The 96,980-nt window shown below is 63.4% G+C and carries 87 protein-coding genes, 3 tRNA genes, 1 pseudogene and 1 riboswitch (1 of these 92 running past the window's edge); of the genes and pseudogenes, 35 read left to right on the top strand and 56 right to left on the bottom strand.

Going from position 1 to position 96,980, the window contains the following annotated elements:
* Positions 1 to 534: 534 nt before the first annotated feature.
* Entirely contained in the window at positions 535 to 1,407 is an 873-nt protein-coding gene (locus tag BLW08_RS02875; RefSeq protein WP_091323321.1) for an NAD-dependent epimerase/dehydratase family protein, read from the top strand.
* Positions 1,408 to 1,502: 95 nt separating this feature from the next.
* Here BLW08_RS02875 and BLW08_RS02870 read toward each other — a convergent pair whose 3' ends face one another.
* From BLW08_RS02870 to pdhA, 3 genes are read right to left on the bottom strand one after another with little or no spacing between them, the layout of a single operon-like run.
* On the bottom strand, positions 1,503 to 2,873 hold the full coding sequence (locus tag BLW08_RS02870; RefSeq protein ID WP_091323257.1) for a dihydrolipoamide acetyltransferase family protein: 1,371 nt from the start codon (positions 2,871 to 2,873) through the stop codon (positions 1,503 to 1,505).
* Entirely contained in the window at positions 2,870 to 3,880 is a 1,011-nt protein-coding gene (locus BLW08_RS02865; protein ID WP_091323256.1) for an alpha-ketoacid dehydrogenase subunit beta, read from the bottom strand. The genes BLW08_RS02870 and BLW08_RS02865 overlap by 4 nt, the downstream gene beginning before the upstream one ends.
* Positions 3,880 to 5,049: a pyruvate dehydrogenase (acetyl-transferring) E1 component subunit alpha gene (gene pdhA / locus BLW08_RS02860; protein ID WP_091323254.1), complete on the bottom strand. Its 1,170-nt coding sequence runs from the start codon at positions 5,047 to 5,049 to the stop codon at positions 3,880 to 3,882. Before pdhA ends, BLW08_RS02865 begins: the two co-directional genes overlap by 1 nt.
* A 195-nt stretch (positions 5,050 to 5,244) precedes the next feature.
* Here pdhA and BLW08_RS02850 point away from each other — a divergent pair, with 195 nt between their 5' ends.
* From BLW08_RS02850 to BLW08_RS02830, 5 genes are all read left to right on the top strand, one after another.
* A complete protein-coding gene (locus BLW08_RS02850; RefSeq protein ID WP_091323251.1) occupies positions 5,245 to 5,715 on the top strand; it encodes an Lrp/AsnC family transcriptional regulator in 471 nt (156 codons plus the stop codon).
* 148 nt (positions 5,716 to 5,863) lie between these two features.
* Positions 5,864 to 6,595: a hypothetical protein gene (locus BLW08_RS24060; RefSeq protein ID WP_254779634.1), complete on the top strand. Its 732-nt coding sequence runs from the start codon at positions 5,864 to 5,866 to the stop codon at positions 6,593 to 6,595.
* Between the two features lie 128 nt (positions 6,596 to 6,723).
* Positions 6,724 to 7,131, top strand: a complete 408-nt coding sequence (locus BLW08_RS02840; RefSeq protein WP_090819222.1) for a DUF4383 domain-containing protein — start codon at positions 6,724 to 6,726, stop codon at positions 7,129 to 7,131.
* A gap of 34 nt (positions 7,132 to 7,165) precedes the next feature.
* The gene (locus BLW08_RS02835; protein WP_090819226.1) at positions 7,166 to 7,771 is read left to right on the top strand and encodes a hypothetical protein; all 606 of its coding nucleotides are present in this window, start codon (positions 7,166 to 7,168) and stop codon (positions 7,769 to 7,771) included.
* Positions 7,772 to 7,847: 76 nt separating this feature from the next.
* Positions 7,848 to 8,867 carry a PHP domain-containing protein gene (locus BLW08_RS02830; RefSeq protein ID WP_091323249.1) on the top strand — a complete coding sequence of 340 codons (1,020 nt, stop codon included), beginning with the start codon at positions 7,848 to 7,850 and terminating at the stop codon, positions 8,865 to 8,867.
* A gap of 59 nt (positions 8,868 to 8,926) precedes the next feature.
* On the opposite strand, the gene BLW08_RS02825 is transcribed toward BLW08_RS02830, so the two are convergent.
* Positions 8,927 to 10,543: a solute symporter family protein gene (locus BLW08_RS02825; protein WP_091323247.1), complete on the bottom strand. Its 1,617-nt coding sequence runs from the start codon at positions 10,541 to 10,543 to the stop codon at positions 8,927 to 8,929.
* Entirely contained in the window at positions 10,540 to 10,920 is a 381-nt protein-coding gene (locus BLW08_RS02820; protein WP_090819235.1) for a DUF485 domain-containing protein, read from the bottom strand. Before BLW08_RS02820 ends, BLW08_RS02825 begins: the two co-directional genes overlap by 4 nt.
* 287 nt (positions 10,921 to 11,207) lie before the next feature.
* Between BLW08_RS02820 and BLW08_RS02815 the strand changes: the two genes are divergently transcribed.
* The 5 genes from BLW08_RS02815 to BLW08_RS02795 are packed head-to-tail and all read left to right on the top strand — an operon-like array spanning position 11,208 to position 15,701.
* A complete protein-coding gene (locus BLW08_RS02815) occupies positions 11,208 to 12,410 on the top strand; it encodes a sensor histidine kinase (RefSeq protein ID WP_091323317.1) in 1,203 nt (400 codons plus the stop codon).
* A gap of 21 nt (positions 12,411 to 12,431) precedes the next feature.
* Positions 12,432 to 13,151, top strand: coding sequence for a LytR/AlgR family response regulator transcription factor (locus BLW08_RS02810; RefSeq protein WP_090819238.1), 720 nt, complete (start codon positions 12,432 to 12,434; stop codon positions 13,149 to 13,151).
* Entirely contained in the window at positions 13,148 to 13,510 is a 363-nt protein-coding gene (locus BLW08_RS02805) for a DUF485 domain-containing protein (protein ID WP_091323245.1), read from the top strand. Before BLW08_RS02810 ends, BLW08_RS02805 begins: the two co-directional genes overlap by 4 nt.
* On the top strand, positions 13,507 to 14,973 hold the full coding sequence (locus BLW08_RS02800) for a sodium/solute symporter (protein WP_091323243.1): 1,467 nt from the start codon (positions 13,507 to 13,509) through the stop codon (positions 14,971 to 14,973). The genes BLW08_RS02805 and BLW08_RS02800 overlap by 4 nt, the downstream gene beginning before the upstream one ends.
* 35 nt (positions 14,974 to 15,008) lie before the next feature.
* On the top strand, positions 15,009 to 15,701 hold the full coding sequence (locus BLW08_RS02795; RefSeq protein WP_091323242.1) for a hypothetical protein: 693 nt from the start codon (positions 15,009 to 15,011) through the stop codon (positions 15,699 to 15,701).
* A gap of 14 nt (positions 15,702 to 15,715) precedes the next feature.
* On the opposite strand, the gene BLW08_RS02790 is transcribed toward BLW08_RS02795, so the two are convergent.
* From BLW08_RS02790 to rpsB, 6 genes are all read right to left on the bottom strand, one after another.
* Entirely contained in the window at positions 15,716 to 16,300 is a 585-nt protein-coding gene (locus tag BLW08_RS02790; protein ID WP_090819249.1) for a DivIVA domain-containing protein, read from the bottom strand.
* Positions 16,301 to 16,322: 22 nt separating this feature from the next.
* Positions 16,323 to 17,258 (bottom strand): phosphatidate cytidylyltransferase, encoded by a 936-nt coding sequence (locus BLW08_RS02785; RefSeq protein WP_091323240.1) that lies wholly within the window; start codon positions 17,256 to 17,258, stop codon positions 16,323 to 16,325.
* A complete protein-coding gene (gene frr, locus BLW08_RS02780) occupies positions 17,258 to 17,815 on the bottom strand; it encodes a ribosome recycling factor (protein WP_090819256.1) in 558 nt (185 codons plus the stop codon). The genes BLW08_RS02785 and frr overlap by 1 nt, the downstream gene beginning before the upstream one ends.
* Before the next feature lie 101 nt (positions 17,816 to 17,916).
* Positions 17,917 to 18,654: a UMP kinase gene (gene pyrH, locus BLW08_RS02775; protein ID WP_091323238.1), complete on the bottom strand. Its 738-nt coding sequence runs from the start codon at positions 18,652 to 18,654 to the stop codon at positions 17,917 to 17,919.
* Positions 18,655 to 18,774: 120 nt separating this feature from the next.
* On the bottom strand, positions 18,775 to 19,611 hold the full coding sequence (tsf, locus tag BLW08_RS02770) for a translation elongation factor Ts (protein ID WP_011774217.1): 837 nt from the start codon (positions 19,609 to 19,611) through the stop codon (positions 18,775 to 18,777).
* A 121-nt stretch (positions 19,612 to 19,732) separates the two neighbouring features.
* Positions 19,733 to 20,602, bottom strand: coding sequence for a 30S ribosomal protein S2 (rpsB, locus tag BLW08_RS02765; RefSeq protein ID WP_090819258.1), 870 nt, complete (start codon positions 20,600 to 20,602; stop codon positions 19,733 to 19,735).
* Positions 20,603 to 21,008: 406 nt separating this feature from the next.
* Between rpsB and BLW08_RS02760 the strand changes: the two genes are divergently transcribed.
* Positions 21,009 to 21,503: a M23 family metallopeptidase gene (locus tag BLW08_RS02760; RefSeq protein WP_091323316.1), complete on the top strand. Its 495-nt coding sequence runs from the start codon at positions 21,009 to 21,011 to the stop codon at positions 21,501 to 21,503.
* A 76-nt stretch (positions 21,504 to 21,579) separates the two neighbouring features.
* Here BLW08_RS02760 and BLW08_RS02755 read toward each other — a convergent pair whose 3' ends face one another.
* The 6 genes from BLW08_RS02755 to BLW08_RS02730 form a co-directional block, all read right to left on the bottom strand.
* The gene (locus tag BLW08_RS02755; protein WP_090819264.1) at positions 21,580 to 22,770 is read right to left on the bottom strand and encodes an acyl-CoA dehydrogenase family protein; all 1,191 of its coding nucleotides are present in this window, start codon (positions 22,768 to 22,770) and stop codon (positions 21,580 to 21,582) included.
* Positions 22,771 to 22,905: 135 nt separating this feature from the next.
* A tRNA-Ile gene (locus BLW08_RS02750) sits at positions 22,906 to 22,979 on the bottom strand.
* Positions 22,980 to 23,063: 84 nt separating this feature from the next.
* Entirely contained in the window at positions 23,064 to 24,260 is a 1,197-nt protein-coding gene (locus tag BLW08_RS02745; RefSeq protein WP_091323235.1) for a glycosyltransferase, read from the bottom strand.
* Between the two features lie 106 nt (positions 24,261 to 24,366).
* Positions 24,367 to 25,272, bottom strand: a complete 906-nt coding sequence (locus tag BLW08_RS02740; protein ID WP_091323234.1) for a DMT family transporter — start codon at positions 25,270 to 25,272, stop codon at positions 24,367 to 24,369.
* On the bottom strand, positions 25,272 to 25,895 hold the full coding sequence (locus BLW08_RS02735) for a CDP-alcohol phosphatidyltransferase family protein (RefSeq protein WP_090819274.1): 624 nt from the start codon (positions 25,893 to 25,895) through the stop codon (positions 25,272 to 25,274). The genes BLW08_RS02740 and BLW08_RS02735 overlap by 1 nt, the downstream gene beginning before the upstream one ends.
* A 45-nt stretch (positions 25,896 to 25,940) precedes the next feature.
* Positions 25,941 to 26,789 carry a phage holin family protein gene (locus BLW08_RS02730; protein WP_091323232.1) on the bottom strand — a complete coding sequence of 283 codons (849 nt, stop codon included), beginning with the start codon at positions 26,787 to 26,789 and terminating at the stop codon, positions 25,941 to 25,943.
* A gap of 174 nt (positions 26,790 to 26,963) precedes the next feature.
* On the opposite strand from BLW08_RS02730, the gene BLW08_RS02725 reads away from it, so the two are divergent.
* The 5 genes from BLW08_RS02725 to BLW08_RS02705 all read left to right on the top strand — a co-directional run bounded on the left by BLW08_RS02725 (position 26,964) and on the right by BLW08_RS02705 (position 32,771).
* Entirely contained in the window at positions 26,964 to 28,193 is a 1,230-nt protein-coding gene (locus BLW08_RS02725; protein ID WP_091323230.1) for a multidrug effflux MFS transporter, read from the top strand.
* Between the two features lie 23 nt (positions 28,194 to 28,216).
* Positions 28,217 to 28,396 carry a glycine zipper domain-containing protein gene (locus tag BLW08_RS02720; RefSeq protein ID WP_090819282.1) on the top strand — a complete coding sequence of 60 codons (180 nt, stop codon included), beginning with the start codon at positions 28,217 to 28,219 and terminating at the stop codon, positions 28,394 to 28,396.
* 123 nt (positions 28,397 to 28,519) lie between these two features.
* Positions 28,520 to 31,018: a bifunctional lysylphosphatidylglycerol flippase/synthetase MprF gene (locus BLW08_RS02715; protein ID WP_091323228.1), complete on the top strand. Its 2,499-nt coding sequence runs from the start codon at positions 28,520 to 28,522 to the stop codon at positions 31,016 to 31,018.
* A 22-nt stretch (positions 31,019 to 31,040) separates the two neighbouring features.
* The gene (locus BLW08_RS02710) at positions 31,041 to 32,324 is read left to right on the top strand and encodes an alpha/beta hydrolase (RefSeq protein ID WP_090819289.1); all 1,284 of its coding nucleotides are present in this window, start codon (positions 31,041 to 31,043) and stop codon (positions 32,322 to 32,324) included.
* A gap of 39 nt (positions 32,325 to 32,363) precedes the next feature.
* Positions 32,364 to 32,771, top strand: coding sequence for a hypothetical protein (locus BLW08_RS02705; protein ID WP_090819292.1), 408 nt, complete (start codon positions 32,364 to 32,366; stop codon positions 32,769 to 32,771).
* Between the two features lie 59 nt (positions 32,772 to 32,830).
* Here BLW08_RS02705 and BLW08_RS02700 read toward each other — a convergent pair.
* The 11 genes and pseudogenes from BLW08_RS02700 to BLW08_RS02650 all read right to left on the bottom strand — a co-directional run bounded on the left by BLW08_RS02700 (position 32,831) and on the right by BLW08_RS02650 (position 44,553).
* Positions 32,831 to 32,903 (bottom strand) — tRNA-Asn (locus BLW08_RS02700).
* 116 nt (positions 32,904 to 33,019) lie between these two features.
* Positions 33,020 to 33,092: transfer RNA gene (locus BLW08_RS02695), tRNA-Asn, on the bottom strand.
* 53 nt (positions 33,093 to 33,145) lie between these two features.
* Positions 33,146 to 35,029, bottom strand: a complete 1,884-nt coding sequence (dnaG, locus tag BLW08_RS02690; protein ID WP_090819295.1) for a DNA primase — start codon at positions 35,027 to 35,029, stop codon at positions 33,146 to 33,148.
* Positions 35,030 to 35,093: 64 nt separating this feature from the next.
* Complete coding sequence (locus tag BLW08_RS02685; RefSeq protein ID WP_090819298.1) at positions 35,094 to 36,398, bottom strand: deoxyguanosinetriphosphate triphosphohydrolase; 1,305 nt, start codon at positions 36,396 to 36,398, stop codon at positions 35,094 to 35,096.
* 64 nt (positions 36,399 to 36,462) lie between these two features.
* On the bottom strand, positions 36,463 to 37,644 hold the full coding sequence (gene dusB, locus BLW08_RS02680; protein ID WP_090819301.1) for a tRNA dihydrouridine synthase DusB: 1,182 nt from the start codon (positions 37,642 to 37,644) through the stop codon (positions 36,463 to 36,465).
* 4 nt (positions 37,645 to 37,648) lie between these two features.
* Positions 37,649 to 37,831, bottom strand: a pseudogene (locus BLW08_RS24235) (hypothetical protein); the annotation flags it as partial.
* 46 nt (positions 37,832 to 37,877) lie between these two features.
* Entirely contained in the window at positions 37,878 to 39,347 is a 1,470-nt protein-coding gene (locus BLW08_RS02670; RefSeq protein ID WP_090820641.1) for a YibE/F family protein, read from the bottom strand.
* A gap of 89 nt (positions 39,348 to 39,436) precedes the next feature.
* Entirely contained in the window at positions 39,437 to 40,810 is a 1,374-nt protein-coding gene (locus tag BLW08_RS02665) for an FAD-binding oxidoreductase (protein ID WP_091323226.1), read from the bottom strand.
* 228 nt (positions 40,811 to 41,038) lie between these two features.
* A complete protein-coding gene (locus BLW08_RS02660; RefSeq protein ID WP_090819305.1) occupies positions 41,039 to 42,001 on the bottom strand; it encodes a GNAT family N-acetyltransferase in 963 nt (320 codons plus the stop codon).
* A gap of 2 nt (positions 42,002 to 42,003) precedes the next feature.
* Positions 42,004 to 43,389: a glycine--tRNA ligase gene (locus BLW08_RS02655; RefSeq protein ID WP_091323224.1), complete on the bottom strand. Its 1,386-nt coding sequence runs from the start codon at positions 43,387 to 43,389 to the stop codon at positions 42,004 to 42,006.
* A 159-nt stretch (positions 43,390 to 43,548) separates the two neighbouring features.
* Positions 43,549 to 44,553, bottom strand: a complete 1,005-nt coding sequence (locus tag BLW08_RS02650; RefSeq protein WP_091323223.1) for a DMT family transporter — start codon at positions 44,551 to 44,553, stop codon at positions 43,549 to 43,551.
* A gap of 23 nt (positions 44,554 to 44,576) precedes the next feature.
* On the opposite strand from BLW08_RS02650, the gene BLW08_RS02645 reads away from it, so the two are divergent.
* The gene (locus BLW08_RS02645; RefSeq protein ID WP_091323221.1) at positions 44,577 to 44,804 is read left to right on the top strand and encodes an RNA-binding S4 domain-containing protein; all 228 of its coding nucleotides are present in this window, start codon (positions 44,577 to 44,579) and stop codon (positions 44,802 to 44,804) included.
* Positions 44,805 to 44,810: 6 nt separating this feature from the next.
* Here the strand turns inward: BLW08_RS02645 and BLW08_RS02640 are convergent, their stop codons facing one another.
* Complete coding sequence (locus BLW08_RS02640) at positions 44,811 to 45,461, bottom strand: alpha/beta hydrolase (RefSeq protein ID WP_091323219.1); 651 nt, start codon at positions 45,459 to 45,461, stop codon at positions 44,811 to 44,813.
* Between the two features lie 70 nt (positions 45,462 to 45,531).
* On the opposite strand from BLW08_RS02640, the gene BLW08_RS02635 reads away from it, so the two are divergent.
* The 3 genes from BLW08_RS02635 to BLW08_RS02625 all read left to right on the top strand — a co-directional run bounded on the left by BLW08_RS02635 (position 45,532) and on the right by BLW08_RS02625 (position 48,106).
* On the top strand, positions 45,532 to 46,374 hold the full coding sequence (locus BLW08_RS02635; RefSeq protein ID WP_090819318.1) for an SGNH/GDSL hydrolase family protein: 843 nt from the start codon (positions 45,532 to 45,534) through the stop codon (positions 46,372 to 46,374).
* 10 nt (positions 46,375 to 46,384) lie between these two features.
* Positions 46,385 to 47,536 carry a winged helix DNA-binding domain-containing protein gene (locus tag BLW08_RS02630; protein WP_091323217.1) on the top strand — a complete coding sequence of 384 codons (1,152 nt, stop codon included), beginning with the start codon at positions 46,385 to 46,387 and terminating at the stop codon, positions 47,534 to 47,536.
* 93 nt (positions 47,537 to 47,629) lie between these two features.
* The gene (locus BLW08_RS02625) at positions 47,630 to 48,106 is read left to right on the top strand and encodes a hypothetical protein (protein ID WP_091323216.1); all 477 of its coding nucleotides are present in this window, start codon (positions 47,630 to 47,632) and stop codon (positions 48,104 to 48,106) included.
* Positions 48,107 to 48,168: 62 nt separating this feature from the next.
* Here BLW08_RS02625 and BLW08_RS02620 read toward each other — a convergent pair whose 3' ends face one another.
* Both BLW08_RS02620 and BLW08_RS02615 read right to left on the bottom strand, forming a co-directional pair.
* Positions 48,169 to 49,290 (bottom strand): homoserine O-acetyltransferase MetX, encoded by a 1,122-nt coding sequence (locus BLW08_RS02620; RefSeq protein WP_090819328.1) that lies wholly within the window; start codon positions 49,288 to 49,290, stop codon positions 48,169 to 48,171.
* 14 nt (positions 49,291 to 49,304) lie between these two features.
* Positions 49,305 to 49,421, bottom strand: a riboswitch (SAM riboswitch).
* Positions 49,422 to 49,595: 174 nt separating this feature from the next.
* Positions 49,596 to 50,936, bottom strand: coding sequence for a bifunctional o-acetylhomoserine/o-acetylserine sulfhydrylase (locus tag BLW08_RS02615; RefSeq protein WP_256212583.1), 1,341 nt, complete (start codon positions 50,934 to 50,936; stop codon positions 49,596 to 49,598).
* A gap of 202 nt (positions 50,937 to 51,138) precedes the next feature.
* Between BLW08_RS02615 and BLW08_RS02610 the strand changes: the two genes are divergently transcribed.
* Positions 51,139 to 51,777 carry a VOC family protein gene (locus BLW08_RS02610; RefSeq protein ID WP_090819333.1) on the top strand — a complete coding sequence of 213 codons (639 nt, stop codon included), beginning with the start codon at positions 51,139 to 51,141 and terminating at the stop codon, positions 51,775 to 51,777.
* Between the two features lie 134 nt (positions 51,778 to 51,911).
* Here BLW08_RS02610 and BLW08_RS02605 read toward each other — a convergent pair whose 3' ends face one another.
* Positions 51,912 to 52,685, bottom strand: coding sequence for a CPBP family intramembrane glutamic endopeptidase (locus BLW08_RS02605; RefSeq protein WP_091323213.1), 774 nt, complete (start codon positions 52,683 to 52,685; stop codon positions 51,912 to 51,914).
* Positions 52,686 to 52,771: 86 nt separating this feature from the next.
* Between BLW08_RS02605 and BLW08_RS02600 the strand changes: the two genes are divergently transcribed.
* On the top strand, positions 52,772 to 53,428 hold the full coding sequence (locus tag BLW08_RS02600) for a histidine phosphatase family protein (protein WP_254779632.1): 657 nt from the start codon (positions 52,772 to 52,774) through the stop codon (positions 53,426 to 53,428).
* Between the two features lie 10 nt (positions 53,429 to 53,438).
* Here BLW08_RS02600 and BLW08_RS02595 read toward each other — a convergent pair whose 3' ends face one another.
* The 5 genes from BLW08_RS02595 to BLW08_RS02575 are packed head-to-tail and all read right to left on the bottom strand — an operon-like array spanning position 53,439 to position 57,918.
* On the bottom strand, positions 53,439 to 54,230 hold the full coding sequence (locus BLW08_RS02595; RefSeq protein WP_090819343.1) for a DeoR/GlpR family DNA-binding transcription regulator: 792 nt from the start codon (positions 54,228 to 54,230) through the stop codon (positions 53,439 to 53,441).
* Positions 54,231 to 54,253: 23 nt separating this feature from the next.
* A complete protein-coding gene (locus BLW08_RS02590) occupies positions 54,254 to 55,108 on the bottom strand; it encodes a class II fructose-bisphosphate aldolase (protein WP_091323212.1) in 855 nt (284 codons plus the stop codon).
* A complete protein-coding gene (locus BLW08_RS02585) occupies positions 55,090 to 56,058 on the bottom strand; it encodes a 1-phosphofructokinase family hexose kinase (protein ID WP_091323210.1) in 969 nt (322 codons plus the stop codon). Before BLW08_RS02585 ends, BLW08_RS02590 begins: the two co-directional genes overlap by 19 nt.
* Positions 56,055 to 56,990, bottom strand: a complete 936-nt coding sequence (locus BLW08_RS02580; RefSeq protein WP_091323209.1) for an ROK family protein — start codon at positions 56,988 to 56,990, stop codon at positions 56,055 to 56,057. The genes BLW08_RS02585 and BLW08_RS02580 overlap by 4 nt, the downstream gene beginning before the upstream one ends.
* Positions 56,991 to 57,000: 10 nt before the next feature.
* Positions 57,001 to 57,918 carry an SIS domain-containing protein gene (locus tag BLW08_RS02575; protein WP_090819355.1) on the bottom strand — a complete coding sequence of 306 codons (918 nt, stop codon included), beginning with the start codon at positions 57,916 to 57,918 and terminating at the stop codon, positions 57,001 to 57,003.
* 275 nt (positions 57,919 to 58,193) lie between these two features.
* Between BLW08_RS02575 and BLW08_RS02570 the strand changes: the two genes are divergently transcribed.
* Positions 58,194 to 62,582 carry an endo-alpha-N-acetylgalactosaminidase family protein gene (locus BLW08_RS02570; protein WP_091323207.1) on the top strand — a complete coding sequence of 1,463 codons (4,389 nt, stop codon included), beginning with the start codon at positions 58,194 to 58,196 and terminating at the stop codon, positions 62,580 to 62,582.
* Positions 62,583 to 62,663: 81 nt separating this feature from the next.
* Here the strand turns inward: BLW08_RS02570 and hutI are convergent, their stop codons facing one another.
* The 4 genes from hutI to tdh form a co-directional block, all read right to left on the bottom strand.
* A complete protein-coding gene (gene hutI / locus BLW08_RS02565; protein WP_091323205.1) occupies positions 62,664 to 63,902 on the bottom strand; it encodes an imidazolonepropionase in 1,239 nt (412 codons plus the stop codon).
* Positions 63,903 to 63,913: 11 nt separating this feature from the next.
* A complete protein-coding gene (locus BLW08_RS02560) occupies positions 63,914 to 65,011 on the bottom strand; it encodes an NAD(P)/FAD-dependent oxidoreductase (protein ID WP_091323203.1) in 1,098 nt (365 codons plus the stop codon).
* Between the two features lie 595 nt (positions 65,012 to 65,606).
* Entirely contained in the window at positions 65,607 to 66,800 is a 1,194-nt protein-coding gene (locus BLW08_RS02555) for a glycine C-acetyltransferase (RefSeq protein WP_091323201.1), read from the bottom strand.
* A 64-nt stretch (positions 66,801 to 66,864) separates the two neighbouring features.
* Positions 66,865 to 67,911 (bottom strand): L-threonine 3-dehydrogenase, encoded by a 1,047-nt coding sequence (gene tdh, locus BLW08_RS02550; protein ID WP_091323199.1) that lies wholly within the window; start codon positions 67,909 to 67,911, stop codon positions 66,865 to 66,867.
* 108 nt (positions 67,912 to 68,019) lie between these two features.
* Between tdh and BLW08_RS02545 the strand changes: the two genes are divergently transcribed.
* Entirely contained in the window at positions 68,020 to 68,949 is a 930-nt protein-coding gene (locus BLW08_RS02545; protein WP_091323197.1) for a LysR family transcriptional regulator, read from the top strand.
* Between the two features lie 10 nt (positions 68,950 to 68,959).
* Here BLW08_RS02545 and BLW08_RS02540 read toward each other — a convergent pair whose 3' ends face one another.
* From BLW08_RS02540 to BLW08_RS02520, 5 genes are all read right to left on the bottom strand, one after another.
* Complete coding sequence (locus BLW08_RS02540) at positions 68,960 to 70,153, bottom strand: Gfo/Idh/MocA family protein (RefSeq protein ID WP_090819376.1); 1,194 nt, start codon at positions 70,151 to 70,153, stop codon at positions 68,960 to 68,962.
* Between the two features lie 16 nt (positions 70,154 to 70,169).
* Entirely contained in the window at positions 70,170 to 71,222 is a 1,053-nt protein-coding gene (locus tag BLW08_RS02535; protein WP_091323194.1) for a LacI family DNA-binding transcriptional regulator, read from the bottom strand.
* Positions 71,223 to 71,279: 57 nt separating this feature from the next.
* A complete protein-coding gene (locus BLW08_RS02530; RefSeq protein ID WP_090819383.1) occupies positions 71,280 to 72,938 on the bottom strand; it encodes a type 2 periplasmic-binding domain-containing protein in 1,659 nt (552 codons plus the stop codon).
* Positions 72,939 to 73,008: 70 nt separating this feature from the next.
* A complete protein-coding gene (locus BLW08_RS02525) occupies positions 73,009 to 73,932 on the bottom strand; it encodes a carbohydrate ABC transporter permease (protein WP_090819386.1) in 924 nt (307 codons plus the stop codon).
* Positions 73,933 to 73,974: 42 nt separating this feature from the next.
* Positions 73,975 to 75,006 carry an ABC transporter permease gene (locus BLW08_RS02520; RefSeq protein ID WP_091323191.1) on the bottom strand — a complete coding sequence of 344 codons (1,032 nt, stop codon included), beginning with the start codon at positions 75,004 to 75,006 and terminating at the stop codon, positions 73,975 to 73,977.
* A 167-nt stretch (positions 75,007 to 75,173) separates the two neighbouring features.
* Between BLW08_RS02520 and BLW08_RS02515 the strand changes: the two genes are divergently transcribed.
* Positions 75,174 to 76,217, top strand: coding sequence for a formylglycine-generating enzyme family protein (locus tag BLW08_RS02515; RefSeq protein ID WP_254779630.1), 1,044 nt, complete (start codon positions 75,174 to 75,176; stop codon positions 76,215 to 76,217).
* Between the two features lie 20 nt (positions 76,218 to 76,237).
* On the opposite strand, the gene BLW08_RS02510 is transcribed toward BLW08_RS02515, so the two are convergent.
* The 5 genes from BLW08_RS02510 to BLW08_RS02490 all read right to left on the bottom strand — a co-directional run bounded on the left by BLW08_RS02510 (position 76,238) and on the right by BLW08_RS02490 (position 82,137).
* Positions 76,238 to 76,795, bottom strand: a complete 558-nt coding sequence (locus tag BLW08_RS02510; RefSeq protein WP_090819395.1) for a hypothetical protein — start codon at positions 76,793 to 76,795, stop codon at positions 76,238 to 76,240.
* 76 nt (positions 76,796 to 76,871) lie between these two features.
* Positions 76,872 to 78,380, bottom strand: a complete 1,509-nt coding sequence (gene gatB, locus BLW08_RS02505; RefSeq protein WP_091323187.1) for an Asp-tRNA(Asn)/Glu-tRNA(Gln) amidotransferase subunit GatB — start codon at positions 78,378 to 78,380, stop codon at positions 76,872 to 76,874.
* Positions 78,380 to 79,948 carry an Asp-tRNA(Asn)/Glu-tRNA(Gln) amidotransferase subunit GatA gene (gatA, locus tag BLW08_RS02500; protein ID WP_090819401.1) on the bottom strand — a complete coding sequence of 523 codons (1,569 nt, stop codon included), beginning with the start codon at positions 79,946 to 79,948 and terminating at the stop codon, positions 78,380 to 78,382. Before gatA ends, gatB begins: the two co-directional genes overlap by 1 nt.
* A gap of 5 nt (positions 79,949 to 79,953) precedes the next feature.
* On the bottom strand, positions 79,954 to 80,250 hold the full coding sequence (gene gatC / locus BLW08_RS02495; RefSeq protein ID WP_062067300.1) for an Asp-tRNA(Asn)/Glu-tRNA(Gln) amidotransferase subunit GatC: 297 nt from the start codon (positions 80,248 to 80,250) through the stop codon (positions 79,954 to 79,956).
* Positions 80,251 to 80,622: 372 nt separating this feature from the next.
* A complete protein-coding gene (locus tag BLW08_RS02490) occupies positions 80,623 to 82,137 on the bottom strand; it encodes a CitMHS family transporter (protein WP_091323184.1) in 1,515 nt (504 codons plus the stop codon).
* Between the two features lie 198 nt (positions 82,138 to 82,335).
* Here BLW08_RS02490 and BLW08_RS02485 point away from each other — a divergent pair, with 198 nt between their 5' ends.
* A complete protein-coding gene (locus tag BLW08_RS02485; RefSeq protein WP_091323182.1) occupies positions 82,336 to 84,036 on the top strand; it encodes a sensor histidine kinase in 1,701 nt (566 codons plus the stop codon).
* Entirely contained in the window at positions 84,029 to 84,688 is a 660-nt protein-coding gene (locus tag BLW08_RS02480) for a response regulator (RefSeq protein WP_090819410.1), read from the top strand. The genes BLW08_RS02485 and BLW08_RS02480 overlap by 8 nt, the downstream gene beginning before the upstream one ends.
* A gap of 21 nt (positions 84,689 to 84,709) precedes the next feature.
* Here BLW08_RS02480 and BLW08_RS02475 read toward each other — a convergent pair whose 3' ends face one another.
* Positions 84,710 to 85,615 carry a LysR family transcriptional regulator gene (locus tag BLW08_RS02475; RefSeq protein ID WP_091323180.1) on the bottom strand — a complete coding sequence of 302 codons (906 nt, stop codon included), beginning with the start codon at positions 85,613 to 85,615 and terminating at the stop codon, positions 84,710 to 84,712.
* A 74-nt stretch (positions 85,616 to 85,689) separates the two neighbouring features.
* On the opposite strand from BLW08_RS02475, the gene BLW08_RS02470 reads away from it, so the two are divergent.
* The gene (locus BLW08_RS02470) at positions 85,690 to 87,222 is read left to right on the top strand and encodes an aminotransferase class I/II-fold pyridoxal phosphate-dependent enzyme (protein WP_091323178.1); all 1,533 of its coding nucleotides are present in this window, start codon (positions 85,690 to 85,692) and stop codon (positions 87,220 to 87,222) included.
* A 117-nt stretch (positions 87,223 to 87,339) separates the two neighbouring features.
* Positions 87,340 to 88,788, top strand: coding sequence for an amino acid permease (locus BLW08_RS02465; protein ID WP_091323176.1), 1,449 nt, complete (start codon positions 87,340 to 87,342; stop codon positions 88,786 to 88,788).
* A 107-nt stretch (positions 88,789 to 88,895) separates the two neighbouring features.
* Here the strand turns inward: BLW08_RS02465 and BLW08_RS02460 are convergent, their stop codons facing one another.
* Positions 88,896 to 89,279 (bottom strand): RidA family protein, encoded by a 384-nt coding sequence (locus BLW08_RS02460; RefSeq protein WP_090819480.1) that lies wholly within the window; start codon positions 89,277 to 89,279, stop codon positions 88,896 to 88,898.
* 56 nt (positions 89,280 to 89,335) lie between these two features.
* Complete coding sequence (locus BLW08_RS02455; RefSeq protein ID WP_090819483.1) at positions 89,336 to 89,848, bottom strand: GNAT family N-acetyltransferase; 513 nt, start codon at positions 89,846 to 89,848, stop codon at positions 89,336 to 89,338.
* Positions 89,849 to 90,318: 470 nt separating this feature from the next.
* Here BLW08_RS02455 and BLW08_RS02450 point away from each other — a divergent pair, with 470 nt between their 5' ends.
* The 5 genes from BLW08_RS02450 to BLW08_RS02430 are packed head-to-tail and all read left to right on the top strand — an operon-like array spanning position 90,319 to position 95,547.
* Complete coding sequence (locus BLW08_RS02450) at positions 90,319 to 91,440, top strand: ABC transporter substrate-binding protein (RefSeq protein WP_091323173.1); 1,122 nt, start codon at positions 90,319 to 90,321, stop codon at positions 91,438 to 91,440.
* 2 nt (positions 91,441 to 91,442) lie between these two features.
* Positions 91,443 to 92,387, top strand: a complete 945-nt coding sequence (locus BLW08_RS02445) for an ABC transporter permease (protein WP_091323171.1) — start codon at positions 91,443 to 91,445, stop codon at positions 92,385 to 92,387.
* Positions 92,363 to 93,085 carry an ABC transporter ATP-binding protein gene (locus BLW08_RS02440; RefSeq protein WP_091323169.1) on the top strand — a complete coding sequence of 241 codons (723 nt, stop codon included), beginning with the start codon at positions 92,363 to 92,365 and terminating at the stop codon, positions 93,083 to 93,085. Before BLW08_RS02445 ends, BLW08_RS02440 begins: the two co-directional genes overlap by 25 nt.
* 60 nt (positions 93,086 to 93,145) lie before the next feature.
* A complete protein-coding gene (locus tag BLW08_RS02435) occupies positions 93,146 to 94,513 on the top strand; it encodes an LLM class flavin-dependent oxidoreductase (RefSeq protein ID WP_091323167.1) in 1,368 nt (455 codons plus the stop codon).
* Positions 94,513 to 95,547 carry an aldo/keto reductase gene (locus BLW08_RS02430; RefSeq protein WP_091323165.1) on the top strand — a complete coding sequence of 345 codons (1,035 nt, stop codon included), beginning with the start codon at positions 94,513 to 94,515 and terminating at the stop codon, positions 95,545 to 95,547. The genes BLW08_RS02435 and BLW08_RS02430 overlap by 1 nt, the downstream gene beginning before the upstream one ends.
* 22 nt (positions 95,548 to 95,569) lie before the next feature.
* Here BLW08_RS02430 and BLW08_RS02425 read toward each other — a convergent pair whose 3' ends face one another.
* The gene (locus BLW08_RS02425; protein ID WP_091323163.1) at positions 95,570 to 96,778 is read right to left on the bottom strand and encodes an AAA family ATPase; all 1,209 of its coding nucleotides are present in this window, start codon (positions 96,776 to 96,778) and stop codon (positions 95,570 to 95,572) included.
* 6 nt (positions 96,779 to 96,784) lie between these two features.
* Positions 96,785 to 96,980, bottom strand: partial view of an inositol monophosphatase family protein gene (locus BLW08_RS02420; protein ID WP_091323161.1) — the final stretch only. The gene runs 629 nt beyond the window's last position; the window shows 196 of its 825 coding nt (coding positions 630–825); its start codon lies off the right edge, out of view; its stop codon occupies positions 96,785 to 96,787.

Genomic DNA, 96,980 nt, shown 5'->3' with positions numbered 1-96,980 from the left:
CTCACCACCGGAATCCCCTGGTTCATCCCCCCACCCCACATCGACCCCCACCAAACACCCCGACGCAACCACCACCACACACCCCACCGAACATAGGACGCCCCAACCCCACAAGCGCTCGACCCCGGCCCACCACCCTGGGCGACGGGCCGCCGTCGAGCGCTTGTAATGAGGGAGTCGAGCGCTTGTAATGAGGGAGTCGAGCGCTTGCAGCGAGGGATTCGAGCAGGAGCTGTGCGCAGGAAACTGTGGGCGCTCATTGTTTGTCCGGTGCAGATACTGCTTTGTGCAGCCGGCAACCCGTACGCCCGGAGTCGTTCCGGTAGGCCCCTGCGTTCGGAGTCGTTCCGGTAGGCCCCTGCGTTCGGAATGCCCCTGCGTCGTTCCGGCATTCCTAGGACTCACAGGGCCTGCCTCAGGGGCTGCGCCATGCTGCCGCGCGCGCCTACGCTGGAATCGGGCTGGATTGAAACGTCACATGAGGGAACCAGCATGACCACATCGGACAACAACGAGACGACGAAGGATCAGACCATGAGGATTGCTGTCACCGGCGGAAGCGGAAAACTGGGCAGGAGCGTGGTCCGGCGGCTGACGCAAGACGGCCACCAGGTTCTCAACATAGACCGGGCAGGCACCCGGGGCCGCGGCTACGTCACCGTGGACCTCCGCAATTACGGGCAAGTCCTGGACGTCATCCTGGGCCTGGACGACCAACACGACGGCTTGGACGCAATCGTTCACCTGGCCGCCATTCCTGCACCTGGGCTGGCACCTGATGCCGCGATCTTCGAGAACAACATGGTGTCCACCTACAACGTCTTCCAAGCAGCGCGGAGGGCAGGCATTAAGAAGGTGGTCTATGCTTCGAGCGAGACCGTACTGGGCCTCCCTTTCGACATTGATCCTCCCTATATTCCGGTCGATGAGGAATACACGGCGCGGCCGGAAAGCACTTACTCACTGGTCAAGCACCTCGAAGAACAGATGGCCATCCAACTCACGCGGTGGGACCCGGACCTGAGCATCACGGCGTTGCGCTTCTCCAATGTCATGGACCCCGAGGACTACGACGCTTTCCCGTCCTTCGACTCGGACGCCACACTCCGCAAATGGAATCTGTGGGGCTATATCGACGCCCGGGACGGTGCTCTCGCAGTGGTGAGGGCCCTGGAACATGGCGGACCTGGCTTCGAGACCTTCATCATCGCCGCCGCAGATACCGTGATGAGTCGAAGCAGCGCCGAGCTTGCCGCGGAAGTCTTCCCTGGCGTCGAGGTCCTCAAGGAACTGGGCGAGCACGAAACGATGCTGTCCATCGACAAAGCCCGCAGGCTGCTGGGCTTCGAGCCGGAGCACAGCTGGCGCACGGTCCATTCCAACCGCACCACACCCACCGAAGACTGACGCCTCTGCTGACCCGTGACGCGCGACGACCCACCCCTTAGCTGCAGTTTCCTGCAAGCACTCGTAAAGGGATGGGCCGGCGCAGCTTCGGGGTGTCAGATCATGGTCATGACCATGGCGGGATCGGACAGGATGGCGCCCAGATCCGCGAGGAAGCGCGAGCCCTGTTCGCCATCCACCAGTCGGTGGTCGAAGGACAGGCTGAGTGACATGACCTGCCGAACAGCCAGTTCATCGTTGACAACCCACGGCGCCTTCCTCACAGCGCCCAGAGCCACGATGGCGGCCTCTCCCGGGTTCAGGATGGGTGTCCCTGCGTCAATCCCGAACACTCCGATGTTGGTAATGGAGATGGTGCCCCCGGAAAGATCGGACGGCGAGGATTTGCCTGCCCGGGCGGTATCCGTCAGCTCCGTCAATGCCGTGGACAGCTCGCGCAGCGTCAGTCGGTCTGCGTCCTTGATGTTAGGGACTGTCAGCCCACGGGGCGTGGCGGCAGCGATGCCCAGGTTCACATAGTTGAACTGGACAATCTCCTGGCTCGCCTCGTCCCAGCGGGAGTTCAGCGTGGGATTGTTCCGCAGCGCCACCAGCACCGCCTTGGAGGCGATGGTCAGGGGCGTCAGTTTGTAACCCTCGAACGCCCTGTTGCCTTTCAGGCGAGTCAGCAATTCCATGGTTGCCGTGACGTCCACCGTGAGGAATTCGGTCACATGGGGTGCCGTGAAGGCACTCTGGACCATTGCCGCGGCCGTGAACTTCCGGACTCCCTTGATGGGTGTCCGGGTCTCGCGTTCGCCCTGCACAAGTACAGGAATCTCGGCCGGTGCTTCAGCTGCGCCGGTAAAGTTCTGGACGTCCTCGCGGGTGATGAGCCCACCCGGCCCGGTGCCGGAGACGAGCTCCAGGTCAACGCCGATATCACGGGCCAGTTTGCGGACCGGCGGCGTCGAGCGTGGACGTTCAGCGGCTTCAGTCTCAGACGGCCGTTGCTGCGTGGGCCCGGCCACCGCCGGGGTACTCGCGGGTGTTTCCCGGGGTGCTTCGGATTGAGCCTGCCCGCGGGCACGGCGGGTGGGACGGCCGGAATGTTCGACGACGGCGCCGTAGCCCACCAGGTTCGGCTCACGTTTTGCTGGACTCGCCTCGCCGGAGGATTCGACGGCGGCCGGTGCGCCAGCAGTCGGCGCGCTGCCCCCGTTGGAGGATCCGGCGTCGTCCACCTCGAAGGAAACGATCGGTTTGCCGACTTCCACCACGGTTCCGGGCTGCTCGTGAAGGGCCGCCACCGTTCCTGCGAAGGGCGATGGCAACTCCACTACGGCCTTGGCAGTTTCCACCTCGGCGATGACCTGGTTCAGTGTGACGGTGTCCCCCACCGCAACCTTCCAGCTCAGAATTTCCGATTCGGTCAAGCCTTCGCCAAGGTCCGGCAGCCTGAATTCCTTGATCATGGTGGCGGTCATCCTTCCAGTCCACTCAACGAGTTGGGGCGGCCCAAGGCACGGTCCACGCCGTCCAGGATCCTGTCCAGGTCCGGCAAGTGGTGCATTTCCAGCTTCGAATAGGGATAGGGAACATCGAAACCTGTGATGCGGACGGGGGCAGATTCCAAGTAGTGGAAGCACCGCTCGGTGATGCTGGCAGCAATCTCTGCGCCCAGGCCACCGGACTGGCCCGCCTCATGCGTGATGACCAGACGGCCGGTCTTGCGGACCGAGGCTTCCACCACGGGGTAATCCACGGGAGCCAGCGAGCGGAGGTCAATAACCTCCACGGAAATGCCTTCGTCGGCCGCGGCCATAGCCGCATCCTTGGCCGTTTTGACCAAAGGACCGTAAGCCACCAAGGTGACGTCGGATCCTGCGTTCACCACGGCAGCCTTATCCAGCGGAAGGGCTGTGGAAAGGTCAATGGCCTCGTCCACGTCGCCCTTGTCGTGATAGCGGCGCTTGGGTTCGAAGTAGAGCACGGGATCATCAGAGGCGATGGCCTGCTGGATCATGGTGTACGCGTCCTGGGGATTGGAAACGGCCACCACCCGCAAGCCGGAGGTGTGGGTGAAGTATGCCTCGGGAGACTCCGAGTGGTGTTCCGGAGACCCAATGCCACCACCGAACGGAACCCGGATGGTGATGGGCATCTTGACCCGTCCCTGAGTGCGGTAGTGCATTTTGGCTACCTGGCTGACAATTTGGTCAAACGCCGGGTAGATGAAACCGTCAAACTGGATCTCGCACACCGGACGGTAGCCGCGGTATGCCAGTCCGACGGCAGTGCCGATAATGCCCGACTCAGCCAAGGGCGAATCAATGACGCGGTGCTTCCCAAAGTCTTTCTGCAAGCCATCGGTGACGCGGAAGACGCCACCGAGTGAACCAATATCCTCACCCATGAGGACAACCTTGGGATCGTTTTCCAAAGACTTCCGGAGGCCTGCGTTGATGGCCCGGGCAAAAGTGAGCTTGGACATCAGAGTGCACCTTCCTCGACGGATTCGTTGAAACTGTTCAGGTAGCGCGAATACTGGTCCTTCTGGCGTTCTATCCAGGAATTGGGCGTGCTGTAAACGTGGTTGAAGACATCCAGTGGCTTCGGGTCCGGCATCCCAATGCAGCTGGAACGGAGCTCCGCTGCAACGGCGTCAGCCTTGGCTTTGACACTCGATTCCACCTCCTCAGTCAGCAGGCCCTTTGCTTCCAGGAGCTTGCGGAGCCTCAGGATGGGATCTTTTGCGGCCCAATCTTCCAACTCGATGGGATCGCGGTAGCGGGTGGGGTCATCGGCCGTAGTGTGGGGACCCATGCGATAGGTGACAGCTTCGATGAACGTTGGCCCCCCGCCCTTGCGCGCCCTGTCCAGCGCAACCCGCGTCGCAGCCATGACAGCCAGCACGTCATTGCCATCAACGCGCATGCTGGGAATCCCGAATCCGGTGGGCCTGTCAGCCAGTTGGACGTGCGACTGGATGCGCACAGGTTCCGAAATGGCCCAGTGGTTGTTTTGGCAGAAGAACACGACCGGTGCCTGGTAGCTGGCGGCGAACACCATGGCTTCATTGACGTCACCTTCACTCGTGGCGCCATCACCAAAGTAGGCAAGGACGGCAGTATTTGCTCCGTCCAACTGGACACCCATGGCGTAGCCGGTGGCGTGCAGGCTTTGGGAACCGATGATGATCTGGGGCGTCGCCAGATTGATGCGCTGGGGATCCCACCCATAGGAGGCATTGCCGCGCCACACCCGGGCGATCTCGGAGAGGTGTGCGCCACGGACGTAGGCCACACCGCTTTCGCGGTAGCTCGGAAACACGAAATCGTCATCGTGCAGTGATCGGCTCGAACCGATCTGGGCTGCTTCCTGTCCCAGCAGCGGAGGCCAGAGCGCCAGTTCTCCCTGTCGCTGGAGTGCCGTTGCCTCGGCATCAATACGGCGGATAACCGTCATGTCCTCATACAGCGAACACAACTGCTCATCACCGATGTCCTTGACCCATACATCGAATTCGGGATGGCTGATCCGCTCGCCCTCGGGAGACACCAGCTGGAGCAGATTGCCGCCAGTCCTCAGAGAATTTTGTGCACTATGTCCAGGGCCCGGAGTGTCATGGTGCACTCCCTCGCCCGCCTGATCCGTCAACACAGGTGATCGCAACCTTCCGGCTCGTTTTCGTCGGCGCTGGCTGGACTCGTGATCCTGCCGCAGACCGGCCCTCCGGCACCTTCGCCAGAGTTAAGTGTGACCCTACTCACAAGAGGCATCAGGTACAACTGCCCTCGCTGAAGTTGAGCATTCTGCCCTATTTTGAGTTCCCTCTCCGTGCTAATCTTGCGCATTATGCAAGCCTTGGATGGCACTGATACCCGTCTCCTTTCCGCCATGGCGAAGGATCCCCGCGGGACAGTGGTGGCCCTCGCCCAAAAGCTGGGACTATCGCGCAACACGGTCCAGGCCAGAATGGCGCAGCTTGAGAAGAAGCACGCGTTTCTCTCCTTTGAGCGGCGGATCAACCCAGTGGCTCTGGGCTACCCGCTGACGGCCTTCATCACGGTTCACGTACAACAACAAAAACTGGCTTCCCTCGCCCAGGACCTCGCCGACATTCCGGAAATCCTGGAGGGATTCGGCCTGACGGGTTCAGCGGACCTCCTGCTGCGCGTTGTTGCCTTGGACGCGGAAGACCTCTATCGCATCAATGGAAAGATCCTCGGCTGCGATGGCGTGGACCGGACGGATACAGCACTGGCGATGCGGGAGATGATCCCGTACCGCGTTCAGCCCCTGCTGGGACGCCGCTCCCAGCCGTGAAATCCCTTTTCACCTGCGGCTATTCCGTGATGAGTACTTGCCCGTAGAACCGGCATGCGATTTGATGCAAGTGGACGAATTCGGGGGCTGGCCAGAGGTCCCCGGCCATGTGGTGGCGCTACCGAAGGCTGCCGAAAGGGGCACTACCGTGAGCAACCCGCAGGAACCGTACCAGCCCAACCAGAACCAACCGGGCCAGAACCCGCCACCTGTTCCACCCGGGCCCGGGTACCCACCACAAACCGGCGCCTCACCGCAGTGGCAACAGTCGCCGTCGTCCGCGTCCCCCCAGCAGGCGGGCACCCCACCGTACGCCGCCCAAGGTCAAAACCCCTACGGACAGAACCCGTATCCGCAAGGCCAGAACCCGTATCCGCAAGGCCAGAACCCCTATCAGCAGGGCCAGTACCAACCCGGCCAGTACCCTCAGGGCCAGTACGGCCAGCAGCCGCCCAAGAAGAGCCGGAAAGTCCTGTGGATCGTCCTCAGCATCGTGGCCGGCGTGATCGTGCTGGCAGTTGTGGGCGTCCTGGTACTTGTCAACCTGGTGGGCAATGCCACGTCCAAAGCCAGGTCCCTGGCAGATGAATTCACCACCCTGGTGGTGTCCGGGCAAACGGAGCAGGCCTATGACGACTACCTCAGCCAGCCGTTGAAGGACGAACTGGACAAGCAATCCTTCGTGGACGGCATCGCCAGCCTGCAATTGGACAGCTCATGCAAGCCGAACTACAGCTCTGTCAACGTGAACTCCACCAATGGCAACAACAAAGCCGACCTCGCGGGCAAGCTGCAATGCGATGGCAAGACCATCGACCTCCAGTACGTCTTCGAAGGCACCAACGACCTCAAAATGAGCAGCATCCGCCTGCGCCCGTGATTGTTCAAAAATAAATCCTACTAAGACCCATCCACGTCAATTCATGGTCCGAATTACTGCTTGAGAGCCCCACCCGGGGCTCAGCAGGACGGTCGGGATCCTCCCGGCCTCATCGGAAGGTTCGGACCATGCGTACTTCGCCCAATCGCTTGATCGCCACCATCTTCGGAGCCGTTTACCTCTTGGTAGGCGTCCTCGGATTCTTTGTCACCTCAGGAATCGGCTTCTTCGCCACTGAAGGTGCCAACCTGATCATCTTCGCTGTGAACCCGCTTCACAACATCATCCACCTGGCCATTGGCGCGGCTCTGCTTTACGCCGGCATGAACGGTGTGACGCTGTCCAAGTCGGTCAACACCGCTGTTGGTGGTGTGTACCTGTTGGTGGGTATCCTCGGACTCTTCCTCGTCGGCAGCTCGCTGAACATCATTGCCCTCAACGGCGCAGACAACGTGCTGCACCTTGCCAGCGCAGTGGTCCTGCTGGGTGTCGCCCTGTCCCAGGACAAGGCCGCCGTCACGTCAGCCCGCGCCTGATCACCGGCACACGAGCGAGAGGATGACGAGAGCCATGGAGCGTAGCAACCACCCGACACTGAGGGCAGCGGCCCTGCTGTTCGTATACTTCGCCGCCATGGCGGCGGGCATGGTTGAACTCTCCCTGGCCGCCGGATACCTCACTGGAGCCGCCTCCGTGACAACCGGTGTGGTGTTGGCAGGTGTGGCAACACTCGCAGCAGGCCTGGCCTTCCTGGCTTGGTCGCTGTGGGGGCTGCACCGCAACGCCCTCGTCCTCCCCCGCTACGCCATTTCCGCACTGACCCTCGCGGCCGCTGCACATGTTGCGGTCATGGCGGCGGGCATCACCACCCAGCGTTCACTTGATGTGAGCCATTTTGCCGCCCTCGGGCTCACGCTCATGGCACTTGCCGGAGCGGGCTGGCTGAGGCGGCAGCACAAGACCAACGACGGCGGCGCCCACGGCCAGCCAAGGACCGGGCGGCTTCTGGCAGCCGCGTTCGGAGCCGCCGTCGTTGTTGCCTCAGTGGCAACACCCGGACTGGCCGCTTCAATGGCCGGCCAACACGCCGTTCCGCACGGAGAGCACGGCCAGGCACCCAGCGGAGAAAACGGCCAGGGCTCCAATCCCGCCCTGGTACCGGGCCACCACCACTAGGTGGCGGCCGCCGGACCGGCGCATCATCACCACAGCCCACTGTTGATGGTGCGCCTGGTTCGTGGATCATGGAGCCATGGATCCCATTGAGGCCCTCGACGAAATCTCCTTTTGGCTCGAACGCAGCCAAGCCCCCACCTTCAAGGTCCAAGCCTTCCGGAAAGCGGCCGACGCCGTACGGAAGCTGCCGCCCGAAGACTTGCGGAAGCTGGTGGGCAGCGGACGGATCACCAGCATTAAAGGCGTAGGCAACCGGAGCGCCGAAGTGGTTACCCAGGCCTTGGAAGACCGGGTTCCCGACTATCTTGCCGATCTGCGCGAACGCGGAACGGAATCCCTGGCCTCGGGAGGAGACACCCTGCGCGCTGCCTTGCGTGGCGACCTCCACAGCCACAGCAACTGGTCCGACGGCGGCTCCCCCATCGAATCCATGGTTGCAGCGGCGCATACGCTCGGCCGCGAATACCTTGCACTGACAGATCACTCCCCCAATCTCACCATCGCCAACGGGCTCAGCGTCGAGCGCCTGGAGAAGCAGCTGGAGGTAGTGAACGGCATCAACTCAGCCCAGGATGGTTTTCGATTGCTCAAAGGCATCGAAGTGGACATCCTGGAGGACGGGACCTTGGACCAAACGCCCGGCATGCTGGACAAGCTCGATGTTGTGGTGGCCAGCGTCCATTCCAAGCTTCGTTCCGACAAGAAGACCATGACTGCCCGGATGCTGGGCGGGATCAGTGACCCGCACACAAACGTCCTTGGCCACTGCACCGGACGGCTCGTTCAGGGATCGCGGGGTACCCGGCCGGAGTCTGAATTCGATGCCGCAATGGTCTTCAAGGAGTGCGCAGAGTGGGGCGTCGCCGTCGAAATCAACTCCCGGCCCGAACGGCAGGATCCCCCGGACGACCTCATTAAGCAGGCCCTCGATGCCGGTTGCCTCTTCAGCATCGACAGCGACGCCCATGCTCCCGGCCAGCTCGATTTCCTGCAGTACGGCGCGGAGCGGGCCGAGGCCCTCGGGGTACCCAAGGAACGGATCGTTACTACCTGGCCGCTGAAGCAGCTGCAGGAATGGCTGAGCCTGAAGAAGTAAAGCAGACGCACAAAGGCTGCTCCTTGCTGATTCGCAAGGAGCGGCCTTTTGTGTGGGGACTAGTGGTTCACTGCCTTCTCAGCACCAACGCCGGTCAGCGAGCGCACCTCCATCTCCGCCTGCTTGGCCGGGTCCTCACGCCGCTTGTCCAGCACGGTCCCGAGCCAGCCCAGGAAGAACGCCAGCGGGATGGACACAATGCCCGGGTTGCTCAGCGGGAAGAACGCGAAGTTGGCGCCGGGGATCATGGACGTCTTCGCGCCGGAGACCACGGGCGAGAACGTGATCAGCAGGATGGCCGCAGCCAGGCCACCGTACATGCTCCACACTGCGCCCTGTGTGGTGAACTTCTTCCAGAACAGCGAGTACACGATGGTAGGCAGATTCGCCGACGCTGCCACGGCGAAGGCGAGCGCAACGAGGAACGCAACATTCTGGCCGTTGGCAAAGATGCCACCCAGGATCGCCAGCACGCCGATCACCACTACGGTGCGCCGCGCCACCTTCACCTCCGTGGTTGCGTCGGCCTTGCCCTTGGAGATGACGTTCGCATAGATGTCGTGGGCGAACGATGCCGCCGCCGTAATGGTCAGGCCGGCCACCACCGCCAGGATCGTGGCGAAAGCGACCGCCGAAATGAATCCCAGCAACAGCGGGCCGCCAAGGTGGAACGCCAGCAACGGTGCAGCCGAGTTGACGCCGCCGGGAGCGGACTTGATGGTTTCCGCACCCACCAGGGCCGCTGCACCGTAACCCAGCACCAAGGTGAAGAGGTAGAACAGCCCGATCAGCCAGATGGCCCAGACCACGGACTTGCGGGCTTCCTTGGCTGTAGGGACGGTGTAGAAGCGCATCAACACGTGCGGAAGGGCTGCTGTTCCGAGGACCAGGGCCAGGCCAAGGGACATGAAGTCGAGCTTGGATGTCTCGGTCTTGCCGTACTGCAGGCCAGGGTTGAGGACTGCCGGATTGTTGGCGGCCTCGGCAGCGGAGCCCAGCAGGCTGGACAAGTTGAAGCCGTAGATGGCAAGCACCATCGCGGTCATGACGGCGGCTCCGGCGATCAGCAGGATGGCTTTGATGATCTGCACCCACGTGGTGCCCTTCATGCCACCGATCAGGACATACATGATCATCAAGGCGCCGACGACGATAATCACCAGTGCTTGTCCGCCCCAGTCGCTGATGCCCAAGAGCAGCGAAATCAGGCTTCCGGCACCGGCCATTTGGGCCAGAAGGTAGAAAAAGCACACGGCGAGCGTGGACAACGCCGCAGCGATCCGGACAGGACGCTGGCGCAAACGGAAGGACAGGACATCGGCCATGGTGAACTTTCCCGTGTTTCGGAGCAGTTCTGCCACCAGCAGCAGGGCTACCAGCCACGCCACCAGGAAGCCGATGGAGTACAGGAACCCGTCATACCCGTTGATGGCGATGGCGCCGGTAATGCCCAGGAACGAGGCCGCGGACAGGTAATCGCCGGCAATGGCAGTGCCGTTCTGTGATCCAGTGAATGACCTGCCCGCCGCGTAGTAGTCCGCCGCGGTTTTGTTGTTCCGGCTGGCCCGGAACACAATCACCATGGTGACCGCGACGAAGAGGGCGAAGATGCCCATGTTGAGAAGCGTGGTGTCCTTCAGAGCTTCGACGTTGACTGCAGGGACCATGGTTTTCATTTGTTGACCCCGCTGATCACATTGCCGTCCTTGTCGAATTCGTGCCCCTCGATCTCATTACGGATCTCAGCCGCGATGGGGTCCAGCTTCCTGTTGGAGTAGCTCACGTACCAGGCCGTGATGCCGAACGTGGTGACGAACTGGAGAAGGCCGAGGATCAGGCCCACGTTGATGTTGCCCCAGACCTTGGTGGACATGAAGTCCACCGCATAGGCGGCCAAGAGGACATATGCGAAATACCAGAGCAGGAATAGGACGGCCATCGGGAAGACAAAGCTGCGGTGACGCTTGCGTAATGTCTTGAACCGTTCCGTCGTCTGGACTTCCTGGAAGTCCACGGACGCCGTTGCGTCCTGGGGTTGGGCCTCATTACCCATGGTTCCTCCTGAGTGTGATGTGTCCACATCAGCTGCACACGCCTTGCCAATGTGACTGCAATCACTATCGAACGCGGCGCTGTAACTGTTCCAGAGAATTGCAGACGCCATCGCTCAACGGTCGCGACGTTGCGCCCAACGGCAAGCGAGAGAGCGTTTCGGGAAACCACACCAAAGGTGAGAGAGCGTTCCGGGAAACCACACCAAAGGTGAGAGAGGGTTCCGGGAAACCACCCCCCCCACCCGGCAAACGAGGACGACGCGTGCTTATTGGCTACGCTGGCCTTATGCCCGACTCTCCGCTCTTCACTGCCGCTGCGATTGCTGTGATCGTGCTGGCGGTCGCCGTCGTAGTCGGTGTTGGCCTGAAGGTGATGCGTTCCTTCCGGGAGCTGGGCACCGACGCTGAACGCGCCACCTACACAACGCTCCATGCCGCATCCCGGGCGGGGCAGCATCTCCGCGGCGGCCTCCAACCTGCCGGTGCCGCCAAAGCCAGCAAACAGCTGCGCGTGCTGCTTGGTTGCGACGCCCTGGCCATGACGGACACCGACGCGGTGCTCGCGTGGGATGGTGCCGCCGAGGAACTCCGGCCCTCGCTCATGCGCCTCGCGGCAGAGGTGCTCGCCACAGGGAGGACGGTGGTGGTGCCGCACGCCGGGCATCCCCCAACGGGCAAGGCCGAGCACGGAAGCCACGACTTCAGCGCCGTCATCGCTCCCATCCGTGCCGGATCACGGGTTGTGGGATCCGTGGCCGCCCTGGCTCCCGCAGCGGGCGCAGGGTTGGTGAGGGCCACCAGCGAGGTTGCTGACTGGATAGCCGCCCAGCTGGAGCTAGCGGAACTCGAAGCGTCACGGACCCTGCTGATGGAAGCAGAAGTCCGGGCACTGCGTGCGCAGATCAGCCCGCATTTCATTTACAACTCGTTGAATGCGATCGCCTCCTTCATCAACACCGATCCGGCCCGGGCACGGGAACTGGTGGTGGAGTTCGCCGACTTCACAAGATACTCATTCCGCCGGCACGGTGACTTCACCACGGTTGCGGAGGAACTGCGCTGCATTGACCGCTATCTCCTTTTGGAGCGGGCCAGGTTTGGCGAGCGGGTACAAGTGAGCCTCCGGATCGCGCCCGAAGTGCTGAGCACCGTCATTCCCTTCCTCAGCCTGCAGCCGCTGGTGGAGAATGCAGTCCGGCATGGCCTGGAGGCCAAAGAGGGTCCGGGGCACATCACCATTTGCGCCAACGACTCCGGAGCATTTGCGGAAGTCACCATCGAGGACGACGGCGTCGGCATGGACCCCGAGCACCTTCGATCCGTGCTGGCCGGCCACACAGACGGCGACCATGTGGGGCTCCGCAATGTGGACGCCCGCTTGCGGCAGGTCTACGGGGACGAGCACGGGCTGGTCATCGAGACTGCCCCTGGCGAAGGAACCCTGATCACCATGCGGGTGCCTAAGTCGCAGCCAGACCACGACGCCTGAGGTCCCGGTTAGTCTTTAATCATGATCAACGTGCTCGTCGCTGATGACGAACTGCCCGCCGTGGAAGAGCTTGCCTTCCTGCTGGGCCGGGATGAGCGGATTGGCATCATCCACCGAGCGTCATCAGGTGCCGAGGCATTACGGAAACTGGAATCGGAGCCTGTGGACGCCGTCTTCCTGGACATCCACATGCCGGCTCTCTCAGGCTTGGACATCGCCCGTGCGATTTCGCGCAGCAGCAGCCCGCCCGCCGTCGTGTTTGTCACCGCCGACGAAGACTGTGCGCTGGAAGCGTTCGACCTCGCCGCCATCGACTACCTTCTGAAACCACTGCGCGCAGAGCGGCTTGCCCGTTCTGTGGACAGGATCAGCGAGCTCATCAAGGACGGAACGCCCGCACCGGAGATGATCACCGTGGACCTCGGCAGTACCACGCGGATGATCCGGCGCGACGACGTCACCTATGTGCAGGCGCAGGGAGACTATGCCCGGCTGCACACGGCCGAGGCCAGTTACCTCATTCGGGTTCCCCTCAGCGACCTTGAACAGAAGTGGGCCGAGGCAGGGTTTATTCGGATCCACCGCTCCTACCTCATCGCACTGAATCACGTCCAGCACCTCAAGCTCTCGGCGACCGGGCCCAGCGTGGCCGTGGCAGGTGCTGAGTTGCCAATCAGCCGACGCCACCTTCCCTCCGTCCGCGACAAGCTGCAGTCCACCCGCATCCGGCCTCAAGGATGACCCGCGTCCGTGTCACAGCGCCGCGGCAGTCTGCCACTGCCGCGCCGGGCCGCTTGCCGTATCCCCGCGAAGTGGCCGAGGACTCGGACGCCGGGAGGATCTTTATCCGTTCACTGATCCGTTCACAGCTGCGTTTGGCCTTGGTAGTGGCCTGCGGATTCCTGATCATTCTTGCTGTTTTCGCGGTCTTCCTCGTCTACGGTCCCGGTGTGGCTGAGACCAGCATCTTCGGTATTCCGCTGGACTGGCTGGTGCTGGGCGCCGGCATTTACCCCGTGATTGGGTTGAGTGCCTGGCTCTACAACCGCGCGGCTGCCCGCAACGAGGCCCGTTACAGGGACCTGGTGGAGGACCAGTGAATCCCGCAGTAGGCCTCATAGCGTTCGTTGCAGTTTCGCTCGCCACGGCGGTCATCGGCTTCTATGGTCTGCGCATCTCGCGGACAACCGGCGACTTTTATGTAGCCTCGCGCACAGTGCCACCCTGGTGGAACGCCTCGGCAATCGGCGGCGAGTACCTGTCCGCTGCCAGCTTCCTGGGCGTCGCCGGCCTGATCCTCTTGTCAGGAACGGATGCCCTGTGGTTCCCCGTGGGTTACACCGCCGGGTACTTGATGCTCCTGCTCTTCGTGGCCGCTCCGCTGCGTCGCTCCGGCGCCTACACCATTCCCGATTTCACCGAAGCCCGCCTGGACTCCGCGCTGGTCCGCCGCGTCACCAGCCTGGTGGTGGTGGCCGTCGGGTGGTTGTACATCGTCCCGCAACTCCACGGCGCCGCGCTCACTATCCGGATCACGACGGGCCTGCCGTCGTGGGTAGGTTCGACGGCGGTGGTGCTGGTGGTGTGCCTCACGGTGGTGGCAGGTGGGATGCGCTCCATCACCTTTGTCCAGGCGTTCCAGTACTGGCTGAAGCTGACTGCTTTGGCCGTACCCGTGGTGTTCGTGCTGCTGGTCCTGGCCGGCAACGGCACGGCACCACAGGCTCCTCTCCCGATCAACCCCACTGGCCAAGCACCTGCGGGCGCCTACCAGCACATTTCGCTGCTGGTCGCTTTGTTGTTCGGAACTCTGGGGCTCCCTCACGTGCTGGTGAGGTTCTACACCAACCCGGATGGGCAATCCGCGCGCCGGACTACATTGATTGTGCTGGGACTACTTTCCGTGTTCTATCTCTTCCCCACGCTCTCGGGCGCCGTGGGAAGGATGTTTGCCCCTGAACTGGCCCAGTCCGGGCAAGCTGATGCCTTGGTGCTCCTGCTGCCCGGCAAACTCATCGGCGGTGTGCCTGGGGACCTGCTGTCAGCGCTGGTTGTGGCCGGGGCCTTCGCCGCCTTCCTGTCCACCACGTCCGGGCTGGTGGTCTCCTTGTCCGGCGTCATCAGCCAGGACTTGTTTGGAGGAAGCGTGCGGGGCTTCCGCCTCGCAGCGGTGCTGGCCGCCGTCGTGCCTTTGGGTTTTGCCTTTACCACCGACACGCTGGCTCTGGCGGGGAGTGTTGGCTTGGTCTTCGCTTTCACGGCGTCCACCATTTGCCCGGTGTTGCTGTTGGGGATCTGGTGGCGTGGACTGACTGACGCCGGCGCCATCGCCGGCATGCTGACCGGTGCTTTGCTCTGCGGCGGCGCGATGGTGGTGGGAACGATCATGGGAACAGGGAACGCACCGGCCTGGCTTGCCCAGCCTGCAGCTTGGACTGTGCCTGCGGCCTTCGCGGTGACCGTGACCGTGTCGATCCTAACGAAAGGCCGCGTGCCCGCCTCCGTGAACCGGGTCATGTCCCGGTTGCACGTCCCGGAAAGGCCTGTGGCAACAGAACGGTAGTTGTCGGCGCATCCTGCAGGGTGGACAATGACGCCATGTCCGAGGAACCAGGCCCGGCAGAGCCCGAACCCCTGACGGTTCAGCCAACGTTGTCCCCCAGCATCAGGGCGCAACTGTTGGCCACCGAGCACTGGAGCCTGCTTGCTTCCCGCAGCACCACGCAGAGCGAAGTCCTGACCCGTATCAGCATGTTCCTGACGTTTACTTCAGCAAGCCTCCTGAGTGTGGCCCTCGTTGGTCAGGCCACGCAGTTCTCCGACGCTTTCCGGGCGTTCGCGCTGACCATCCTCAGCATTGACGTCGTGGTCGGCCTGCTGACGCAAATCCGGGTCATGAGCGTGGGAATGGAAGACCTGATGTACGTCGTGGCCATGAACCGGCTCCGGGCCGCCTACGTCGATATGGATCCCGGCATTGCGCCGTACCTCATGGCCGGATACAACGACGACGAGGCAGGGGCCAAGCAGACCTACTACTTCTTCGGCGGCCGACGGGATTTCAGCCAGGTGGCGGGCAGCAGCATGGTCTTCATGCTGACGGCCAACTCAGCCCTCATCGGACTGTTGATCGGTTCCGCCATGGTGGCAGGAGGGATTGCAGTACCCCTGGCAGTCAGCGTGGCAGTAGGCTCGGCGTTGGCTTATTTTGGCATTGCCATGGCCCGGGGCGGACGCCGGTACTTTGCGGTGTGGAAGAACAACAAGCCCATCTCCCCCACCCCGGGTTAGCCCGCTTTTTCGGACTAATCGATGGCCGCCATGAGTTCCACGACCCGTGCCAGGAAGGCGTCCACCTGGGCTTCTTCGTAGCCTTCGTCGCCCTTGGCTGCACGGAAAACTGCCCGGCGAACGGTGTCCACGCTCAGCGGCTGATCGTGCTCAAGGTACCCGATGAGCTCAGCGCACAGGGCGTCGACGTCCTGGACATTGTAGCTGCGGGTCCTTTTCCTGGACGGGCGGCGAAACCGTTCGCCGTCGGGCCGGTGAAGCCTGCCACGCAGGATGCCTGACAGCTTTCCGATCTGGCGCAGCCAGGCTTCTTCGCCCTGCTGACCGATGAGATCGTCCCGCTCGCGGCGGGCAAAGGCGTCTTCCAGCCGGTCCAAGGCGGCATCGACGCTGTGCGCATCATAGCCACCCTTGACGGGGTCAAAAGCTACATCCCGGACATCCACGCTGGCCACTTGGTCAGCGGTGCCAACGGGGTTTTCAAACGAAGTCCTGGCGCGCTGGAGGAACTCATCCACCTGCTTGGCGTTGTAGCCGTACTTGCTGCGCTCCACGCGATCGAATGTTGCGGGAATCTGGCGTCGAATATCCACTGACACTACTTTTCCTTCATTGGGTTTGTCAGACGCCGCTTAGCAGCGCGAACAGAACATAGGCTATAGGGGCAGCGAACACAATGGAGTCCAATCGGTCCATCACGCCACCATGTCCGGGCAGGATGCTGCTCATATCCTTGACACCAAGTTCACGCTTGACCATGGACTCCGCGAGGTCTCCAGCCGTTGCTGCGGCAACCATTCCCACGGCCAGCACAAGCCCCACCCACCATGGCTTGTCCAGCAGGAAGATGCAGGCCAGGACACCAATCAGCATGGCTCCGCCAACCGAACCCGCGAAGCCTTCCCACGACTTCTTGGGACTGATCTTGGGGGCCATGGGGTGCTTCCCGAAGGAGGCCCCCACAATGTAGCCGAACGTGTCATTCGAGACCACCAGGAGCAGCATCGAAGCGATCTGCCACGCGCCGTCGGGGATGCCATCCGGCCAGAAACCCACGGGCGTGGCACCACCGGTGGCATGGAGCGGCAAAGCCGCGAAACTGATGAGGAACGGAATCCACGCCAGAGTGAAAACTCCGGAAAAAACGCTGCGCGGCGCCCCGGTGGCGGTCTCAATGGAACGCCACAACAGAACAGCCACGGAGCTGGCCGTCATGGTGAACAGCAAACCTTCAAGTCCGCCGAAGTAGGCAGATACCGGCATCACCAGGCTGCCGATCATCACGGGGACGATCGGCATCCTGGTGCCCTGGGCCTCAAGGGCCCGGAAAACTTCCCACACGCCCAAAACCGCAAATGCGGTGGTGAGCAGGACGAACCCCAGCGGAAGGAACAGCAGCCCTCCCAGCACGGCCAGGAGCATGGAAAGCCCGACGCCGATGGCAGCCGGAAGATTGCGGCCGGCCTTGGGTGTGGGGTTCTCCCGCACACGCCTGGCGCGTTTGGGGGTGTCGCGTGTCGGGACCCGCTCAGCGGGCGCCGGCTCAGCCTGGTTCATCAGACCTCGAGCAGCTCGGCTTCCTTGCGCTTGAGCAATTCATCGATGCTGTCGACGTGCTGCTTGGTGAGGGCGTCGAGCTCCTTCTCAGCGCGCGCGCCTTCGTCCTCGCCTGCTTCGCCGTCCTTGACGAGCTTGTCCAAGGAGTCCTTTGCCTTGCGACGGATGCTGCGGATGGAGACCTTGGCGTCTTCACCCTTGCCCTTGACGATCTTCACGTACTCCTTGCGGCGCTCCTTGGTGAGCTCCGGGATGGTCACGCGAATGACGTTGCCGTCGTTGGACGGGTTGGCGCCAACCTCGGAGTCGCTCAGGGCCTTCTCGATGTCGCGCAACGCAGTCTTGTCGTAAGGGGTGATCAGGATGGTCCGGGCATCCGGCACACCGAACGAGGCCAGCTGCTGGAGCGGCGTAGGGGTGCCGTAGTACTCAACAATCACCTTGTTGTAGAGACCGGGGTTTGCCCGGCCCGTACGGATCGTGGCGAAATCGTCCTTGGCTACCTCAACCGCCTTGTCCATCTTCTCGCCGGCTTCGAGTAAGGTCTCTTCGATCACGGGTTTCTCCTCAGAAAATAGTTGCTGCCCAACTGCAGGCCGCAATGCACAGTAAAGATCCGCCACAAGGGCGGACGGTCCTAGAAATATCCTAGCCCTTGCTAGGGAGTAACCAGGGTTCCCAGCGTTTCGCCGAGGATGGCGCGGGTAACGTTGCCCTCACCTTCCATGCCAAAGACCACCATGGAGAGGTTGTTGTCCTTGCACATGGTCATCGCGGTCTGGTCCATGACACGGATGTCGCGGCGCAGTGCGTCGTCGTAGCTAAGGACGTCCAGCTTCTCGGCCTTGGGATCCTTCTTGGGATCAGCGGTGTAGACGCCGTCCACACCGCTCTTGGCCATGAGGACCACATCAGCGTGGACTTCGAGGGCGCGCTGTGCGGCCACTGTATCCGTGGAGAAGTAAGGCAGGCCTGCGCCTGCGCCGAAAATGACCACGCGGCCCTTTTCCATGTGGCGGATGGCACGGCGGGGAATGTAGGCCTCGGCAACCTGGCCCATGGTGATGGCGCTCTGGACACGGGTTTCAACGCCCGCCTGCTCCAGGAAGTCCTGCAGCGCGAGGCAGTTCATGACGGTGCCCAGCATGCCCATATAGTCGGCGCGGGAGCGGTCCATGCCGCTCTGCGACAGCTCGGCACCGCGGAAGAAGTTACCGCCACCAACAACGATGGCTACCTCAACATCGGAGACGGCTGCCGCGATCTGCTTGGCGATGGCCCGGACTGTTTCAGGATCGACGCCGAGCTTGCCGCCGCCGATGACTTCGCCGGAAAGTTTCAGAAGTACACGTCGGCGGGTCTTCTCGGGCTGGATTGCAGTGTTGACGGTTTCCATGGTGCCTCCCGTTGGTGGACTCTGGCTAGATTATCGTGCTGTGGGTCCGCGCAGATACTACCCGGACGGGTGCATGAAAAAGGGGCGGCCACCGAAGTGACCACCCCTTTTCATGAATTACTAGTTTCCTACGCGGAAACGGGTTACTGCAGTTGCCTTGACGCCGGCTTCTTCGAGGACCTGTGCAACGGTCTTCTTGGAATCCTTGGCGAATGCCTGGTCAACCAGAACTTCACCCTTGTAGAAGCCCGTGACGCGGCCTTCCACGATCTTCGAAAGAGCAGCTTCCGGCTTTCCTTCAGCCTTGGCGGTCTCTTCTGCGATGCGGCGCTCGGACTCGACCAGCTCGGCCGGGACGTCTTCGCGGGTCAGGTAGTTCGGGGCCATGGCTGCAACGTGAACAGCGATGTCGTGTGCGGCAGTGGCAGCGGCTTCGCCTTCACCGTCAACAGCGAACAGAACGCCAACCTGTGCAGGGAGGTCCTTGGACGTCTTGTGCAGGTAAGCGTCAACCGTGGTGCCCTCAACGCGGGAGATACGGCGGACAACAACCTTTTCGCCGAGGACAGCGCCCTCTTCGACGACAACCTCGGACAACGGCTTGCCGTCGACCTCGGTGGCCAGCAGGGTCTCGAGGTCGGCTGCGCCGGACTCGACTGCAACGTTGAGGACCTTGTCAGCCAGCTGGATGAACTTGTCAGCCTTGGCGACGAAGTCGGTCTCGCAGTTGACCTCGATCATTACGCCGACGCCGCCGTTGACCTTGGCAGCAACCAGGCCTTCAGCAGTGGAACGGCCTTCGCGCTTGGTAGCACCCTTGAGGCCCTTGATGCGGATGATCTCGATGGCCTTCTCAGCGTCACCGTTGGCTTCGTCAAGAGCCTTCTTGACGTCCATCATGCCGGCGCCGGTACGCTCGCGCAGGGCCTTGATGTCAGCAGCAGTGTAGTTCGCCATGTGAACCCCTCTGTCTAGAAATTTGTGTGTTTACGGACTGACAGGACGGCAGCCCACCGTGTGAGCCGCCATCCTGTCAGTTGCCCCCGATGCTGTTTCCGGCACCAGGGAAGGTCCAGATTTACTTGGCTTCAGCTTCGCCGGCTGCAGCTTCAGTTGCCTCGGGAGCCTCAGCTGCGGGAGCTTCTGCTGCCGGAGCCTCGGTTGCCGCTGCTTCTTCGGCCTTGCTGCCTTCGAGGAGCTCGCGCTCCCACTCGGCCAGCGGCTCTTCCGGAGCTTCGGTGGTGCCGGTTGCGCGCTGGTTACGGGCGATGAGGCCCTCAGCTACGGCGTCGGCAACAACGCGGGTGAGCAGGTTGACGGAGCGGATGGCGTCGTCGTTACCCGGGATCGGGAAGTCAACTTCGTCGGGATCGCAGTTGGTGTCCAGGATGGCAACAACCGGGATGTTCAGCTTCTTGGCTTCGTCAACAGCAAGGTGTTCCTTCTTGGTGTCAACAACCCACAGAACCGAGGGAGCCTTGGTCAGGTTGCGGATACCACCGAGGTTGGACTCAAGCTTGGTGAGTTCGCGCTTGAGGAGCAGGAGCTCCTTCTTGGTGTAAGCCGAGCCTGCGACGTCGTCGAAGTTGATCTCTTCGAGTTCCTTCATGCGCTGGATGCGCTTGGCGACGGTCTGGAAGTTGGTGAGCATACCGCCCAACCAACGCTGGTTGACGTACGGCTGGCCAACACGGGTAGCCTGCTCGGCAATTGCTTCCTGAGCCTGCTTCTTGGTGCCGACGAACAGGACGGTGCCGCCGTGGGCGACAGTAGCCTTGACGAACTCGTAGGCGCGGTCGATGTAGGACAGCGACTGCTGGAGGTCAATGATGTAGATGCCGTTGCGCTCCGTGAAGATGAAGCGCTTCATCTTCGGGTTCCAACGACGGGTCTGGTGTCCAAAGTGGACGCCGCTGTCAAGCAGCTGGCGCATAGTTACGACGGGCATGCCGACGCTCCTTCCGGCAGGTCATTCATGAGAGAGCCCATGGGGCTGCTCTTACCCTGCCAATAGTTGACGGTTGTTTAGCCTTTGCCCGGACGGGCGCGGCTCCTGGCATCCATTGCGCTTCTCATCCGGTGGAAGCCTGGGCTCAGCCGGACCGCAAGAGGCACAATCCTCCGCAGCCTGAAGCCATGAGGCTTCGCTGGTGGAGGGCTGGATACGCGTAGTCAGCCTGGGGCCCCCGCATATCTGAATGAGACATGCTCCTGAACAAGCCTGAGGGCACAGCAAACTGCTCCACCAAGTGTACTACAGCGGCCCCACCGGTTTGACCGCTCACCACCAGCCGTTGTCCACATACGGAGGCCTGGGGATCGATCCATCCAAAGCTCTCCATGAGGCTGGGTTCATGACCCTTTTGAAGGCCCTGCTGGCCACCACTGCTGCCCTCGCTGTCATGGGTGCCACCGCAAGTACTCCGGCGCCGGCCAGCCCGCACTGGAGCTGGCCCCTCTCCCCTAAACCATCCGTCCTGCGGACGTTCGATCCGCCGGACAAGCCATGGCTCAGCGGGCATCGCGGTGTGGACTTGGGACCAGCGGCCGACGGCGGCCCGGTCACCGCGCCGTCCGACGGTGTGGTGACCTTTGCCGGCGTCGTCGTGGACCGCCCCGTCATCACGATCGATCAAGGCAACGGCCTGCGGAGCAGTTTCGAGCCGGTGGCCAGTGGACTGAAGCCCGGGGATGCAGTCAGGAAGGGCCAGGTCCTGGGTTCGCTTGAGCCGGGTCATTGCGGCAGCACTACGTGCTTGCACTGGGGCGTGAGGCGGGGCGATGACTACGTCAATCCCCTGGGATTCCTGGCGGACATGCGGCCGTCCGTCCTGCTTCCACTGGAGTGATTCCCCCTGGCAGAGTCCACCGTGCTGCTTCCCGGCCCATCAGCGCACTTGCCAGACCGGCCCATCAGCGCACTTTCTAGACGATCGCCGAAACCCCGGTGATGGCGCGGCCGGTGACCAAGGTATTGATCTCATGGGTGCCCTCATAGGAATAGATGGCCTCTGCATCAGAGAAAATCTTCGCCATGCCGTAATCGGTGACGATTCCGTTGCCGCCCAGGATGCTGCGACCCAACGCGACACTTTCACGCATGCGGGCGGTGGTGAAGGCCTTGGCAAGGGCCGATTGTTCGTCCTTGGCAACGCCTGCGTCCTCAAGCTGGGCCAAGCGGACCATCATGCCCATGGACGCCACGGTGTTCCCAAGGATCTGCACCAACTGGTTCTGCACCAGCTGGAACGCCGCCAGAGGCCTGCCAAACTGCTGGCGCTCCACGGCATAGCTGCGGGCGACGTCGAAAGCGGCCATCTGAAGCCCAACAGCCTGCCAAGCCACGGCCAGGCGAGTGACTTTGAGGACCTTGTTGGTGTCACGGAAGCTGTTGCCGTTGGCCAGCTTGAAGAAGTCCGGCACCACCACGTTGTCCAGGGTGATGTCCGCGTTCTGCACGGTGCGCAAGGAGATCTTGTTCTCGATCTTGCTGGCGGAGTATCCCGGAAGGGAGGTGTCCACCAGGAACGCTTTGACCTGGTTGTCGGCGACGTCCTTGGCGTAGATGACCACCCAATCGGAGAACGTGGCGTTGCCGATCCATCGCTTGGCACCGTTGAGGATCCAGTTGTTGCCATCGCGCCGGGCCGTGGTGCGCGTGCCCCCGGCAACATCCGAACCTCCCAGTGGTTCGGTCAGGCCAAAGGCGCCGATCTTCTTCAGGGAGTAGATGTCCGGCAACCAAGCGTCCTTCTGCTCCTGCGACGCAAGCGCCTCGATGGAGCCTGTGAAAAGGCCGTCGTGAACGCCCATGAACGTGGCGATGGACGCATCCGCGCGGGTCACCTCCGCGTGGAGCATTCCAGCGAAGAGGTTGGAGTAGCCCTGCCGGCGGACCGGGCTCACCAGATCGAGCTCGCCAAGCTTGGGAATGAGGTCCATGGGGAATTCGCCACGGTTCCAGCAGTCCACCGCGATGGGCTTGACCTCACGGGCCAGGAAGTCGCGGACCTCAGCCAAGCGGTCCTGCTCTTTGCCGGTCAGCATCTGCTCGAAGGCGTAGAAGTCACCGTCGGCATAGGGAAGGGTGGTGGCGTCGAATGCAGCGTTGGACATGTTCGCTCCTTCAAGGGTGGTCACCTGCGACCAAGACTAAGTTACTGATGAGTAACATACCGCACTTGGGAGGGAACACAAAAGAGCCGTGGCCGACAATCCAGGATTGTCGGCCACGGCTCCTGCCATGAAATGTAGGGCTACTCGGACTTGAACCGAGGACCTTAGGATTATGAGTCCCGCGCTCTAACCAGCTGAGCTATAGCCCCGTAAAACCCGGATCAGCCACCGTAAGGCAGCGGTCCCGGGCAAAGCACTCTAGCAATACTAATGGCTTCGAGTGAGTGCTTTGGTCACACCACCTTGTCCTCGTAGGAAGCTCCGCGGTAGAGGTCCTCAAACGTCTGGAGTGTGCCGTTGATGCTGTGCGGCTCCACCATTTCGCGGCTCAGCTTGCCCATGGCTTCCAACTCGTCCTTGGGCAACTCCACCAGCTGGGTGATCCTGGCAGCGAGTTCGGTGCTGTCGTTGGGCGTGAAGAGGTAGCCGTTTTCGCCGTCACGCACCAGGTGCGGCAGGGCCATCGCGTTGGCGAGCAGCACGGGCGTGGAGGCGGACATGGCCTCCAGCGTCACCAAGGACTGGAGTTCGGCTGTGCCGGGCATGCAGAAGATGTCAGCCTTGATGTAGGCCTCACGCAAATCCTCGTCACTCGCCAGGCCCAGGAACTTCACGCGATCCTCCAAACCAAGCCTGGCCACCTGGGCCTCGAGGGCCGGACGGACTTCCCCGCCTCCCACGACCTCCAGGTGTACATTCAAGGCGCGCGGCGTCTTGGCCACGGCGTCGATCAGGACGTCGACGTGCTTCTCTTCAGCGAGTCGCCCCGCGAAAAGAACCGTGGGGTTGCTGTGCGGTTCGATGCTTTCACCGGGCTGCAGTTCGTAGGCCGCTGAATCGATGCCATTGGACAAGGGCAGTACTTTGCGCAGGAACGCGTGCTGGTGCATGGCTTTTGCCGCAAGCGGCGTGGGCGTGGTGACGACGTCGGCCTGGCCCATGACCTTGCCCATGTCCTTCCAGGAGATGCGGCCCACGATGCCCTTGAACCACTGCGGGAAAGGCAGGAAGGGGTTCAGGTTCTCCGGCATGAAGTGGTTGGTGGCCACAACCCGGATGCCACGCTTTACGGCCTCATAAAGGACGTGCTCGCCAATCATGTAGTGGCTCTGGATGTGGACAACGTCGGGCTGGACCTTGTCGAACAGCAGGCTGATTTCCTTCTTGATTTCCCACGGGAAACAGATGCGGAAGTACTCGTGGGTGAAGACGCCATGGGAGCGGAGGCGGTGGACGGTGGCTTCGTCGCGGAACTCGGTGTAGCTCTTGCCCGTGTCTGGCCGGCAAGCCAACACGTGCACGTTGTGGCCACGTGCCGTCATCCCCTTGGCCAGGCGGTAACCGAACTGGGCGGCTCCGTTGACGTGCGGCGGGTAGGTATCCGCGGCAATCAGGATGGTGAGGGGCTTGTTGGTGTCGGGAATGGTCACGTGGAGAACTCCTGATGGTCACGGTGCGGACAGCGTTGCTTGTGGCAATGCTGCGGTGTCGCCGGGTTGCCGACCGCAGAACGGTGGCGCAAGGTAAAGATTTGCCCTAGGCCTTACGGCTGGCTGCCGCCTTCGCGTCCTTCTTGCGTTTGGTGACTTCCGGATGGTGCCGGCTCAGGGCAATAACCCCCACGATAGCAAGCGTAGCGGCCGCGGCCATGGCGATCGCCATCACGGCATGCACATCGGGACGAAGCTCACCAAGGATGACGATGCCGATAGCGATGCCCACCATGGGGTCGATGACGGTCAGGCCGGCGATCACCAGATCAGGCGGCCCTCCGGAGTAGGCACTCTGGACGAACCAGGAGCCCAGCCCGCCAGCGGCAACGATGGCGATCAGGGTGTACCACTGGACGTTGAGCAGGAACAGCCCGTTGGGATCGAGCAGGTGCTTGCCGATGATGCGGGTGAGCACAGCCACGAATCCAAACAGGACACCGGCACCCAGGATGTAGATGAAGGCACTCATCCGGTGCTTGAACAGGACGGCCAATGTCCCAAAAAGCCCCACTGCCAGGGCAAGCAGCAGGACAATCGTCAGCTCGTCCTCGCTGTTGACATGGTGGTTCTCCTGGGTGACGTTGACGGCGAGCAACACAAACAACGCCGAACCCGTGACGCAGGCGCTGATGGCCACCACCGTGGCGCGGTTGATGCTCAGTCCCTGGTCCTTGGCGTTAACCACCGTGGTGATCACCAGAGCGATGGCACCAATGGGTTGGACCACGGTGAGGGGTGCGGACACCAGGGCAATGGCGTTCATCACCATTCCGAGGGCAAGGAACAAAAGGCCGAGCATCCACCGCGGATTACGCAGGAGCCGGAGGAAGCCGTTGGAGCTCAGTGCCAGCCCACCGGTATCGGCTTTGACCGCGCTGCCCTGCCGCTGCGCCCCGATGGCGAGGAAGAAGGCACCAAGTACCGCCAGGAAGACCGCAAGCCAGACCATCAGGCGTGTCCGCCGTCGTCGGATTTCAATTCTTTACCCTTACGCAAGATGGCCCAGAAGTAGTTGTACGCCGCAATCCAGTGGCCAAGAAGGCCCAATCCAAGGAATGTCCATGCGGCCACGAAGTACACCTCGGTGAACGGAATCGGCAGCTTGGACAGGACCAGCAGCGGCGTGCCAACCAGCAGCAGAGCCGTGCGGATTTTTCCGATGATGCTCACAGGAAGGTCCGGGTGGCTCCGGAAGTAGATCAGGGATGCAATGGCCAGGATCGCGTCCGGCACCAACAGCGCGGCGAGGTACCACCACTGCACGACGCCGGCAATCGCCAAGGTGAAGGCGACAGCCAGGAGCGCGGCCCTGTCCGCCATCGGATCGAGGATCCTGCCCAGCTTGGAGGTCTGGTCGAAACGCCGGGCGATGTAGCCGTCCACCCAGTCGGTACTTCCCATGATGACGAGCACCAGGACCGCGAAGCCGTATTCCTGTTCAGACAAGACCAGCCACACGAAAAGCGGTACGCCCATGAAACGCAGGACGGTGAGGATGTTGGGAACGGTGAAGATAAGGTCATGGTCAACCTGTGGCCGGTCGGGATGCGATCCAGCACCGATCAATCTCATGTGTCCCCCCTTCCTCGTTTCAGTGTTTCTTGCTGCTGCCGGACGCTACTTCTTCAGCAACTTCCGCAGTGCCACAACGAACACCACGGCAGCGGCGGCAAATGCAGCGAGGTCCTTCCAACGCGCCGCAAGGCGCTCCGAAAGGCTGTCCGGCACGGAGTCCCCGAGGTCTGCGAGTTTGGCGGCGGCGAATTCCTTGCCCTCCTGGAACTTGCCGTTGGCGCTGTCCAGCAACGCCTGTCCTTGCTTCTTCACGTCCAGCTGCTCGCCAAGTTCGTCACGGACTCCAGTCAGGTGTTCGCGGCGCCTCTTCAGGCGGGAGCGAAGTTCGGCTTCCGTGGGCGCCTTGACGGCGTCGGCTTCCTTTGCGGCTTCCTTCGCAGCTTTCTCCGCCTTGGCCTTCTCCGCTGCAGCTTCCTTCTCGGCCTTGGCAGCCTTGGCAGCGGGTGAGTTCGGATCCAGGATGGACTCGTCGAAGGCAGAGCCCTCCTTGGCGATTCCAAGATCGTGCTTGATGCCACGGATGGTGTCCTCCGGGACCAAGGGCATGGCCTTCTTGAACTTGGCGATGCCTATCAGGGATCCGACGGCCACCACCAGCAAGAAGAACGCAGCGACGATCAGCGCGGCGAGCCAGCCAGGCATGATGGTGGCCAGCCCCAGAATCGCCGCGACAACCAGCGCGATGACCAGCAGCGAGAGGAAGACCAGGGCCACGCCGAAGAAGGCACCTGCTACGCCAACCTGGGTGGCCTTGCGCTTGAGTTCCACCTTGGCCAAGGCGATTTCGTCGTTGATTTGCCTCGGGGCCAACCGCGCAACGAGCTTGAGGGTCTTCGGCAAAGTACGAATGGCTGGTCCTTGACTGGTCCGGCCGGTGTGACGTCCACTCATGGGTTCCGCCTAACTGCTTTCCTCTGGGCATCGTGTCGGGCGAACGCAGGCTGAAATCTACAGCCGCGGACACCTGTCCTCAAAGCTATCATTCAGGTTCCTGCTGAACTTTCGGGACTGCACTGCGGCGCGCCTGTCATACGCCGAATAAATATGATCTGGGCCATAGGATAGATGATCGTGACCTCTCCCATTGCTCCGGGCGATTCCCTGAGCCGACGCGAAAAACTTGTCTACATTCTCCTGCTGGGTGCCTTGACTGCCCTGGGTCCCTTCACCATTGATCTCTACCTTCCGGCCTTCCCTGCGCTGGAAGAGAGCTTCGATGTCTCAGCAGCTGCCATCCAGCTCACCCTGACCGGTACCACCGTTGGCTTCGGTCTTGGCCAGTTGGTGGTGGGACCCTTCAGCGACAAGGTGGGACGCCGATTGCCGCTCATCCTTGCCACGGCAGTCCACATCGGTTCGTCACTGGGTGCTGCGTTGGCAACGGACATTGGGATGCTTTCACTCTTCCGCGTCCTGATGGGAATCGGCGCTGCCGGAGGCGGTGTGGTGGCGATGGCCATGGTGCGTGACCTCTTCCACGGCTACTCCATGGTGCGGATGTTCTCGCGGATGTCACTGGTCAACGGGCTGGCCCCCATCCTGGCTCCCGTCATCGGGTCGCAGTTGCTGTTGGCCTTCCCGTGGCCCGGCATTTTCTACTTCCTGGCCGGCTACGGCCTGCTGGTGATCCTTGCGTCCGTCTTCTTCATCAAGGAAACACTTCCGGCGGACCAGAGGGGCAAGTCCACCGTCACAGTGGCGCAACGCTACAAAACCGTCCTGACGGACAGGATCTTCGTTGGCATGGTACTGGTGGGAAGCCTGAACTTCGGCGGATTGTTCGCCTACCTGTCGGCGTCCACTTTCCTCTTCCAGGACGTCTATGGGTTCTCGCCACAGGAGTACGGCATCCTGTTCGGGATCAATTCACTGGGCATCGTGGCAGGCGTCCAAATCAGCTCGCGCCTGATCAGGCGGGTGGCCCCGCAATGGATCGTGGCAGGGGCAACGCTCTTCATGGTGCTCATGGCCGCCCTGATCGTCGTTCTGGACGTGTTCCATGTGGGTCTCTGGGGCATTCTCCTTCCGCTGTGGTTCTACATTTGTGCAACGGGCTTCATGTTCCCCTGCGTTCAGGTCCTGTCCCTGGCGAACCACGGGGCACAGGCCGGCACCGCTGCATCGCTCCTGGGTGCGTCCCAATTCATGATGGCCGGCATTGTCCCGCCGGTGGTGGGTTGGCTCGGCGTCAAGTCCGCCGTCCCCATGGGCTCGGTCATGGCCGTCTGCATCATCGGGGCGATTATTGCCCTCTGGCTGGTGGTCCGGCCCAGGTCCGTTCCGTCCATCCATTAGGACCGTCCACGTAGGCTGACACCATGACCAAGAAACCGCACCGCAACGGCAGGGGCCTCTTCCTGGGAGCCTTGCTGGGTGCCATCGCCGGGGCCCTGCTGGGACGCGCTGCGGGAAGTGCCCTTTTTGGAGCGATTCTGGGGGCGGTGATCGGGGCTGCGGTGCTGTACCGCGTCAACCCTGGCCCCTGGAACCGGGACTAAGCCGCGCTCCACGGGCGACGCGCCGTCGTCGCAAGTCCTTGGCCCCTCCCCTAACGGCGCACTGCAAGGCAGAATGGTGGCCAGCCGGGGTAACCGGCGCTTGAACGGTGAAGGGGACATCACATGAGCACGGCTGTGGAATTTCGGGGTACTACGCGCGGCCTGGCAACCGTGCGGAGGCTCCCGCTGACGCTGGTCCTGGTGCTTCTGCTGTGGGTCCTCGGCGCCGCCACCGGGAGCCTGCTCAACGGCCCAAGCGAGACGCTGCTGGACCAGGTGGGCCTTGGCCTGGCGGTAGAGCCGGGACCGTGGTGGTCGTCCTTCACGTCTGCCTTCTTTGCCTCCTCCCTGCTCGACTATGTGGCCTGCACGGCCGTCATCCTGGTGGGGGTCGGCATCGCCGAACGCCTCGTGGGTCCGTGGCTGGCCCTCGCTGCCTTCGTCGCAGGCTCCGCCCTCAGCGCTTTGGTTCTGATTGCCCTGGTGGCCTTCGGAACTGACAACAGCGACCAATGGCTCAGTTTCCTTGGCGGAGAGTACGTCGTGGGCGCCTACGGCGGTGCGGCGGCCGCTTTGGGATACGCGACGGCGGCCCTTGAGTCATTATGGCGCCGGCGCCTGAGGACGTGGCTGCTGGCCGCGACGCTGATGTTCGCACTGTTTGTTGGAGTGGCCCAAACCCTCCAGGCACTTGCAGGGGCCGTCATTGGCATGCTGGCGGGTTGGTCCGTCCAGGCACTGGTGCTGCGTCGTCAGGCGGGATCACTGCATTCGTCCAGCCTTCGTGAGACGCGGTTCCTGGTGGGCACTGTGGTGGGCGTCTTCGCCGTCGGGCCCTTACTCACCCAGCTCACGGGCACCTGGGAAATCGGCCCGCTTTCGATTGTCTCGGAGGTCATGCTCCAGGCCAGCCCGGACGTCGATGAGGTCAAGGAAGCATGCAATAACGACACGAACTGCGTCACCTTGCAGGGCGTAGTGGGGGTGCAGAGTTTTGGTGCAGCGATCCTTACCGTGATTCCCGTCTTGTTGCTGCTGGTGTGTGCCGAAGGACTCCGGCGTGGCCGCCGGCTGGCGTACCGCCTGACCCTGGTCATCCAGATCTACCTGGCGGCCGTCACCGTGCTGTCCCTTCTCCAGTACGCCACCGACCCCGACGTCACGTTGGGCGACGACGACTTCGGGTACCTGCTCTTGTACGCAGTCCCGGCAGTCCTGGCTCCCGTCATTATCGTGGCGTTGCTCCTGGTAAACCGGCACAAGTTCCGGGTGGAGTCCAGCGATGCCGGTTACCGCATGTTGGGCCGGACATCGCTGATTCTGGCCGTCGCCGCCGTGCTGCTCTACGTGGTGTGCTGGTTCCTCGAAGGAAATCCCGGCCGCTCCACGCTGTGGGACCTTGCCGGCCAGTTGACGCATATCCTGGTCCCCTTCCCGGTTCCCTTCGTTGTGGCGCTCCCCCAAGGCCTGCTGAGTACAGTGCTGTACGGACTGGGCGGGGACGTCATCTGGCTCTGCATCCTGGTGTTGGTGCTGAACAACTTCCGGCGCTTCCGGATGCTTGCCAGCGATCCGGCCGCGGACCTGGGCCACACCCGGGAGCTGCTGCACGACGGCGGCGGCACGTTGTCCTGGATGGCTTTATGGGACAACAACCAGTACTGGTTCAGCCAGGACCGGAAGGCCGGTATTGCGTACCAGGTCCACAACGGTGTGGCCCTGACTGTGGCCGGCCCGTTTGGTGCCGCGGAGTACCACGGCAACGCCGCCACGGACTTCCTGAAGCATTGCGCCAGCCTGGGGCTCATCCCCTGCTTCTACTCGGCTACCGCGGACCTGGACGCCGCGCTTCTCCCCCGGGGCTTCCGCAAATTGGAGGTTGCCGAAGAGACCCTGCTCAACGTCCAGGCCATGACGTTCAAGGGCAAGGAGTGGCAGAACGTCCGCACCGCCCTGAACCGGGCAGACAAGCTGTCCATCAAGGACCACTGGTACTCCTACCCGGAAATGCCGCCGGGCATCAGGGCCCAGTTGGCCGAAATCTCGGAAGAATGGGTGGCGGATAAAGCCCTCCCGGAGATGGGCTTCACCCTGGGTGGCTTGAACGAATTGAAGGATCCTGAGGTCCTTTGCTGCGTGGCGGTGGATGACGACGGTTTGGTCCACGGCGTGACCAGTTGGCTGCCCGTCTTCACCCGGGGTGTCATCTCCGGCTGGACCTTGGACTTCATGCGCCGCCGCACCACCGGGTTCAAGGGAGTCATGGAATTCCTGATCGCTTCTGCGGTAACCCACTTCAAGGAAGAAGTTCCGCAGATCTCCCTGTCCGGGTCTCCGCTGGCCAATGCCGGGGCCGACGGCGGCGAGGGCGACAGGAGCTCCCTGGACCGCGTGCTGGCCCTGCTGGGCAATGCCTTGGAACCCATGTATGGCTTCAAGTCATTGGCTGCATTCAAGTCACGGTTCCAACCGGAGCACCGGACGTTATACATGTACTACCAGGACCCACTGGCTCTGCCCTCCATCGGCATTGCCGTCGGCTCGGCCTACCTTCCCGGCCTGTCCCCGGCACAAAGCGCCGGCCTGCTGCGGCAGATGGTAGCCAGGGAACCTGCCGCATGATCCCGGAAGGTGCGGCCCGGGCATGAACGACATCCTGAAACTCGAGATCAGCGGCCCGGTAGTCATGATCATCGCGGGAGTCATCGGCGCCGCGTTTTTCCTGCTGCTGTTTCTCCGGCCGTCGGCGCGCTGGGCACTCACCGCCATCACCGCCATCGTCACCGCTGCCCTGGTGGGGTGGCTGACCGTGTGGGTGGTGGAAGACGTCATGGACGTCTTCCACGTGGGACTCACGCCGCGGGTGTGGTTCTGGGCGATCACGTGCTTCGCGGCGTTGGGGCTTGCTGTGGTGAGCTTCCGCCACAGCCCGAGGTGGCGGAAAGCAGTGGCCGCAGTATCCATCCCGGTGTTCCTCCTGGTGGCTGCCCTCGGCATCAATACTGAGTTTGGACTCAACAAGACACTGGGCTCGGCGCTGGGGATCTCCACCGAGGGCGCCATCCAATTGAACAAACCAAACCCGGACGCTTCCATTCCTGCAGGTCCGCTCTGGCAGAGCTGGAAACCCCCGGCCACCATGCCCGCCAAAGGTGAAGTGGGCACGCAGGTGATCCCCGCAACGGCCTCGGGATTCAATGCCCGTCCGGCCGGCATCTACCTCCCTCCCGCAGCCCTCACCGACAATCCGCCCAAGTTGCCCCTGTACGTCCTCATGATGGGTCAGCCAGGCCTTCCCGACCCGCAATACGTTTCCGCTGCACTGGATGAGTTCGCGGCGAAGAACAACGGATTGGCCCCCATCGCGATCGTCGCGGACCAGATCGGCCCGGACCAGGACGACACCCTCTGCCTCGACACCGCCAAGTACGGCAACGTGGAGAAGTACATCAACGAAGACGTGGTGAACTGGGCCAAAGCCAACCTGAACATCCTCCCCGACCGCGAGCACTGGACGATCGCCGGTTACTCCAACGGTGGGCAATGCGCCATCTCCTTTGCGGTCAAGTACCCCGCCATGTGGGGCAATGTGGTGGACATTTCCGGCGAAGAGTTCCCCGGAGCCGAGGACCCGGCCGGGAACCTGGCAACGATCTTCGGCGGCAACCAGGCTGACTATGACGCCCAGAAGCCCATCAACATCATGAAGGGCAAGCAATTCCCGGACACCACGGCCGTCTTCACGGTGGGCTCCGACGACGTGACGTACGTGGCGGCCGCCAAGGCCGTCTCCGCGGCGGCCCGGGCAGCGGGCATGGCGGTGACGTACTACGAGGTTCCCAATGGCGGACACGTGGGGATTGCGCTGAACTCCGGGCTCACCAAAGGCTTTGACGTGCTGTATCCGCGTCTGGGACTCTCCCGCTAGGACCTTTTCCGGGCAACGCACGGGCGATAAAGTTGAGTTGTGCCACATTGGCAAGAGCTGCAGCCGCTTCCGGCCCCCTGGCAGCGTCGGGATGAGCGCATTCTGCCGTTGTGGTGGGACCGGCTGTGCTCAGTCACCAGCCCGCAGTCAGCAGCCCTCTACGCAGCCGGCCTCTTCACTGACGACCGGCGCCGCCCCATCGCCCAGTGGTACAACCCGGAGACCGACGCCGCGTTGCTGGTAGCGCCCGAGACCTCGCCGGAGTGGCCGGTACAGCGGTTCGGGATCTTCTATGCGCCTCCCGGCGGCGGCTTCACCCGTGTCTATTCAGCACCCCACGAGTGGCATCCCCGCGAACCCAGGACTCCGCCCACTGAGCAGGATTCATTTCTCGCGGCCGTGGCTGAGGCCGCCCGGTTCCTCCACGTAGAGATGGATTTCGTCTAGGAAACGTCCCGGAAAAAGCGAACCCCGCACCGGCTTGAAGCCGATGCGGGGTTCTTATGCTCCTCCGACTGGACTTGAACCAGTAACCCTTCGATTAACAGTCGAATGCTCTGCCAATTGAGCTACGGAGGAATGAAGCGGTTATGACTTTAGCAAAGGTTCTGCCGGAATGCGAAATCGGCATCCGATACCCCCTGGGGGTATAAAAATACCCCCGTTCCGGAGGACCGGAACGGGGGTATTGTGCGCTCCTCCGACTGGACTTGAACCAGTAACCCTTCGATTAACAGTCGAATGCTCTGCCAATTGAGCTACGGAGGAATGAAGCGGTTACTAGCTTAACAGGGGCCTGCCGGAAAACGAAATCGGGGCTTTCAGCCGTCTGCGCGCAGGGCGCGGCGCTCCATTTCCAGCTGCATCAGCTCCCGGTTCAGCCGCTGGAATTCCGCCGGGTTGGCGGCGGCGTCGAGCCGCTGGAGCTGCCCCATCTTGTCCGCCTTGATGCGGGTGATCTGGAGTTCGAACAGGCGGGCCAGAATGTCGCGACAATACCGCTGCATGGCTTCCGGCGTGCTGGCAGGCAGCGGAGTCACCGCGAGCTCGGACACCAACGGTCGCAGGGGCTCGGGCACCTCTTGGCGGACGTGCTCCACCCATGCCACAGGATCAGCCGAGTGGGCCAGTCCTGCGGCCCGCACAGCGGTCTGGACGGCTGCGTAGACGGGCGTTGCGAAATGGGAAGCCTCGAAGCGCTCCCAGGCTCCCCCACCCAGGACTCCCGGCTCCTGCAGCACCACCTCCAGCGCCTGGCGCTCCATTCCCGCAATAGGATCCCTGGGGTCAGGTCGCTGGAAGACAGGACCGGACGACTGCGGTGCCGGCGTGGCGGGCGACTGATCGGCAGGGCCGGACGGACTGCCGCCGGCGCCCACCCGCTTGGCGGCTGCCCCAACGTATCGGCTGACCTCTTCGATGGGCATGCCCAGCCAACCGGCCAGTTCCCGCGTGTAGCCCGGCCTCGTGGCGGAGTCCCTGATCTGGGCCACCACTGGAGCAGCTTCCCGCAGGGCCGCCACACGCCCTTCCACGGTGTCCAGGTTGTGCCGGCGGAGGGTCGCCCGGATGGCAAACTCAAAGAGCGGCTTCCGGGTTCCGATGAGATCGCGAACTGCCCCGTCACCCTTGAGCTGGCGAAGATCACAGGGATCGGCACCCGATGGCTCCACGGCCACGTAGGTCTGGGCGGTGAAGCGCTGGTCTTCCTCAAAGGCCCGCAGGGCAGCCTTCTGGCCGGCGGCGTCGCCGTCGAAGGTGAAGATGACCTCTCCCCCGCTGCCGTCGTCCGAGAGCAACCGCCGGGCCACCTTGATGTGTTCGGTGCCGAAGGCCGTACCGCAGGTGGCTACCGCCGTCGTGACTCCTGCGAGGTGGCAGGCCATGACGTCGGTGTACCCCTCAACCACCACCAGTTGGCGTTCCTTGGCGATGTTCCGTTTGGCGAGGTCGATCCCGTAGAGGACCTGGGACTTCTTGTAGAGCGTGGTCTCCGGGGTGTTCAGGTATTTGGGGCCCTGATCATCTTCGTAGAGCTTCCGGGCACCGAAGCCGATAGTGTCACCTGCGATGTCCCGGATGGGCCAGATCAGCCTGCCCCGGAAGCGGTCGTAGATCCCTCGGTTCCCTTCGGAGAACATGCCTGTGAGTTTCAACTCAGCATCAGTGAACCCACGGCCGCGGAGATGCTTCAACAGTGCGTCCCACCCCTGTGGCGCGTAGCCCACGCCGAAGTGCTCGGCGGCAGCGCGGTCAAAGCCGCGGCCATCCAGGAAGTTGCGCCCCTCCGCGGCTCCCGGTGTCAGCAGTTGGGCACGGAAGAATTCGTCGGCAATTTTGTGGGCGTCCAGCAGTCGCTGGCGCTTGCCCACTTCCTCCCGGCTGGGACCGGTGCCGCCGTCCTCATACCGCAGTTCGTAGCCGATCCGGGCGGCGAGCTTCTCAACGGCTTCGTGGAAGGAGCTATGGTCCATTTTCTGGACAAAGGAGATGGCGTCCCCGTCCTCGCCGCAGCCGAAGCAGTGGTAGCGGCCCACTTGGGGGCGGACGGTGAAAGAGGGCGAGCGTTCGTCGTGGAAGGGGCACAGGCCCTTGAAGCTGCCCAGTCCGGCACCCTTCAGGGTGACGTAACCGTCAACGACTTCCTTGATATCCGTGCGCTGGCGTACTTCGTCGATATCTTCACGTTTGATCAGGCCAGCCACGTGACCATCCTAGTCGCTCCGGCCAAGAGGACGGGCCCTGCCCAGCCGCCCTGCCAGGCCCCCCTTACCAGAGGGAGGGAAGGCTGCCCACCAGGCGCTCATACATGGCCAGGGCGGAAACATCCGTCAGCGAAGCAACCTGGTCAATCACCACGCGCAGCCGGGCACCGTCGTCGACGGCGTCGCGCCAGTCCGCGGCGAACATCGGCTCCAAGTGGCGGTCGCCGGTGGCGTTCAAGACACCCACCAATGCATGGAGCACCTCGCGCTGGCGCTCGTAGACCGGCTGGCGATGGTCGGTGGAGATGACGAACGTGGTGGCAAGGCCCTTCAGGACGGCGATCTCGGTGACGGTGTCCTCCGGGACCATGAGTTCAGCCGCGTAGCGGGTCAGATTGGACGGACCGAAATGATCCCGGGTTGTCTCCATGGCGCTCTGGCAGAACCGGCCGATCAGCTGGCTGGTCATGTCCTTCAACGCTGCCATGGACTTCCGGCTTCCGTCTGCTTCGCGGACCCACACCTTGGTGGCTTCAAGACGGGCGAGCGCCGCGTCAATTTCGGCGGGATCATTGTGCGGGAGGTACCACTGCTTGGTGTAGCCCACCACGCGGGCGCGGTGGTCCGGGTTCTCCATCCACTTCAGTTGGAAATGGCCGGCAACGATCGCGTCCTCCACGTCATGGACCGAATACGATATGTCATCTGCCAGGTCCATCACCTGTGCCTCGATGCAGGACCGGTTGCCGGGAGCACCTTCACGCAGCCACTCGAACACGGGAAGATCGTCCTCGTAGGCGCCGAACTTACTGGTGCGGTGCCCGTGGATGACGGGGGCGTCGACGGCGGACCACGGGTATTTGGACGCGGCGTCCAGGCTGGCGCGGGTCAGGTTGAGCCCGGCAGGCCTTCCGTCCTCACTGAGGACCTTGGGCTCAAGCCGGGTGAGCAGCCTGAGGGTTTGCGCATTCCCTTCAAAACCGCCGATGGTGTGCGCCACCTCGTTCAGGGCAGACTCGCCGTTGTGGCCGAACGGCGGGTGCCCCAGGTCATGGCTGAGGCAGGCAGTGTCCACGACGTCGGGATCGCAGCCCAAGGAGCGGCCGAGCTCACGGCCCACTTGGGCTACTTCCAGGCTGTGGGTCAGCCGGGTGCGCACAAAGTCATCAGTGTCCGGGGCCACCACCTGTGTTTTGGCGCCCAAGCGGCGCAATGCCGAGGAATGCAGGACCCTGGCACGGTCCCGCTCGAAGTCCGAGCGGTACGTCGTCTTGCGGGATTCTTCGACCCACCGTGCAGAATCCACGTCGGTGTAGCCGGGAATAGCCAGCACGAAATCGTGGTGGCCAAGTATTGCTTCGGTTCCCATGGGTATCTGCCTCCTTCAAGCGCCGGGGTGTGGAGCTTCTTGAGCCAGTCTTACACGTGTGAGGCTAGCCGCCCGAAACGTCCAGCTCTGCCGCCGAGATATCCGCACTCTGTTCAGCGTTCAGCTGACGGCTCTCCAGCCAGTCCTTCGGCAAGGCCGGCTTCTTCGGCGAGCCCGCCCGGCCGCGCGGACCTTCGGAATCCACGCCCGGGTAAGGCGAGTCCATGTCCAATTCATCAAGGTATTCGCGCAGCACGTCAAGGGTGGGCACGGTGGCCAGCTTGGCGCGGAGCTCTCCGCCCACCACGTAGCCCTTGAAGTACCAGGCCATGTGCTTGCGGATTTCGCGCAGCGCTTTGTATTCGTCGTTGCCAAAGGTTTCCACCATCAGCTCGGCGTGGCGGTAAACGCCCTCAGCCACTTCGCGGAGTCCGGGGCGGTGCCGCTGGTCGCTGCCTTCGAAGGCCGCCTGGAGGTCACCGAAGAGCCACGGGCGGCCCTGGCAGCCGCGGCCCACCACGACACCGTCCACGCCTGTTTCGCGCACCATGCGGACTGCATCTTCCGCGGACCAAATATCGCCGTTACCCAGCACCGGGATATCCGGCAAGGCCTCGCGGAGGCGGGCAATGGCGGACCAGTCGGCCTGGCCGGAATAGAACTGTGCTGCGGTTCGGCCGTGCAGGGCGACGGCGGCCACTCCTGCGTCGCGGGCGATGCGGCCGGCGTCGAGGTACGTCAAGTGGTCCTCATCAATGCCTTTACGCATCTTGATGGTCAGCGGGATGCCGCCCTTGGAAGCTTCCTTGACCGCTGTATTGACGATGGAGGTGAAGAGGTCGATCTTCCACGGCAGGGCAGAACCGCCGCCGCGACGGGTGACTTTAGGTACCGGGCACCCAAAGTTGAGGTCGATGTGATCGGCGCGGTCCTCTTCGACGAGCATGCGCACTGCAGCGCCCACCGTCACGGGATCCACGCCGTAGAGCTGCACGGAGCGGACTTTCTCGTCCTCATCATGCGAGATGATGCGCAACGATTCGGGCGTCCGCTCCACCAGGGCACGCGACGTCACCATCTCTGCCACGTACATGCCGCCGCCATATTCACGGCATAGCCTGCGGAAGGCAGAGTTGGTGATGCCCGCCATGGGGGCGAGGATTACCGGGGTGTCCACGGTAATCCCACCGAGCTTCAATGGCGGGAGCTCAAGCTTTGGTGCGGGGGGCGTTGCTACTACAGTCACCCATCTATTGTTGCAAATGCGGGCAAATCGGCGGGAAGCACTGCAGAAGCCAGCCGGTGTCCCCGGCCAACCTGACGGCTTCCGCCCTGGTTCTTGCCCCTGTCTTGGCCATCGCCGCCGACAGGTAGTTCCGCACATTCCCTTCGGAGAGCGTCGCGGCTTTGGCGGTATCTGCCACTGTGCCGCCCCCCGGACGCAGCCCGGGCGGCCGAACGTAGTGACCATGAGGTGCTTCAGTCGGTGCCGCGCCGTTCCGCTTCGCGTTGGGCGCGCCGGCTGCCGGGTTGCGCAGGCTTCCCGGAAACGTCCAGGCGGGCATCGTCGTCGTGGTCGTCGTGCGCCTCTGAACGCACGACGGCGGCCGCTGCCGCCAGCGCGCCGGTGTCCTCCACGTCGTCGGGACGTACCGATGGCGCGTCCGCCGCAGCGAGACGCTTTATGCCGGTTGCCTTGACCACCAGGACAGCGATCAGGGTGGTCACCGGGATGGCGAGGACCAGGCCGATGGAACCCACGAGTGTACGGATGACTTCCTCGGACAGTTCGGCGCTGGTCAGGGCCTCGGCCAGCGGCCGGTCGTAAAGCATCACGATGATGAGGATCGGGAGGGCCGCGCCCGCGTATGCAAATGCGATGGTGTACACGGTGGAGGCGATGTGGTCCCTGCCGATCCGCATGGCAGAGGAAAACAGTTTGCGGGCACTGGTGTTGGGGGCCAGTTCGTAGAGCTCCCACACAGCGGACGACTGGGTGATGGTCACGTCATTGAGCACGCCCAGGCCGGAAATGATGAGGCCGCAGAGGATGATCCCGGAGATCGAGATCTGGGGTGACATGTTCACCAAGGTGGAGGCATCGTGGTTTCCAACGCCCGCCAGATTGGCTGCGTCCGTGGCCCAGGCCGCCAGCAAGGCAGTAATGCCAAGTCCGAAAATTGTCCCCAGCAGCGCGGTAGATGTCCGCGCCGAGAACCCGTGAGCGAAATAGAGGACCCCGATCATGATCACCGTAGATCCCACCAGGGCCAGCAGCAGAGGCGGCTTGCCCTCCACCAACCCGGGCAAGATGAAGCTGACCAGGACGAAGTACGCACCCACCAGGCCCAGGAGCGCCCGGAAGCCGCGCCAACGGGCCACAGCGATCACCACTGCCGCATAAAGAACAGCCAGCAAGGCGATGGGAATATTGCGGACGAAGTCGACGAACACATAGGCGGGAGCCCCGCTGCCGGCGTTGGCGCCCTGGACAGCAGAGAGGTTCAAATACCTGATGGAGTCCCCCACGTCCACACCGTGGGACATGGCAACATCAGGGTTAATGACCACCTTGACCGCTTCGCCGCCCTTGTCCGGCTCCGTGAACGCGAACGTGCACTGGGATCCGCCGGACTGCCCGTTTTGGCCGGTGCTGCTTTGATCGGTTTGGCCTGGCGTTGATTGGCCTGTCTGCGTGCAGCTTTCCACCACCACGCTCTGGATCCGGCCGGTATCAAACGTGACCCCTGGGGCAGCCTGGTAGGGGCTGGAGAAGGAGATTCCCTCCCGGCTGCCCGAGGGCCACATGAGCAGCATGGCCACTACTGTGAGCACACCCAGGGGTGCGAGCACCGCTGCCAGAAGCCAGTTGGCCCGCTTCCGCGATGCCAGCGCCTGCGGCGTTGGTTCGGTACCTTCAGAATGACCGTGGGAGTGACCGTGGCCCATCAGCAGCAAAACCTCATGCCTTAACCCTACGCGGGAAGACTGACGTCCTGCGCCTCAAGCGGCTGTTCCGGGAATGACCGGCCCGGATCTCAGGCAGGCGCGATGTTCTGGTTTACGCGGAAGAGATTCCCGGGATCGTATTTGCCTTTAATGGCCACCAATCTCTCCCAATTGGGTCCATAGTTGTCCGCCACCCGGTTCTGGTCCTCGGAGTCCATGAAGTTGATGTACCCGCCGGCCTCCGAATGTGGTGCGAGTGCCGCCGCATACTGACGTGCCCACGCAATGTTCGCCTCGTTGTCCGCCGGGTCCGGCCATTGCGTTGCGATGACTGGCGAGAACTTCATGGTGCGGTGGGCGAAGGCCGTGTCCTGGACACCCACTCGGGATACCGCGCCGTCAATCGGGTAGACATGCACCGAGGTGTTGACACTGGTAACAGTTGCCCCGAACTCTGCGTGGGCGTCAATGGCACCATCGTTGAGGTCCCGCAGGAAATTGGCCTTCCAGTAGCCCTGCATCCCCTTCTGGTTCAGTCCATCGAAGGCCACGTTCAGTGCCGGGTAGGGCATGGGACCCACCATGGATCCCGCCACAGGCGCTGCATCCAGGAAGGGCTGCCAGCGTGCCTGGCCCTCGGCCGGATCGCCCGTCCACATTCCCACCACCACGCAGACAGATTTGCCATGCCATTCCTCAGGAAGGAAAGGAACGGGCGGTCCCTGGTGGAAGCCAAGGAAGGCTCCGAATTCCTCGGGCGCGGAAGCCAAGTACTCGCGGTAAAAGCGGGCCACCGTGGGAATGTTCTCAGCGCCATAGATGATGATGCCGGCATAGACCATGTCCACGGGATGGAGCTGGAACTCCAGAGAGGTCACCACGCCAAAGTTTCCGCCGCCACCCCGGAGGGCCCAGAACAGGTCCTCGTTGCGCTCCTTGTTGGCGATGAGGAAACTGCCGTCAGCCGTCACCACATCCGCGGAGACGAGGTTGTCGCAGGACAAGCCGTACTTCCGGGTCAGGTATCCGATTCCCCCGCCGAGCGTCAGCCCGGCCACCCCCGTGGAACCGACGATCCCGCCAGTGGTTGCCAGCCCAAAGGCGTGCGTGGCGTGGTTGAAGTCTGCCCAAGTGGTGCCGGCTTCGGCGCGGGCGGTGTGCGCCTCCGGGTCCACCCGGACGCCTGTCCGGTTGACGAAGTCCAGCACCAAGGCATCGTCCCAGGTCCCGAACCCGGGCGCGCTGTGGCCGCCTCCCCTGATGGCCAGGGGCATGGCGTTCTCGCGGGCAAAGTTCACGCCGGCGATCACATCGGATATTTGCGCGACCCGGAGGATACCCGCAGGGCGCTTGTCCACCATGGCATTGAAGACGGCCCGGGCGGAGTCGTAGTCAGGATCTTCGGGCGTGATGAGCTGCCCGCGCACCTGTTCCCTCAGCCCATCAAGGGCTATTTGGTTCATTGTGATTTACCACCGATATAGACGAGAGACCGTTCTGTTCCACACGCCGCTTCCCTCCAGCGATGGCAGCGTGGGGGTTTACTCCGATAGGCCTACTCCTGCCTCAGGGCAGCGTCAATCATCTTTATTAACCGGACTGTTCGCAGAGCGTCTTAGGGGCTTAAACGCAAGGATCCTGCCCTCCGCAGCGGCGGTGGAGGGCAGGATCCTGACGTGCAGAAACAGTGGTCAGTCGCTCACGATCAACGTGTCCGCACCACGCACGTGGGCCTTGCCGGATTCCAGCAAAGGCCCAAGAACCGTACGCAGGGCCGTCATCGATTCGTCGACTTCCAGCAGTACCGGGTGCTGGTAGGCGATGAGTGCCAAAAGGTCCCGCACAGCAAGCGCAGCTTCCTCGGCAGACAGCTCCGGATCATGCCCCAGGAAGACATCCGACGGCTCATCGGAGCTGCCTTGGGCGTAGCTGATGGCGAACGCCTGGATCCTGCCCTTGCGGCTGGCCGGGACACCTTCACCAAAAGCGCTGGCTTTGGGCGCCCTCAAAACGATTGCACCGTGGGCACCCGTGAGGTCATGCAGGAACAAGCGTTGCACCGTAGCGATGCTGAGCTCCCCCGGGCTGTCCCAGTGGTGGACGTGGGAGTAGTACTTACCCACCACCTCACTCAGCTCTACCGAACCTGTGGCCAGGTCCTCCACCCGCTCAGATGCGGCTTCCTCGGAACCATCACCGAACCGCGGGAGTGACAGCGGCTCGGGTTCCACCACCACCAGCTGGGACCGCTGGATGGGTGCAAGGCCGGCGGCTGCGGCAAAGGCCGCACCTGCCGTGTCCGGTTCCACCTTGCTGCGGAGCCTGGAAACGCCCGACGGCGAGTTCCCGGCTTCCCGGCGGAGCATGGTCAGGAGGGTGGCGCCCACGCCTTCACGGCGATGATCCTTGGCAACCTCGATGTAGGCCCACAGACGTTCCGGGTGCAGCGAAGCCTCGTGGACCACGCCTGCAGCAACCGGTATCCGAACGCCGTCCACCACGTCCTCGGCGACGATGCACCGGCGCCAGGGCTGGTTGCCCGACGGCGCCAAAGCGGCACGGAACTGCTCAGCGGGAAGAGTTTCCGGGCCACCCCAGATCTCCAGGAGGGCGAGGTCGTCGCCTTCCTTCCATTCGCGGTACTCCAGAGCCACGATCAGGCGCCGATCAAGCGTGCTGCCAGGTAGCCCTCAACCTTGTCCAAGGACACGCGTTCCTGGCTCATGGTGTCGCGCTCGCGGATGGTAACGGCCTGGTCCTCGAGGGTATCGAAGTCCACGGTGATGCAGAACGGGGTACCGATCTCGTCCTGGCGACGGTAACGGCGGCCGATCGCGCCGGCGTCGTCAAAGTCGATGTTCCAGTTCTTGCGCAGCTGGGCGCCCAGCGCCTTGGCCTTCGGGGACAGGTCCTCGTTGCGGCTCAGCGGCAGGACCGCGGCCTTGACCGGAGCCAGGCGCGGATCGAGCTTCAGCACGGTGCGGACATCGACGCCGCCCTTGGCGTTGGGTGCTTCATCCTCGGTGTAGGCGTCGATGAGGAAGGCCATGAAGGAACGGGTGAGGCCGGCAGCGGGCTCGATCACAAACGGCGTGTAGCGCTCGTTGGTGGCCTGGTTGAAGTAGCTCAGGTCCGTGCCGGAAGCCTTGGCGTGGGTGGAGAGGTCAAAGTCCGTGCGGTTGGCGATGCCCTCGAGCTCGCCCCACTCGGAGCCCTGGAACCCGAAGCGGTACTCGATGTCCGTGGTGCCCTTGGAGTAGTGGCTGAGCTTTTCCACCGGGTGCTCGAAGAAGCGAAGGTTGTCTTCACGGATGCCCAGGCCGGTGTACCAGGACATACGCTCCTTCATCCAGTACTGGTGCCATTCTTCATCCGTGCCGGGCTCGACGAAGAATTCCATTTCCATCTGCTCGAACTCGCGGGTACGGAAGATGAAGTTGCCCGGGGTGATCTCGTTACGGAAGGACTTGCCGATCTGGCCGATGCCGAACGGCGGCTTCTTCCGGGACGTGGTGAGCACGTTGTTGAAGTTCACAAAGATGCCCTGGGCCGTTTCGGGACGCAGGTAGTGCATGCCTTCGTCGCTGGCTACCGGACCAAGGAAGGTCTTCAGGAGGCCGGAGAATTCCTGGGGTTCCGTCCATTCGCCGCGGGTGCCACAGTTGGCACACGCAATATCCTTGAGCCCGTTCTCTGCGGGGCGGCCCTTCTTTTCCTCGTACTCTTCCTCGAGGTGGTCGGCACGGTAGCGCTTGTGGCAGGACAGGCACTCCACCAGGGGGTCGGAGAAGACCTCCACGTGGCCGGAGGCTTCCCATACCTGGCGGGGAAGGATGACGGAGGAGTCCAGACCCACCACATCTTCGCGGCCGCGGACCATGCTCTGCCACCATTGGCGCTTGATGTTTTCCTTCAGTTCCGCACCCAAGGGACCGTAGTCCCAGGCAGAACGGGAGCCACCATAGATTTCACCGGCCTGGAAGACAAAGCCCCTCCGCTTGGAGAGGGAAATGACCTGGTCAAGGACGGATTTTGCTGCCATGGGTAACTCCATTTGTTCTACAGGGCCGCTGGGTGCGGTCCGCGGTGGTTTGCCCCGGATGTCCGGACGAGGTTGTCCGGCGGGGTACTGGGGGAAAGTTTGTTGTTACTACTGCGTTCTACTGTGGGCAGAACGCAAAAATACTGCACCCTACCAACCCTACCGGCCTTTGGCCGTTGATTTTCGTGCGAAAGCACCCCTGGGCCACGGCAAGGTGGCCACGACGATCGCGGCGAGCGTCAGGATGGTCCCCAGCACCGTGGGCAAGGCAACCACCGCGCCGGGGCTGGGGATCACGACGTCGAGCACCAACGAGCCCACCAGCTGGCCGGCAATCATGCCCAAGCCGGTGATCAGCACGCCCAGGCTGCGGACCAGCAACGCTGCCAGGCCGATGAAAAGGCAGCCCATGGGACCGCCAAGGTAGTACCACCACTCGGAGGGAAGCGGATTTCCAGGTCCGGCAACAGCCAGCTTGATGAGCCAGGCGAGCCACAAAATGGCCGATCCGGCAATGAAGTTGACCAAGGTGGCCGCGATCGGTGTCCCGTAATGAACCGTGGCCGTTCCATTCATGGCCTGTTGGAAGCTCATCAGGAACCCTGCCGTCAAAGGCAGAAGGACGGGCAGTACCAGCGACGCGATGTCGGCATCGCCGCCGAACCTCGGAGAAACCGCCCAGGCGACGGCGGCAACGGTCAGGACGCTGCCAAGAACGCGGACTCCCGTGATGGCACGCCGGCCACCAGGGCCGATGCCCATGCGGTCAACGAGCAGACCACTCAACGTCTGACCCGTTACGGCAGCGACGGTGAACAGCGCCACCCCCAGAAGGGCCACTGTGAAGGACTGGGCGAACACGAACAGTGCACCGATAGCGCCGGCCATCACATACAAGCGGGGAAAGCTGCGGTTCCGGACCGCGGGGATGATGCGTTGAAGGCCGGCCCTGCCCTTGGGCGTCGCCAGCGAGATAACACCGATCAGCAGGAGGCCTGTGGTGAAGCTCACCACGGCTGCAGCAATGCCATCATTCAGTGTGGCGCCGAGGGCCCCGTTAATCCTTCCTTGGAGCGGAATGACCAAGCCTGTTGCTACTGCGACAGGGAGGCCAAGGGCAAGCGGAAGGGCGGGACGGGGAGAAGGCTGCGGCACTGTCCCCACACTACTTCAGGCATCATTGCTGTATGAGCAACCCGGAAATCGAAGAAATCCCCATCCGTGACGACATGATCCGCCTCGGCCAGCTGCTGAAGCTTGCCAATCTGGTGGAGGACGGCGTTGAAGCCACGGAGCTCATCAAGAATGGCTTGGTCAAGGTCAACGGCGAGATCGACGACCGCCGTGGCCGCCAGCTCCACGTGGGAGATACTGTGACGGTCAACGGCCAGACGGTCCGGATCACCGCCGCCTGACACCCGCTAGTCAGTGAGGACCTTATGGGTGAGGAACTCACCCACGTGCCCGATTTCCTGCTGGTTGATGCCATGCCACATGCCGGTGTAGAGCACCTTGGTGAGGTCCACGTGCTTGCGCACCCAACCCATGGTGTAGTCAATCTTGTCCGGGGTAATCACGGGGTCCTGCTGGTCGCGGCCCCAGAACATCGGCAGCGAGCCGTCCAGTTGCTCGTCCCGGAAGGCGGCGTCAGCGCCGGCGTCGATCACAAAACCTGAAAGCCCGACGACGGCGGCAAAGTCCGCGGGACGGTACCGGAGCATGGTGGTGGCCATGGCCATGCCCATCGAGAAGCCCAGCAACGTCACCGACGAGTGATTGGCCTTAACGGTGTCCAGCCACCCCAGGGCGTATTCGGCCGCCAGCTTCACAGCGTCCAGGGAATAGTCGATGGAGGCCGTGAGCGGGAACCAGGTGAAGCCCGGCCCCATGGGCATGGGCGCCCGAAGCGCCGCCACCACAAAACCCTCAGGCAACAGCCCGGCCAGGCTGAACAGGTCCTCTTCGTTGGAGCCGTAACCGTGCAGCAGCACCAGGAGCGGCTTGCCGGCACGCTCGGCTTCGTCGTGGGACCACAGGACAACGGGCGCGGGGAATGCGGGGGCTTCAGTCATGGTTCCATTCTTACAGTTACCCGGAAGTAACAACTTACGGTGGCGTAGGTTCGCCGTGACGAGGCAGGATATGAGCGTGAGTGAGAACAATCATTTGTTGAAACCCGGCGAGCCTGTTCAAAAGCACCCTTGGGGCCGTTACGTGGCCCTGGGCGATTCGTTCACTGAAGGGATCGGCGACCCCGAGCCGGCGAATCCCGGCGGCCACCGCGGGTGGGCTGACCGTGTTGCTGAAGAACTGGGGCGCGGGCACCAGGACTTCGCCTACGCCAACCTCGCCATCCGCGGCCGGCTGTTGCAGCAGATCGTGGACGAACAAGTGGGACCATGCCTTGAACTGCAGCCGGACCTCGTGTCCATTTCTGCCGGTGGCAACGACCTCATCCGCCCCGGCGGCGATCCTGACCTACTGGCCGAGAAACTCGACGTCGCAGTCGGCGATCTAAGCTCCGGCGGCGCCACCGTTGTGTTGTTCAACGGCCCGGACACTGCTGCCTCGGTCCTGGGCCGGATCCGCGGCAAGGTGGCCATTTACAACGAGAACCTGAGGACGGTGGCCGCCCGTCACGACGCCGTCATTGCGGACATGTGGTCCCTGCGCCAGTTGGCAGACCCCCAGATGTGGGACGCTGACCGCTTGCATTTCTCACCACTGGGCCACCACACCATCGCCACCATGGTCCTGGATGCCCTGAATGTGCAGCACACGCTTGAACCCCTGATGCCCAAGCCGCTGCCGCAGCGTACCTGGCGCGAGGCACGCTCGTCCGATCTCGTCTGGGCGCGCGAGTACTTTGTCCCCTGGGTCATCCGGAGGCTCCGGCACCAATCGTCGGGCGACGGCATCACACCAAAACGTCCGACGCCGGGACCCGTCTTCGGACCCAGCGGCACGTTGCTGCCGCGCCGCTAAGGTGACGTCCATGCCGGGTGGTGTGTCCGCCGCCGCAGAAACCGTCCGGCAGGTGCGCCTGCGACGCCAACAGCTGCGGACGCCAAAGCCGGGAGCGCCCTCTGAAGTGCTCCGCAACCTCCTGGCGGTGCAGTCGCAGGAGTTTCCCTACGCGCGCTGGACGCTGGCTCAAAGGACATCCGGCAGTACGTCCGCCGAGGTGGAGCAGGCAGTGGCGGACGGGACCATTCTTCGGACCCATATCCTCCGGCCCACCTGGCACTTTGTGCATCAGGACGATCTTGGCTGGCTCATGGGATTGTCTGCGGACCGTCTCCATCAGGGCAACAAAGGCATGTACCGCCAGACCGGGATCGATGAGGAAGCCGCTGCCACCAGTGGGGGCATCCTGGCCGAAGCCGTGGCCAACGGAGCCCACAAGACCCGCGAAGAACTGGCCGGGGTACTGGGACAAGCCGGCTTTCCCAGCAAAGGGCTTGGCTTTATCTACCACCTGATGCACGCAGAAATCAGCAGCATCCTGGTCAGCGGCGCCCCGGTCCGTTCGGCCGGAGGAGCGCTCAAACAGACCTATGGCCTGTTTGAGGAACGCGTGCCCGGCACCGTCCGCGGGCCGCTCACCGGCGACGACCGCGAGCAAGCTCTCGGACAGCTGGCACACCGCTATTTCAGCAGCCGCGGCCCAGCCACCGTCAAGGACTGTGCAGCGTGGTCCGGGCTGACCATGAAGGACATCAAACTGGGGATCCAAGCCGCTGCCAAGCTGTTTCCGGACGCCCTGGAATCGGCCTGCTTTGACGGCCTGGAGTTTCACTGTGCCGCTGAGGACGGCGTGAATTTCACCGCTGCCCCTCCGACGAAGGAGCCGGACGCGCCCCGGATCGACCTCATCCAGTGCTACGACGAGTACGTGATGGGCTACTCGCAGTCCCGGTACTACCTTGGTGGCACGGCCCCCTACTTCCCCGAGGACAACGGTCCCATGCACGTAGTCCTGCTGGACGGGAGACTGGCTGGTTGGTGGCGTCACGGATTTTCCGGCGGGATCTGCGAGCTGGACGTCCGCATGAACCAGCCGGCAACAGCGCAGGAGCAGGCTGCACTTGAAGCCGAGGCAGAGCGCTACGGGCTGTTTCTGGGGATGGAGACCAGGCTGGTGTGAAGCGGCGGGGCTTGTGAAGTGGCGGGGCTTGTGAAGTGGCGGGGTTGTGAAGAGGCAAGGCTAAGCTGGGAGAAGACCTAGGAGGCCTGCACTGTGAACAATCTGATCTTCTGGATCATCGTCTGCTCGTGGCTGATTCCCTTTGGAATCCGCATGTACAACCGGTCCAAGGCACGGCGGCTCCAGGACGGCGGCTTCCGGGGTCCTGGGTACCCGCCGCAGAATCTCCCCGGCCCGGGCTACCCTCCGCAAGGGCACCCGCAGCAGTACCCCGGGCAGCAGTACCCCGGGCAGCAGTATCCCGGGCAGCCGCAACCCGGGCCTGGCTACCCTCCGCAGGGCTACCCCGGGTACCCGTCTGAGCCGATAGTCATCCGCCCCGCAGATGACGCACCGCAGGCCGCGCCGGCGTCGAGCCCTTCCGCGCCGGCGCCGTTCCCCGCTGCGGGCGGCACGGAGCCCCAGGGTTACCGGGCGCGGAAGCTGGCCGACTTGGACGCGAAATTCAGCAATGGCGAAATCGCCATGGAGGATTACATGAAGCAGCGCGCCGACATCATGAACGGCTGAGCGCCCGATCTGCCCGAATGCCCCGATCTGCCCGGATGCTCAGGCCAGGAATGTCCGGATGCTCAGGCGAAGAATGCCTGGCGAAGCTGCGTTGACAGCTGCCCGATTTCTGTCAGGAATCCATCGTGGCCAATCGGCGCTTCGATGACGTGAACGGGAACATCGCCCGGCAGTGCCGCGGCCAATTCCTGTGACTGTGCCGGGAAATAGAGCCTGTCCGTGTCCACGGCTGCGACGAAAAACTCTGCCGTAGTCCCGGACAACGCCTCTTGCAACGAGCCCCGCCCGCGTGTGACGTCGTGGGACATCAGTGCCTCGGTGATGGCGATGTAGCTGTTCGCGTCAAAGCGCCGGACCAGTTTGCTGCCCTGGTGGTCGAGGTAGCTCTCCACCTGATACCGGCCCCGCTCCCCCAATACGGCAGCAGCAAGAGGCGTCTCCTGGTGCTGGGCCTCCCGGCCAAAGCGGAAGTCCAGCTCCAGTGCTGAGCGATAAGTGATGTGGGCGATGCGCCGGGCCAAGGCCAATCCTTGCTCGGGTGCCGTTCCGCCGTAGTAGTCCCCATTCTTGAAATGTGGGTCCTGCCGAATGGCGAGGGTCTGGGCCTGCGCGAAGGCAATCTGCTCCGCCGTGCTGTAGGCGCCCACTGAGATGACGGCGCAACGTTTGACCCGTTCCGGCAGGGTCACTGCCCACTCAAGAGCCCTCGCTCCACCCATGGAGCCGCCCAGGACCGCATGCCAGGCCTCGATCCCCAAGGCATCGGCAAGCCGCGCTTCGGCCTCCGTGCTGTCGCGGAGGGTGATCAGGGGGAAACGCGAGCCCCAGGGCTTGCCGTCCGGCGCTTCTGAAGAGGGGCCGGTGCTTCCATAGCAGCCGCCCACGATGTTGATGGAGACCACAAAGAAGCGGTCTGTGTCGATGGTGGCGCCCGGTCCTACAAGCTGCTCCCACCATCCTTCCTCGTCCGTGGCACCACGGGCTACGTGGGTGCTGCCCGTCAGTGCATGTTGGATTAGCACGGCGTTGGACGCATCCGCGTTCAGGCGGCCCCAGGTTTCGTAGGCCAGCACGACATCCGGAAGAAAGCCCCCGGCCTCAAGTTCCAGCGGCCCTATGCCGGCGTACTTGACCGTGCCGTCTTCTTGTTCGGCTGTGGACAGGGCTGCAGCAGTAATGGTCATTCCTTTGATACCTAACCTCGCGCTTGCCCGCCGCCTTGCGTGCGACAGGCCAGGTCCTCACCCGGGGCACCCCACCGCGTAAGGAGGGTTGCCGGCCAGCAAGCCGGGGCTGTCTGCTGGCACTCATGACCTAATACGTAGAGTCTAGGAAGGACACCGCTGTTCTGGCGAAGAATGTGACAGCAGTGTGACGGTTTAAGGCTGGTTGGTTCATGAACGAGCACCCGGGAGCGCCGCCCGGCGAATAATCGACGGGCCGGGCGGCGTTCCAGCTGAAGGCGCCTTGGCCAGGGGCCGGACGCTGCTCAGGCGCCCTTTGCGGCCCTGAATCCAGCCTCCAGGTCAGCGATGATGTCATCCACATGCTCGATGCCTACAGACAGGCGAACCAAGCCGGGATTGACGCCGGCAGCAACCTGCTGCTCCACGGTCAGCTGGCTGTGCGTGGTAGATGCCGGGTGGATCACCAGGGAACGGACGTCACCGATGTTGGCCACGTGGGAGTGCAACTCCAGGCCGTCCACGAAGCGTTTGCCCGCTTCAACGCCGCCCTTGATGGTGAAGGCAACGATTGCGCCGGTGCCCTGCGGACCATACTTCCGGCCACGGTCGTACCAAGGGCTCGACGGCAGCCCCGCGTAGGCTACCGATTCGACGTCGTCATGGGCTTCAAGCCACTCAGCCACTTTGGTGGCGTTGGCGACGTGACGTTCGATGCGCAGGCTCAAGGTCTCCAGCCCCTGGGCGATCAGGAAGGCATTGAACGGCGAGACGGCGGAGCCAAGGTCGCGAAGCAGCTGGACCCGCGCCTTCAGGATGTAGGAGAGGTTGGCGCCCAGAGCACCGTCCTTGCCGAGATCGCGCGCGTAAACCAGTCCGTTGTAGCTGGGGTCCGGGGTATTGAAGCCTGGGAATCGCTCCGGATCCTGGCCGAAGTCGAAGTTGCCGGAGTCCACAATCACGCCGGCAATGGCAGAACCGTGTCCGCCAAGGTACTTGGTGGCTGAGTGGACCACAATATCGGCGCCCCACTCCAAGGGACGGATGAGATACGGCGTAGACAGGGTGTTGTCCACGATCAGCGGCACGCCGGCCTCGTGCGCGGTGCGGGCAACGCCCTCGATGTCCAGCACGTCCTGGCGCGGGTTGGAAACAACTTCGCCAAAAAACAGCTTGGTGTTCGGCTGGACGGCGTCACGCCAGTGATCCAGGTTGTCCGGATCCTCCACGAACGTCACCGAGATGCCGAACTTCTTCAACGTGTGTGCCAGCAGGTTGTAGGTGCCGCCATACAGGCTGGGACTGGCAACAATGTGGTCCCCCGCCTCGGCGATGTTCAGGATGGCGAACGTTTCCGCGGCCTGACCGGAGCTGAGCAGGAGAGCGCCCAGGCCGCCTTCAAGGCTGGCAACACGCTGCTCCACGGCATCCTGCGTCGGGTTGCCGATCCGGGTGTAAATGGGCGCAAGCTCTGCCAGGGCGAAGCGGTTGGCAGCACTCTCCGCGCTGGGGAACACGAAGGACGTGGTCTGGTAGATCGGCAGCGAGCGGGCTCCCGTGGCGGCGTCAGGCTCCTGGCCTGCGTGGATCTGGCGGGTTTCGAAAGACCATCCTTGGGACATGGAGTTCTCCTGTTCGTGGCGCATGGGTTCGGCGGGATACTGGCTTTGTGTGAGCTGCGGCCAGTCTAGGAAGTGTCCGGGGGCTAAGACAGCTTTGTGACGCCGGGGGAATCTTTCGGACTTCGGGAGTCCCTTCATGACGCCATCAAGGACCAGCCAGATACATCCCACCTTAGTTAGGCTTGACTTAGCTGAGACCCCGATCACAAAGTGCCAAGATGAAGCCATGCGCATGGATCACGTCTCTTACGCCTGTGAACGAGATGGCCTTTTGGCCACTACCGAACGAATTTCCGCGGCATTGGGAGTGGACGCTGTCCGGGGCGGAGTGCACCCGCGCTTCGGTACCCGGAACATGATCATTCCCCTCGCGGATAACAAATACCTGGAAGTAGTGGAGGTCCTGGACCACCCTGCTTCCGACAAAGCACCCTTTGGCCAAGCCGTCCGGGCAAGGTCGGCAGCAGGCGGTGGTTGGATGGGCTGGTGCGTCGCCGTTGACGACCTCGCTCCCTTCGAAGACCGTCTTGGCCGCTCCGCCGTTCCGGGCAACCGCAAGTTCCCTGACGGCCGCGAATTGGTGTGGCAGCAGATTGGCATCCTCGGCCTGATCGCCGATCCCCAGGTGCCGTACCTGCTCAAGTGGGAGGGCGACCCCTCTCTGCACCCGTCCAAGATCTACGAGAGCGACGTGAAGATGTCCAGCCTCACCATTGCGGGCTCGGCGGAGCGCGTCACTGAGTGGCTGGGCGAACCGGTGGAGAAGCCCCTGGAAGATGTAGCGGTCCAGTGGATGGCCCCGCACGGAACCCCGGGCATCATGTCAGTTACCTTCGAAACCGCCTCCGGAGCCGTCACCATCTGACCGTTCCAACCTCCGGGCCCGCCCCGGTGCCGGACAGCCATGTCCGGGCAAAGCTTCGGCCGCCATCAGCGGGGTGCCAATGACGTCACCCCTCCGATGGCGGCCGGATACTTTTAACGGCCTGTAGCGTCCAGCTAGCCCAATCCCACTGCCTTGCCGAAGAGGCTGAACCCTACGAACGCCACGATGTCCAGCAATGCGTGCGCAATTACCAGCGGCATCACCCTCTTGGTCCTGGTGTAGATCCAGGCGAACACCAGACCCATCACAACGTTTCCGATGAACGGCCCGAAGCCCTGGTACAGGTGGTAACTCCCGCGCAGGACGGCACTGACCACAATCGCCACCGGCGTGCTCCAGCCGAACTTGCCGAAGCGGTCCATCAGGTACCCCACCACAATGACCTCTTCCACGATCGCGTGGCGCATCGCCGACAGGATGAGCACCGGGACTGTCCACCAGTACGCATCCAACCCGCTTGGGACGATCGCCGTGGTGATGCCCAGCGCCCGCCCGGCCGCGTACAGCCCCAAGGAGGGAATGCCTATGGCCGCGGCAAGCCCCAAGCCCTGGAGCACGTCCTTGCCGGGCCGGGCGAAATTGAAGCCCAACCTCGCGAACGCCGAGCCGCCCTCGGTGTCCCTGTTTGCCTGGATGTGCGTGGACAGGAAATAGAACACCAGGGCAACAGGCACCAGGGCGAACAGAATATCCAGCAACTGGTACGTAAGGTCGAAGTACTCCCGGGTACTTTGCGATCTGTTAAGCGTTGATGTCGCATCGGCCAGCGGAGCCCGCGTCATCTTGTCCAGCAACTGCACCACGGAGTAGACGGCCGACTGGCCCAGGGAAAGGCCCAGCACAATAAGTACTTCGGCGCGCAGCCGGCGACGGGAAGCAAGGAACATGTACCTATCTTGCCTGCAGTTCCTGCCACTTTGCCGGGAACTGCCGCCCTATGCTTGGTGGGATGGGTGCCCCAGAGAGAATATTCATGATCCGGCACGGCCAGTCGGCCGCGAATGCCGACACGTCCATCTACAACCGTGTGCCGGATTACCGGATCCCCCTCACGGACCTGGGCGTTGAACAGGCCCGGATCGCCGGTGAGGACCTTCGGCGGAAGCTCGATGGGCAGCAGGTATGCGTCTACGTTTCACCGTACTTGCGCGCATACCAGACGCTGGAGGCAATGAACCTTGGGCCGTTGATCGAGCGGGTCATCGAGGAACCGAGGCTCCGGGAACAGGACTGGGCCAACTTCCAGATCGCCGGGGACATCGAGGACCAAAAGGAGCTCCGCAACCTTTACGGCCACTTCTTTTACCGGTTCCGCGAGGGCGAGTCCGGCTCGGATGTGTACGACCGCGTGTCCTCGTTCATGGAGACGCTGTACCGACACTGGCACAAGCCCACTTATGCCCCGAATACGCTGCTGGTGACCCACGGGCTGACCATGCGCCTGTTCTGTATGCGCTGGTTCCACTGGACCGTGGAGTACTTTGAGTCCCTCAACAACCCGGACAACGCCGAGTTGCGGACACTGATCAAGAACGACGGCGAGCAGTACAGTTTGGATTTACCGTTCACCCAGTGGGTCCCCAGGGATGTTGACGACTCGGTGCTGCACGCACCGAGGATGCGCTTTTAGCCGGCGATCCTCAGGACGCAGGTGCGACGATGACCTCTGTGCCTTTGGCCTCGAACGCCGCCTTGTCCTCCGGGCTGATCCCGGAGTCCGTGATGAGGTGCCTGAAGTCGTACCCTGCCATGGCGGCAAAGGAACGGCGGCCCACTTTGGAAGAATCGGCCACCACATAGGATTCGGTGGCCCGGCGGGCCATCACGGTGTTGACCATGGCTTCGCCCTCATCGGTGATGGTGGGGCCAAGATCGGGGTCCACCCCGTTGACGCCGATGAACGCAATGTCCAGGGCAACCTTCTGCATGATGACATCCGTGTAAGGACCCACGAGTTCGTAGGAGCGTGGGTTCAGGATGCCCCCGGTGACCATGATCTTGATGTTCGGCCGGACCGCCAGTTGCGAGGCAATGTTGATGGCGTTGGTCACCACCGTCAAGGTGGGCGTATGGGATGGCGCGTTGAGGTCCTCGCGGGTGGACAGGAGCTGGGCGAGGGCCGTGTTGGTGGTACCGCCACTGAGCCCAATGACGGCGCCGGCGCGGATCAATGCTGACGCTGCCAGCGCAATCTCCTGCTTGGCCACAGCGTGGTCGTCTCGGTTGTAGCGGCCCGGGAGGTCGTAGGCCACGGATCCGGTTGTAGCGCCACCCCGCGTACGGCTCAGCAATCTCTGCTTGGCGAGGCTGTCAAGATCCCGCCGGGCCGTCGCAGGCGACACACCCAGACGCGTCACGATGTCCTCGACCTCCACATGGCCGGATTCGGCCAGGAGATCGAGGATGGCGGTGAGCCGATCTGTGCGGGTCATGACGAGCCTTTCGCGGGTTCCTGCTATTTCGCTTTGGCGAACAGCGTCAGCATACGTGCGGACTCCAGCACCAGGGCATCCCGGCCGGCCTTGATGTACTTCCGGGAATCTACCACTGCAGGGTTGGCATCGAGGTACTCACGGACGGCGCGGGTAAAGAACCCGTTTAGATGTGTGGATACGTTGATTTTAGTCATACCCGCGCCGATAGCAGCTACGAGCATCTCATCTGTGACGCCCGAGGAGCCGTGAAGAACCAACGGTTTTCCAACGGCGGCCTTCAGCCTGGAGATCAAGTGCAGGTCCAAAGCGGCACTGCGTTCGGTCATGGCGTGGGAGGAACCAACAGCCACGGCGAGCGCGTCCACACCCGTTGCCTCGACGAATGCCTGCGCCTCGGCAGGGTCGGTCCGGACGCCCGGGGCGTGGGCGCCGTCCTTGCCTCCCACCTTGCCGAGTTCGGCCTCAACGTAGACACCATGCTCGTGGGCGTACTTCGCGACGCGCTGGGTGACTTCGACGTTCCATTCGTAGGGAAGGTGCGCGCCGTCGTACATCACCGAACCGAAGCCGAGGTCCACGGCAGCGAGCGCGAGGTCCTCGGACTCCGCGTGGTCCAGATGGAGTGATACGGGCACAGCGGCGGAGCGGGCAATGGCCAGCGCGGCGGAGGCGATGGGTTCGAGCCCGCCATGGTACTTGGCGCAATTCTCGGAAATCTGGAGGATGAGCGGCACTCCGGCAGCTTCCGCGCCCGCCACCAGGCCTTCGGCCGTTTCGATGTGGATGATGTTGAACGCGCCTTGGCCCGTGCCATTGGCAGCGGCCGTATCCATCAGCTCCCGTGTGTTGACCAGGGTCACCGGGTCTCCTTCCATGTCACGATCAGTTGGTCTTCCAGTTCCTGGTACCGCGGCGAGATTTCGCCGGCAGCGGGCATCAGCACCGCCGCCGCCGACCAAGCGGTGGCGCGACGAAGTATTTCCCGGGGTTCAGTGACGCCTTCGGCGAGGGCGACGGCGGCCGCCGCCACACCGGCGTCGCCCGCCCCTGTGGGGTTGCCGCTGAGCGCCTCCGGCAAGCGGGCGCTCCAGTAGCCGCCGGGGGCTGCATGGTCGAAGGCGAGCATCCCGTCCGCACCCGCACTGACAAGAACGGTCCGGGCACCCATCTCGATCAAAGAAAGGGCCGCAGCTTCAAGGCTGGGCTCCCCCGTGGCCTCGGCGAGCTCGTGATGGTTGGGCTTGAGGATATCGGCCCCGGCTTTTGCTGCGGCGATGATGCCGGGACCGGAGGTATCGATGATGGCCGGGATGCCGGCGTCGTGTGCCATGCGCACCAACTCCGGGTAGAAATCCGCAGGAGCACCCGGGGGCAGGCTTCCCGATCCAACCAGCACAGAGGCCGGAAGGTTGCGGTTTCCGCTCACGGCCTCAACCACTGCCATGCGGAGCGAGCGCCAGTCGTCCGGCAGGAGGGCTTGCCCTTCTTCGTTGAAGATGGAGGTTTCCCCTGCGACGGTGTCGACGAGTGCGATGCTTCGGCGGGTCTCAGCGGCCACTCCCACCAGGGTGTGCGGCACGCCGCTGGTCCAGAGTTCAGCAGCGAGGGTCTGCCCTGCAGCCCCACCTGTGGGCGCAATGGCGAGGACGGGGTAGCCAAGCTGGTGCGTGACGCGGGCTACGTTGATTCCCTTGCCGCCTGCACGACTCAACGGCGTGGGCACGCGGTGGCTGGCGCCTTCGGTAATTCCCTGCACGGTGTAGGTCATGTCGATCGCAGGGTTGGGCGTGACGGTAATGATGCGGTTCACTGCGGCGCGTTTCATGGTGTGCCTTCCAGGAGGGCCCGGGCGTTCAGGGCCGCGCCCAGCAGGCCGGCATCTTGTCCCAGCTGTGCCCGTATCAGTCGTGGACGGCGTTGGAAGTCGAGGATCTGGTCCACGCGGGCGCGGAGGGGTTCCAGGAGTTGGTCCCCCGCTTCGGCCAGGCCTCCACCGATCACGACGGCCTCGGTTCCGATGATGTTGACGCACTGGCAGATGGTGAAGGCCAAAGCGTCCACGGCATCGGCCCAGATTCGGGCCGCGAGTGTGTCACCGGCCGTGGCCCTGATCAGGACATCGCGGGCACCGTTCACGCTGTTTCCCGACGCGCGGTGGTAGCGCTTGGCGATGGCCCCGGCCGAACCCACGGCTTCCAGGATGGTGGAGCCTGCGCTGCCTGGGGCGGCATCCGGGTCCGGTACCTGGGCGTGGCCGAGTTCGCCGGCGAAGCCGCCTGCCGTAACAGCCTTGCCACCGGAGAACACGGCTGCTGCGATGCCGGTCCCCACCACCATCACCACGACGTCGTTGAACTCTTTGGACCCACCAAAGCTGTGTTCCACGGCGGCGGCGGAACGGACATCATGATCGAACGCAACGGGGATGCCCAGCCGCTTCTCGGCTTCGGCGGTGAAGGGGAAGTCACGCCACCCGAGGTTGGCGGAGTAGACGCCAACTCCGGCCGCGGAGTCCACAATGCCGGGGACAATGATGCCTGCGGCCCGGGCGGGCGAGCCCGGGAATTCGGACGCCAACTCTGCGGCAAGCTCAGCGAGCCTGTCCAGGACTGCTTCCCCCGGCCGCGAGGAGTCCAGCGGCGTGGGGACACGACGCATGCCCAAGACGGTCCCCCGGGCATCCACCAAGCCGGCCTTGATGTCGGTTCCGCCAACGTCGAAGGAAAGGACGGGTGATTCCGCGGCTCCGAGAACCATGATCGGGTGCCTAGGCGGAGGCGTCGAGAATAACGGAGCGCGTCAGGTTGCGGGGCAGGTCCGGATTGAGTCCACGGACGCGCGCACGCTCCAGGGTTACTTTGTGGACACGCGCCAGTTCAGCCAGGGGGTGCTTGTCCGTGTGGATGTACAGGGCACCCGTAATGGCCATGTCGTTGTCCAGGCCTTCCGGCTGGGCGCCGAACAACCAGGTAACCCGCCCGGGGGCTGCGATGGAAATGGGGCCGTGGCGGTACTCCATTGCCGGGTAGGACTCTGTCCAGCCCTGCACTGCCTCGCGCATTTTCAGACCGGCCTCGTGGGCAAGGCCAACCGTCCAACCGGTGCCGAGGAAGGTGAACTGTTCGGCATCCAACAATTCCTGGGAGACCGGGGCCGTGACGGCGTCGCGGGCATCCTCGATGGCCTGCTGGACATCGATTCCGAGGCTGCTGAGGAGGTAAACCAACGCCGTGGTGGCGAAGCGTGTCTGCACCACCGAACGCTCATCGGCGTACTGCAGTCCGATCACGGCGTCAGCCAGGTCGATGATCGGGGAAGATGTGTCGCCAATGATCGCGACGGTGGGGACGATGCCCTTCAGCTCAGCCAGGATCTCAAGTACCTCAGTGGTGGTACCCGAGCGCGTAATGGCCACAACGGCGTCGTACTGGCGATCGGCACTGTTGCTGTTCAGGAACGCCTCGGACGCGGCGAACGCATCCGTCACGCCCTTGCCGGCGGATTCGCGGGCAGCTGCGTAGCTCTGGGCCATGAACCAGGAGGTTCCACAGCCGATGACCGCGATGCGCTTGCCGTCCGCAGGAAGCAGTTGCTCGGCACCGGCCTGCTCAACGGCCCGCTGCCAAACCTCGGGCTGGGAAACCAGCTCTTCCTCCATGAAGGCGCCCAGTGTGTTCTCGCTCATCGTGTGTTCCGCTCCCGCTCAGCTTAATGACGTTTTCTGATCTATAGAAACACTAAACGATCATTTTCGATCTCACAAGGATCATCCACCGGCGAAGACTGCTCATTAACTGCTCACGGCCATGATGGTCGGCTGGCGGCGGAAAGCGTGTGCCGAGATGTGCTTTTAAGTTAACTTGCTGTTAACTCTTGTCAACTTCTGTCCGATGAAGCAGTCTTGAACGAGTCCGCAAGAACATGACTGTTACTAGCCCGGAATAATCAAGAAGGAGCATCATGCCCCGCTTGTCATCCCCCAGACGGCTTGCCGCGCTAAGTTTGGCCTGCGTCGTCGCCTCATCCTCGTTGGGACTGCTGGCTATACAACCCGCAACGGCAGCCCCTTCCACCCATCCCACAGACATCGTCAGCGCTGCCGATACCTCCGCCATCACCTCCGGCGAGCTCCGCGTGGACATCGCCACTGCATTCCCCCAAGTCCTCGGCTATACCCACACCGCTACCAAGGCACACCTGGACGGCACCACCACGCGGCTGAACACCATCACCATCAACGGCGTGGAGTACGTGGTCACCGGAACGTCCACGGCGTCCGGAAAAGACGCACGGGACTACGTCCTGACCGCCCCCGGCTTTGGCAACACCATCATCAAAGCCCGGCTGTCCGTGAAGAAGAACGTGGTCTCGTTCAACGTCACGGAGATTAAGGACTCCGCAGAGCACCAGGTGAAGACGCTGCAACTCCCCCGGCTGAACCTGGTGACCGTAGGCTCTACGCAGCCTGGAGCCCAGGTGTCCACGGCCAACCTGTCCGTGGACCGCAGCGTCACGGGGGACGAATTCACACCCATCACCGCATCAACTCCCCTCGATGCCACTGCCAAGAGCTCCGCCTACGCGCTGGCCAACACTGCGTCCTTGGGGGCCGCTGTTGAATCCAACGCCCTGTACGACACGTCCTCAGGTCCCGGCGCCAAGGACCGGGGCCGCTTCTGGCGCCAAGCCGTCAGCGACGGCGCCGGCGGAGTGAGCATGGGCCTGGCCAGCGGTCAGTGGCTCTACCGCGCTGACGGCTCAGCCACCACCGAGGAACTCCCCTGGACACGCGTGGCCATCACCCCTGACGCGAATGCCGACGGCGGTGTGGACTGGCAGGATGCGGCCATCGCCATGAGGTCTATCCAGGTCAGCCCCAACAAGGGTGATCAGACCCCGGATAACGTGATCACCCACATCCCGTTCAACTTCGCCTCGCAGGCAACCCACCCGTTCCTCCGTACCCTGGATGATGTCAAACGCATCTCCCTGGCAACGGACGGACTGGGCCAGGTTGCCATGCTCAAGGGTTACACCAGTGAAGGTCACGACTCTGCGAACACGGACTACGGCAACAACTTCAATAGCCGGGCAGGTGGCTTGGAAGACCTCAACAAGCTGGTTAAGGAAGGTAAGGATTGGAACGCCAGCTTTGGCGTGCACATTAATGCCACCGAGATCTACCCCGAAGCCAAATCCTTCAGCGAGGACCTCCTCCGTGCCGACAAGGGCCTGGGCTGGAACTGGCTGGACCAGTCGTACTACATCAATCAGCGCGAGGACATTAACTCCGGCAAGCTCGCCCAGCGCATCAAGGAACTCCGCGAAGCCACGGACAAGAACCTGGACTTCGTGTACGTGGACGTCTATTACGAATTTGGCTGGCTGGCCGAACGCTTGCAGCAGGAGCTCGTCAAGAACGGCTTCCGTGTGGGCTCCGAATGGGCAGACCACCTCTCCCGGAACAACACCTGGTCCCACTGGGCCAACGATGAAAAGTACGGTGGATCCACCAACAAGGGCATCAACTCCCAGATCCTGCGGTTCATCAACAACACCCAGTCGGACGTCTGGAACCCCGACCCCAAGCTCGGCGTGAGCCACATCGTGGAGTTCGAAGGCTGGACCGGACAGAACGACTTCAATGCCTTCAGCGAGAACGTGTGGACGGCCAACGTGCCTGCCAAGTTCCTCCAGCACCACCAGATCACCAAGTGGACGGCAGACCGCATCGACCTTGCCGACGGCGTAGCTGTCACCGGAAACACCGCCGAGGAACGCAACATCAGCGTGGCCGGGGCTTCCGTGTTGCAGGGCGGCACCTACCTGCTGCCGTGGTCCTCCAAGGAAAATGGCAAAGCCGACAAGCTCTACCACTACAACCCTGCCGGTGGCGCCAGCACCTGGACCCTCACCAAAGAGTTCGCCACGTCCGGCTCCCTTGAACTCTTCAAGCTGACCGACAACGGCCGCGTGAAGGTCGCCGATGTGCCCGTTGTCAACGGACAAGTCACCGTCACGGCCGACGCCAAACAGCCCTACGTCCTGGCGCCGAAGAACAATAAATCCGATCTGCCCAAGAAGGCCGACTTCGGCGAAGGCACAGCCTTCAACGATCCCGGCTTCAACGGAGCAGACCTCTCCTCCTGGACCCCCACGGGCACCGTCACCCAGGTCCGCGACGAGAAAGGCCGCCGCTACGCCGAAATGGGGGCAACGCCGTCGTCCATCAGCCAGGAAGTCAAACTGGACGCCGGAACCCAATCCGTCAGTGCCTGGGTGGAAATCCAGCCCGGAAAAGCCCGGCCCACCACGCTCTCCGTAGACATCAACGGCAAGACCGAAAGCGTCACCATCGATTCGTCCAACGCCGAAAACTTCGTAGCTGGCGACGAGAAGCACGGCACAGCCTTCCAGCGCATCCGCGTCCTGGTGGACGTCCCGCGGAACAACACCAAGGCGACAGTTTCCGTGAAGGCGGCCGACGGCGATGCCACAGTACGCGTGGATGACTTCCGGGCCGTAAAGACCGCCCGGGTCGCCACCACCGGTGTAATCAGCGAGGACTTCGAAAACGTGGACCAAGGCTGGGGACCGTTCGTGAAGGGCGACGCCGGTGGATCCACGGATCCGCGCACCCACATCACCGAACGCCACGAACCCTTCACCCAAAAGGGCTGGGACACCAACGTGATCGACGAAGTGCTGGACGGCACATGGTCCCTGATCGCCCACGACGAAAACCGTGCTCCCAACGGCGGACCGGGAATGGTGTACCGCACCACCGAGGCAACCGTGCCGTTCCAGGCGGGCCACAAGTACAAGGTGTCCTTCGACTACCAGAACTCCAAGGCCGGACAGTACTCCTGGGTGTCCGGTTACGACTCGCAGGCAGGTCCCGCGGTGACGGCCAGCCAGCCCATCGACGCCAAGACGTCCACGTCCCGGTTCGAGCAGATCCTGGATACCGGGTTCTGCGGGGACTACTTCGTGGGATTGCAGCGCACGGGCAGCTCGAACGGTTCCGACTTCACCTTGGACAACTTCCTGGTGGAAGATCTGGGCGCCTCCGAAGCCGTCCCGGCCTGCGCGCAACTCTCGGCTACGCTCCAGGGCGACGTGGTTCAGCAGGGCAAAGCGCAGGACTTCGTCACCACGTTCGTGTCCGACGAACCGGCAGCCATCAGCGACCTCGCCGTCACCCTTGCACTACCCGAGGGGTGGACAGCAACCCCGTCCACGCCTGCCACGGCTGCAACCCTCCCGGCCGGAGGAACACTCACCACCACGTGGAAGATCACGGCGCCGGCGTCAGCTGACGGCGACTATCCCATCGCTGCCAAGGCCAGCTACACCACCACCTCAGCTCCCGCGGGCAACCGCACCATCAGCACCACCACCACTGTGCGGACGCTGCCCAAACCGCCGCAGACCACCGTGTTCGCCAGTGACCACCCCTGGGTCAGCGCCACCAACGGCTGGGGTCCCGTGGAAAAGGACCAGTCCAATGGCGGAACCGGCGCAGGCGATGGCACGCCGCTCACGCTCAACGGCACGGTCTATGCCAAAGGTCTGGGCGCCCACGCCAACGGCACCGTCCGTTACTACCTGGGCGGCTACTGCACTGCCTTTACCGCCACCGTGGGCATTGATGACGCACAGCCTACGCGGGGAAGCGTGAAGTTCTCCGTGGTGGCGGACGGCACCACCAAGGTCACCACCCCGGTATTGGGCGCCACCAGCGCTCCCCTGCCGCTGACCGTGGACGTCACCGGAGCCCAGTACGTTGAATTGGTAGCCAACGACGCCGGCGACTCCAATGGCAACGACCACGCGGACTGGGCCGACGCCAAGTTCACCTGCTCCTCCACCTCGCAGGAACCGCCGGCACCCGTGCTGACAGGCACGGTGTTCGCCTCCGACCTCCCTTGGATCGGCAGCACCAACGGTTGGGGACCGGCCGAACGGGACCGGGCCAACGGTGAGCAGAACGCCGGTGACGGACCCGCATTGCGGCTCGACGGCGTCGTGTATCCGAAGGGGATCGGCGTCCACGCCGACTCGAAGATCAGCATCGCCACCGAGGCCAAGTGCACCGCCTTCACAGCTGTGGTGGGAGTGGACGACGCCAAACTGAACAAGGGCCTGCACGGATCGGTGGTGTTTATCGTCAGGGGTGATGGGCGCGAACTCCTCCGCACCCCCGTCCTCAGCGCCGATTCCGCGGCACTTCCCCTCAACGTGGACATCACAGGTGTCCAGAACGTCGAGCTGATCGCCGACAAGAACGGTGACGACGCCGGCGACGACTGGGGTGATTGGGCGGACGCGAAGTTCAACTGCGCCTAGTCCCTTCATCCCCAACACATCAGGGGCTGTGTTCCTACCGGAACGCAGCCCCTGATGTGTTGTTAGTCGGCGCGTTTGTTGTTAGACGACGCGCACGCCGGCCCGCCACACCGAATGCGTCAGCGGGATCCCGGGACGGTAGGCAAGGTGCGTAGCCGATGGCGCCTTCAGCATGTGCAGGTCCGCGCGATGCCCGACCGCGAGCGAACCCACCGCCCGTTCGCCGTCGACGTCGTTCCCTGACTCCCTGCCCAACGCCAAGGCGCCGCCGTACGTCGCCGCGCGGACGGCCTCATGGACGCTCAAGTGCATCTGGAGGACAGCCGTGGTGACGCAGAACGCCATGGAGCTGGTGTAGGAAGTACCGGGGTTGCAGTTGGCGGCCAGCGCGATCTGCACGCCGGCATCGATCAGTTCACGGCCAGGCGCCAGGGGCTGGCGGGTGGACAGGTCGCAGGCGGGAAGGCAGGTTGCCACCGTGCCCTTGGAGCCAGCCCCCGTTGCAGGGTCCCAGCCGGCCCACGTGTCCGCGAGCGCTGCGACGTCCTTGTCCGAAAGGTAGTTGACGTGGTCCACGCTGGCGGCAGCGAACTCCACGGCCAACGCAACGCCGGGCCCTTCGCCAAGCTGGTTGCCGTGCACCCTCAAACCAAGTCCGGCGTCGCGGGCCGCCGTTAGCACGCGGCGCGACTGATCCTCGGTGAAGGCCCCGCGCTCGCAGAAGACGTCAGCCCAACGGACGTGCGGCAGGACGGCGTCGAGCATGGGTCCACAGACCAGGTCCGTGTACTCCTCAGCATCCGAGCCGGCGGGGACCAAGTGCGCGCCGAGATAGGTGACCTCGTCCACTTCGGCCGCGGCGATGCGGGCACTGCGGGCCTCGTTCTCCACGTCCAGCCCGTAACCGGTTTTGCTCTCCAGATAGGTGGTTCCTTGCGAAACAGCCTCGGCCACACGGTCCCGCACCAGGCGGGCGAGTTCGTCGTCGCTGACACTGCGCGTGGCTCCGGTGGTGACTGCGATTCCGCCGGCACTGTAGCTTTCGCCGGCCATGCGGGCCTCGAACTCGGCAGTCCGGTCTCCGGCGAAGACCAGATGCGAATGCGAATCCACCCAGCCAGGCAACACTGCTCGGCCCTCGGCGTCGATCTTTTCGTCAGCAGACGGTGAGTCCTTACTGGCCCCAATCCATGCGATCCGCTCACCTTCGAATACGATCGCCGCATCCTTGAAGACCCTATGCTCCAGATCCTGGGTCATCAGCTCGCCGATGTTCGTGATGAGTGTGCTGCCGCCGCGCCCGTTCGTGATTCCGCTCATGACCCTATTGTTCAGCGCCGGATGGACCAGCGTACGGCTGCGAGCTGCTCCGCTGTCCGGGATTCCGGACTGTCGACACTTACCTCGCCGAGGATCAGCGCCGCCGCCAGCTCAGCGATGGCGGACGATGTCTGGAAACCATAGCCACCTTGTCCTGCCAGCCAGAAGAAGCCGGGCGCTTCGGCGTCGAAACCCACTACCGGGATTCCGTCCGCGGCTTCGGTCCGGAGGCCGGTCCACGCACGGTCCACGGAGCGGATGCCCAGGGTCGTTACAGTATTGAGTTTGTTGATCAATGCCTCCACGTCCCCCGGGTAGGGCTTGGCATCCTCCGGGCCGCTGGGCACGGTTTCCGACGGTGAGATCAGGACCTGATGGCCCTCGGCACGGAAATAGAACGTATCGTCAGCGGCGCACAACATGGGCGTTTCAGGCGTCAACGGATTCTCCACGTTCACGATCGCGGCGGTGCGCCGGTACGGCTGAAGCCCCAGTTTCTCCACGCCACTGATGACGGCCAGCTCATCAGCCCAGGCGCCTGCCGCATTAACCACGACGCCGGACTGGAAACCTTCGGTGCCCGCACCCAGTTGCCAGCCACTCCCCAATCGCTGGGCAGAGTGCACTTTGGCTCCGGTGATGATGTCCACGCCTGCGGCTTCTGCCGTCTGCCGGTGTTCCTCCAGCAGCAAAGGGGCGTTGCAGCCGAACGAGCCATTGTCCAACCCTGCGGCGGTGAAGGAATCAGGGTTGAGTGCCGGGCAAAGCTGCATCGCTTCGTCGTGGGTGATGGCGTGCATGTTGCCGCTGGCCTCGGCGCGCACCGTGTCCTCGTCACCTACCAGCATGAAACCCCGAGGAGTGAGGATTGGCTCCGCTGCTTGGGCATCCCTTTCCGCCAGCATCTCCAACGTCCGAACGGTCAGGTCCTGAACCACCGCCGGACCATAGCTGGGGATCAGTTGTCGGGCAGAACGTGAGGAAGTGTGGAACGCCAGGGTTTGCTCAGCTTCCACCAGTGCCACAGTGCACTTGCCCGCCAGAGCCGCTGCCAAAGACAGCCCGCCGATGCCGCCGCCAACGATTACCACGTCATAATTCGAAGCCATGGCTCCATCCTGTCAGACCCGTGTAACCCCCGCGACAGCCCGACGCTCTCTCACCCAACAGCCCCCAACCCCCAACGCTCTCTCACCAAAAGCCCCTCAACCCCCAACGCTCTCTCACTTGCCCCAAGCAAGTGAGAGAGCATCCCCTCAAAACGTGCGAAAGGTGAGAGAGCATCCCGTCAAAACGTGCGAAAGGTGAGAGAGCATCCCGTCAAAACGTGCGAAAGGTGAGAGAGCGTCCGGTTAAAACACGCCAAAGGTGAGAGAGCGTCCCCTCAAAACGTACGAAAGGTGAGAGAGCGTCGGGTTAGGCGACTGCGGCGCGACTCTTGACGGACGCCTGAACGCGCAACCAACGACCAACGCTCTCTCACCAAAAGCCCCTCAACCCCCAACGCTCTCTCACTTGCCCCAAGCAAGTGAGAGAGCGTCCCCTCAAAACGTGCGAAAGGTGAGAGAGCATCCCGTCAAAACGTGCGAAAGGTGAGAGAGCATCCCGTCAAAACGTGCGAAAGGTGAGAGAGCGTCCGGTTAAAACACGCCAAAGGTGAGAGAGCGTCCCCTCAAAACGTACGAAAGGTGAGAGAGCGTCGGGTTAGGCGACTGCGGCGCGACTCTTGACGAACGCCTGGACGCACGCTTCGACGTCGTCAGCGCTGTGCGCAGCGGAAAGCTGCACACGGATCCGCGCCACGCCCTTCGGCACCACGGGGAAGCTGAAGGCCGTGACGAAGACGCCGTTGTTCAGCATCTCGTCAGCCACCTTGGCAGCGACCACGGCGTCGCCGAACATCACAGGGATGATGGCGTGTTCGCCGTCGAGGAGTTCGAAGCCTTCCTCGCTCATGCGGCGGCGGAACAGGGCCGCGTTCTCAAAGAGGCGGGTGCGGAGTTCGCCGGATTCCTGCACCAGTTCGATCGCCTTGATGGTGGCGGCAACGATGGCCGGGGCGAGGGAGTTGGAGAACAAGTAGGGGCGGGCTTTCTGGCGGAGCATTGCCACGATCTCGCCACGGCCGGAAACATAACCGCCCGAAGCCCCGCCGAGGGCCTTGCCGAAAGTACCCGTGTAAATGTCCACGCGATCGGACACACCGGCGTGCTCGGGGGTGCCGGCGCCGGTGGGGCCCATGAAGCCGACGGCATGGGAGTCATCCACCATGACCAAGGCGTCGTGCTTTTCGGCGAGGTCGCAGATCGCTTCGAGGGGCGCGAGGAAGCCATCCATGGAGAAGACACCATCGGTGACGATGATCTTCCGGCGGGAACCCTCAGCTTCGATCAGCTTGGCCTCAAGGTCTGCCATGTCCTGGTTGGCGTAGCGGAAGCGCTTGGCCTTGCTCAGGCGGATGCCATCAATGATGGAGGCGTGGTTGAGCGAGTCGGAGATGATGGCGTCTTCGGGGCCGAAGAGGGACTCGAACACGCCGCCGTTGGCATCGAAGCAGCTGGAGAACAGGATGGTGTCCTCGGTGCCCAGGAACTCGGAGACACGGGTCTCGAGCTCCAAGTGGAGGTCCTGGGTGCCGCAGATGAAGCGCACGGACGCCATGCCGAAGCCGCGCTCGTCCATGGCGGACTTGGCGGCGGCAATGATGTCCGGGTGGTCGGCCAGGCCAAGGTAGTTGTTGGCACAGAAGTTCAGCACCTTGTTGGCGGGCTGCCCGAGTTGGCCGGCGGCGATGTGGCTTGCCTGCGGGGAATCGATGTGGCGCTCGGTTTTGAAGAGGCCGGCGCTGCGGATCTCGTCCAGTTCGCCCTGCAGCTGGTCTTTGATGGCTGAATACATGTGATGCTCCTAAGTCTTTCCGCGGTCCGGGTTGCAGTTCAGTGCGGTTGCAGTTCAGTCCGGTTTACAGTTCGGTCCAGTCGAGGACCACTTTGCCACCGGTGCCGTTGCGGGCGATTTCGAAGCCCTTCTCCCAGTCGGCTGCGGACAGCTTGTCGGTCACGACGGCGGAGATGCTGCGGTGCAGCACGAGGTTGGAGGACAGCATGGCGCTCATGGCGTACCAGGTCTCAAACATCTCACGGCCGTAGATGCCCTTGAGCGTGAGCATGTGGGTGACAACCTTGCCCCAGTCGATGTCGATGGACTGGCTGGGAAGACCGAGCATGGCGATGCGGCCGCCGTGGTTCATGTTGTCGATCATCTCAGGCAGGGCCGTGGGGTGTCCGGACATTTCCAATCCGATGTCGAACCCTTCCCGCATGCCCAGCTCCTGCTGTGCTTCGCGGACGCGCATCTTGGAAACATCCACTGCGAGGTCCACGCCCATCTGGCGGGCCAGTTCCAGGCGCGGAGCCGAGACGTCGGTGATGGCGATCTTGCGGGCGCCTGCGTGGCGGGCCACCGCAATGGCCATCAGTCCAATGGGACCGGCGCCCGTGATGAGCACGTCCTCTCCCACCAGCGGGAAGCTGAGGGCGGTGTGAACGGCGTTGCCGAAGGGATCGAAGATGGCGCCGAGCTCCGGGGTGACCGATTCATCGTGATGGACCCAGACATTCGTCTCCGGAATCACGACGTATTCGGCGAACGCACCATCGCGTTGCACGCCAACGGACACAGTGTGGATGCACATCTGGCGACGTCCGGCACGGCAGTTGCGGCAGATACCGCACACTACGTGGCCCTCGCCGGAGACTCGGTCCCCCACCTTGACATCGCGGACATCTTCACCGATTTCCACCACTTCACCGTAGAACTCGTGGCCGGCGATCAGTGGCGTTTCGATGATGCCCTGCGCCCAGGCGTCCCAGCTCTGGATGTGGAGGTCGGTGCCGCAGATACCGGTGGTCATGACACGGATCTTGACGTCGCTGGGGCCCGCTTCGGGCTCGGGTCGGTCGACGAGTTCGAACCCTGCGTGTGGTCCGGATTTGTAGAGAGCCTTCATGGGATTCCTCACTGGCTGGGGCTGCTTCAATGCTGCTGAGTCCATTGAAGACCCGGCAACGATTTAGCACAACTAGATTCTTCTCAATCAACGATTTAGGATTTGCTAATGGAAATCCATCAACTGCAGATGCTCAGGGAACTCGGCGACTTGGGCAGCGTCAAGGCTGTGGCAGAAACTCTGATGGTCACACCGTCGGCCGTTTCCCAACAGCTGGCACTGCTCCAGAAGTCGGTGGACGTACCGTTGACACGCAAGGAGGGCCGGGCCCTGGTGCTGACCGACGCGGGCCGCGTGCTCGCCGAGGCGGGTGCCGCCGTCGTGAATGCCATGGCTGATGCGCGGGCAGCAATTGGCGCCTACCACGATGCCCCCGACGCGCCGGTAAGCGTGAGCGCTTTCCACAGTGCGGGGCAGGCACTCTTCGCGCCGCTTGCGGCACTGCTGGCGTCCGGGAATGCGTCCGACGGCGGTAAGTCGCCACGCCTGCGGCTGTCCGATGAAGATGTGGCCCAGGAGGATTTCCCGGGGCTGGCTGCCAGGTACGACTTGGTTCTGGCGCACCGGATGGACAACAGCCCGCAATGGCCCGAAGACAAAGTGGCCGTGATTCCACTCGCGGATGAGCCCTTGGACATCGCTTTGCCCGCCAATCACCCGTTGGCATCCCGCCACGAACTGGAACCCTCCGACGTGGTTGATGAACCCTGGGTGACCAGCCGTGACGGCTACTCCCCCGCGGATGTCCTGGCCGCCGTCGTTGCTGTCAGTGGGCGCCCGGCCGAGGTGCTGCACCGTATCAACGACTACTCCACCGTTGCGGCGCTGGTATCTGCCGGCGGCGCGATCGGACTCCTCCCGAGGTTCACGGCGCGGCGTGTGCTGGACGCGGGCGTGGTGCTCCGCCCATTGTCCGGTGTGAACTCGGTGCGCAAGATCGACATCCTGGCCCGGCCGGAGACGCTTAAACGGAAATCGGTCATGACGGTTTGCGAGTCACTTCAAACCGTCATGACCGGGCTTTCCTCACCCCACTGAACTCAAACGGTCAGTCGCGGACCAAGGCTGGCTGACCGGCGTCGAAGTACTCCACCAGCTCGGCCGGGAGCTCCGGTACCTCGCGTGCAGAGCCGTCTCCTCGCAGCGATTCCGCAGCGAGGATACCCGCCACCACGGCCTGGCGTGCCGCAATCGGGCTGGTCTGGGTGCGGCCGCCCTCCGACGCGAAGCGGAGGAACTCCTCGATGAGGCGTGGATCAGCCCCGCCGTGGCCGCCCTCGCCGTCCTGAATGGTGATGACCTCATCCGGGGCTGCGTAGCCCGAGGACCGGCTGGTCCACACGTTGATGGTCTCCCCCGGCCCGTCACCGAGGTTTTCGATCCGTCCCTTGGTGCCGATGACGGTGTAATTACGCCAGTAGTCCGGCGTGAAGTGGCATTGCTGGTATGAGGCGAGCACACCGTTATCCAGGACCATGTTCATCATGGAAATGTCCTCGACGTCGATCGACTCGGCCAAGTCCTTCTGCTCGGTGGGCGGCCAGTTGTCCAGGGAGAACCAGTCCCCCATGCGCTTGCCCGTGTTGTCGGAGCGATTGGCTACGTCACCGTAGACGGCGAGATCGCCGACGGCGGCAACCCGCTTGGTGTAGCCACCGGCAAGCCAGTGAATCACATCGATGTCGTGCGCACCTTTTTGGAGGAGCAGGGAGGTGACATTGGCGCGCTGTGCATGCCAGTCCTTGAAGTAGTAGTCGCCTCCGTGGCCCACGAAGTGCCGGCACCACACCGCCTTCACGTCACCGATCCGGCCTTCCTCGATGAGCTGGCGCATCTGAACCACTACCGGCATGTGGCGCATATTGTGGCCGACATAGAGCCGGGTGCCGGTTTGGTAGGCCGTTTTCAGGATCAGGTCCGCAGCCTCCACAGTGATGTCCAGCGGCTTCTCACAGAAAGTGGGGATACCCGCCTGGAGCGTACGGACAGCGACGGCGGCGTGCTGGTTGTCGGGTGTCAGCACCAGTACGGCGTCCAGGCCGCCGGCCAGCAGTTCCTCGAGGTTATCCGTGACCTTCGCCGTGGGGATACGCTCTGCAGCGTCGGCGCGTCCGCGCTCACTCACGTCACAAATAATGGTGACCTCAGAGCCCTGGCCCGGCTTATGGGCGTGTTTCCACAGCCCTGATCGCAGGCCAAAACCTACGATGCCAACCTTCAAATCCTTTTCCATGGTGTGCAATTTCCTTCTGCTGTTCTTAATAAAGTCTGGTTGCGGCGCTGCGGTGCGGCGCCGATTCGCGGACGAACAAGTGCCAAGGGAAGTCCAGGACGGCGGGGCCCGCTGCCGCCTCCGGACCGGACTGGGCGGTTGCCCGCCGCAGGAGCAGCCGCGCAAGTTTGTCGAAGAAGTCCACGGGACCAACAGTGCTGAGCGAGGGAGACATCCGCTCGCCCTCCACCGTGTTGCCCACGCCGATGATGTCCACATCGGTACCGACTGCCAGGCCCAGCCGCTGGGCAGCGTTGATGGCACTGACAGCGGCGAAGTCCGTGGTGGCATAGATCGCTGTGGGCCGGTCCGGCAGGCTGAGCACCCGCGTGGCCGCGGCGTAGGCTCCCGCACTGGTGCCATCAAACAGGCCCACGTAGTCTTCCCGCTCCGGGATCTGCGCCGCCACCAAAGCCTCCGAGTACGCCCGGTACCGCGCCCCGCCCGACGTCCCCGCGGCGGTGGCCGGGGTCAGGCAGGCAATCTGCCGGTGGCCGTGGAGCAGGTGTTCCACGGCCATGCGGCAGCCGGGTCCGGCAATGGAACGGATGACGTCGAACCCCTCCGGCTCCAGGCCCTCGTCGAAAACCACCAACGTGGTGCCGTGCTCGGCGAGTTTCCGCAATGCGTCCCGTTGGTCATGGCGCACTGCGTCAACGAACACGGCGTCGGCATTGTGCGTGCCAAGCACCTTCACCCAGTCCGCATCGCCCAGAATCATCGGCGTGATGCCCAAGGGAACCGCCGCCTTCTGCACGGACTCGATCACGGACAGGGACCAAGGATCGGACAACATGGTCAGCGAAAGGATCACGGTGTTGGTGCGGCCCGTGCGGATGGCCCGGGCCGCCTGGTTGGGGCGGTAGCCAAGCCGCTCCGCAGCTGCCTTGACCTTTTCCGCCGTCGGATCCGAAACACCCGGTCCCCCGTCGCCGCGGCGACCTGACAGGACGTAGGAAACGGTGGCCGTGGAAACGCCCGCCAGTTCGGCCACCATGCGGATGGTGGGTCGGACTCCGGTGCTGCTCGCTTTTGCCATGGTTCCCCCTGCTGATGCCTTCTGATGCTTGCGCGTTGCTTGGTTGTTGGTCTGAGGCTAGCTCCTGAAGACCGGTGCGTTCGGGTCCAACGCGGCCTGGTACTCATCGCGCATCTTGTCGCCGCCTTCGCTCTTCCAGCGCTTCACAGCGTCCTTGAGCTCGTCGATCTTGGCCCGGCCGGTAATGATGTCCACCACCTTGTCGCGCAGCTGCTTGGTGATCTTGGCACCCACCTTGGCGTTGGTGTCCGAGTAGGAACCGTTGGTGGGGTTGCGCCACGCAAGTTCCAGGAGCTTCTCTTCCTGCTGGCTGACGTAGCGTGTGTCGTCGTCGAACCCGGGGTTGAAGATGACGTTCTCCGGGCTGGACATGATGTTCAACGCAGAGACCAGGCCAGGGGCGTTGGTGGTTCCGGTGTCGGTACGCGCCGGGTTGCCGGAGGCGTCGATGGTGTAGTCCTCGCCAAGCTCGCCGAAGTTCTTCTGCATGTACTCCACCGTGCCGAACGGTGCTGACAAGTAGTTGATGAGCGCGAGCAGTTCGCGGATCTTCCCCTCTTCGGCCTTCTTGAAAGGCGTGAAACCGACTGTTCCGTATCCCATGTCGTAGACCGGCTTGACCTTGCCGTCGGCGCTGAAAGGAATAAGGACATCAAACCGGGCGGTCTTGTTCAGCGCACGGTAACTGCGGATATCATGCGGGCCCACCACTACCTGGGCGGCAACACTGCCGTTGGCCACGCGTGAGCGGATGTCCGTGGCCTTGGAATCGGGGTAGAAGACGCCGGCTGCGAACATCTTGGCGGTGAATTCCACTCCAGCCATGTACTCGTCGGTCTCGTAGAGGTGCGTGAGGGTGCGGTCTTTGTTGACGGCCCAGCTGTTGGGGGCGCCGAACCATTCGGTGACCATATGGAGGGCGTTGATGTAGGCCGGTTCCAGCGCGTACTTCTGGTCGCCCGGGCGTGTCAGCTCCTTGGCCTTCTCCAGGAATTCCTCAGCGCTGCCGGCTTCAAAGCCGCCTACCTGCGACCAGACATCGTGGTTGCCCACATAGACCTGGCCGAACGGGGTACTGGGGATGGGAGCTCCCCAGATCTTGCCGTTGACGACGGCGGTCTTCCAGGAATCGGGCTTCAGTGCAGCCAGGTTGGGGTACTCAAGGACGGCGTCACCGGAGAGGTAGGGCGTCAGGTCCTGGAACTTGGCTTCGAGCATGGGACCGACGTTGGGGATGCCCTGGTTCGGCGGAACCCACATCATGTCCGGGAGGTCGTTGCTTGCCAGCACCGTGGCAAACTTTGCCGGGTAACCGTCTCCGATGTCCTCTGCGATCTGCAGCTCCAGGTCGCCGCCGAGCTTGCTGTTGAGCCGCTGCCAGAAGGGGTTGTCCTTCAAGCCCGGGCTCATGGTGTCGAACGTTTCGGTCAGACCAGTCACTTTGCCCTTGAGCGGCGGCGTCTTCACGGACTGCACAGCGGTGGGCAGCTTGAAGTATCCGGCTTGGAGGCCCTTGGCGTTACCTGCGATATCCGGGGTGACGCCGGTGAATTCCTTGTACGTGGGCAGCTTGACCGAAGCGGAGGCAGCGGCGCCTCCGTTGCTCGAGGCTCCGCCTCCACCGCAGGCGGACAAACCTGCAGCGGTCACGGCCAGGCCTGCAAGGCCAAGGAAACCGCGGCGGCTGAATCCAGCCTGTGAGGTAGTGCTCGTCATGGCATAACCCTTTCTGGTTATTTGCTTCATGGTGTGGTTTTTTCAGTGCTTCAGGGGTCCGCGGGTGCGGCTAGCCCTTGACGGCGCCGGTGATGACGCCCTTGGCAAAGTGCTTTTGGAGGAACGGGTAGACCATCAGGATGGGGACCAGCGCCACCACCACAACGGCCATCTGGATGGACTGCGGCGGGGGCGTGGTGGTGATTCCCAACTGGTCGGCAGCACCGCTCCCCTGGACCACGAAGTTGCGGAGGAGCAACTGGATGGGCCACTTGCTGTGGTCGTTGATGTAGAGCAGGGCATTGAAGAACGAGTTCCAGAAGCCGACCGCATAGAACAGCCCGACGACGGCGATCACGGCTTTGGACAGCGGCATGACAATCCGCCACAGAATCTGCCAGTCGTTGGCGCCGTCAATCCTGGCGCTCTCGATCAGTTCCCCTGGGATGTTCATGAAGAACGAGCGCATCACTACAAAGTTGAAGGCTCCGAAAATGCCGGGAAGGATGAGCGACCACAGGGAGTCCAGCAGTCCAAGCTGGCGAATCATCAGGAAGGACGGGATCAGGCCAGGGGCAAACAGGAGCGTGAACAGAACCGCAAGGATGACGGGCCTGCCGAAGAGTACTGAGCGGCTGGTGGCGTAGGCCATGGTGATGGTGACGAACAGCGCCAGGATGGTGCCCACCGCAGTCACCAGCATGCTCACTCCGAGTGACTGAAGGACCATGGGGCCCTTGAAGATGGTGGCGTAGGCCTCCAAGGTGGGGCGCTCGGGCCAGAGGACGAAGCCGCCGGCTTTCACCAGTTGTTCGGTGTCAGCGAGGGACGTCGAAACCACCAGAAGGATAGGCGTGAGGATGGACAGGCTGAAAACGATCAGAACTACCGCTTTGACCGTTTGATACAGGGCGGAAGGCTTTTCCTTCCATACCGGGCGCTTGGGGTTGTAGCTAAGCTCCCGGGGTTTCTTGGTGAAAAGTGTTGTTGCCATGGGGTTCTCCTTGTGCGGCAGGCGCGCGGGTCAGCGTGGCTTTCAGCGCACTTGTTTTGCGAAGATTCCGTCTTCGCCGAAGCGGTGGGCAAGTTTGTTGGCGCCGTAGATCAGCAGGGCGCTCACCACGCCCTTCGCCAGGCCGGCCGCTGCGCCGGAGCTCCAGCCGCCTCCTACTACGCCGGTGTAGTAGGTGAAGGTGTCCAGGACTTCCGCAGCTCCGGCTCCCACGGCGTCGCGCTGCAGGATGAACTGCTCAAAGCCGACGGAAAGGATGTCGCCGATGCGCAGGATCAGGAGCAGGACGATCACAGGACGCAGCCCGGGAAGGGTGATGTGCCACATTCTGCGCCAGCGCCCTGCTCCGTCAGCCGCAGCTGCTTCGTAGAGCGAGGCGTCGATGCTGGCAAGGGCCGCCAGGAAGATGATCATGGCCCAGCCGGCGTCCTTCCAGATCATCTGGACCACCACCATGACCGGGAACGACTCGGGATTGGTCATGAACGGGATGGGATCCATTCCCCAGTCCCTGAGCAGGTTGTTGACGAATCCTGCGCCACCCAACATCTGCTGGAAGAAAGCGATCACCAAAACCCAGGACAGGAAGTGCGGCAGGTAGGCGATGCTCTGGAAGATCTTGCGGACCCGGTTGCTGACCAGTGAGTCAACGATCAACGCCAGTACCAGGGGCACCGGGAACAGGAAGACAAGTTGCCAAGCCGCGAGGTACAGCGTGTTCCAGAAGGCGTGGATGAAGTCAGGGTTTCCGAACAGGTCCACAAAGTTCTGCCAGCCAACCCACAGGCTGTCCCCGATGCCGAGGTAGGGCTGGTAATCCTGGAACGCGATGACGTTGCCCAGGATGGGGATGTAGAAGAAGAGCAGCAGGAAGGCAATGCCCGGGACCATCATGAGGAGCATCTGCTTGTCGCGTCGCAGACGGGACCGGAAGCTCTGCTGCGGGACCTTGTTCCTCTTCCCCTTCTTCGGACCGGACCCGGAGGCTTTTCCTGCCGGGGCCGGGACTCGGCGAGCTTCGGGCAATGCCGGAGCCTGTTCCGTCGTCGAGTTCATGCTGTCTCCTCAGGTGCTGAGCCAAAACCATCAATGTGATTCAGGCCACGCTCGTTAACCGTTTAACAAACCATAAGTGACGGCCATCTCTTTTTGCAAGATCATGATCGAAACTGACCATAGAAATCAGTTTTCATCACCGCTGGTGTCTGGGCGCCGACGCTAAGATGGAGGAAAACTCCGGCCGGAAGGTAGATATGGCTGACTGCTGCAGCCCGGAAGAGCGACGCGTCACCCCGCTCGAGGCGAACGCCCCACTCGAGCCGCGCACCGCCGTCGAACGTTCCACGCAAGGGGCCCACGGGGCGCGTGCGGCGAACGGCCCGGCACCAGCAGCCCCTGCCAACGATGTCCCCGTCCCTGGTGGCACCTTCGCCATGGGCGACCCCTTCAACGAGGGATACGCGGCCGATGGCGAGTCACCGGTGCATCAAGTACGGGTCACCGGCTTCAGGATCAGCGCCACCACAGTAACCAACGAATCGTTTGCCGCCTTTGTGGAGGCCACCGGCCATCGCACCGAATCAGAGCTCTACGGAACCTCAGCGGTGTTCCATCTGGCCGTCAAAGCTGAAAAGCATCAGATCCTGAACCGTGTCTCCAACGTTCCGTGGTGGCTCAACGTGCGGGGCGCCGATTGGGCGCACCCGGCCGGCCCCCTCTCCCACTGGACTGACATTCCGGATCATCCGGTGACCCACGTGTCGTACAACGATGCCCTGGCGTATTGCGCATGGGCGGGCCGCCGCCTCCCCACCGAAGCCGAGTGGGAATACGCGGCCCGCGGCGGGCTCCCGGGACAGCGCTACCCCTGGGGCAACGAGCTGCACAACAACGCGCCGGGGACAACTGCCCACAATTGCAACATCTGGCAGGGCGAGTTCCCTGCACGTAACGACCTCGACGACGGCTACCTCACCACCGCGCCCGTCATGTCCTTCGCCCCCAACGGCTACGGGCTCTACCAAACCAGCGGAAACGTGTGGGAATGGTGCAGTGACTGGTTCCTGCCCAAGTACTACACAACGTGCCTCACTGCAGGAACCGTGGAAGACCCGCAAGGCCCCACGATCGGACGCGGGAGGGTCATGCGGGGAGGCTCGTATCTGTGCCACGATTCCTACTGCAACCGGTACCGGCTGGCTGCCCGGAGCTCCAACACCCCTGACTCCGCCAGCGCCAACCTGGGCTTCAGGACAGTGGCCCTGTAACTCAGCTGTGGCCCGGTTGCCTACTTGGGTCCGTGCCCGCGATGTCCGTGTCCGCCCACGAGGCCGGCCGGCAGTTCACCCGACACGATTCTTGTTGCGGTCACGGTATCGCCGTCCTTGGTACCGCTCAGCCGGACGGCATCGCCGGATGTCAGGTCAGCGGCCGTTGCTGACGGCAGGGAGGGCTTCCCCCTGCCGTTCCTCAGCTCGGAGACGTTGGTGGGGAGTTTCGCGATGCGGGTGTCGGCTGTAATGGCATAGCGCTGGGTAAAGCCATCCTCGCTCTTCACCGTCACCTCGGAACTGCTCACCGACTCGATGGTTCCGGTCTGCGTAACCACGGTACGGAAGGTGCCGTCCTGTTGCTTGACCACGTGCTCGCCGTGGATGGCCTGACCACGCCCCTCCACGGACTTTGCCATTCCGGACGCAGACGGACTGGGCGAGGCAGAAGTGCCCGACGGCGTCGGGCTGGGCTGGGTGCCCGCCCACACAGCGGCGGCCCCGCCGCCGGTCAATGCGACGGCGATCCCGCCAGCGATTAAGACCTTACGAAGGCCCGGTGTAAGAGTGGCCATGCATCCATTGTGCGCCCAAAACAAAGCAGGCCGCAGTAATAACTGCGGCCTACTTTGATGGGAAACAAGCTGGCGTTTAGCCCTCGACGCCGAGCTTCTCCAGGATGAGTTCGCGGACGCGGCCCGCGTCAGCCTGGCCACGGGTGGCCTTCATGACACCGCCAACAATGGCACCGATGGCCTGGACCTTGCCGCCACGGATCTTCTCCGCGACATCCGGCTGTGCGGCCAGCGCGGCGTCGATGGCTTCCAGGAGGGGACCGTCGTCGGACACCACGGCAAGGCCGCGCTTCTCGACGATCTCCGCCGGCGTGCCTTCACCGGCGAGGACGCCGTCCAGGACCTGGGTGGCCATCTTGTTGTTGATCTTGCCGTCTTCGACGAGTTTGTTCAGCTCTACGATGACCTGCGGTGTGACACCGAGTTCGGAAGGATCGACGTCTGCAACCTTGGCCCGGCCCACGATCTCGCCCATCCACCACTTGCGGGCAACGTCAGCGGAGGCACCAGCCGCAATGGTTTCCTCAATGGAATCCATCACACCGGCGTTGACCACGTCGCGGAATTCCAGATCCGAGTAGCCCCAGGCTTCCTTGAGGCGCTTGCGGCGTTCGGCCGGCGGCTCGGGAAGGGTGGCGCGGAGCTCCTCCACCCACTCACGCGAGGCCACGACCGGAACCAGGTCCGGCTCCGGGAAGTAGCGGTAATCGTCGGCGTCGGACTTGGGCCGGCCCGACGTCGTCGAACGCGTGTCCTCGTGCCAGTGGCGCGTTTCCTGGATGACCGGCTCGCCGGAGTCCAAGACCGCGGCGTGCCGCTGGATTTCGTAACGGACGGCGTGCTCAACTGCGCGCAACGAGTTCACGTTCTTGGTTTCCGAACGAATGCCGAAACGTTCCCGGCCGTGCGGGCGCAGGGAAACGTTGGCGTCGCAACGGACGTTGCCGCGCTCCATCTTGGCATCGGAAACACCGAGGTTCTTGACGATCTCGCGGACCGCTGCGACGTAGGCCTTGGCCAGCTCCGGCGCGCGGCTGCCGGCGCCCTCGATCGGCTTGGTGACAATCTCAACCAGCGGAACACCGGAACGGTTGTAGTCCACCAGGGAATAGTCGGCACCTTGGATGCGGCCTGCGGCACCACCCATGTGGGTCAGCTTGCCTGCGTCCTCTTCCATATGCGCGCGCTCGATCTCAACGCGGAAGACTGTGCCATCCTCAAGCTCGATGTCCAGGTAACCGTCATACGCGATCGGCTCGTCATACTGCGAGGTCTGGAAGTTCTTGGGAGTGTCCGGGTAGAAGTAGTTCTTCCGGGCGAAGCGGCATGTCTCGGCGATCTTGCAGTTCAGGGCAAGGCCGATCTTGATGGAGGACTCCACCGCGGTCTTGTTCACCACCGGCAGGACGCCGGGCATGCCAAGGTCAACCTCATTGACGTTGGTGTTCGGTTCGTCACCAAACACGTTCGGCGCGGAGGAGAACATTTTGGTCTTGGTGTTGAGTTCCACGTGGACCTCGAACCCCAGGACGGGATCGTACTTCTCCATGGCCTCTTCGAAGCTCAGGGTTGCGTCGACGGACATTAGTTGGAACCTCCGGCGGTGTTGGATACTGCACCAAGGACAGCATTTTTCAGATCCGGCGCCTTCGCAAGGATCGGTCCACCCCACTTCTCTTCAAGGATGGATTCGAGCACCGCACCCACGCGGTACAGGCGGGCATCCTCGCGGGCCGGAGCCAGCAACTGGATGCCAACGGGCAGGCCGTCTTCATCCGCCAGGCCACCCGGGAGGGACAGCCCCGGAATTCCGGCCATGTTGGCGGGAATGGTGGCGACGTCGTTCAGGTACATGGCCAGGGGATCGTCCAGCTTCTCCCCCAGCTTGAACGCCGTGGTGGGAGCGGTGGGAGAGATCAGGACATCGGCCTGGGCGAACGCGGCGTCGAAGTCACGCTGGATGAGCGTGCGGACCTTCTGTGCCGAGCCGTAGTAAGCGTCGTAGTAGCCGGCGCTCAGTGCGTAGGTGCCAAGGATGATGCGGCGCTTGACCTCATCACCGAAACCGGCGGCACGGGTTGCGCCCATGACGCGCTCGATGGTCATGGGACCGTCCTTGGGCAGGACGCGCAGACCGAACCGGACGCCGTCGAACTTGGCCAGGTTGCTGGACACCTCGGACGGCATGATCAGGTAATAAGCACCCAGTGCGTATTTCAGGTTGGGGCAAGACACCTCAACGATTTCCGCACCGGCATCCTTCAGCAGCTGAAGGGACTCATTGAAGCGGTTCTCGACGCCGGTCTGGTAGCCCTCGCCGTGAAGCTCCTTGATGATGCCGATCTTCATACCCGCCACGTTGCCCACACGGGCGGCGGCAACAAGGTTGTTGAAAGGATCGGTCAACGAAGTGGAGTCGAAAGGATCGTGGCCGCCAATGACTTCCTGCAGCAGGGCCGAGTCCAGCACCGTGCGGGACACCGGGCCGATCTGGTCCAGCGAGGACGCCATGGCAATAGCACCGTAACGGGAGACTGCACCGTAGGTCGGCTTCACACCTACTGTTCCGGTGACAGCACCGGGCTGGCGGATGGAACCACCGGTGTCCGTGCCGAGCGCCAGCGGCGCTTCGAAGGCGGCGACCGCGGCAGCGGAGCCACCGCCCGAACCGCCGGGAATGCGGTCCAGGTCCCACGGGTTGCGGGTGGGGCCATAGGCCGAGTGCTCCGTAGAGGAACCCATGGCGAACTCATCCAGGTTGGTCTTGCCCAGGATCGGCATCTTGGCCGCGCGGAGCTTCTTCACCACGGTGGCGTCATACGGGCTGTGCCAGCCCTCAAGGATCTTGGAGCCAGCGGTGGTCGGCTGGCCGATGGTGACGATGAGGTCCTTCACGGCAATCGGTACACCGGCAAGGGCATGCAGTTCCTCGGCAGCGGAACCACCGGCGGCACGGGCAGCATCAACCTCGGCCGCGACAGCCAAAGCCTCTTCGCTGTTGACGTGCAGGAAGGCATTAACCTGACCATCGACGTCGGCAATGCGGTCAAGGTGCGCCTGCGTCACCTCAACGGCGGTCACCTCGCGGGCAGCCAGCTTGGCAGCGAGATCGGCAGCGGAGTGGCGGATTAGCTCGTTCTTCAGTTCAGTCATAGTAATTAGTCCTCATCCAAAATTGCCGGGACCTTGAAACGGTTCTCGAAAGCATCCGGAGCGCCGGACAACGCCTGCTCAGCCGTGAACGTGTGGCCCACAACGTCCTCACGGAACACGTTGGTCAACGGAATCGGGTGCGACGTCGCCGGGACGTCCTCCCCCGCAGCTTCACTCACGCTCTTCACCGAATCCACGATGACAGCAAGCTCAACAGCCATCCTGTCCAGTTCTTCGGCACTCATTTCAATGTGAGCCAGACGCGCAAGATGCGCGACGTCGTCACGGTTGATCGCAGCCATGGATCTCCCCTGCAAAGTTCAAATGGTTTTCCGAACCAGTCTACTTGGCCTAGGTGTGCCCACGGACGGCCGGGGTGAGCTATGTGGAAAGTGCTCGCCTTCGGCGCCCACCCCACTTCGGGCCCCTAACAACAGCGAGACAGCAAAGCGGACGATTCGCGCTTTGCTGTCTCGTTTGTTTTGTTGGGTTAGGGGCTGGGTGGACTTGCGGCGTCTATCTGGGTGCCAACCCGAAGCGTCCGGTGGGCCCTCGACGCAAATCGGGCCAGGCATCCGGAAGCTTGCGTCTAAGCGAGGAACGAGCGAGCAAGCGGAGGATGTCTGGCCCGATTTGCGCCCACGGGCACTCGGGTTATGGCGCGGCCCCGCGGGTTAGCCGATGCCGATGGCTCCGGTCAGAACTCCTACGGCCAGCATCACGATCGAGATGACCGCAGTGCGCCAGAGGACCTTCTTGTGGTGATCGCCCAGATCCACCTTGGCGAGGGAGACCAACAGCAGGATGGCCGGGACCAGGGGGCTTTGCAGGTGGAAGGGCTGGCCGGTAATGGAGGCACGGGCCATGTCCGCGGCGTCCACGCCGTAGTGCGCAGCGGTTTCGCTGAGGACCGGCAGGACTCCGAAGTAGAAGGCATCGTTGCTCATGAAGAACGTCATGGGGATGCTGAGCAGGCCGGTGATGACCGCCATGAAGGGCCCCATGTCTGCGGGGATGATCTGGACCAGCCACTCAGACATTGCCTTGACCATGCCCGTGCCGTTGAGGACACCGGTGAGGACTGCGGCTGCCATGACCATGCTGACGACGGCCACAATCGACGGCGCGTGCGCAATCAGCTGGGCACCCTGGTCCTTGACCTTGGGGAAGTTGACCAGCAGGGCGATCGCAGATCCCACCATGAACACGAACGGCAGCGGAACGATGTTGGCTACCAGGACCACCATGACAGCTACGGTCAGGCCCAGGTTGAACCAGAACAGCTTGGGACGCAAGGTGGTGCGGTTGGGATCCAGTGCTGTATCAGCCATGGCGGTGTCGTGATCGTCCACGAAGGTTTCGGGGCGTTCCAGAACCCCGACGCCGGATCCTCCACCGGTGCCCGGCTTGCCCGTGGTGGTGGTGCCGGTGCGGCCGAAACCGAAGCGACCCTTGCCCGAACCGGCGGCGACGGAACCTGCGCCCGAACCGGCGGCGACGGAACCACCGCGGCCAGTGCCGCCGTCGAACGCGTCAGAAGGATCAGCGACGTCGCCCCAGATTTCGGGAGCGGTGGCGCGGAGTCGGTTGCGTTCCTGCAGGCCCAGGAGCCAGGCGAAGACGAGGACCACGATCAGGCCGACAATGAGCGAGGGGACCATGGGAACGAAGACGTCGTTGACGTCCAGATGCAGCGCTGTGGCCGCGCGGGCCGTGGGGCCGCCCCACGGAAGGATGTTCATGGTGCCGTTGGCGAGGCCGGCCACACAGGTGAGTACCACGGGGCTCATCTTGAGTCGCAGGTAAACGGGCAGCATCGCAGCAGTAGTAAGGATGAACGTGGTGGAGCCGTCACCGTCCAAGGAAACTGCTGCGGCGAGGATTGCGGTACCGAGGACAACCTTGGCGGGATCATTCCCCAGCTTGCGGAGGATGAACTTCACCAGGGGGTCGAAGAGTCCGACGTCGATCATCAGCCCGAAGTAGATGATGGCGAACATGAGGAGTGCGGCCGTGGATGTCATGGACTTCATGGAATCCATCACCATGTCGCCGATACCGAGGCCCGCCCCGGCGAACAAACCGAAGACGGTGGGAACGATGATCAGCGCCAGAACGGGCGTCAATTTTTTGGTCATGATCAGGACCATGAATACCGCAATCATTGCGAATCCAAGCAAAACCAGCACGGCCGGCTCCTTACTACTGTGAATGGCGCCACGTCGGTGTGATGCGCACTACAGACGATATGGTGGCGCCCGTCACTGGCAGGGGTTTCGGGGAATTGTTGGGAATACTGCTCGTTGCGAACGTTTTGCGCATTGTGCTCAGTGATTCAATGGATCAGGAGGAAAGGAGCGAAGGTGCCGCGAAACAGCAGGGTCAGCATGCGTTTCTCCACCCAGACCCTCCTCCTCCAGTTGGGGGTGGTCCTGCTGGTGGTACTGCTCAGCGGGACAGTTCATGCCTGGCTGGTTTACGAACGGATCGGCACCGAAGCCGAGAATCAGGCGCTCACCTTGGCCAGGACAGTCGCCGCAGATCCAGATATCAGGGCCGGCGTCCAAGCCATCAGCAAGGAAGAAGGAACCCCTCCTCCTGACGTGCTCGCCGTCGGCACCCTGCAAGCAGCGGCCGAAGCCGTCCGGATCCGGACCGGAGCACTGTTCGTGGTCATCACGGATGAAACGGGATTGCGCCTTGCCCACCCGGAGACGGCACGGCTGGGTGAACGGGTCAGCACCGACCCCTCCGTGGCACTGGGCGGCGAAGAAATCACCACCCGCAACACGGGAACGCTGGGGCCTTCCGCCGGGGCGAAAGTTCCGGTCTACGCTCCGGACAGTTCCGAGGTGATCGTGGGCGAAGTCAGCGTGGGCTATTCCGTGGAGTCCCTCAGCAACAGTCTGGCCCGCGACATTGTGCCCATTGCCCTCACCGCGGGCGGCGCACTCCTGGCGGGCGTGCTGGCATCGTTCCTGCTCCGCCACCGCCTGCAGCGCCTCACTCTTGGTTTGGAACCCGAGGAAATCAGCACCCTGGTCCACGACCAAGTGGCAGTGCTCCAAGGCGTGGATGACGGGGTCATCGGCATCGCGGCAGACGGCCGGATCTCGGTGTTCAATGTTGCGGCTGCGAGGCTGTTGGACATGCCCGATGCCACTGATCAGGACTGGGCAACCGCCGCCGTGCCTGAACAACTGAAGCAACTCACGCAACCGGCATCACGCGACGCGGAAGCCTTGGAAATAGTGGCCGGAGGACGCGTCCTGGTGGCCAGCGCACGCAAAGCCTGGCACCGGAAGGAAGACCTCGGCTGGGTGGTCATGCTGCGGGACCGCACCGAACTGCAGCAGCTGACCCGCCAATTGGACGCCGTAGGAACCATGTCCGCTGCCCTCCGCGCGCAGCGCCACGAGTTCGCCAATCAACTCCACACCATCGCGGGCTTCATGAGCATCGGCCAGCACGACTCCGCCAAGGAGTACCTGGCCCGGATTTCAGCCACGGGGCCGCTGAAGTTTCCCGTTGAACAAGCCGAACTCCTGCAGGACGCGTACCTGCAGGCCTTTGTTGGCGCCAAGGGTGTGGAAGCTTCCGAGCGTGGCGTGGCCCTCCGGGTTGGGCCCGAAACCCTGGTCCGGGGACACGTTGCAGATCCCCAGGACGTGACCACTGTATTGGGCAACCTGATCGACAATGCGGTGAGTGCCGCCGTCGCCGGCTCTTCAGTGGAACGTTGGGTGGAGGTTGAGCTGCTGGATGACGCAACCACAACCGGCGGGACCCTGCACATTGTGGTGGGCGATTCAGGCGACGGTTTGGGGAGCCTGGAACCGGAAGAGGTTTTCGCGGAAGGATTTACGACGTCGGAACAACCGGTACGCTCGGGGGCTGGACAAGGGTTGGGATTGGCTTTGGTGCGGCAGCTTGCACGGCGGCGCGGCGGAGATGTCCGCGTCCTGGAACCAGGGTCAGAAGGCGGACCGGGCGCCGTCTTCATGGCTACCATCCCGGGCGTCATGGATTCCGCGGAGCCCACCGGCGTAAAGAGCGATTCAACGTGCAGGGAGGACAGCAGTGGCTGACGACTTGAGGGTGCTGATCGTGGACGATGACTTCCACGTGGCAAGGCTCCACGCAGCCTATGTGGATTCAGTGGCCGGTTTCATGGCCCTGGCCCCTGCAGGCTCAGTGTCCCAAGCACTGCAAGCGATCCACAGCCTGCGCCCCGATCTGGTGCTGCTGGACGTGTATCTGCCGGACGGCTCGGGCTTGGACCTGTTGGGCCAGCTGGACGTCGATGCCGTCATGCTCACTGCTGCCTCCGATGCCCAATCCATCAAAGTTGCCCTGCGGCGCGGTGCCTTGGGCTACATGTTGAAGCCCTTCACCGCCGAGTCGTTGTCCCAGCAGCTGAGGTCCTACGCGCGCTATCGCAGGATTCTGGCGCAGCAGACCGCCGTCGACCAAACCACCATTGAGCGAGCCAAAAGGTCCCTGATTCCCGGGGATGTGACCCCTTCCGCCAAGCCCAGGTCCGCCACCGAAGCGGCAGTCCTGGAATCGTTGCTTCCCGGCGAGCAATACTCCGCCGCCGAAGTCGCCGAGCGGGTTGGCGTTTCCCGCGCCACAGCTCAAAGGTATCTGTCCTCGCTCGCGGACGATGGCGCCGTCGAGATTCAACTGCGGTACGGAAGCACGGGCCGCCCGGAACACCGTTACGGCGTCCCGGGCTGACCCACGCAGGTAGGGCGAACCTTAGGCTGGGACGCTTCCGGCTGTCCGTTCCCGGAGCAGCTTCTCAAGAAGGGTGACCGCCCGCGGCACCCGCCGGTTCAGGGTAATGAACGAGACCCTCCGCTTTCCGAGGTCCTGGACGGTGGGGCGCAGCGTCACATCGAAACGTGTATCAACGGCGGTCTCGGTGCTCAGCGCGAGCCCCAGTCCCTGCGCCACGAGCCCATGGATCATGTTGAGATCGTCCGTGCGCATGAGTTCACGCGGCCGATGGCCCACCAGGCTGAATGCTCTTTTCAAGACCCGGTCCGAGGCCTCATTGTCGTTCCTGCTGTGGATCCAGGCTTCGCCGGCGAGCTGCGCGAAGTCCAGCACCTCCTGCGCAGCCAATACGCTGTTCCGCGACAGCATCACCCTGTAGGGCTCCAGCAGCAACGGCACGACAGCCAGATCCGCGGAGCCGAAGGCGGGATCGTCCGCTGCTTCGTAGATGAGGCCGGCGTGGACATCCCCGGCAAAGAGCATCCGTACCACCTCCGTGGGCTCGGCCTCAATGACCTCAACGCGCACCCGCAGGCGTTCCTGCAGTTCCGCGATAGCCGAGGGCAGCAGCCTGGATCCAATGGAGGCGAAAGTTCCCACGCGCAGGGTGACCAGGCCGGCGTCCCGCTGTTCTGCGACGAGCCGCTCCGCTTGGCCCACCTTTTGCAGGATCTGCGCGGCCTCTTCCGCGAAGGCCGTCCCAAGCGGCGTTAGAGTGGCGCCGCGCCGATCCCGTTCCACAAGGCGCACATTGAGGTGGCGCTCCAGGGTATTGAGGTGGTGGGTCACCGTGGGAACCCCGTAGCGCATGGCTTCGGCGGCCTTGGTGAGGCTTCCATGTTCCCGGATGGCTAGCAGGACGCTGAGTTGCTGGAGATTGATCATCACATACTCACTATGTTAGGAGATACTAAAACATGATATTCCCTAGATGATGTGAACTGACTAACGTTCAGGTCATGCTCTTGATTTCCCCTTCCGACGCCCGCGACGCGGCTGGCGCATCCGAATCCATGTCCCCGCTGCAGTCCACCACCCCGTACGCCGATGCCCTGCGTTCCCTGGCCAGTCACGACTGGCAACGCCTCCATGTCCCCGCCCACCAAGGGCGGGACCACAACGCACCCGGGGTAGCATCCCTGGTAGGTCCGGAAGCCCTGGCGCTGGACTTCCCGATGCTGTTCAGCGGCATCGATCAGCATGACTGGCGGCTCGTGTCCTCCGGGCGCGAGACTCCCCTTGTGCAGGCCCAAGCCCTCGCCGCCGAAGCCTGGGGGGCATCCAGGACCTGGTTCCTCACCAACGGCGCTTCCGGCGGAAACCACATCGCCACAACGGTAGTCCGCGCCCTCGGCAGGGAGTTCGTCGTGCAGCGCAGTGTCCACTCCAGCGTGATCGACGGCATCACCCATGTGGACCTGGAGCCGCATTTCGTGCAGGGAGCTGTCGACGCCGGGCTCGGCTCCGCGCACGGAGTCACTGCTGAACAGGTCGAGGAAGCCTTGGCAGCCCATCCGGACAGCGCTGCCGTCTACGTGGTCAGTCCCAGCTACTTCGGCGCGGTGGCAGACATCACCGGGATCAGCGCTGTGGCGCACCGGTATGAGGTTCCGTTGATCGTCGATGAGGCCTGGGGGTCGCACTTCGGCTTGCACCCTGCCCTGCCCGTCAATGCCGTCCGTGCCGGCGCAGACCTGGTCATTTCCAGTACCCACAAAGGCGCCGGCTCCCTCACCCAGTCCGCCATGCTGCACTTGGGCCACGGACCGTATGCCCGGAAACTGGAATCCCTGGTGGACCGCGTGGTGCGGTCCTTTCAATCCACCAGCTGCAGCGCGCTGTTGCTGGCGTCGTTGGACGAGGCCCGTCGCCACCTGGTCATGGATGGCCCGGAGATGATCGGCAAGGCCCTGGAATCCGCCGAAGCCATCCGCGCCGCGGTGCGCGCCAGCCCCCGTTTCCGGGACGCCACCCCGGACATCCTGGCCAGCCCCGATGCCGTGGCCAACGACCCCTTCAAGATCGTGATCGACACCCGCGGCGCCGGGATCACGGGCACCGATGCGCAGTACCGGCTGATCCGGGACCACCGTATTTACTGCGAGCTTGCCACGCCCGCCGCGCTCCTGCTGTTGGTGGGCGCCACGGCACCGGCCGATGTTGAACGCATCCTGACGGCGCTGCACTCACTGCCCCAGGCGGAGAGCGAGCCGGAGCGGATGCGTGCGCTTCCTCCCGCCGGCGAACGCCGTATGGGCCTTCAGGCGGCGTTCTTCAGCGCAGTGGAGACCGTCCCCTGGCAGGAGGCGGAAGGCCGCATCTCCGTGGATTCACTGGCCGCCTACCCGCCGGGCATCCCCAACGTACTACCCGGTGAAGTGCTGGGTTCGGGGTCGATCGCTTTCCTGCGCGGCACCGCGGCTGCCCCGTCCGGTTACGTCCGCGGAGCGCACGATCCCGCGCTGGACTACTTCCGGGTTGTCGCCCGCTAAGTCCCCGGCGCTCCATCGAAGCACACCACAGCTGAATCCCGCTCGTCACGGCGCGCACCTGCGTGCCGCGATCCGGTCTGCCCGGAAACAAGGAAATCCCCACCACAGGAGGACACTATGTCCGCATCAACCATCGCCCATGCCCCCCGCGACGAACTCGAACGTGGCCTGAAGAACCGGCACCTCCAGCTCATGGCCATCGGTGGCGCCATCGGCACCGGCTTGTTCATGGGTTCAGGGAAGATGATCAGCGTCACCGGACCGGCGGTAATCTTCGTCTACCTGGTCATTGGCTTCATGATCTTCTTCGTCATGCGTGCCCTGGGCGAGCTGCTGCTTTCCAACCTGCATTACAAGACCTTCGGAGATATCGCCAAAGACCTGATCGGGCCGTGGGCTGGGTTCTTTGTCTCCTGGACGTACTGGTTCTCGTGGGTTGTGGCGTGTGTGGCCGACATTGTGGCCATCACCGGATACGTGGCCTATCTGGACCCCGGCATCCCTACGTGGGTTCCTGCGCTCATCGCCGCCCTGGTGCTGATCGTGCTCAATTTCCAGCCCGTAAAGTTCTTCGGTGAAACCGAATTCTGGTTCGCCGTGGTGAAGATTGTGGCCATCGTCGGGCTCATCGCCACCGGAGTGGTGCTGCTGTTCACCGGCTTCCAGAACCCTGATACCGGCACGCACGCGTCCCTCTCCCACCTTTGGGAGCACGGCGGCATGTTTCCCTTCGGCCTCAGCGGTTTCATCCTGGGCTTCCAGATGGGAATCTTCTCCTTCATCGGCGTCGAGCTGGTGGGCACGGCCGCCGCAGAGACGGAGTCGCCCAGGAAGAACCTGCCGCGGGCGATCAATTCCATCGTGGCACGGATCCTGGTCTTCTACGTCGGTGCACTGACCATCATCATGACCATCACCCCATGGAACCAGATTGAACCGGGCAAGAGCCCCTTCGTGACCACTCTCGCCTACGCGGGCCTAGGGATCGCCGCCCTCGCCATCAACCTTGTGGTGCTTACATCCGCCGCCTCCAGCGCCAATTCCGGGCTCTACTCCGGCACCCGCATGCTCTACGGGCTGGCCAAGGATGGCCATGCCCCAAGGGGATTCGCATGGACCAACAGTAGGGGCGTGCCCGCCAAGGCGGTGTTCTTCACCAGCGTTTTCCTGTTCGCAGCCATCCCCTTGCTGTTCGCCGGGGACAACGTGGTGGCGGCCTTCACCTTCGTCTCCTCCGTCTGCGCAACGCTGGTTCTGTTTACCTGGGGCTCGATCATTGTGAGCTTCATCCTCTACCGCCGACGGTTCCCGGAACGCCACGCGGCCTCCGGCTTCCGGATGCCCCTGGCCCGGGTGGCACCGTGGACGGTTCTGCTCTTTTTCGCCTTCATCGCAACAACGCTGTTCGTCGGGGAGGACACCCGACTGCCATTCTTGGCTACGCCGCTTTGGTTCGTGCTGCTGGCCGTATTGTGGCAGGTGAAAAAGCGCCGCCTCCAGCGCGCCGGGCTGCCCCTGACGTCACCGGTGCCCGTGGTACCCCACCCGCTCGACGACGAGCGATGAGCCTTTCCCTTCCTCAAGCCCGAACGTAGAGCTGAGGCCCTGGAATCGCCATGCGATTCCAGGGCCTCAACTGTACATACGCAGTCCGGTGTGGGCGCCGACGGAATTTAGCCGGCGCTCTTCTGCGCCACGAGCTCGATCTCCACCAACATCTGGGGATCGAGGAATGGCAGGACGTGGACCAGTGCCAGCGTCGGACGGATCTCGCCAAAAACTTCGCCGTGCGCGCGGCCGGCATCTTCCCACTTGCTGATGTCCGTCAGATACAGCTTGGACTGGACAACATCCTGGTAAGAGAACCCGGCCTCTTCAAGCACGGCACCAAGCTTTTCAAGGATGTACTTGGTCTGCGAGTAGAAGCCATCGCCAACAATGCCGTCGGGTCCGCTTGCTGCTGTGGCAGAAATGAAAAGTGTGTTGTCCACCTGGACCGCGCGGGAGTAGCCAAGTGTCTGTTCCCAGACCGAACCCGTGCCGAATGTCTTGCGCATGCCGCGCCTTCCTGTCGTTTCGCGCGGCCCGGTGACCGGCGTTTACGAAGGAAACTTTATGACTGCGGCAGGTCCAGCCGGTAAACGAACAGCTTTATGTCGGTGCCGGGAACAAACCAGTCACGGTGGGGGGCCCGGTCAAAGCCGGTGCGGGCGTAGAGGGCGTTGGCACTTTCCCACGTGGCGCCCGTGGTCAGGGATACGGCGTTGATCCCGTCCATGGCCTTCGCCTGATCGACGACGGCCTGCACCAAGGCCCGGCCGGCACCGGAACGCTGGACTGCCGGATCCACCACAAGGGTACGCAGTTCCAATTCATCCTCAAGTCCGATGTCCGAGAATCCGCCGCCCGCCGGAGCAGCCGTCACGGATCCGATGACCTCACCGTTGCGCTCTGCCACCAGGATCTCCGCGTGCTCAGCGCGGCCCGCCACGTCCTGGAGCTTCTGCAGGTAGGGATGATCGGCGTCGCCGTAGTACCCCGCGGTGACGTAGGAGTCCTGCGTAATGCGGGCAACGGCGTCGTAGTCTTCGGGCAGGGCGGGACGGACGGTAATCGGCGAAAGCACCTACCAATGGTAGTCGCGCCGCACGCACGGTAAATGCCAAATACGCCTTTCCGTGACGGAACTATCAGTCACGAACTGACCGCACGACGCCGGTCACAGGCACTGTGTTGATCAGGTGGACAACCGCCGGACTGCTTTTGTGTTGCCTCCCATGGCGCCGGATTGAGTCCTGTGGCGTGCCGTGAACGCCGGTTTCGTGCTGTTGCGGGGACATGTCGAAACGCTGGCGCCGGGCGTTGCGGGCATGCTTGAGTTGCCACACGGCGAATCACTGATGCCATCACACCTTTGAGAATTCACTTCACACAGAACAGGAGGAACGATGCTTACGTCCGGTCTTTCTGCACGCGCAACGCAGGCTCACCCCTGCTGTCCGCCCTGCCTTCAGAACTGAGCGATCTGCACCGCTGCCCCGTCGACGCCCCTGGCTCCGGACCGGCAGCGCCCCTCCCGCACCTGAAAGGCTTGACATGTCATCCGCGTTCCCCCGCGCCCAAAAACTCCCCACAACAACACCAAACCGCCGCCATGTCCTCGGCGCCCTGCTCGCGATTCCTGCCCTCGGCCTGCTGACAGCCTGCGGCGGAGCGGCCACCGCAGGCGGTGACGCCACCCAGGCAGCGCAAGTGACGGCTCCGTTGGCCACCACTGTCCCTGAGGGCACCACTCTGGTGGTGGGCGATCCCGCCGTCCAGGTTGCCCTGGAGCTGTCCGGGCTGGACAAGAAGCTCAGCTTCCCGGTCAAGTTCGCCAACATTTCCGGCGGCCCGGCCACCACGGAAGCCTTTAGGGCCAACGCCCTGGACGTCGGCTCCGTGGCCGACATTCCGCCCATTCACGCCACGTGGACGGGGCTGGATGTCCGCATCATCGCCAGCGTCTACCGCCAGGACGCGGTGAACCACCCGTTGTACGAACTGGGCGTAGCGCCCGGCGCGGGCATCGCGGACCTACAAGGCCTGCGCGGCAAGAAGATCGCGTACAGCCCGGGCCAGGCGCAAGGTGCGCTGGTGTTGCGCATCCTCGAAAAGGCCGGCCTCCAGCAAAGCGACGTGAAGCTCGTGGAACTGCCCAGCACCGGGGACACCTACTCAACAGCCCTGTCCAGCAAGCAGGTTGATGCCGCTCCGCTGGGCGGCGTCCAGATCAAGCGTTACCTGGCCAAATACGGCGCCGACGGTGGAACCACGCTGCGGCATGGTCTCCGGGACGATCCCGGCCACCTCTACTCCCCCGCCAAAGTGCTGGATGATCCGGCCAAGGCTGCGGCCCTGGCCCAGTACGTGGACGTCTGGGGTCAAGCCCAGCGGTGGATCCAGGACCACCCCAAGGAATGGCTTGAGGGCTACTACGTCAAGAACCAAGGGCTTTCCGCTGAAGACGGCCAGTACCTGATCGACGCCGCCGGCGAGCGCGACCTCCCTACCTCGTGGACCGAAGCCATCGCCCGGCACCAGCAGACCATCGATCTCCTGGCCCGCGAGCAGAAGAAGCCCAAGCTGGACGCCGCCAAGCTGTACGACCTCAGGTTCGAGGCCATCGGCGGCACGGCGTACGCAGCCGCTGCTTCAGGCTCAGGGAAGGGAGCGTAGCCATGACCACCACTGCTGCCCGGCGCGCGACGACGGTCACCGCTCCCCCGTATCAGGGCGACTCCACCAACGGCGACTCCACCAAGGGCGACGCCGGCACGCACCCGGGTGCCGCCGTCGAGCCTCATCTTGACCCCGCCCTGACGGGACGGCCGGACGTCCGCCCCACCAGCCGCCGCCTGGGCCCCGGCCAACGCCGCCGCTTTGCCGGCCTGGTGGGTCCGGCCGCGCTGATCCTTTTGTGGGTTGTCGCCTCGGCGACCGGACTTCTGGACCCCCGCATCCTCTCTGAGCCGTGGACCGTGGTGGCCACGGCAGGCGAGCTAATCGCCGACGGCCGGCTTCAGGAGAACCTGGCCATCTCGGCCCAACGGGCGGGCCTTGGCCTGTTCTTCGGGATTGTGGTGGGCGCCGTCCTGGCTGTCCTGTCCGGACTGAGCAGGGTGGGTGAGTCGCTGATCGACGGTCCTGTGCAGATCAAGCGCGCCATCCCAGGGCTGGCCCTGATCCCGTTGCTGATCCTGTGGTTCGGCATCGACGAAACCATGAAAGTCCTCACCATCACGCTGGGCGTGTTTGTCCCCATCTACCTCCAGACCCACGCCGGACTCCGCGGCATTGACCTGCGCTACGTGGAGTTGGCACAGACTGTGGGCTTGAGCCGGGCCGGGTTCATCCGCCGGGTTGTGCTGCCGGGGGCGCTGCCTGGGTTCTTCCTGGGACTCCGCTTCGCCGTCACCGGCGCCTGGGTGTCCTTGGTGGTGGTGGAACAGATCAACTCCACCAGCGGCATCGGCTACATGATGGAGCTCGCCCGCACCTACGGCCAAACCAACATCATCGTCCTGGGCCTGGCCGTCTACGGCGTCCTTGGCTTGCTGTCCGACGCAGCCGTCCGGCTCCTGGAACGAAAGGCATTGTCATGGCAACGCACACTGGCGGGCTGAAGTCGGCGGGTCCCTCAAACGAGGTCTCCGTCCGCAACCTGATCCGGAGCTTTGGACCCAAAGGCGTCCTCAACGGAGTGGATCTCGATATCGCGCCGGGTGAGTTCGTGGCACTCCTTGGCCCGAGCGGCTGCGGCAAGAGCACCCTCCTGCGCGCGCTGGCCGGCTTGGACCGTGACGTCCGCGGCAGTGGTGTGGTCAAGGTTCCCGAGCAGGTTTCGGTGGTATTCCAGGACTCCCGCCTCCTGCCCTGGGACAGCGTGCTGGGCAACGTCACCTTGGGCCTCCGGGACCACGACGCCGACGCCCGCGGCCGCCGCGCACTCGCCGAGGTGGGACTCGCCGGCCGCGAAAAGGCGTGGCCCCACGAGCTGTCCGGCGGCGAACAGCAGCGCGTGGCACTCGCGAGGTCGCTGGTCCGTGAGCCGCGGCTTCTCCTTGCCGACGAACCTTTCGGTGCCCTCGATGCGCTGACCCGCCTGAAAATGCACGCCCTCCTGAAGGATCTCGTGGCCGCGCATCGTCCGGCGGTCCTGCTGGTGACCCACGACGTCGACGAAGCCATCACCCTGGCTGACCGCGTCATAGTCCTCCAAGACGGCCGCGTCGCCTTGGAACGCACGGCAGGAACCTCCGTGGACCAGTCCTCGCTGAGGGGTGAACTGCTCGCCGCCCTCGGCGTCCACGCTGCTGCGTGAATCCAACCACGTCCTCTGACCCCCTGACCTGAACCCCCTACCTGAATCAAGGAGTAATCCATGTCTGAACCCCAGCGCCACCTGCACCTCAACGCCTTCCTCATGAGCACAGGCCACCACGAAGCATCGTGGCGGCTCCCGGAAAGCGATCCGCTGTCCTCCACCAAGGTGGAGCACTACCAACACCTTGCCCGCACAGCCGAGCGCGGCAAGCTCGACTCCATCTTTTTCGCCGATTCCCCCGTCCTGTTCGGGGAAGTAGGCCGCCGTCCCGCCGGGAAGCTGGAGCCCACGGTGCTGCTGACCGCCATCGCGGCCGTTACCCGGAACATCGGTTTGATCGCCACCGCCTCAACCACTTACAACGATCCCTTCAACCTGGCGCGCCGCTTCGCGTCGGTGGACTGGGTTAGTGGCGGACGCGCCGGTTGGAACGTGGTCACCACGGCGGGACCGGACGCCGCGCGCAACTTCGGAGTGGATGACCAGCCCGCCCACGCTGTCCGCTATGAGCGCGCCGCTGAGTTCATTGAGGTGGCCCAGAAGCTCTGGGACAGCTGGGAAGACGATGCAGTACTGGCAGATAAGGCCGAAGGCGTGTGGGGTGATGACAACAAGATCCGCGCCATTGAACACGAGGGCAAGCACTTCCGGGTCCGCGGCCCGCTCAATGTCCCCCGCTCCCCACAGGGCCACCCGCTGATCGTCCAGGCCGGGTCCTCGGAAGACGGCAAGAAGCTGGCAGCCCAGTACGCCGAAGCCGTTTTCACCGCGCACCAGACCCTGGCCGATGCCCAAGCCTTCTACTCAGACCTGAAGGCCCGCACCGCCGCCGTGGGCCGCGATCCGGAAAGCATCAAGATCCTGCCGGGCATCGTCCCGGTGATCGGGTCCACGGAGGCCGAAGCCTTGAAGCTTGAGCGCGAACTCGACGAACTGATCAAGCCGGAATACGCCCGTGAACAGCTCGCCAAGACTCTGCGCCTGAAGCCCGAGGACCTCCCCCTGGACCGTCAGCTTCCCCCTGACCTGCCTTCAGAAGATGAGATTGAGGGAGCTAAGAGCCGCTACACGCTGATCGTGGAACTGGCCCGCCGCGAGCAGCTCACTGTGCGTCAATTGATCGGCCGTCTGGGCGGGGGACGCGGCCACCGCACCTTCTCAGGAACCCCGGAGCAGGTTGCCGATGCCATCCAGGACTGGTTCTTTGCGGGAGCGGCCGATGGCTTCAACATCATGCCGCCGGTTCTCCCGTCGGGCCTGGAGATCTTTGTGGACCAGGTGGTGCCCATCCTCCAGCAGCGCGGCCTGTTCCGCACCGAGTACACCGCCTCCACCCTGCGTGGGCACTACGGGCTGGCCCGGCCGGAGAATCGCTTCTCCGGTTCCACGGCACAGCAGCTGACTTCCATCGGATCGGCGTTCTAATGACCGAATACCGCAATCTGGGACGGACAGGGGTCAAGGTCAGCCAGCTGACACTGGGCACCATGATGTTCGGGGCCATCGGGAATCCGGACCACGACGACAGCATCCGCATCATCCACCGCGCCCTGGACGCCGGCATCAACCTGGTGGACACGGCTGACGTATACTCCCAGGGCGAGTCGGAGGAAATCGTCGGCAAGGCCCTGCAGGGCAGGCGCGACCAGGTTGTCCTGGCCACCAAAGTCCACGGGCGGCTCGGCGACGACGTGAACCAAGCCGGCAATTCCCGCCGCTGGATCATCCGCGAAGTAGAGGACAGCCTGCGTCGGCTGCAGACCGATTGGATCGACCTCTACCAAGTCCACCGGCCTGAGCCTGATACGGACATCGACGAAACGCTAGGAGCCCTGAGCGACCTCGTCACCCAAGGCAAGATCCGCTACATCGGTACGTCCACGTTCCTGCCCGGCCAGATCGTCGAAGCCCAGTACGTGGCCCGCGAACGCCACCGCGAGCGACCCGTCACCGAACAGCCGCCGTACTCCATCCTGGCCCGGGGCGCTGAACGGGAAGTGCTGCCGCTGGCGCAGCAGCACGGCTTGGGGATCCTGCCGTGGAGCCCCCTCGCCGGCGGCTGGTTGTCAGGCCGGATCAAGCCCGACGGTGGCCATCTTCCGTCGAGCCGCGCAGGACGCCAACCCGCCCGGCATGATCCGAACCTCCCCGAGAACGCCCTCAAGACGAAGGCCGTGCTTGAGCTGACAGAACTGGCCGAGCAAGCGGGGCTGTCACTGATCCACCTCGCTTTGGCCTTCGTGCTGGAGCACCCGGCAGTGACGTCGGCGATCATCGGTCCCCGCACGCTGGACCACCTCGAGGCAGCGCTCGGGGCGGACAAGCTCACCTTGTCCCGTGACGTTCTGGACAGGATCGATGAGATCGTGCCGCCAGGAACTACTCTGAATGCCGCCGACGCAGGGTATGAGCCGGTGTGGCTGACTGAGCCGGCCCGGCGTCGTCGTTCGCTGCGGTAAGCAGCCCACCACAAGGCGTGTTTCAGCGCTTTGGCCAGCTCCACAACGGACCTTCCAGAGAACCCAGGCCCTTGATCCTGGTTTCGCCCAGATCCTTGTAGAGCTCATGCTCATGGGCGGCGCCGCTTTCCCGCAGCGCCTTCAGCAGCGCCTCGGAGTGGGTCACCACAATCATCTGACTGCTGGCACTGGCTTGGACTATCAGTCCGGCCAGTGCCGGCATCAGGTCCACATGGAGGCTGGTTTCGGGTTCGTTCAGGACCATGAGCTCAGGCGGCCTCGGCGTGAGCAAAGCAGCGGTAAGCAACAGGAACCGCAAGGTCCCGTCCGAGAGTTCGGCCGCTTTCATGGGGCGCAGCATGCCTGGCTGCCGCAACTCGACGCTGAAGCGGCCGTCGTTGACCGCGATCTCCAACCGGCTGCCGGGAAAGGCGTGATCGACGGCGGCATCCAACTGGCGCTCGAAGCCCACTTCCCGCAATGTCTGGAGCGCAGCCGCCAAGTCCCTGCCGCTGTGGTGCAGCACAGGGGTGCGGGTGCCGATTTGAGCCTGCCTGGCCGGCGCCTCGGCGTCCGTGCGGAAGTGATCGTAGAACCGCCAGGAACGCACCGAATCCCGCACACGCAGGACTTCGGGGGCACGGTCCTGGTCCGATACTTCCGTCAGCATGCTCTGGTATGTGTCCAGACGCCGGGAAAGTTCCGTCCATTCACCGTTGCTGCCGCGCAGCCTGGCCAGGCTACCCTTGCGGTCCACCAGCAACGAGCCCGGCCGTGCCACCGGTCCGGAAAATATCTGTTCCCGCTTGATTTCAGGGTCCAGGCTGAAGGCGGAGGGCCTCGGCCTGCCAGTCTCTTCATCGAATCCCGCACCGCTGGGCACCGGCATGCCAAGGTCCACCAGATAGCCGAAGTCGTCCCCGGAGTAACCCAATTTCAGATTCACGGATTCACGGCGAACAGTTCCTTGGAGGGGCACCTCACCGCGGCGCATGGCCTCGCTGATGCTCTCCGGACCCGCCCACAACGTAGAGGACAATCCGCCGTCCCTGGCCAGCGAACCCACCACGTTGCCGGAATCGCCTCCGGCGCACTCGGCCAGCAGCCGCAGGGCGCGGTAGAGCGAAGACTTACCGCTCCCATTGGCCCCGGTCACGATGTCCAGGCCGTGCAAGTCCATGGCGAGATCCCGGATGGACCGGTAGTTGGCGATGGCGAGAGTGGTGATCACTGGCGGTTACAAAGGGAACTTGCCGGACAGTTCCAAGGTGCCTGCACACATCCACGCAGCCAGGCGATCCTCGGTACTGGGGCCGCCGTCGAGAGGGCTTTCCAGACGTGGGCGTCGCACCCAGCAGCCAGCCTCCTCGGCAACAAGGGCGCCCGCGGAGAAGTCATGCTCGTTCAAGCCACGCTCCCCGTAAGCGTCAAAG

It is taken from the genome of Arthrobacter sp. cf158, assembly GCF_900106835.1.
Taxonomy (GTDB): Bacteria; Actinomycetota; Actinomycetes; order Actinomycetales; family Micrococcaceae; genus Arthrobacter.
The sequence above is the reverse complement of the archived record's forward strand: the minus strand, read 5'-3'. Positions and strand labels throughout refer to the sequence as shown.

What these genes read in the sequence shown, in the direction of transcription:
- BLW08_RS02875 (WP_091323321.1), top strand. Translation starts at nt 535, where the DNA reads ATGAGGATTGCTGTCACCGGCGGAAGCGGAAAACTGGGCAGGAGCGTG.
- BLW08_RS02870 (WP_091323257.1), bottom strand. Translation starts at nt 2,873, where the DNA reads ATGACCGCCACCATGATCAAGGAATTCAGGCTGCCGGACCTTGGCGAA.
- BLW08_RS02865 (WP_091323256.1), bottom strand. Translation starts at nt 3,880, where the DNA reads ATGTCCAAGCTCACTTTTGCCCGGGCCATCAACGCAGGCCTCCGGAAG.
- BLW08_RS02850 (WP_091323251.1), top strand. Translation starts at nt 5,245, where the DNA reads ATGCAAGCCTTGGATGGCACTGATACCCGTCTCCTTTCCGCCATGGCG.
- BLW08_RS02840 (WP_090819222.1), top strand. Translation starts at nt 6,724, where the DNA reads ATGCGTACTTCGCCCAATCGCTTGATCGCCACCATCTTCGGAGCCGTT.
- BLW08_RS02835 (WP_090819226.1), top strand. Translation starts at nt 7,166, where the DNA reads ATGGAGCGTAGCAACCACCCGACACTGAGGGCAGCGGCCCTGCTGTTC.
- BLW08_RS02830 (WP_091323249.1), top strand. Translation starts at nt 7,848, where the DNA reads ATGGATCCCATTGAGGCCCTCGACGAAATCTCCTTTTGGCTCGAACGC.
- BLW08_RS02825 (WP_091323247.1), bottom strand. Translation starts at nt 10,543, where the DNA reads ATGAAAACCATGGTCCCTGCAGTCAACGTCGAAGCTCTGAAGGACACC.
- BLW08_RS02820 (WP_090819235.1), bottom strand. Translation starts at nt 10,920, where the DNA reads ATGGGTAATGAGGCCCAACCCCAGGACGCAACGGCGTCCGTGGACTTC.
- BLW08_RS02815 (WP_091323317.1), top strand. Translation starts at nt 11,208, where the DNA reads ATGCCCGACTCTCCGCTCTTCACTGCCGCTGCGATTGCTGTGATCGTG.
- BLW08_RS02810 (WP_090819238.1), top strand. Translation starts at nt 12,432, where the DNA reads ATGATCAACGTGCTCGTCGCTGATGACGAACTGCCCGCCGTGGAAGAG.
- BLW08_RS02805 (WP_091323245.1), top strand. Translation starts at nt 13,148, where the DNA reads ATGACCCGCGTCCGTGTCACAGCGCCGCGGCAGTCTGCCACTGCCGCG.
- BLW08_RS02795 (WP_091323242.1), top strand. Translation starts at nt 15,009, where the DNA reads ATGTCCGAGGAACCAGGCCCGGCAGAGCCCGAACCCCTGACGGTTCAG.
- BLW08_RS02785 (WP_091323240.1), bottom strand. Translation starts at nt 17,258, where the DNA reads ATGAACCAGGCTGAGCCGGCGCCCGCTGAGCGGGTCCCGACACGCGAC.
- pyrH (WP_091323238.1), bottom strand. Translation starts at nt 18,654, where the DNA reads ATGGAAACCGTCAACACTGCAATCCAGCCCGAGAAGACCCGCCGACGT.
- tsf (WP_011774217.1), bottom strand. Translation starts at nt 19,611, where the DNA reads ATGGCGAACTACACTGCTGCTGACATCAAGGCCCTGCGCGAGCGTACC.
- rpsB (WP_090819258.1), bottom strand. Translation starts at nt 20,602, where the DNA reads ATGCCCGTCGTAACTATGCGCCAGCTGCTTGACAGCGGCGTCCACTTT.
- BLW08_RS02760 (WP_091323316.1), top strand. Translation starts at nt 21,009, where the DNA reads ATGACCCTTTTGAAGGCCCTGCTGGCCACCACTGCTGCCCTCGCTGTC.
- BLW08_RS02755 (WP_090819264.1), bottom strand. Translation starts at nt 22,770, where the DNA reads ATGTCCAACGCTGCATTCGACGCCACCACCCTTCCCTATGCCGACGGT.
- BLW08_RS02740 (WP_091323234.1), bottom strand. Translation starts at nt 25,272, where the DNA reads ATGGTCTGGCTTGCGGTCTTCCTGGCGGTACTTGGTGCCTTCTTCCTC.
- BLW08_RS02735 (WP_090819274.1), bottom strand. Translation starts at nt 25,895, where the DNA reads ATGAGATTGATCGGTGCTGGATCGCATCCCGACCGGCCACAGGTTGAC.
- BLW08_RS02730 (WP_091323232.1), bottom strand. Translation starts at nt 26,789, where the DNA reads ATGAGTGGACGTCACACCGGCCGGACCAGTCAAGGACCAGCCATTCGT.
- BLW08_RS02725 (WP_091323230.1), top strand. Translation starts at nt 26,964, where the DNA reads ATGATCGTGACCTCTCCCATTGCTCCGGGCGATTCCCTGAGCCGACGC.
- BLW08_RS02720 (WP_090819282.1), top strand. Translation starts at nt 28,217, where the DNA reads ATGACCAAGAAACCGCACCGCAACGGCAGGGGCCTCTTCCTGGGAGCC.
- BLW08_RS02715 (WP_091323228.1), top strand. Translation starts at nt 28,520, where the DNA reads ATGAGCACGGCTGTGGAATTTCGGGGTACTACGCGCGGCCTGGCAACC.
- BLW08_RS02710 (WP_090819289.1), top strand. Translation starts at nt 31,041, where the DNA reads ATGAACGACATCCTGAAACTCGAGATCAGCGGCCCGGTAGTCATGATC.
- BLW08_RS02685 (WP_090819298.1), bottom strand. Translation starts at nt 36,398, where the DNA reads ATGGGAACCGAAGCAATACTTGGCCACCACGATTTCGTGCTGGCTATT.
- BLW08_RS02670 (WP_090820641.1), bottom strand. Translation starts at nt 39,347, where the DNA reads ATGGGCCACGGTCACTCCCACGGTCATTCTGAAGGTACCGAACCAACG.
- BLW08_RS02665 (WP_091323226.1), bottom strand. Translation starts at nt 40,810, where the DNA reads ATGAACCAAATAGCCCTTGATGGGCTGAGGGAACAGGTGCGCGGGCAG.
- BLW08_RS02655 (WP_091323224.1), bottom strand. Translation starts at nt 43,389, where the DNA reads ATGGCAGCAAAATCCGTCCTTGACCAGGTCATTTCCCTCTCCAAGCGG.
- BLW08_RS02645 (WP_091323221.1), top strand. Translation starts at nt 44,577, where the DNA reads ATGAGCAACCCGGAAATCGAAGAAATCCCCATCCGTGACGACATGATC.
- BLW08_RS02640 (WP_091323219.1), bottom strand. Translation starts at nt 45,461, where the DNA reads ATGACTGAAGCCCCCGCATTCCCCGCGCCCGTTGTCCTGTGGTCCCAC.
- BLW08_RS02635 (WP_090819318.1), top strand. Translation starts at nt 45,532, where the DNA reads ATGAGCGTGAGTGAGAACAATCATTTGTTGAAACCCGGCGAGCCTGTT.
- BLW08_RS02630 (WP_091323217.1), top strand. Translation starts at nt 46,385, where the DNA reads ATGCCGGGTGGTGTGTCCGCCGCCGCAGAAACCGTCCGGCAGGTGCGC.
- BLW08_RS02620 (WP_090819328.1), bottom strand. Translation starts at nt 49,290, where the DNA reads ATGACCATTACTGCTGCAGCCCTGTCCACAGCCGAACAAGAAGACGGC.
- BLW08_RS02615 (WP_256212583.1), bottom strand. Translation starts at nt 50,936, where the DNA reads ATGCGCCACGAACAGGAGAACTCCATGTCCCAAGGATGGTCTTTCGAA.
- BLW08_RS02610 (WP_090819333.1), top strand. Translation starts at nt 51,139, where the DNA reads ATGCGCATGGATCACGTCTCTTACGCCTGTGAACGAGATGGCCTTTTG.
- BLW08_RS02605 (WP_091323213.1), bottom strand. Translation starts at nt 52,685, where the DNA reads ATGTTCCTTGCTTCCCGTCGCCGGCTGCGCGCCGAAGTACTTATTGTG.
- BLW08_RS02600 (WP_254779632.1), top strand. Translation starts at nt 52,772, where the DNA reads ATGATCCGGCACGGCCAGTCGGCCGCGAATGCCGACACGTCCATCTAC.
- BLW08_RS02595 (WP_090819343.1), bottom strand. Translation starts at nt 54,230, where the DNA reads ATGACCCGCACAGATCGGCTCACCGCCATCCTCGATCTCCTGGCCGAA.
- BLW08_RS02590 (WP_091323212.1), bottom strand. Translation starts at nt 55,108, where the DNA reads ATGGAAGGAGACCCGGTGACCCTGGTCAACACACGGGAGCTGATGGAT.
- BLW08_RS02585 (WP_091323210.1), bottom strand. Translation starts at nt 56,058, where the DNA reads ATGAAACGCGCCGCAGTGAACCGCATCATTACCGTCACGCCCAACCCT.
- BLW08_RS02580 (WP_091323209.1), bottom strand. Translation starts at nt 56,990, where the DNA reads ATGGTTCTCGGAGCCGCGGAATCACCCGTCCTTTCCTTCGACGTTGGC.
- BLW08_RS02575 (WP_090819355.1), bottom strand. Translation starts at nt 57,918, where the DNA reads ATGAGCGAGAACACACTGGGCGCCTTCATGGAGGAAGAGCTGGTTTCC.
- BLW08_RS02570 (WP_091323207.1), top strand. Translation starts at nt 58,194, where the DNA reads ATGCCCCGCTTGTCATCCCCCAGACGGCTTGCCGCGCTAAGTTTGGCC.
- hutI (WP_091323205.1), bottom strand. Translation starts at nt 63,902, where the DNA reads ATGAGCGGAATCACGAACGGGCGCGGCGGCAGCACACTCATCACGAAC.
- BLW08_RS02560 (WP_091323203.1), bottom strand. Translation starts at nt 65,011, where the DNA reads ATGGCTTCGAATTATGACGTGGTAATCGTTGGCGGCGGCATCGGCGGG.
- BLW08_RS02555 (WP_091323201.1), bottom strand. Translation starts at nt 66,800, where the DNA reads ATGTATTCAGCCATCAAAGACCAGCTGCAGGGCGAACTGGACGAGATC.
- tdh (WP_091323199.1), bottom strand. Translation starts at nt 67,911, where the DNA reads ATGAAGGCTCTCTACAAATCCGGACCACACGCAGGGTTCGAACTCGTC.
- BLW08_RS02545 (WP_091323197.1), top strand. Translation starts at nt 68,020, where the DNA reads ATGGAAATCCATCAACTGCAGATGCTCAGGGAACTCGGCGACTTGGGC.
- BLW08_RS02535 (WP_091323194.1), bottom strand. Translation starts at nt 71,222, where the DNA reads ATGGCAAAAGCGAGCAGCACCGGAGTCCGACCCACCATCCGCATGGTG.
- BLW08_RS02530 (WP_090819383.1), bottom strand. Translation starts at nt 72,938, where the DNA reads ATGACGAGCACTACCTCACAGGCTGGATTCAGCCGCCGCGGTTTCCTT.
- BLW08_RS02525 (WP_090819386.1), bottom strand. Translation starts at nt 73,932, where the DNA reads ATGGCAACAACACTTTTCACCAAGAAACCCCGGGAGCTTAGCTACAAC.
- BLW08_RS02520 (WP_091323191.1), bottom strand. Translation starts at nt 75,006, where the DNA reads ATGAACTCGACGACGGAACAGGCTCCGGCATTGCCCGAAGCTCGCCGA.
- BLW08_RS02515 (WP_254779630.1), top strand. Translation starts at nt 75,174, where the DNA reads ATGGAGGAAAACTCCGGCCGGAAGGTAGATATGGCTGACTGCTGCAGC.
- BLW08_RS02510 (WP_090819395.1), bottom strand. Translation starts at nt 76,795, where the DNA reads ATGGCCACTCTTACACCGGGCCTTCGTAAGGTCTTAATCGCTGGCGGG.
- gatB (WP_091323187.1), bottom strand. Translation starts at nt 78,380, where the DNA reads ATGTCCGTCGACGCAACCCTGAGCTTCGAAGAGGCCATGGAGAAGTAC.
- gatA (WP_090819401.1), bottom strand. Translation starts at nt 79,948, where the DNA reads ATGACTGAACTGAAGAACGAGCTAATCCGCCACTCCGCTGCCGATCTC.
- gatC (WP_062067300.1), bottom strand. Translation starts at nt 80,250, where the DNA reads ATGGCTGCGATCAACCGTGACGACGTCGCGCATCTTGCGCGTCTGGCT.
- BLW08_RS02485 (WP_091323182.1), top strand. Translation starts at nt 82,336, where the DNA reads ATGCGTTTCTCCACCCAGACCCTCCTCCTCCAGTTGGGGGTGGTCCTG.
- BLW08_RS02475 (WP_091323180.1), bottom strand. Translation starts at nt 85,615, where the DNA reads ATGATCAATCTCCAGCAACTCAGCGTCCTGCTAGCCATCCGGGAACAT.
- BLW08_RS02470 (WP_091323178.1), top strand. Translation starts at nt 85,690, where the DNA reads ATGCTCTTGATTTCCCCTTCCGACGCCCGCGACGCGGCTGGCGCATCC.
- BLW08_RS02465 (WP_091323176.1), top strand. Translation starts at nt 87,340, where the DNA reads ATGTCCGCATCAACCATCGCCCATGCCCCCCGCGACGAACTCGAACGT.
- BLW08_RS02460 (WP_090819480.1), bottom strand. Translation starts at nt 89,279, where the DNA reads ATGCGCAAGACATTCGGCACGGGTTCGGTCTGGGAACAGACACTTGGC.
- BLW08_RS02450 (WP_091323173.1), top strand. Translation starts at nt 90,319, where the DNA reads ATGTCATCCGCGTTCCCCCGCGCCCAAAAACTCCCCACAACAACACCA.
- BLW08_RS02445 (WP_091323171.1), top strand. Translation starts at nt 91,443, where the DNA reads ATGACCACCACTGCTGCCCGGCGCGCGACGACGGTCACCGCTCCCCCG.
- BLW08_RS02440 (WP_091323169.1), top strand. Translation starts at nt 92,363, where the DNA reads ATGGCAACGCACACTGGCGGGCTGAAGTCGGCGGGTCCCTCAAACGAG.
- BLW08_RS02435 (WP_091323167.1), top strand. Translation starts at nt 93,146, where the DNA reads ATGTCTGAACCCCAGCGCCACCTGCACCTCAACGCCTTCCTCATGAGC.
- BLW08_RS02430 (WP_091323165.1), top strand. Translation starts at nt 94,513, where the DNA reads ATGACCGAATACCGCAATCTGGGACGGACAGGGGTCAAGGTCAGCCAG.